Raw genomic sequence first — 95,229 nt, forward strand, 5'->3', positions numbered from 1 at the left:
GTCGGGTCGACGTAGTTGATGGGGTTGCTGGCGGCGTATTCGTAGCGGTTGGCGCGGGTGGGGTCGGCAAGTGTTTCGAGACTGTCGGGCTGGGTGAAGCGGCCGGTGGCCGGGTCGTACCAGCGCTGCCCGAAGTGGACGAGGGTGCTGTTGGGGTCGTCGATGCCGCCGGCGTAGCCGTAGGGGTTGAAGCGGGTGACCTCGGCGGCGTTTTGCCCGGGAGTGGTGACGCCCCAAGGGTCGTAGCTGTAGGTGCCGGTGGTGGCCCCGTTCTGGTTGGTCAGGTGGGTGACCGAGCCCAGGCCGTCCTGGGTGTAGTAGTGAACCTGGCCGTCGGGAGTGCGCAGGGCGATGGGGGTGCCCTGGGGGTCGTGGACGAGGAAGGCGGTGTTGTCCAGGGTGTTCAGCCCCACGGTGTGGGCCTTGACCAGCGGGATGCCGTTGGCGTCGGTGCGGCCGTAGGCGTAGACGTTGTTCAGCCCGCCGGCCCGGGTCTCGCGGATGAGCTCGGTCTGGTCGGTGCCGGCGTACTCGTAGGCGCTGGTGGTGGTGCTGGTGGCCAGGCGGGTCATCTGGCCGTCGGCCTTGTAGACCGCCGAGCCCAGTCCGACGATCCCCGTCTGATTGCCGGCGGAGTCGTAGCTGTTGCCGGTGCCGGTGAGCTGGTCGGCGGCGTTGACCGTCTGGGTCTGGACGACCGCGCCGTTCTTGGTGGTCTGGGTGCGGTTGCCGTTGGCGTCGTAGCTGTAGGTCCAGCTGTCCCCGCCGGGGGTGGTGGCCGAGGTGAGCCGGTTGGCGGTGTCGTAGCAGTAGCTGGTCACCAGGCCGGTGAGGTGGTCGGTCTGCTGGTGGCGCAGGGCGGTGTCGGTGCCGGCCGCCGGGCCGCTAGGGCAGGCGCCGGCGCCGAGGGCGGCGTAGGAGTAGGACAGGTCAGATACCCGGTTCGCGTCGTCGCTGCTCTGTCCGGTGGTGATCCGGGTGATCCGCCCGGCGCTGTCGTAGCTGGTGCGGGTGTGCGCGGCCCAGGAGGTGTGGGCAGTGTCGGTGTCGTTCCAGGTGTCCACGCGGCGGCCGTTGCTGTCGTAGCCGAAGTCGGTGGCCGACCCGTCAGGCAGCGTCATCCGCGTGACCAGGTTGCGGGTGTCGTAGCTGTAGCTGGTGGTGCCACCGGGGTCGACCTCGGTGGCCAGATTGCCCACCTTGTCGTAGCCGTAGTCGACGGTGATGTGCCGCTGGATGGAGTGCACCCGGGAGGTGAGCCGGCCCAGCGGGTCGTAGCCGTAGGTGGTGGTGCCGGAGTTGTCCTGCCGGGAGGTCTGGTGACCGCGGGTGTCGTAGCGGTAGTAGATGGTGCTGCTGCCGGCGGAGAAGTTGATCTGAGTGGTCCGGTCCCCGGCGTCGTACCGGTAGGTCTGGGTGATCCCGTTGCCGTTGGTGAAGGTGGCCAGCCGGCCGAACCCGTCGTAGGTGTAGTTCCGCTGGGCCAGGCTGCTGTCGGCCGGTGGGGTGATGGCGGTGAGCTGCTTGTCGGAGTTGTAGGTGTAGCTGGTGACCGCACCGGAGGGGCTGGTGGAGTCCTTGACCGTGCCGTCGGCGTTGTAGGTCACCGAGGCGCTGCTGCTGGCGGCGTCGGTGGCCGACAGGCCGTTGCCGGCGCCGTCGTAGGTGAACAGGCTCTGGTTGCCCTGGGCGTCGGTGGCACTGGCCGGGAGGTACTGCGCGGCCCCGGTGTTGCCGTAGGTGAACGCCGAGGCGGCGCCGGTGGCGGCCTGCACCCCGGTGAGGGACTCCCCGCCGTTGGCGTCGTAGCTGGCGGTGGTGGTGGCCCCGGCGGCGTCGGTGGCCGAGGCGACGTCCAGGAACGGCGTGTACGTGGTCGACCGCTGGTGCCCGGCCGGGTCCGTGACCGAGGCGATGAGCTTCATGCCGTCGCCGGTGAGCTCATACGTGCTGTGCGGGACCGTGGTCACCGCCTGGCCCTGGTCGGTGTTGGCGTCGGCGAGGTAGGTGTGTGCGTCGTCGTAGCCGAACCGAGTGACCGCGCCGGAGGCGCTGGTGCCGGTCGGCTGATCGACCGAGAGCACCCGGCCCAGATCGTCGTAGCCGAAGCGGGTGACCACGTTGCCCGGGGCGGTGATCGAGGCCAGCCGGCCCGCGGCGTCGTAGCCCAGCTGGCTGGCCCGGCCCAGCGCGTCGGTGACGGTCTGCAGGCGGCCGGCGGCGTCGTAGTCGTAGGCCACCGAGCGGTTGCTCAGGTTGGAGGAGGCGGCCGGGGTCTGGGTGAGCTCGGTGATCTGCTTGGAGCCGCCACCGGCGGTGCCCACCTGCAGCGTCCGGGCGGCGGCCGGCCCCTGGTCGCTCACCACCTCGGTCAGCGCCAACCCGCTGTAGGCGAAGGTGGTCTGGTTGCCGTTGCGGTCGGTCAGCGTGGTCAGCTGACCCGCGGTGTTGAAGGCGCGGACGTCGCGGGAGGCGTGGTCGGTCAGCGACCAGCCACCGGCCGCGTCGCCGGTCAGGTCCATCTTGAACCCGGCCGGAGCGGTGTAGGCGGTGCCGCCGGCGGGCTGGAACACTCCGGTCAGCCCGTTGGGCCCGTAGTAGGTGATGATGCCGCTGGTGGCTTCCCGGCTCAGGTAGACATCCGAACCGGTGGACAGCCGCCAGCCGGAGCTGAGCGAGGTCTGGAAGCCGTCCCCGCCCCGCCACTGGCTCAGGCTGTTGTAGACCGCGCCCACGGAGAGGTCACCGGCCACGCGCGGCAGGGTCAGACCGGGCAGGGAGATCATCAGGTTGCCGCTGCCGGTGTCGACCCTGGCCTGGGCGGTGTCGCTGATCGTGAACGGCACCGTAGAGGCACCCGGCCGCGGCCCGGCACCCAGGCTGCCGGCCACCTGCCCGGTCTCGACGGCCGAGGAGGTGCAGCCGGTGGTGTCGCACAGCTCAGCCCGGTACTCGAACGTCTCCTGGATGCTGAGCTCACCGGCCGGGACCTGCGCGGTACCGGTGGAGCCACTGACGGTCGTGCCGTCAAGCAGGTTCCACGTCGAGGAGCCGACGGTACGCGCATAGAACTTCAGCGACTGCCCCGACACCCCCGCCGGCGCGCTGGCCTTGAGCACCGGCTGCAGCGTCGCGGAGACGACCTGGTCCACCTCCGGGCCGCTGGACGGCGCGGCCAGCACCCCGGTGACCTGGCCCATCACCACCGCGGCCGCCACCGTGCCGACCGTAGCCATCTGGGAGGCGCGCCGGCGCCCCCGCCTTCTGAACGCTGACGTGCTCGACGACTGACTGAGCATGGACATGCAGACCTCACCGGGACGCAGGGCAGATGGACGGTGAGCGCCCCTGGCTGGCGGCGCTCAAGGTCAACCTTGCGGTGGCGCTATGCGACCGCAAGGCTCCGCTGCGTTACCGATCGGGTGAACTCCTGGTTCCCCGGTGACACTCTGTTCAGGTCTGTGGCGAGCCGCTGACCTGCTTGGACCCGCCTCGGCCGCGAGGCGTGCGGACGGCTGGGCCGTAGCTCGGGTCTGCCGGGCGCCCGTGGGCGGCGCGAGGGCGGCGGATCGGGTGATGAGCGCACGCGAGGAGCCCCGGAGGTCGGTGACCTCCGGGGCTCCCGGTGACGTGGTGGAACGGTCCCCGTCAGGGCCCCGACCCGAGCGTGCGAGGGGTGGGGGGACGGGGGTCCTTCTTCAGGCGCGGACGACCTTGCCGGCGCGGATGCACGAGGTGCACGCGTTGATCCGGCGACGGTTGCCGGGGGCGATCAGCGCCCGCACGGACTGGATGTTCGGGTTCCAACGGCGCGGCGTGCGGCGGTGCGAGTGCGACACCGACATACCGAAACCGGGGCCCTTGCCACACACATCGCACACGGCAGCCACGGTGGATCACTCCCAGAAGAATCGTTCACAGACGGCGGGGCAAGGCAGCACCCGCATCAAGACCGTCCAGCAGTCTAACCGCTCCGCGGACGTGATGTCGCAGCACCCTCCGGACCGGGGTTCGCGGCTCGCGCAGCGGGGTCCTGTCGGTGCCGGTGGGTAGCCTGCTCCCGTGCTGACGGCGCTGGACGACGCCGCGGTCGGTCAGTGGTGCCGCGCCGCGGTCGAGGCGCTGTCCGACTTCCGGGCGCGGCTGGACGACCTCAACGTCTTCCCGGTGCCGGACGGCGACACCGGCACCAACCTCCTGCACACCGCCGAGGGCGCGCTGGCGGCCCTGGACGAGGCGGCGCCCGGGGAGCCCGGCTGGGCGGTCGTCGCCCGGGGCGCGGTGCTGTCGGCCCGCGGCAACTCCGGCACGATCCTGGCCCAGCTGCTGCGGGGCCTCGCCGATCAGCTGGCCGAGCAGCCCCCGGCCGACGGGCCGGTCCTCGCCTCCGCGCTGCGCAAGGCCGCCGAGAGCGCCTACACCGCCGTCGCCGATCCCGAGGAGGGCACCTTCCTCACCGTCGCCCGGGCCGCGGGGGAGGCCGCTGTGGCCGCCGTCGACGAGGGGGAGACGGCGCTCGCCGACGTCGTCGGGGCCGCGGCCGACGGCGCGCATCGCGCCCTGGAGGGGACTCCCGACCAGCTCGCCGCGCTGCGCGAGGCCGGGGTGGTCGACGCGGGTGGCGCCGGGCTCTCCCTCGTCCTGGACGCCCTCGTCCGCACGGTCACCGGCGTGCAGCCGGTGCGCCCGGCCCTGGCCCGCCGCACGCACGGCCCGCACGACCACGTCCACACCCCGCACCAGCCGCCGCCCGGGCCGGGCAGCGAGGTGCAGTACCTGCTCGCCGACGCCGACGAGAGCTCGGTCGCCCGCCTCCACGAGCGGCTGGCCGGGCTCGGTGACAGCCTCGTCGTCGTCGGGGTGGACACGCCGACCGGCCGCGAGTGGAACGTCCACGTGCACGTCTCCGACGTCGGCGCCGCCATCGAGGCGGGCATCGAGGCGGGCCGCCCGCACCGCATCACGGTCACCCCGCTGGCCCCGGTGCCCCCGGCGGCGCCGGTGCACGGCGTCCGGGCGGTCGTCGCGGCGGTGCACAGCGACGGGCTGGCCGAGCTCTTCCGCGCCGAGGGGTCCCGCGTCGTCGTCTGTGACCCCGGCGGGATCACCGAGGACGAGGTCTACGAGCAGATCGTCGCGGCCGCCGCCCAGGAGGTGGTGGTCCTTCCGAACGACGCCGGCCTGCACGCCGAGGCCTCCCGGGCGGCCGAGCGGGCGCGGGAGGCCGGCCGCGAGGTCGCCGTGGTGCCCACCCGCTCGCCGGTGCAGGGGCTGGCCGCGGTGGCCGTCGCCGATACGCAGCGGCGCTTCGGCGACGACGTCATCGCCATGGCCGAGGCCGCCGCCGCGACCCGGTGGGCCGAGCTCTCCGTCGCCGAGCAGGAGGCGCTCACCTCCGCGGGCCGCTGCCACCCCGGCGACGTGCTCGGCTCGGCCGAGGGCGACGTCGTGGTGATCGGCGCCGGGCTCGCCGCCGTCGCCTGCGACCTGCTCGACCGGCTGCTCTCCGCGGGCGGGGAGATGGCCACCCTGGTCGTCGGCCCCGACGAAGAGCTCGGCGACGCGGTCTGCGCCCACCTGTCGTCGGCGCACCCCACCGTCGAGGTGGTGCGCTACGGCGGCGGCCCCGGCTCGCTGCCCCTGCAGATCGGGGTCGAGTGACGTGGCGGTGACGCTGGAGACCCCGCTGGCGAAGGTGCTCGGGCCCAAGACCGCCACCGGCATGGCCGAGCAGCTGGGCCTGCACACGGTGCGCCACCTGCTGCGCCACTACCCGCGCCGCTACGCCCGGCGCGGGGAGATGGCCCGCCTCGACGACCTGCAGCCCGGCGACCGGGTGACGGTGCTCGCCCAGGTGAAGACGGTCAGCACCCGGCCGATGCGGCAGCGCCGGGGCATGCTCACCGAGGTCACCGTGGGCGACGGCGCCAGCACCATGAAGCTGGTCTTCTTCAGCCACCGGCACGCCCGCCTCGCGCCCGGGGTGTGGGGCATGTTCGCCGGCACCGTCGGCACCTACCAGGGCAAGCTGCAGTTCACCCACCCCGACATGCACCTGCTCAGCGGCGACGACGATGACGACGACTGGGCCCGCGAGCTGGTGCCGATCTACCCGGCGAGCAAGGACGTCTCCAGCTGGGTGATCCAGAAGTCGGTCAAGCTGCTGCTCGGCGGGGCGGGCAACCTCGCCGACCTGGTCACCGACCCGCTGCCCGACGAGATCCGCGCCCGGCACGGCCTGCTGTCGCTGCCGGCGGCGCTGCTCGACATCCACCGCCCCACCACCAGCCAGGACGTCGAGCGCGCCGAGCACCGGCTGAAGTGGGACGAGGCGCTCACCCTCCAGCTGACCCTCGCCGCCCGGCGCCGGGCGGCCGCGCTGGAGCCGGGCACCGCCCGCCCGCGGAAGCCGGGGGGCCTGCTCGACGCCGTCGACGCCGCCCTGCCGTTCGCGCTCACCGACGGCCAGCGGGCGGTCGGGGAGGAGCTGGCCGCCGAGCTGGACCGCGACCAGCCGATGCACCGGCTGCTCCAGGGCGAGGTGGGCTCCGGCAAGACCGTCGTCGCCCTCCGCGCGATGGCACAGGTCGTGGACGCCGGCGGCCAGGCCGCCCTGCTCGCCCCCACCGAGGTGCTCGCCGCCCAGCACGCCCGCGGCATCCGCGCCCTGCTCGGCCCGCTCGGCCGCGCCGGGGAGATCGACGGCGACCCCGCCGGCACCCGCGTCACCCTGCTCACCGGCTCGCTCAAGGCCGCGCCGCGCCGCGAGGCCCGCGCCGAGGTGGCCGAGGGGCGGGCCGGCATCGTCGTCGGCACCCATGCGCTGCTGCAGGAGGGCGTGGAGTTCGCCGACCTCGGCCTCGTCGTCGTCGACGAGCAGCACCGCTTCGGCGTCGAGCAGCGCGACGCGCTGCGGGCCAAGGGCAGCCGGCCCCCGCACGTGCTCGTGATGACGGCGACGCCGATCCCGCGCACCGTCGCCATGACCGTCTACGGCGACCTGGAGATCTCCACGCTGCGGCAGCTGCCGAGCGGGCGCGGGGGCGTCGCCAGCTCGGTGGTGCCGGTCGTGGAGAAGCCCGGCTGGCTCGACCGGGCCTGGGCGCGGCTGCGCGAGGAGGTGGCCGCCGGCCGGCAGGCCTACGTGGTCTGCCCCCGGATCGGTGACGTCCCCGGCGCCGACGACCAGCCCGAGGACGCCGACGGCGCGCCGCCGGAGGAGGAGGGGCGCAGCGACCGCCGGCCCCCGCTCGCCGTCCTCGACGTCGCCGAGGCGCTGCGTGCCGGTCCGCTGGCCGGCCTGCGCCTGGAGGTCCTGCACGGGCGGATGACCCCCGAGGAGAAGGACGGCGTCATGCGCGCCTTCGCCGACGGGGCGACCGACGTGCTGGTGGCCACCACCGTGGTCGAGGTGGGGGTCGACGTGCCCAACGCCACGGTGATGGTGGTCATGGACGCCGACCGGTTCGGGGTCAGCCAGCTGCACCAGCTGCGTGGCCGCGTCGCGCGGGGGAGGCACGCCGGGCTGTGCCTGCTGGTCAGCGAGGCCCCGACGTCGTCCCCGACCGGGCAGCGGCTGGCCGCGGTCGCCGCGACCTCCGACGGCTTCGAGCTGGCGCGGCTGGACCTGGAGACCCGGCGGGAGGGCGACGTCCTCGGCGCCGCCCAGTCCGGGCGCCGCTCGACCATCAAGCTGCTCTCGCTGCTGGAGGACGAGGAGCTGATCGCCGAGGCGCGGGCGGAGGCGACCGCGCTGCTGGCGACCGAGCGCGGGCTCGCCGACCACCCCGGTCTCGCCGCCGAGGTCGCGGCCCTGGCCAACGACGAGCGCGCCGAATGGCTCGAGAAGGCGTGACCCGGATCATCGCGGGGCTCGCCGGTGGACGGCGCATCAGCGTTCCGCAGTCGGGCGTCCGGCCCACCGGGGACAAAGCCCGAGGTGCTCTGTTCAACTCCCTGGGGTCGCTGGTCGACCTCGAGGGGGCCGCGGTCCTGGACCTCTACGCCGGCTCCGGCGCGCTGGGCCTGGAGGCGCTCTCCCGCGGCGCGGCCACCGCGGTCTTCGTCGAGTCGGGCCCGAGGGTGCTGCCCGTGCTGCGGGCCAACCTCGCGGCGGTCGGGCTCCCCGGGGGACGGGTGGTGGCGGGCTCGGTGCCCGGTGTCGTCGCCGGCCCGGCGCCCCAGGCGTTCGACGTCGTCCTCGCCGACCCGCCCTACGACACGCCCGCCGCGGAGGTCTACGAGGTGCTCCGGGCGCTGGTGGAGGGGGAGTGGCTGGCCCCTGGCGGCGTGGTCGTGGTCGAGCGGCCCAGCCGGGAACGGGCGTGGGAGTGGCCGACACCCCTGGAAGGTCTGCGCGAGCGGCGCTACGGCGAGGCCGTGCTCCGGTACGGTCGGCGTCCGTGAGGCGTGCCGTCTGCCCAGGTTCCTTCGACCCGGTGACCAACGGGCACGTCGACGTCATCAACCGGGCCGCCGGGCTCTACGACGAACTGGTCGTGGCGGTGCTGGTGAACCCGGGCAAGGCGGGGCTGTTCTCCGTCGACGAGCGCATGGAGCTGCTCCGCGACGCCGCCGCCCACCTGCCCAACGTGCGCGTGGACAGCTTCCAGGGCCTGCTGGTCGACTACTGCCGCAGCCACGACATCCCGGTGATCGTCAAGGGGCTGCGGGCGGTGAGCGACTTCGAGTACGAGCTGCAGATGGCGCAGATGAACCGCGAGCTGGCCGCCATCGAGACGCTGTTCGTGCCGACCGCCCCGCAGGTCGGCCACCTCTCCTCGAGCCTGGTCAAGCAGATCGCCGGCTTCGGCGGGGACGTCTCCCGGCTGGTGCCCAAGGCCGTCGACGACCGGCTGCGCGAGCGGGCCCGCGAGGCGCGCTCGTGACCCGGCCGGGGCGCGGTCACACCACGGAGGTGGTCTACCGCCTCTACGAGACCGTGGACGAGCTGACCACGGTCATCGAGAGCGCCCGCAGCGTGCCCATGTCCAGCTCCTGCATGGTGCCCCGCGACCACGTGCTCGACCTGCTCGACGACCTGCGGGAGTCGCTGCCCGAGGACGTGCAGGCCGCCGGCGCGATCGTCGAGCAGCGGACCGAGATCCTGCAGCAGGCGCAGGCCGAGGCGGAGCGCCTCACCGGGCGGACCCGCGCGGACAGCGAGCAGATCCTCGTCCAGGCGCGGCGCCAGCGCGACGAGATCGTCGGCACGGCCCGGCGGCAGCGCGACGAGCTGCTGGCCCAGGCCCAGGCCGACGCCGAGCAGATCCTGCTGGAGGCCGAGGCCGAGGCCCAGGCACTGGTCGCCGAGGGTCAGCAGCACCGGGCCGCGCTCGTCGCCGAGGGCCAGGCCGAGCACGAGCGGCTGATCACCGAGACCGAGGTCTACCGCACCGCCGTCACCCGGGCCGACGAGCTCGGCGAGCAGTCGCACGCGGAGGCCGCGCAGATGCGGGCGGAGGTCGACGAGTACGTCGACTCCCGGCTCGCCGAGTTCGGGGCGACCCTGGAGCGCATGCTCCGCTCGGTGGACAAGGCCCGCAGCACCCTCCGGGAGCCCTGAGACCTTCCGCACGGTGGGCGCCGCCAGGTGATCGGGTAGTCTCGACCACCGGCCCGACCGTCGGCTCCCGCCCGGTCGCCCATCCCTCCTGCACCCGACCGCGAGTACTGACATGCCTGCCGCTTCCCCGAACCGCCCAGGCGCCGCGTCCTCCGAGGACCGGCGCCCCTCGGCCAACCCCTGGAAGGTCGACCTGCGCGAGCTCGGCCGGCGCCCGGGGAGCCTGCACGAGCTGGACCGCACGGCACCGGCACCCGAGGGCTGGGGGCTGGAGCTGATCCGCGTCCCGGGCGGCGCCGAGGTCCACCTGCGGCTGCGGCTGGAGTCGGTCATGGAGGGCGTGCTGGTCTCCGGTGACCTGGAGGTCCCGGTCGTCGGCTCGTGCGCGCGCTGCCTCGAGCCGCTCGAGGACACCCTCACCCTGGACGTCCAGGAGCTGTACGCCTACGCGGGCAGCACCACCGAGGCCACCAGCGAGGAGGACGAGGTGCGCCGGGTCGAGGGCGACTTCCTCGACCTCGAGCCCCTGGCGCGGGACACCATCGTGCTGAGCCTCCCGCTCTCGCCGGTCTGCACCGAGGACTGCGGCGGCCTGTGCGTCGGCTGCGGCCAGCGCGTCGACGACCTGCCCGAGGACCACACCCACGAGGTGACCGACCCCCGGTGGGCGGCCCTCGCGGAGCGATTCGCTTCCTCGCCGGGCACCCCCGGCGAATCCACCACCCCAGAGGAGAACTGACGTGGCCGTTCCGAAGCGGAAGATGTCGCGGGCCAACACCCGCATGCGCCGGTCGCAGTGGAAGGCCACCGCGCCGACCCTGTCGCCGTGCCCCAACCGCGCCTGCGGAGAGCTCAAGCCCCCGCACCAGGCGTGCCCCACCTGCGGGCAGTACGACGGCCGCCAGGTCCTGTCGGTCTGACCTGCCGCACTGCCATGGGGACGACGGCCGCCGCTCCGCATCCTGACCGGGATGCCGTGGACGGTCGCGTCCCCGCGGCGCCTCCGGGTGGTGCCGAGCACGCCGAGCGGGCCGCCACCTGGCTGTTCGACGCGCTCGGCGTCGCGCTGCCCGGGGGCCTCCTGCCGCTGGCGCTGACCCACCGGTCCTTCGCCTACGAGAACGGCGGCCTGCCGACCAACGAGCGCCTGGAGTTCCTCGGCGACTCGGTGCTCGGGCTCGTGGTCACCGACGAGCTCTACCGCAGCCAGCCGGCCCTCCCCGAGGGCCAGCTGGCCAAGCTGCGTGCCTCCGTGGTCAACATGACCTCGCTGGCCCGGGTCGCCCGGCGCCTCGGCGACGGCGGGCTCGGCCCGCACCTGCTGCTCGGCCGAGGCGAGGAGACCACCGGCGGCCGCGAGAAGGACTCGATCCTCGCCGACGCGCTCGAGGCCCTCATCGGTGCGCTGCACCTGGGCTGCGGGCTGGACACCGCCGCCGCGATCGTCCACCGGCTGTTCGACCCGCTGCTGGTCGAGGCGGCCACCCGGGGCGCCGGCCTGGACTGGAAGACCAGCCTGCAGGAACTCGGTGCGGCCCAGGGTCTCGGCGCGCCCATCTACCAGGTGGACGACGAGGGGCCCGACCACGCCAAGACCTTCCGCGCCGACGTGCTGCTCGCCGGGGTCGTCCGCGGCACCGGCACCGGCCGCACCAAGAAGGCCGCCGAGCAGGAGGCCGCCGAGGCCGCCTGGCGCTCGCTGTCGGAGGAGTAGAGCCGTGCCCGAGCTGCCCGAGGTCGAGGTGGTGCGCCGGGGGCTGGAGCAGTGGGTGGCCGGCCGCACCGTCGCCGCCGTCGAGGTGCACCACCCGCGGGCCGTGCGCCGCCACCTCGAGGGCGCCGACCACTTCGTCCAGGCGGTCACCGGCCGCACCTTCACCGCCGCCCACCGGCGCGGGAAGTACCTGTGGCTGCCGTTGGCCGAGCCCGACGGGTCGCCGTCGGGGCGGGCGCTGGTCGGGCACCTGGGCATGAGCGGTCAGCTGCTCGTCGAGAAGCCGTCGGCGCCCGACGAGACCCACCTGCGGGCCCGCTTCACCTTCACCGACCGCGGCCGCGAACTGCGTTTCGTCGACCAGCGCACCTTCGGCGGCCTGGCGGTGGAGGAGTGCGCCGGGGGTGGTGGGGTGGGCGGATCGTCGGACGACCAGGTCCCGGGACGGCTCGCGCACATCGCCATCGACCCGCTGGACGAGGGCTTCGACGTCGACGCGTTCACCGCGGCGCTGCGCCGGCGCCGTACCGAGGTCAAGCGCGCGCTGCTGGACCAGACGCTCATCGGCGGGGTGGGCAACATCTACGCCGACGAGGCGCTGTGGCGGGCGCGCCTGCACGGCGCCCGCCCCACCGACCGGCTCACCCGGGCGCAGGTGGCCGACCTGCTCGACGGCGTCCGCGACGTGCTGGGCGAGGCCCTCGCGCAGGGCGGCACCTCGTTCGACTCGCTGTACGTCGACGTGAACGGGCAGAGCGGCTACTTCTCCCGCTTCCTCGCCGTCTACGGGCAGGAGGACCGGCCCTGCCCTCGCTGCGGGACGCCGATCCGCCGGGAGTCGTTCATGAACCGCTCGAGCTACAGCTGCCCCACCTGCCAGCCCCGGCCGAGAGCACGCCGGGCGTGACCGTCCGGGTCGAGGTGCTGGTCTCCGGCCGCGTCCAGGGCGTCGGTTACCGGTACTTCGTGCGCGGCCTGGCCCGCGAGGCCGGCCTGGCCGGGGTCGCCCGCAACCTCCCCGACGGGCGGGTGGAGGTGGTCGCCGAAGGGCCGGAGCAGGCCGTGCGCGACCTCGTCGCCGCCCTCGACGGCCCGGATGCCCCGGGGCGGGTGACCGACGTCGACGTCCGGAGCGGGCCGGTGCAGGGGATGCAGGGCTTCACCACGGCGTGACGAAGACGACATCCCCCCGACACGGGAGGCCTGCCCCGCCGCCGTTGACCTGCGTGTCGGGGGCTGTCACCCTGGGAACATCCAGCCCGCGCCGACCGTCCGCCGGGGCGCCGGGCACACCCTCTAGCTCTCGAAAGGCCGTCACAGCCATGGCCAAGGCCCTGTTCGGTTCGGTCGTCACCCCCGTGGAACTCCGGGTAGCCGAGGAGAACGCCGCCCTGCGGGCCCGGGTGCAGCGGCTGGAGCACGAGCTCGCCGAGCTGCGTGCCCAGCGCGACGCCGCCATCGCCCACGAGCTGCTCTCGCTGGCGGGCGACACCGCCGAGCCCGCGCTCGCCTGAGGTCCTCCCCGCCTCGCGGCAGGGAGGCGTCGAGCAGGCCGACGGTGGGCACGTGTGTGCAGTTCCAGCGCCGGGAACTGTGCATCCGCGCCCATCGTCGGGCGCCGGGCTCCTCGCGTCACAGGCGCACCACCGGCCCCGCAGCCCACCTACAGCCCGGGATTCCGGGCTAAGGTGCTGATCCCGTGCACCTCTCCAGCCTGACGCTCAAGGGCTTCAAGTCCTTCGCGTCCGCCACCACGCTCCGGCTGGAGCCCGGCATCACCGCCGTCGTCGGCCCCAACGGCTCGGGCAAGTCCAACGTCGTCGACGCCATCTCGTGGGTCCTCGGCGAGCAGGGTGCCAAGAGCCTGCGCGGCGGCAAGATGGAGGACGTCATCTTCGCCGGCACCGCCGGCCGCCCGGCGCTGGGCCGGGCCGAGGTGACGCTGACGATCGACAACACCGACGGCGCGCTGCCGATCGCATACACCGAGGTGTCGATCACCCGCCGCATGTACCGCTCCGGTGAGAGCGAGTACGAGATCAACGGCGACAAGGTGCGGCTGCTCGACGTCCAGGAGCTGCTCAGCGACTCCGGCATCGGCCGCGAGATGCACGTCATCGTCGGCCAGGGGCAGCTCGACGCGGTGCTCTCCGGCCGGCCCGAGGACCGCCGCGCCTTCATCGAGGAGGCCGCCGGCGTCCTCAAGCACCGCAAGCGCAAGGAGAAGGCGCTGCGGAAGCTCGACGGGATGCAGGCCAACCTCGACCGGCTGGCCGACCTCACCGCCGAGTTGCGCCGCCAGCTCAAGCCGCTGGGCCGGCAGGCCGAGGTCGCCCGCCGCGCGGCCGGCGTGCAGGCCGACCTCCGCGACGCCCGCCTCCGGCTGCTCGCCGACGACCTGGTGCAGCTGCGCGACGCCCTCGACCGGGACGTCGCCGACGAGACCGCGGCCCGGCAGCGGCGCGCGGTGGTCGAGCGCGAGCTCTCCCTCGTCGCCCGGCGGGAGGGCGAGCTGGAGAGCGGGCTGGCCGCGAGCGCGCCGCGCCTGCAGGTGGCCTCGGACACCTGGTACCGGCTCTCCGCGCTGGGCGAGCGGTTCCGCAGCGTGGCGCAGCTGGCCGCCGAGCGGCACCGGCACCTCTCCGCCGCGGCCCCCTCCGCCGCCACCGGTCGCGACCCCGACCAGCTGGACGCCGAGGCCGACCGGGTCGCCGCCACCGAGGCGGAGCTCGCCGACGGGCTGGCAGCCGAGCGGGAGCGCCTCGCCACCGTCGTGGCCGGCCGGGCGGAGCTGGAGACGGCGCTGGCCGCCGCCGAGAAGGCCTGGGTCGCCGCCGCCCGCGCGCTCGCCGACCGCCGCGAGGGGCTGGCCCGGCTCTCCGGCCAGGTCGCCGCGGCGCGGTCCCGGGTGCACGCCGGCGAGGCGGAGATCGAGCGGCTCGGCGTCGCCGCCGCCGAGGCGTCCGACCGCGCCGAGACCGCTGCCGAGCGGCTGGCCGACCGGCGGGGGCAGGTCGCCGACCAGGAGGACACCGACCTCGCCCTGGTCGCCGCGCACGAGGACGCCGTCGCCGCGCACACCGCCGCCGCCCGGCGGGTGACCGAGCTGGCCGAGGCCGAGCGGGCCGCCGAGCGCGACCGCGCGTCCTGGCAGGCCCGCCGCGACGCGCTGGCCCTCGGGCTCACCCCCGCCGACGGCGCGGCCGCGGTGCTCGGCGCCGGCCTCGCGGGCGTGCTCGGGCCGGTGACCGAGCAGCTCGCCGTCGCCCCCGGTGACGAGGTCGCCGTCGCGGCTGCGCTGGGCGGCATGGCCGAGGCCGTCGTCGTCGCCGGTGTCGCCGAGGCCGCCGCCGCGCTGCAGCACCTCACCCGCACCGACGGCGGGCGCGCCGGCCTGCTGGTGACCGGGGGCCTGCCGCCGGTCCCGCGGGACGGCTGGCCGGAGCTGCCGGACGGCGCGCGGTGGGCGCTGGACGCCGTGCGGGCCCCCGATGCGCTGCACCCGGCGCTGGCCCGGGCGCTGGAGCGGGTGGCGCTGGTGCCCGACCTGGACGCTGCCGTCGCGCTGGTGCGCACCCACCCCCGGCTGCGGGCGGTCACCGCCGCCGGCGACCTCCTCGGCGCCGACTGGGCGCTGGGCGGCCAGACCGATGCGCCCTCCAATCTCGAGCTGCGGGCCCGCGTGGACGAGGCCGGGACCGAGCTCGCGGCCGCGACGGCCCGTGCGGCCGAGCTCGCCGACGAGCTGGCCGCCGCGCGGCAGGACGCCCAGGCGCGGTCGGCCGCCGTCGACGAGGCGCTGGCCACGCGCCAGGCCGCCGACCGGACCCGCTCCGCCGAGGCCGCGGCGCTGGCCGAGCTCGGTGCCGCGGCGCGCTCGGCCGCCTCGGAGGCCGAGCGCTCGCTGGCCGCCCGCGTGCGGGCGGAGCAGGCGCTGGAGCAGGCGCAGGGCTCGCTGACCCGGCTCGAGCAGCAGCTCGCCGAGGCCGAGGCCGCGCCGGTCGAGGAGGAGCCGCCGACCGAGGAGCGCGACCGGCTGCGCGCCGAGGTGGCCGCCGCCCGGCAGGCCGAGACGGAGGCGCGCCTCGCCGTCCGCACCGCCGAGGAGCGGGCGCGCGCCCTGCAGGGGCGGGCGGAGTCGCTGCGCCGGCAGGCCCGGCAGGAGCGGGCGGCGCGCGAGCGGGCCGCGGCGGCCCGGATCGCGCGCGAGCGCGGTGCCGCGGTGGCCGACCGGGTGCGGCGGGACGCCGGGGTGGCGACCGCCGCCCTCGAACGGTCGCTGGTGCGTGCGGCCGCGGAGCGGGACGCGCTGGCGTCCTCGCGCAGCGGTGCCGAGGCCGAGCTGCTGGAGGTGCGCAGCCGGGTGCGCGCGGCGACCGCGGAGCTCGACCGGCTCACCGACGAGGTGCACCGCGACGAGGTGGCGCGCACCGAGCAGCGCTACCGCATCGAGTCGCTGGAGACCCGGGCGGCCGAGGAGTTCGGCGTCGACCTGCCCACGCTGATCGGCGAGTACGGGCCCGCCGCCGCCGTGCCCCCCTCGCCGCAGCAGGTCGCCGAGGCCGAGGCGGCGGGGGAGCCGGCGCCCGACCCGGTGCCCTACGACCGCGCGGTCCAGGAGCGGCGGGTGGCCCGCGCCGAGCGCGACCTCGCCACGCTCGGCAAGGTCAACCCGCTGGCGCTGGAGGAGTTCGCGGCGCTGGAGGAGCGGCACACCTTCCTCGCCACCCAGCTGGAGGACCTCAAGACCACGCGGAAGGACCTGCTGACCGTCGTCCGCGAGGTCGACGGCCGCATCCACGACGTCTTCGCCGCGGCGTTCGCCGACGTGGCGCGGGAGTTCGAGCAGGTCTTCGCCACCCTCTTCCCGGGCGGCTCGGGACGGCTGGTGCTCACCGACCCGGAGAACATGCTGACCACCGGCGTCGAGGTGGAGGCGCGGCCACCGGGCAAGAAGGTCAAGCGGCTCTCGCTGCTCTCGGGCGGAGAGCGGTCGCTGACGGCGGTCGCGATGCTGGTGGCGATCTTCCGCGCCCGGCCCTCGCCCTTCTACGTGCTCGACGAGGTGGAGGCGGCGCTGGACGACGTCAACCTCGGCCGGCTGCTGGTGCTGGTGGAGCAGCTGCGGTCGACGTCGCAGCTGATCATCATCACGCACCAGAAGCGGACGATGGAGATCGCCGACGCCCTCTACGGGGTGAGCATGCGCGGCGACGGCATCACCGGCGTGATCAGCCAGCGCCTGCGCGAGCTCGAGACGGCCTGACCCGCACCCCTCGGGGGCATAGGAAGCTTTACCTGCGCTTTCGCGCCCGGAAGCGCAGGTAAAGCTTCCTATGCCTCAGACCCCCGAGCGGACCTCGAGGTCGACGACGACCGGCAGGTGGTCCGAGGCGCCGCCGCCGTCCAGCACGCGGGCCCCGGCGACGGCGACCCCCGGCGAGACCCACACCTGGTCGATGCGCCGGTGCGGCGACCGCGCCGGGTGGGTGTGCCCGGCGTCGGACTGCCAGAGCCGCCAGCCCGCCTGGTCGTCGCGGGCCCGGGCCAGCCGCCAGGCGTCGGTGAACCGCTGCCGCAGCGCGTCCAGCTCCGGGGCATCGGGGGCGGTGTTGAAGTCGCCGACCAGCACGCCGGTCTCCATCGACTCGGTGTGCAGCGCGGCCAGCGCCGCCACCTGCGCCCCGCGCTCCTCGGCCGAGCGCGTGGTCAGGTGCGTCGCGGTGACCCACAGCGCGCCGCCGTCCAGCTCCACCATCGTCCGCAGGGCGCTGCGCGGCTCACCGCCCCCGGGGAGCCGGTGGACGTCGCTGATCAGGATGGGGAGCCGCGAGAGCAGCGCGTTGCCGTACTGCCGGCGCCCCCCCGGCCGCTGCTCGTCGATCGCCGGGCCCCAGGCCAGCTGCATGTCCAGCGCCCGCGACAGCAGCAGCGCCTGGTCGACGTCCTCGCTGCGCGGCCCGTAGTGCCTATCCACCTCCTGCAGGCAGATGACGTCGGCGTCCACCGAGGCCAGCAGCGTGGCCAGCCGGGGCAGGTCGTGGCGCGCGTCGGCGCCCACGCCGTGGTGGGTGTTGAAGGTGACCAGGCGGACCGGGATCGGCGGCTGGTCGGGACCGGGGGCCGGCTTCGTCACCCCGCCACCCTCTCAGGCGCCGGACAGCTGGGCGTCGACGACCTGGCTCAGCGTGGTGGCCCCCCGCTCGCTCACCGACAGGACGAAGCGCGCCTCGCGTCCGTCCAGCACCAGCTCGCCGATCTGGTTGCCGAAGAACGGTCCGGCCTGCTTCTCCCACTCCAGGCCGGCGGGCTCGGCGCCCACCCACCGCGCCAGCGCCGCCATCAGCCGGCGGGCGCGCCGGCTCCAGCCGATCCGGAAGGCCACCTTGATCGGGTGCGGCGCCTGGTTGTGCAGCGGCGACACGGTGAGCTGGTGGACCCGCGAGGCGAGCCCGCCCGGCTCCACGACCTCGGCGGCGTAGGCGTGGTGCACGTCGCCGGAGAGCACCAGCGCGGTCGCCGGGGGCCGGCCGTGCTCCCCGCGGGCGACCGACAGCAGCGCCCGCCCGAGCCGGTCGAAGGAGTGCCCGAAGGCCGCCCAGTGCTCGAGGTCGGCGAGCTGGCGCACCTGTTCGGCCAGCCGTCCCCGCCAGCGGCCGTGGTGGCGCAGGTTCAGCGTGGCGTTCCACCGCTCGAGCGAGTCGACGGCGTGCGGCAGCAGCCAGGGCAGCGAGGTGCCGACGACGAGGTGCTCGACGCCGTCCCGCGCGGCCTGCCGCATCGCGGCCTCGACCCAGTCGAACTCGTCGTCGTCCAGCATGCGGCGGCCGGTCTCCTCCAGCACCCGCCCGGCGCGGCTGTCGACCATGACCAGCCGCGCGTCGCCCCAGTGCCGCACGAAGCTCCAGCGGACGCTCGCGGGATCGGCGTCGGCGCGGACGGCCATCTCGCGGAGGATCGGCTCGGCGTCGGCGGGGGTCTCGCCGGAGGCGTCCACGAGGTCCTGGACGGCGCGCCACACCTTGTTCTCGGCCAGCTCCTGGGGGCTCAGGTTGCCCAGGTGCTGGTAGACCCAGTAGCTGATCAGCCCGCCGGTGATCCGGCCGTCCCACCACTGCTGCGCGCGCATCCTCCGCCGCCAGGCGGCCGAGGTGTTCCAGTCGTCGATCATCTCGTGGTCGTCGAAGATCATCGACGACGGGATGGTGGAGAGCAGCCAGCGCACCTCCGGGTCCCGCCAGGACTCCACGTAGAGGTGGGTGTACTCCTCGAAGTCCGCGACCTGCGCCTTCGGCGCCCGGGCCCGCTGCTCGCCCTCGCGCCGGCGGGTCAGCCGGCCGTGGGTGCGCTCGGTCAGCTCGTCGGCGTAGACCTGGTCGCCGAGGAGGACGAGAGCGTCCGGCCACTCGTCCTCGGGCCGGGCCGCGAGCTGCCGGGCGTACAGGTCGAGCGCGTCGGGCGGGATGCCCTCGGAGTCCTGCACGGTGCGGGCGCTGGCGTACCGGCAGGAGCCGAACGCGAGCCGGAAGGGCCCGGGCCGTCCGGGCGTGCGGATGCGGCTGGGCGGGAAAGCGGAACCGGCCGGCGGCCAGACGAGGGCGCCGTCGAGCCGCACCTCGTACGGCGTGGTGCTGCCCGGTTCCAGCTCCTCCACGAGGACCAGGGCGAAGTGGTGGCCGCCCACGGAGAAGGTGCGGGTCCGCCGCCCCAGCACGTCGACCTCGCAGGGCCGGTCGGTCTCCACCCAGACGGTGGCCGAGACGGGGTCCACGTGCCGCAGGAGGGGGCCCAGCACGAGGTCGGGGGAGGGGGCGGCGGGCGGCGGCATGGGCACAGCCTGGCGCATCTGCCTCCGCGTGCGGGGACCCGTCGTGCCGGAGGTGCTCGGTGGACGGGTACTGGGAGACTCGCGGCATGGAATTCGTGCTGATCGCGATCGCGATCCTGGTCGTGGCACTGATCCTCGGTGTCAGCCTCCTCGTCGGCCGCGGCCGGCGGACCACGCGCCTCGACGACGACGCCACCAGCGGCACGACGCTGACCCGGCCCCGGCCACCGGCCCCGCCGGTCGAGCAGCCGCGGCCGACGGGCGCCACCGCCTCCGGCCTGGGCCTGCAGGACCAGCCCGACGCGGTCGTCCCCGAGGCCCCGCCGACGGTCGAGCTGCCCCCGGCCGAGCCCGAGCCGGGGCTGGTGTTCGACCAGCCGGCCCCCTCGGCCGGCCGGCTGGTGCGGCTGCGGTCGCGGCTGGCCCGGTCGCAGTCCTCGCTGGGCCGCGGCCTGCTCACCGTGCTGGCCCGGGAGAAGCTGACCGAGGACGACTGGGAGGAGGTCGAGGAGACCCTGCTCGCCGCCGACGTGGGCGTCTCCGCGACGACCCAGATCGTGGAGCGGCTGCGCACCCGGTCGATGGTGCTGGCCACCGCCTCGGGTGCCGAGCTGCGCGAGCTCCTCGTCGAGAACCTCACCGCGGTGCTCGGGCCCGACCTCGACCGGTCGCTCGGCACCTCCCGGCACGAGGGGCGGCCCGGCGTGGTGCTGGTCGTGGGCGTCAACGGCGCCGGCAAGACCACCACCGTCGGCAAGCTCGCGCGCGTGCTCGTCGGTGACGGCAAGAGCGTGATCCTGGGCGCGGCCGACACCTTCCGGGCGGCCGCCGCCGACCAGCTCGAGACCTGGGGCGAGCGGGTGGGCGTGCTCACCGTCCGCGGCCGCGAGGGCGGCGACCCCGCTGCCGTGGCCTTCGAGGCCGTGCGCACCGGCGTCGAGGCCGAGGTGGACACCGTCGTCGTCGACACCGCGGGCCGGCTGCACACCAAGTCCGGGCTCATGGACGAGCTGGGCAAGGTGAAGCGGGTCGTGGAGAAGCAGTCGCCGGTCACCGAGGTGCTGCTGGTGCTCGACGCCACCACCGGGCAGAACGGCGTCGTGCAGGCCCGGGTGTTCACCGAGGCGGTCGAGGTCACCGGCGTGGTGCTCACCAAGCTCGACGGCACCGCGAAGGGCGGCATCGTCGTCCGGGTGCAGCAGGAGCTGGGCATCCCGGTGAAGCTGATCGGCCTGGGGGAGGGGCCCGACGACCTCGCACCGTTCGAGCCGCGGGTGTTCGCCGAGGGGCTGGTCGGCGACGCCTGAGTCGCTCAGCCGGCGGGGGAGAAGCCGTACGGCAGCTCCAGCCGGTGGTCGGCGAGCAGGCGGGCGTCGGAGAGCACCTCCGGCGTCGGTTCGTCGGCCACCACGACGCCGCCGTCCAGGATCACCGACCGCGGGCAGAGCTGGGCGGCGTAGGGCAGGTCGTGGGTGATCATCAGCAGGGTCACCGGGAGCTCGGCCAGCACCTCGGCGAGCTCCCGGCGGCCGGCCGGGTCGAGGTTTGACGACGGTTCGTCGAGGACGACGATCTCCGGCTGCATCGCCAGCACGGTGGCGACGGCGACGCGGCGGCGCTGCCCGAAGGACAGGTGGTGCGGGGGGCGGTCGGCGGCGTCGGACATGCGCACCTGCGCCAGCGCCGCGGCCACCCGGTCGGCGACCTCGGGCTCGGGCAGGCCGAGGTTGCGCGGTCCGAAGGCGACGTCCTCGCCGACGGTGGGCATGAACAGCTGGTCGTCGGGATCCTGGAACACCACGCCCACCCGCCGGCGGATCTCCTGCAGCGAACGCTTCTCCACCGGCAGGCCGGCGACGGTGACCGAGCCGCGCCCGGCCCTCAGGATGCCGTTGAGGTGCAGCACCAGCGTGGTCTTGCCTGCGCCGTTGGGGCCCAGGAGCGCGACCCGCTCGCCCCGCTCCACGCGCAGGTCCACGCCGAACAGCGCCTGGTGCCCGTCCGGGTAGGCGAAGGCGAGGTCCTCGACCAGGAGGGACGGCGGGGGCGCGCTCACCCCGCCAGCATCCCGGCTGCCAGCACCGCCGCCGCGGCCAGGGGGAGGCTCAGTGCCACCGCCCACGACCGCGGGGCCACGGGTGCCGGCGGGCCGGTGGGCACGCTGCCGGTGTAACCGCGGCTGAGCATCGCCAGGTGCACCCGCTCGCCGCGCTCGTACGACCGCACGAACAGCGCGCCGGCGGTGGCGCCCAGCACCCGCAGTCCGCGCAGGCCGCCGCCGGTGAACCCGCGCGACTCCCGGGCCACGCGCATGCGGTGCAACTCGCCGCCCACCACGTCGGCGTAGCGGATCATGAACATCAGGATCTGCACGAGGACCTGAGGCAGCCGGAGCCGCTCGAGCCCGCGCAGCAGCGCCCGCGGCTCGGTCGTCGCCGCCAGCACCGTCGCGGCGAGGACGGACAGCGTCGCCTTCGCCAGCAGCCCGCCGCCTGCCGCCAGGCCGCTCCGGGAGAGCGACAGGCCGAGCACCTCCACCTGCGGTCCGCCGGCCACGAAGGGCAGCAGGACGGCGAAGGCGGCGAAGGGGATCTCCACGACCAGCCCGCGCAGCAGCCGGCCGGGGCCGACCCCCGCCACGGTCGCGGCGGTGAGTACCGCGAGCAGGTACCCGGCGTAGGCCACCGGCGCCCAGGGGGCGTGCACCGGTGTGGCGACCACGACCAGGGCGAACGCCAGCACGGACACGAGCTTCACGTGCGGCTCCAGCCGGTGGACGGCGGTGCCGCCCGGCATGTAGCGCGCGGTCAGCGCGCCCCCGTGTGCGGCGCCCACGTCAGGTGCGGTCGGCGGGGGTGGCGCGCCGGCGCAGCACCAGCGTCAGCCCGCCGGCCAGGGCGAGGGTGACCACGACGCCGATGACGCCGGCCGCGCCGGCCGAGAGCCGGTTCTCCGCGCCGTCGACCAGGTAGTCGGCCAGCGGTGAGCCCGCGGTGGCGCTGTCCTCGGCACTCTGGGCGAAGCCGGCCCGGTCGGCGGCGTGCTCGAGCCCGTCGGGGGAGCCGCTGGCGTACCAGCTGAGCACACCGGCGACGAGCAGCGCCGCCGCGAAGCCGACGATCCAGAGGGTGCGGCCGCGCCGGGTCACCGGGCTCCCTCCATGACCGCGGCAGGACGGCCGGCCAGCGGGGTGGCCGTGCGCAGCCGGGCGGCGCCGTGCACGAGGTCGGGGCGCACGGCGAGCACAGCGCCCACGACGGCCACGGTGATCGCCGCCTCGCCGAGGCCGATGAGCAGGTGCACGCCGGTCATCGCCGCGGCCACCGTGCCCAGCGGGACGTCGACGGTCCCGCCGATCTCGAAGAGGACGACGAACGCCAGCGCCGCGGCCGGCACGGAGAGGAAAGCGGCGGTGCCCGTGGCCGTCAGGAGCCCGGTGCGGGTGCGGGGCAGCAGGGCGGACAGGCCGCGGAACACCCCGTAGCCGATCACCACGGCCATCAGCGCCATGAGCGTGACGTTCGTGCCCAGCGCGGTGAGCCCGCCGTCGGCGAAGAGCACCGCCTGCACGAGGAGGACCACGGTCATGCACAGCACCGCCGTCCACGGGCCGACCAGGACGGCGGCGAGCACCGCGCCGATCAGGTGTCCGCTGGTGCCGGTGGCGACGGGGAAGTTGATCATCTGGCCGGCGAACACGAAGGCCGCGGTGAGCCCGGCCAGCGGCGCAGTCCGGTCGTCCAGCTCGGTGCGGGCCTTGCGGAGGGCCAAGGCGACGGTGCCGGCGGCGAGGGCGCCGGTGGCCAGCGAGGTGGGGACGTCGAGGAAGCCGTCGGGTACGTGCACGACGACGACCTTATTGCACATTCTTCGCAACTGGCGCGCCGAGCGGCCGGCGGAGGTGTTCCAGGGGGCGCGCAACGCGCCCGCAATGCGGAGGCGGGACACGCGGCGAGGAGTTCACGCCCGTGAAACGCGGCGCCGACGTCGCCGGAAACACGCGCCCGGCACGGTGAGCACCGCGTCGCCCTCCCGCACGGAGGGCCCGAGCCCACCGATCCGGCCGCCCGGCCGACGACCCGACACAGGAGGTTGCCGTGGTCAACACCGGCGACACCGCCTGGATCCTCACCAGCGCGGCGCTCGTGCTGCTGATGACGCCAGGCCTCGCGCTCTTCTACGGCGGCATGGTCCGCGCGAAGAGCGTCCTCAACATGATGATGATGAGCTTCGGGGCGCTGGCGCTGGTCAGCGTGCTCTGGGTGCTCTACGGCTACTCCATCGCCTTCGGCGACAGCGTCGGCGGCGCCGGCCTGGTGGGCGACCCGCTGGAGTACTTCGGGCTCGACGGCCTGATGGAGGACACCACCAGCGAAGCGGGCGGCCTGCCCGTCATGGCGTTCGTCGGCTTCCAGTCCGTGTTCGCCATCATCACCGTCGCGCTGATCTCCGGTGCGATCGCCGACCGCGCCAGATTCGGCGCCTGGATGGTCTTCGCGGGCATCTGGGCCACGATCGTCTACTTCCCGGTCGCCCACTGGGTCTTCGCGTTCGACGGCGACGACGTCATCGGCGGCTGGATCGCCAACGACCTGGCGGCGCTCGACTTCGCCGGCGGCACCGCCGTCCACATCAACGCCGGTGCGGCCGGTCTGGCGCTGGCCCTCGTGCTCGGCAAGCGCCGCGGGTTCGGCCGCGAGGCGATGCGGCCGCACAACCTGCCGCTGGTGATGATCGGTGCCGGCCTGCTGTGGTTCGGCTGGTTCGGCTTCAACGCCGGCTCGGCGCTGGCCGCGAACAACACCGCCTCGGTGGCCTGGGTCAACACCCTCGTCGCCACGGGTGCGGCCATCCTCGGCTGGCTGTTCGTGGAGAAGGTGCGCGACGGCCACTCCACGTCGCTGGGTGCGGCCTCCGGTGTCGTCGCCGGTCTCGTGGCCATCACCCCGGCGTGCAACGCGGTCTCACCGATCGGCGCGATCACCATCGGTCTCGTCGCCGGTGCGCTGTGCGCCCTGGCCGTGGGCCTGAAGTACACGCTGGGCTACGACGACTCGCTCGACGTCGTCGGCGTCCACCTGGTCGGCGGCCTCTGGGGCACCATCGCCATCGGCTTCCTGGGTACGGCAGCCGCCCCCTCCGGCGTCGACGGCCTCTTCTACGGTGGTGGCGTCGACCAGCTCTGGCGTCAGGTCGTCGGTGCCTTCGCCGTCCTGGCGTTCTCCTTCGTCCTCACGCTGGTGATCGGCTCCGTGATCCAGAAGACGATGGGCTTCCGCATCACGGAGGACGATGAGGTCGCCGGTATCGACACCGTCGTGCACGCGGAGTCCGGCTACGACTTCGCGTCGCTCGGCGGCAGCGGCTCCACCGCCCCACTGGCCGGCCAGTCGCGTGCCACGGCGCAGGACCCGGCGCCCGTAGACTCCGCCCGCACCACCGAGAGGACCCTGGCATGAAGCTCGTCACCGCGATCGTCAAGCCGTTCAAGCTGGACGACGTCAAGAACGCCCTCGAGCTGATCGGCATCGCCGGGCTCACCGTCAGCGAGGTCCAGGGCTTCGGCCGCCAGCGGGGCCACACCGAGGTCTACCGCGGGGCGGAGTACCAGGTGGACTTCGTGCCGAAGGTCCGCATCGAGGTGGTCGTCGGCGAACTCGACGCCGCCCGGGTCGTGGACGCCGTCGTCGAGGCGGCCTCCACCGGCCAGATCGGTGACGGGAAGGTGTGGGTCACCACGATCGACGAGGTCGTCCGGGTCCGCACCGGGGAGCGCGGCGACGACGCCCTCTGAGCGCGTGCTCCGCGCATAGCGCACCCGTCGGCCGGGGTGGTGGGACCGCCCGCCCCCCGGCCGACGACGTCCATCCGGGCCGTACCGAGGGGGAGTCGTGCTGGACACCGAGGCGCTTCCGGGGCTCTCCCGCGCGGAGCGGGTCGAGGCCCTGGACGGGTGGCTCGCCGGGTTGCTGGCGGACGCCGTGGGGGGCACCCCGCCGGCCCGGGCCCGGCGCGGCGGGCCGCCGCCCCGCACGGGCACCGACGGCCTGGCCCTGGTCGCGGTCGGCAGCCTCGGCCGGCGCGAGCTGCCGCCGCACGGGGACCTGGACCTGGTCCTGGTGCACGAGGACCGGCCGGAGGTCGCCGCCGTCGCCGACGCGCTCTGGTACCCCGTCTGGGACGCCGGCCTGCGGCTGGACCACTCGGTGCGCTCGGTCGCCGACGCCGTCGCGGTCGCCTCCACCGACGTCAAGGCCGGCCTCGGGCTCCTCGACGCCCGGCTGGTGGCCGGGGACGCCGAGCTCGCCGCCCGGCTGCGGACGGCGACGCTGGTCAACTGGCGGCAGGCGGCGTCCCGGCTGCTGCCCCAGCTGCGCGACCTGCGCCGCGACCGCGCGCGCCGGCTCGGCGAGCTGGCCTTCCTGCTGGAACCCGACCTCAAGGAGGCCTACGGCGGCCTGCGCGAGGGGCAGGTGCTGCGTGCGGCGGCCGCCGCCCAGCTCGCCGACGAGCCCGCCGCCGAGGTGGAGCAGTCCTACGCGTTCCTGCTCGACGTGCGCGACGAGCTGCGCCGGCGGTCGGGGCGGGCCGCCGACGTCCTGGTGCGCCAGGAGCAGCGGGCGATCGCGGCAGCGCTCGGCCTGGCCGACGAGGACGTGCTGCTGCGCGAGGTCAGCCTGGCCGGGCGCCGGCTGGCCTTCGTCGCCGACGAGACCTGGCGGCGGGTGGAGGCGGGTCTGGTCCGCCGCCCCCGCGGCCGCTACCGCCGGGTGCGCCGCGAGCCGCTGGCCGAGGGCGTCGTCCGGCAGGGGGACGAGGTGGTCCTCGCGCGGGACGCCCGCCCCGTCGCAGACTCCGGGCTGGTGCTGCGGGCCGCGGCGGCCGCGGCCCGGGCCGACCTGCTGCTCTCGCCGTACACGCTCAAGGTGCTCGCGGTGCACAGCCCGCCGATGCCCGTGCCCTGGCCGGCCGAGGCCCGGTGGTCCTTCCTCCGGGTCCTGGCCAGCGGCCGGTCGGCGGTACCGGTGCTGGAGCAGCTGGACCAGGAGGGGTTGCTGGCCCGGCTGCTGCCGGAGTGGGACCGGGTCCGCTCGCTGCCGCAGCGCCACCCCTGGCACCGGTTCACCGTCGACCGGCACCTCATCGAGGCCGCGGCCGCCGCGTCCGAGCTGACCCGCGACGTCGACCGGCCCGACCTGCTGCTGGTCGCCTCGCTGCTGCACGACATCGGCAAGGGCTGGCCCGGCGACCACAGCGTGGTGGGGGAGCCGATCGCGGCCGCGATCGGCGCGCGCATGGGCTTCGCCGAGGCCGATGTCGCCACGCTGGGCACCCTCGTGCGTCACCACCTCCTCCTCCCCGCGACCGCGACCCGGCGGGACATCGACGACCCCGCCACCATCGAGCGGGTGGCCGCCACCATCGGGCGCGACCCCTCGGTGCTGCAGCTGCTGCACGCGCTGGCCCAGGCCGACGGCGCGGCGACGAGCGCGTCCGCCTGGTCGCCCTGGAAGGCCCACCTGGTGGCGGCGCTGGTCGCCCGGGTGCAGGCCGAGCTCGGCGGCACGCCGCTGCTGGCGCCCGAACCGGTGCTGCACCCGGCCACGCGTGCGCAGGCGACGGTGCAGGTGCCGGGTCTCCCCGGTGCGACCCGGGGCGTGACCGTCGCCATCGAGGAGGTGGCCGACGGCCGGCAGGTGACGATCGGCGCCCCCGACCGACCCGGGCTGCTCAGCACCTGCGCGGGGGTGCTCGCGCTCAACCAGCTCGACGTGCGGGCGGCGAAGATGACCGTCGCCGACGGCTATGCGACCGGCGTCTACTCGGTGCGGCCCCGGTTCGGCCGGGCCCCGGTGCCCGAGATCCTCGCCGACGGCGTGCGGGCCGCGCTCGAGGGCACGCTGCGGCTGGCGGAACGGCTGCGCCAGCGGGAGGCCGACTACCGCGAGGAGACGCGGTCGGCGCCGCCGCGCATCTCGTGGCACAACCACGAGGTCAGCGGGCGGGCCACCGGCATCGTCGAGGTGCGGGCGGGGGACCGGGCGGGGCTGCTCTACCGGCTCACCGCGGCGATCGCGGGGGAGGGGCTGGACGTCACGTCGGCCCGGATCGAGACGCTGGGGGGTGACGCGGTCGACTGCTTCTACGTCGCGAACCCCTCGGGCTCCCCGGTGGACCCGGGGCAGCGCGCGCGGGTCGACGCGGCGCTGATCGCGGCCACGCGTGGTCCGGCGGTGGCGGTGGGGACCGACACGCCGTCCTGAGCTACGCGGTTCTGTCGGAGGTCCGTGCGACGGTCGGGGTGATCGGGACGGACCGGTCCCATCGGCCGAGAGGAGCCTGCTCGTGGACAGCCGCCACTGGCCCTGCCCGTCCTGCGGGGACGACCGGGACTTCGTGCAGCCGCCGTGCGTCGACGGCCACACCGAGGACGGCGGCGAGTGCCCCGAGTGGGCCTGCGCCGACTGCGGTACCGCGCTCGCCACCGGGGGTGCGGTCGTCGTGCGCATCGAGGCCGGCTCCGCCCGCGCGGCCTGAACGCCCCCGGCGCGCCCTCGTTAGGCTGGGAGCCGAGTGGCGCGGCGAGCCCGCGCCCGTGACTGCTGAGGACGTGCTGTGTTCGAGACCCTCTCCGACCGCCTGGACAAGGTGTTCACCGGCCTGCGCGGCAAGGGCCGGCTGTCCGACGCCGACATCGACGCGACGGCGCGCGAGATCCGCATCGCGCTGCTCGAGGCCGACGTCGCGCTGCCGGCGGTGCGGGCCTTCATCACCGCGGTCAAGGAACGCGCCCGCGGTGCGGAGGTCTCCCAGGCGCTGAATCCGGCGCAGCAGGTCATCAAGATCGTCAACGAGGAGCTCGTCCAGATCCTCGGCGGCGAGACCCGCCGCATCCGGCTGGCCAAGACCTCGCCGACGGTCATCATGCTGGCCGGTCTGCAGGGTGCCGGTAAGACCACCCTCGCCGGCAAGCTCGGCCGCTGGCTGAAGTCGCAGGGGCACACCCCGCTGCTGGTGGCCGCCGACCTGCAGCGCCCGAACGCGGTCAACCAGCTGTCGATCGTGGCCGGGCAGGCCGGCGTCGACGTCTTCGCGCCCGAGCCGGGCAACGGCGTCGGCAACCCGGTGCAGGTGGCCCGTGACTCCATGGACCACGCCCGCCGCACGATGCACGACGTCGTCGTCGTCGACACCGCCGGCCGGCTGGGCATCGACGCCGAGCTGATGCAGCAGGCCGCCGACATCCGCGACGCCGTCCGGCCGGACGAGACGTTGTTCGTCGTCGACGCGATGATCGGCCAGGACGCGGTGACGACCGCGCAGGCCTTCCAGGAGGGCGTCGGCTTCAGCGGCGTCGTCCTGACCAAGCTCGACGGTGACGCCCGGGGCGGTGCGGCGCTCTCGGTGCGGTACGTGACCGGCCAGCCGATCATGTTCGCCTCCACCGGCGAGAAGCTCACCGACTTCGACGTCTTCCACCCCGAGCGGATGGCCTCGCGCATCCTCGGGATGGGCGACGTGCTCACCCTCATCGAGCAGGCCGAGCAGGCCTTCGACGCCGACCAGGCCGAGAAGATGGCCGGCAAGCTCACCTCGCGCGAGGGCTTCACGCTCGAGGACTTCCTCGAGCAGATGATGGCGATCCGCAAGATGGGCCCCATCGCCAACCTGCTGGGCATGCTCCCGGGCGCGGGCCAGATGAAGGAGCAGCTCAAGCAGGTCGACGACCGGGACCTGGACCGCACCGCGGCGATCATCCGGTCGATGACGCCGCAGGAGCGGGTCAACTCGAAGATCATCAACGCGTCCCGCCGGGTGCGCATCGCCAACGGCTCCGGGGTCAGCGTCACCGAGGTGAACCAGCTGCTGGAGCGCTTCGCGCAGGCGCAGAAGATGATGGGCCAGATGGCCGGCAGCATGGGCCTGCAGGGCATGGGCCCCATGTCGAAGAAGGCCCGCGGCCGGCAGATGCAGGCGCAATCCAAGAAGGGCAAGGGCAAGAAGGGGAAGGGCAAGGGTGGCCCGGCCCGCCGTCCCGCCGGTGCCCCCGGACTGCCGCCGGGCGCGGGCTTCCCGGGCGGGGCCAACCCCTTCGGCGGCGCCGGCATGCCGGGCCTCCCGCCCGGTCAGGGCCTGCCCGACCTCACCAAGCTGAACTTCGACCAGTTCAAGGACGGCAACGGGCGGTGACCGCCCACGCCCTCCACCTGTCCGGTGTGGTGCTGCCCGAGGGGGAGCACCGCGACGTCTGGGTGCGCGACGGGCGGTTCACCTTCGACCCGGTGCCCGGCGCGGAGACGGTCAGCCGTGGCGGCTGGCTGCTGCCCGGCCTGGTCGACGCGCACTGCCACGTCGGCATCGCCCGCGGCGGCGGGCACGTCGAGGACCTCGCCCACGCACGGCAGCAGGCCCTGACCGAGCGGGACGCCGGGGTGCTCGCGCTGCGCGACTGCGGCTCGCCGGTCGACACCCGCGAGCTCGACGGCGACCCGGAGCTGCCGACGATCATCCGCGCCGGGCGGCACATCGCCCGCACCCGCCGCTACATCCCCGGGCTCGGAGTCGAGATCGAGCCCGAGGACCTGGTCGAGCAGACCCGCGTCCAGGCCCGACGCGGCGACGGGTGGGTGAAGCTGGTGGGCGACTGGATCGACCGCTCGGTCGGCGACCTCGCACCCGAGTGGCCGGCCGACGTCGTCGCCGCGGCGATCGCCGCCGCGCACGAGGAGGGCGCCCGGGTCACCGCGCACACCTTCGGCACCGACGCGCTGCCCGCGCTGATCGAGGCCGGTATCGACTGCATCGAGCACGGCACCGGGCTGACCGAGGAGCTCATCGGCGAGATGGCCCGCCGCGGCACCGCCGTCGTCCCCACGCTGGTCAACGTGGAGAACTTCCCGGGCTTCGCCGCAGCGGGGGAGAAGAAGTTCCCCACCTACGCGAGCACGATGCGGCGGTTGTACGCGAACTCCGGCGCCGTGGTGCGGGCCGCGTTCGAGGCGGGGGTGCCCGTGTTCGCCGGCACCGACGCCGGCGGCGGGATCGACCACGGCGTCATCGCCGACGAGATCCGCGCGCTCTGCCGGGCCGGCATCCCGGCCGAGGCGGCGCTGGCCGCGGGTTCGTGGAAGGCCCGGGAGTGGTTGGGCCTGCGCGGCATCGAAGAGGGGGCGACGGCCGACGTCGTCGTCTACGAGACCGACCCCCGCGCCGACCTCGACGCGCTGCAGCGACCGCAGCGGACCGTCCTGCGCGGCCGCATCGTCGCCTGAACCGGGCCGTGACCGTGGGCAGCCGTCCCTCCGTCGTCCCGTCAGGCGGGCGCTGAGGTGCAGGCGCTATCGTTCCTGGCCCTGACGGCGCTGATCCTGGCCCTCGCGGCGGTCAACTGGGTGCTCAAGGCGCCTCGGGGGCGCATCTCCCCGCTGCTGCGCGGAGGCGTGCTGGCGTCGGGCGCGCTGGTGGCGGCGCTGTCCACCTGGTTCCTCGTCGTGAACGCCGCCTCGGGCTTTTTCTGACGGCGGCCCGCTCTTCTGACGGCCGCCCGCCTCTTCTGACGGCCGCCCGGCCGGGTCGGGTCAGTTGATGCAGCCGGTGTCGGCGGCGGTGCGGGCGCCCTCGCCCTCGCCCTCGGCCGGTGCCGCCGGCGGCGGTGCATCCACGGCCTGCCCGACGCCGTTGAAGTCCGAGCCCAGGACGAGCTGGACGGTGCCCGGCGTCGCGTCGTCGACGACCGTGGTGACGGCGCCGGGGACGGCGGCGGCGAGCGCGGCGGCCAGTGCCTCGTCACCCGCGGCGTGGCGGATCTCGGTCTGCGCGTACCCGGAGCTGTCGGCGTTGCCGGTGGAGAGCACGGGAAAGCCGGCGGCCTCGAGCTCGTCCTGGGCCGAGGCGGCCAGCCCGCTCGTCCCCGAGCCGTTGAAGACGGCCACGGAGACGTCAGCGGGGTCGGCGGCCTCCGGTGGGGCGGCGTCCTCCGGCGCGGGCTCGGGCTCGGTGGAGAGCTGCGAGAAGAACTGGCGCAGGGTGGCCTCGTCCTCGAGCCGGACGATCGACGCGTCGCCCTCCCGGTCGATCCCGAGGTTGGGCACGGTCTGGAACTCGATGCTGCCAGTGGTCACCGACTGCATCTGCTCGGCCAGCTGCAGCAGGTTCAGGTCCTCGTCCACCGTGAGGGACTCCGCGGCGGCCTGCACCAGCTCGCGCTGCTTGCCGAGGTCGAGCAGCACGTCCTCGGAGAGCATCTTGCGCAGCACGCCGGCGATGAAGACCTGCTGGCGGACGATGCGGTCGAAGTCGCCCCCGGGCAGTCCGTGCCGCTGGCGGACGAACTTCAGCGCGTCCGCGCCGCTGATCGTCTGCGGGCCGGCGGGGAAGAAGGCGCCGGACCACTCCCGGTCGTCGACGGCTTCGCAGAGGTTGACCTCGACACCGCCGACGACGCTGGACAGCTCGAAGAAGCCGAGCAGGTCGACCTCGGCGTAGTGGTCGATCTGCAGCCCGGTGAGCCGGCTGATCGTCCGCACCAGCAGCTGCGCGCCGGCCGCCTCGCGTGCGGCTTCGCTTTCGGCGTCCGCGTTCGTGTAGCCGTAGGCGTAAGCGGCGTTGAGCTTGTCCTCGCCGTAGCCCGGGATCTCGACCCAGGAGTCGCGCGGGAAGGAGACGAACGAGGCGCGCGACCCGTCGGCGGGCACGTGCACCAGGATGATCGTGTCGGTGTTGATGCCGGAGTCGGTGCCGGCGTTGAGCTCGGCGAGCTGCTCCTCGGTCAGGTTGCTGCGGCTGTCGTTGCCGACCAGCAGGAGGTTCATCGCCTCGCCGTCGCCGTCGTTGCCCTCGGCGGGGATGGCGTCGGTGCGGTTCACCGTCGCGTCGGCGACCTGGCCGAGGTACCAGCCCCAGCCGGAGCCCGCGAGGAGCAGCACCGAGAGCAGCCCGGCGACGACCCGGCTGCCGACCACGAGCCGCCGGCGGCCGTCCCGCTCGCGCAGGCCGGCGGCGCTCGACCCGGTTCGGGCACGCGGGCGCCCGCCGGCCCGCGGGTCGAGGCGCGGAGGGAGCGGCCGGGGGCCCTGCTGGTCGCGGTCTCGGCCCACTGGTTCCTCGCTCACGCCGGTCGGCCCCGCGGCGGGGGTGCGGATGCGCCTCTGACCGGCCCGATCGTAGCGAGGTCGAGCGAGCCGGGGAGCGGCTGCGAGGTGCCGTCCGGGCGCCGGCGCTGTTGACTCGTCGCATGGTCACCCCACTCCCGGAGCCCGACGGCCCGCTCGACCCCGGCGAGCCCGTGCCCGACGACCCGGGCGAGCTGCTGCCCGACACCCCCGACACGCTGCCGCCCGCGCCGGTCGAGCCCTCGCCCGACGACCCCGGTGGCGACCCCGGCGGGGTGCCCGAGCCTGCCTGACCGCTTCGACCCGGGAAGGCGGCGTCCGGCCGACACCTCGATCGGTAGCCGGGGAGCCGCCGCCGTGCCCGACCGGATGGCCACCTGCCTGACCTGCGCCTACGAGGCACAGCGTGCTGATTGCCGGGATCACCAACCTACTGCGTAACGATCTCGTCACGTCGTGTCACATGCCGACCGATCGGCCGAGTTCGAGCCGTTGACCTGCGAGTTTGTGCGAGCTCATCGCTCGCAATGCCTCGGAGGTTTTCGTGAGGGTCCGTCGTGCAGCTGCGCCCGTCGTTCCTCGGCGCAGTCGAGGGGTGATCGGTCTGCTCACGGCGGCGGTGCTCGGCTTCACGGTGGTGGACGGGGTGCCGGCGTACGCGGCGCCGCAGGTCGACACAGCGCTGCCGAGCAGTGCCTTCGAGGGCATCTCGGATGATCCCGTCCCGGTGCCGTCCGTGGCCGAGGCGCCTGCGCCTGCCCCGGCTGCCGGGGCGGTCGAGGAGCTTCCGCCCGCGCTTCCCGACCTGCCAGACGTGCCGGCCCTGCCGGAAGGGCGCTGGCACACGCGGGACCTGGACGAGCTCACGGCCGCACTGCGGCAGGCGGAGCGCACCGGAGAACCTGTGGAGCTGGTGTCGGAGACGACGGAGACCTCGATCAGCTTCGCTCAGCCGGACGGAACCGTGACCGTGCAGAGCGCCGCCGCGCCGGTCCGGACCAAGGTCGATGGCGTGTGGGTGGACGTCGACACGACCCTGGGGTTCACCGAGGACGGGGTACGACCGACCGCGGTGACGGGGGAGCTCACGTTCTCTGCCGGCGGTACGCAACCCATGGTCCGGCTCAGCGACGGCGAGTCCGCCACCCTCCGTCTCGACTGGGACGGTCGGCTGCCCGAGCCGGTCCTCCGTGGCAGCAGTGCCATCTACCGCGAGGTGCTGCCGCATGTCGACCTGGTCCTGACGGCGACCCGTCAGGGGTTCGAGCAGCACGTGGTGGTGCGGCAGCGGCCCGATGCAGAGACGTTCTCGGCGCTGCGCGAGCTGAAGTTCCCGATGGCTGCGAATGGCGCCGACGTGGTCGAGGGCGAAGGCGGTGAGCTCGTCCTCGAGGACGGCGGCAAGGTGCTCGGTACGGCGGCCGCTCCCGTCATGTGGGATGCGCGGACGAATGCCCAGAGTGACGAGCCGGCCGCGGTTCGCCCAGTCGGGCTCGAGCTCGCGGAAACCACCGAACGGGGGGTGGACGCCACGCTCGTCCTGGCTCCTGACGAAGCGTTTCTCCTGGCGCCCGACACGGTCTACCCCGTGACCATCGACCCGACGCAGGCGCTCGGCTTGCTCGGGGACACGTTCGTCCAGAGCAACATCGCGAACACGCCTCAGGGTGGGGCGACCGAACTGCTGGTCGGCACCTACAACGGCGGCGGTCAGGTCAACCGATCACTGCTCGTGTTCGATGCCTCGCCGGCGTTCGAGCGGGTCGTCCAGTCGGCGACCTTGTCCCTGTGGGAGCACCACTCGTTCTCGTGCACACCACGCTGGGTCGACATCCGCAACGCGGGATGGTTCGACCCCGCCACCGTGACCTGGAACAGCCAGCCGTGGATCGACTGGCGGCCGGAGGGAATCCTCGCCAACGCGAACGTTGCCAGCGGATACAGCTCAGCGTGCCCGGACGCCTGGGTCAACTTCGACATGACCGGGTGGGTGCAGCACTACGCCGACGCCCGCAACGAGACCGACTGGACGATGCCGCTGGCTGTGACGGCCGGCAGCGAGACCGACAGTGTCGGGTGGAAGAAGTTCCACTCCGGCAACGCCGGCGGCAACGTGCCCACGCTGACCTTCGCCTATGACGGAAACTGCGATCAGTACAACGGAGTCCTGGTGTGCGGTGCCATCCGGGACAAGTACTACTCATCCGGTGGCCCAGAAGGCCCCCTGGGGATGCCCGCGACCAGTCAGAACTGCGGTGCCCGCGATGGGGGGTGCTTCAACCACTTCCAGGGCGGATCCGTCTACTGGTCAGCTGCCACGGGTGCGCACATGGTGGCCGGCGGCATCCGGGAGAAGTACGCGGCCATCGGCTGGGAGTACTCGGCTCTCGGTTATCCCACGACCGATCAGATCTGCGGCGGCCGTGACGGGGGGTGCTACAACCACTTCCAGGGCGGGTCCATCCTCTGGTCAGCAGCGACCGGTGCCCGCGCAGTAACCGGTGGGATCTGGCAGAAGTACGCAGAGATAAAATTCGAGAACTCTGTGCTCGGCTACCCCACGACCGACCAGAACTGTGGCGCTCGGGATGGGGGGTGCTTCAACCACTTCCAGGGCGGGTCGATCTACTGGACGCCGGCTCACGGGGCGCATCCGGTCACCGGACCGATCCGAGCGACGTGGGCCGACATGGGTTACGAGTACGGCTGGCTGGGATTTCCGACCACCGACCCTGCGCAGGTGGCGGGCGGCACGCGGCAGCAGTTCGAGGGCGGCAACATCGTCCGGGACGAGCGGTCGAACACCACGACCGTCGGCGCCGGTGCACTCACGCGCCCCACGCAGTTCCAGCGGGTCACCCAGGCGCGCACCGAGTTGCAGGCCACCGCGAAGATCCGACCCGGCGGAAGCTCCTATGACGGTGTGCGGTTCCAGTGGCGCTCGTACAGCCTCAACCCCTCGGATGGCTGGATCAACGTGGATCCTGTGGCGTTGCGACTGCCCGAGGGCGGCGCCGTCGTCGGCACCTGGTTGCCGGTCACGGATCAGGACGGCGGCAAGGTGTCGGCCCGCTACCAGTGGCATGCCACCTCGAGCATTTCGGTCGATGGGCTGATGCAGGTGCGCGCCTGCTTCCGGCTGACCGGCACCACCGACGAGCGCTGTACAGGCGTCACCCAGATCACCGTCGACCGGGCCGGCCTCACCGGCGCGAACGCCACCTCCGACGTGGGCCCGGGAACCGTCGGCCTGCTGACCGGCGCCTACGCGGTCGTGGGCCGCGATGTCGAGGTCAGCGCCCCGCACGGGGGGCTGGCTGCCACCCGCAGTTTCGCCAGCAACGACCCGAACCGGGCCGGGCCCCTGGGCCCGGGTTGGCGGATGTCGCTCGCCGTCGATGAGGCAGGTGCCGACTACCTGAGCCTCGTCGACCGCACCGAGACGGTGCTCATCACCCGCGGCGACGGCACCCAGCTGCCCTTCGTCCGGAAGTCGTCGAGCGCTGCTGACGTGAACACCTACGTCGCCGAGGGGGAGGCCAGCACCGAGGGTGCGACCCTCACCTTCGTCCCCGGGGCGACGGGGACGGCGAGCAGCTACGTGCTCACCGACCTGGACGGGGACAAGGTCACCTTCACCCGTGCGGACGGCGGGCACGGGCATCGCGACGGCGGCCTGTTCCGGGTGACCAAGGTGGAGGCCATCCGCGGCAAGGCGGGCAGTACCGACCTCGCTCCCGCCCTGACCACCGTCGCCTACACGGCCGCGGGCAACCCGCGGCTGCTGCTGGCGCCGACCGACGCCGGGGCAGCCTGCCCGGACCCCACCATCACCGCACAGCCGGCCGGCTGCCGAGCGCTCGAGTTCGTCTACACCGGCACGGGAGGCGCCGAGCGGCTGCAGGAGGTGCGGCTGTGGGCGCACGGCGCGGCGGCCGCAGCTGGTGAGCTGGTCACCGGGAGCACCCCCGTCGCGGCGCGGATGATCACCATGGCGCGCTACGGCTACGACAGCGACGGGTGGCTCGCGTCGGTCACCGACCCCCGCAGCGGCCAGCAGGTGACCTACACCTACCGGACCGACGGGCGGCTGGAGACGATCACGCCGGTCGGTGGCACGGCGACCTGGACGCTGGGGTACGACGACCGGCAGCTGCCCCGCCTGGTGTCGGCCACGCTGGATGAGGGACCCGACGGCCTGGCTTCCCAGCGCACCAGCGTGCGCTACGGCCTGCCGCTGGACGGCAGCAACAGCGCCCTGCCGACGCTCACCGCAGCGGAGGTGAAGCGCTGGGGCCAGGCGGCTGCGCCCACCGACATGACCGCCATCTTCGGGCCGGACGTGGTGCCCGACAGTGCACCGACCGCGGCGCAGTGGCGTGGCGCCCAGCTGTTGGCGCTGGACGTCAACGGCCGGGTCACCAACACGGCCAACTTCGGCGGGACCATCGATCAGGACACCGGGGCGGACGAGGCGCCGGCCTGGCGGATCGCCACCACGGAATACGACGCCGAGGGCCGGGGGAACGTCGTCCGGGAGCTGTCTGCGGGCAACCGTGACCGCGCCCTCGCCGCCGGTGCCGACGCAGCCGCTGAGGCGACCCAGGCCAAGCTGCTGGACACCGTCAACAGCTACTCCGCCGACGGACTGGACCTGCTGCGCAGCTACCAGCCCGCCCGCCCGGTCACCGTCGCCGCCGGTGACCGTCAGGTCAGCGCCCGCACGCGGACCACCACCGTCTACGACACGGGTCAGGAGGCCGGGCACCCCACCCCCGGGGCGACCCGCCACCTGCCTGTCCGCACCACCGTGGAGGCGGTGGAGATCCACGTCGGGTTGCCGGCGGGCTCCACCGGCACCGACCCGGCGCTGCCGGCGCTGGACGGCCGCAGCCGTGTGACGGTGCTGGAGTACGGCACGCCGAACGCGTGGAAGTTCGGCACGCCGACGGCTACCCGGGTCGACCCCGGTGGCGGCGCGGCTGAGGTGGTGACCCGGCAGGTGCTCGACGAGCAGGGGCGCACCATCTCCAGCACGCTGCCTGCCGGTGGCACCGGCACCACCACCGCGGCGACGACGGTCAAGGTCTACTACTCGGCCAACAGCACCGAGCCGGGTTGCGCCAGGGCGGAATGGGCCGGCTGGCTGTGCAAGAGCCGCTCCGGCGGCGCACCGGACGCCGGGTTCGCGCTGCCCACCACGCACGTGACCGGTTACGACGTGTACGGCAACGTCACGCGGGTGGTGGAGACCGGTGCTGGCGTCACCGGGACCGCGGATACCGCGTACGACGCGGTGGGTCGTGCCCGGCGCAGTGGCATGACCGGTACCGGGACGGAGGTGGGCCAGCTTCGGCCGCAGGTGGAGACCACCTACACCGATGCCGGTCTGGTCGACGAGACCCGCCTGGTCGGTGCGGACGGGGCGGTGGTCGGGAGTGCGGCGGAGGGCACCGGTGCGATCGGGCGGGCGTATGACGGCTATGGCCGGTTGGTGTCCTACACCGATGGCAGTGGGCTGGTCACGACGCAGTCCTATGACTCGGTGGGCCGGTTGGTGCAGGTGGCCAACGAGCACGGCACCCGCACCATCGGCTACGACGGCGGCGGTGAGCGGGGGAGCCTGCCGACCAGCCTGACCATCTCTGGTGTCGGTGAGTTCACCGCCCGGTACGGAACCGACGGGAGCCTGGTGCGGGAGGAGCTCCCGGGCGGGTTGAGTGCGACGACGGTGCGCGATGCCGCCGGGGACGCGGTGCGCCTGACGTACGTGAAGACCGCCGCCGATGGCAGCACGAGTGAGTGGTTGAAGTCGGCGGCGTCGATCAACGGCTTCGACCAGGTCGACATGTATCAGACGTCGGCGGTGACGGGGCTGCCCCGGACCAACCGGTACGGCTACGACGACTTGGGCCGGCTGGTCTCGGCGACGGACTGGGCGGCGCTGCAGGCCGGCGGTCTGCCGACGGGGCCCTCGTGCACGCGCTCGTACACGTTCGACGTCAACAGCAACCGCACCGGACTGGTCCAGGCGGCGACGGCGGGGGCGCCGGGCGGCACCTGCCCGGCCACCGTGGCGGCGTCGGCCTCCTACGGCTACGACAGCGCGGATCGGCTGAAGGTCGACGGCACGCGGAGCTCGTTGCGGTATGACGCGCTGGGCCGCACCCGGGTGCTGCCGTCGGTGGACACCGTCGACGGCGGCGGGGACGTGGCGATCGACTACTACGTCGATGACCTGGTGGCGGGCATGGCCCAGGGCGGGCGGACGACGGCGTTCGATCTGGACGCCGCGGCGCGACGGGTGGTGCGCACCGACACCGACACCGCCGCCCCGGGCGCGCGCCGCACGACCAGCCTCTACAGCGGCGACGACGACAACCCCGACGTGGTGCGGGAGCCGGACAACAGCTACACCCGCAACATCGCTTCCTTCGGTGGGCTGGCCGCGGTGGTGACCAAGAACGGCACCGCCGGGGCGGAGGTCGTCTTCCAGCTGGCCAACCTGCACGGCGACATCGCCGCCACCGTGCCCGCCGGCGCGGAGACGCCGGTGGATCTGCGGGTGACCGAGACCACCGAGTACGGCCTGCCGTGGGCCAAGCCCGCCGCCGGCACCACCCAGAACCGCTACGGCTGGCTGGGTACCCACCAACGCGACGCCAGCGCCATCGGCGGGCTCACCTTGATGGGCGTCCGGCTCTACGCACCCGCCCTCGGCCGCTTCCTCACCGTCGATCCCATTGAGGGCGGCAGCGCGAACGCATACGAGTACTCCGTTGGCGATCCGATCAACAAGGTTGACCTCGACGGTCGAGCTGTTTGGTTCCTCGTCGCGGCCATAGTGATCCGTGTGGGCGGCCATCTCGCAGCGCGACAGGCCGCCCGTACAGCGACTCAACGAGCAGCCGCACAGTTCGCTACCCGTTCAGAAACAATGCGGCGTGCGGCAACTACGCCGCGACAACGCAGCATCAACAGCTTGGACAGCAGAGTATACGAGCACACACTGAAGCTTCGAGACTATAGGGCAAACCCCGGACGTTACGATAATCGTGGGCACCTGTCTCGTGCGGGTAACAACGAGGCCAGGCGCCAGGCGATCGTCTCCACTCGCGCCAACCACATCCGGGGCGAGATGCGGGAATGGCGTAGGCAAATCTATCAGCGGCGCGGAGGCTACAACTAAAATGACCACTATCTCGATGCGCGTACTTGAAGAGGCTCTCGCTCTTGTGGCTGAGCATGTTCGCCAAACCGTGGGGGACAGTGTCTACATCGAGCATGACTACTTTTGGTCCGTCCCGGCGGACGAGCTTTACAACATTGACCAACCGCCCGGCGACCTGACTTTGGGGCAACTGAGCGAGTGTCTTCAGCAAATCGAATCCCTGGTCAACGAGCCCGACGACGTAATCGCGTATCACATGGTGTGGCTTGGTGAACTGCTGAAGGCCGTAGGCCACAAAGTTGTCGGCTAGACCCGAATGACTCCACGAGCGATGCCGGATGGGGAGTCAGCTGCGAAGTAGTAGCCCAGTTGATCTTGACACAACTAGCTAGGACATGCGGACTGCGTGACGGAATCGCCGTTGGTGCGCGGCCGACCGTCGGCGGAGGGCTCTGGAGAAAGTGTTCGCCCTGCCTGGGAGACTGCTCCCGTGCTGTTGCGGATGTCGACCCTGTTCCTGCGGACCCTTCGGGACGACCCGGCCGACGCCGAGGTCGCCAGCCACCGCCTGCTCGCGCGGGCCGGCTACATCCGGCGGGCCGCCCCCGGCGGGTTCACCTGGCTGCCGCTGGGCTTCCGCGTGTTCCGCAACGTCGAGCGCATCGTCCGCGAGGAGATGGACGCGATGGGCGCACAGGAGGTGCACTTCCCCTCGCTGCTGCCCAGGGAGCCCTACGAGGCCACCGGCCGCTGGACCGAGTACGGCGACAACCTCTTCCGGCTCAAGGACCGCCGCGGCGTGGACCACCTGCTCGGCCCCACGCACGAGGAGATGTTCACGCTCCTGGTGAAGGACCTGTACTCGTCGTACAAGGACCTGCCGCTCTCGCTCTACCAGATCCAGACGAAGTTCCGGGACGAGGCGCGGCCCCGGGCCGGATTGCTGCGCGGCCGCGAGTTCACGATGAAGGACAGCTACTCCTTCGACGTCGACGACGCCGGGCTGGACCAGTCCTACGCCGCGCACCGCGACGCCTACATCAAGATCTTCGACCGGCTCGGCCTGGAGTACGCCATCGTCTCGGCGATGTCAGGTGCCATGGGCGGCTCCAGGAGCGAGGAGTTCCTGCACCCGACCGAGATCGGCGAGGACACCTTCGTCCGCTCGGCCGGCGGCTACGCGGCCAACGTCGAGGCGGTCACCACCGTCGTCCCCGACGAGATCCCGCTCGAGGGCCTGCCCGAGGCACACGTCGAGGACACCCCCGACACCCCGACCATCGAGACGCTCGTCGCCGTCGCCCAGCAGATGTTCCCCGACGCCGGCTACACCGCGGCCTCGACGCTCAAGAATGTCGTCGTCACGCTGGTGCACCCCGACGGCACCCGCGAGCCGCTGGTCATCGGCATCCCCGGCAACCGGGACGTCGACGCCAAGCGGCTGGAGGCGCAGGTCGCCCCGGCCGAGGTCGAGCCGTTCACCGAGTTCGACGCGCACCCGGCGCTGGTCAAGGGCTACATCGGCCCGCAGGTGCTCGGTAGCGAGAGCGAGTCGAAGATCCGCTACCTGGTCGACCCGCGGGTCGTCCGCGGCACCCGCTGGATCACCGGCGCCAACGCGCCCGGCGAGCACGTGTTCGACCTGGTGGCCGGGCGTGACTTCACCTGGGACGGCGTCATCGAGGCCGCCGAGGTACTGGCCGGCGACCCCGCGCCCGACGGCTCCGGCCCGCTGGAGCTCGCCCGGGGCGTGGAGATGGGCCACATCTTCCAGCTGGGCCGCAAGTACGCCGAGGCGCTGGACCTCAAGGTGCTCGACGAGAACGGCAAGCTCGTCACCGTCACCATGGGCTCCTACGGCATCGGCGTCTCCCGCGCGGTGGCCGCGATCGCCGAGTCCACCCACGACGAGCTCGGGCTGGTCTGGCCGCGCGAGGTCGCCCCGGCCGACGTGCACGTCGTCGCCACCGGGAAGGACGCAGCCATCTTCGAGACCGCCGAGTCCCTCGCCGCCGAGCTGGTCGCCGCCGGCCTCACCGTGCTCTACGACGACCGGCCGAAGGTGAGCCCCGGCGTGAAGTTCAAGGACGCCGAGCTGCTCGGGATGCCGACGATCGTCACCGTGGGGCGCGGCCTGGCCGAGGGCGTCCTGGAGCTGCGCGACCGCGCTACGGGCGAGCGCGAGGAGATCCCCGTGGCCGACGCCGCATCCCGCGTGCTGGCCGCCGTCCGCGTCTGACCGCCCCCTGAGCCCGAGGAACCTGATCATGGAGCGTCCTCCCTCACGGTGCACGGTGAGGGAGGACGCGCCGCGGTGGGGGAGGACGGCGACCGGCGGCTGCGGTCGGGGTGGTCGCCGGGGCCGACCCGGCTGCGTGCCCGCCCCGTCCGGCCGTCTGGCATCATGGTCGGTCGAACACGGCGTCGGCGGCCCTCTCACCGGTGACGTGCGTGTCCCTGGCTCCGCCCCGGCGTACCCCCACACGTCGCCCGGCGAGCACCCGAAACGCGTTCGAGGAGAACACCACACACCGTGGCCACCAAGATCAAGCTCATGCGCCTGGGCAAGATGCGCGCCCCGTACTACCGCATCGTCGTCGCCGACGCCCGCACCAAGCGGGACGGCCGCTCGATCGAGACGATCGGCAAGTACCACCCGAAGGAGGACCCCTCCTTCATCGAGGTCGACAGCGAGCGGGCGCAGTACTGGCTGGGTGTCGGCGCGCAGCCGACCGAGGCCGTCGCCGCCATCTTCCGCGTGACCGGTGACTGGCAGAAGTTCAAGGGCGAGGCCGCGCCGCCGCCCATGAGGGTCGCCGCCCCGAAGCCGGACAAGAAGGCCCTCTACGAGGAGGCCGTCCGCGCGGGCATGGGCGAGGAGCCGGCTGCCGGCGCCACCACCCCGAAGAAGAAGGCCGCCCCCAAGGCCGAGGCTCCCAAGGCGGACGCCGCCGAGGCTTCCGCGGCCGAGGCTGCTCCGGCCGAGACGCCGGCCGGGTAAGACGTGCTCGAAGAAGCGCTCGAGCACCTGGTCAGGGGCATCGTCGACAACCCCGACGACGTCACCGTCGACCTGCTCACCAACCGCCGCGGCAAGACCCTCGAGGTCCGCGTCCACCCGGACGACCTCGGCAAGGTCATCGGCCGCGGTGGGCGCACCGCCAAGGCGCTGCGCCAGGTGATGACCGGGGTCGGCGGACGAGGCCTGCGGGTCGACGTCGTCGACACCGACGGGCGCTGAGCACCCGCTCCTTTGAGCACCCAGAACGAACCCACCGACACCGTGGTGGTCGGCCGCATCGGCCGGCCCCACGGTGTCCGTGGTCTGGCCACCGTCGAGGTGCGCACCGACGACCCCGAGGGGCGCTTCGCCCCCGGGGCGGTGCTGCTGACCGATCCCGCCGAACGCGGCCCGCTGACCGTCGTCGACCGGCGGTGGCACAGCGGAACCCTGCTGCTCCAGCTCGCCGCGCCGGACGGTGCCGTCTACGACGTCCGCGAGGCCGTCGACGAGCTGCGCAACACCCTGCTGCTGGTCCGGGTCGCCGACCTCCCCGAACTCGACGACCCCGAGTCCTACTACGACCACCAGCTCGTCGGCCTGGCCGCCCGACTCCCCGACGGCACGGCGCTCGGCGAGGTCACCGCCGTCCGCCACGAGGCACAGGAGCTGCTGGTCGTCCGCCGCGCGGAGGGCGGGGACGCGCTGATCCCGTTCGTGACGGCGATCGTGCCGACCGTCGACGTCGCCGGTGGCTTCGTCGTCGTCGACCCGCCCGAGGGGTTGCTCGACCTGTGAGCGAACAGGGGCGTGAGCATCGCAGCGAGGAACGAGCGAGGAGCGGAGCGGCCCGCGGTAGCGAACCGGAGGCGCAGAGCTTCCGGATCGACGTCGTCACGATCTTCCCGGAGTACCTTGCGCCGCTGCGCCAGTCGCTGCTGGGCAAGGCCATCGAGCGGGGCCTGGTCGCCGTCGGCGTGCACGACCTGCGCCAGTGGACGGACGACGTGCACCGCACCGTCGACGACGCCCCCTACGGCGGCGGCCCCGGCATGGTCATGAAGCCCGAGCCGTGGGGGCGTGCGCTCGACGCCGTCCGCCCACCCGGCACCCGGCTGGTGGTCCCGACCCCCGCGGGCCGGCCGTTCACCCACGCGATGGCGGTGGAGTGGGCGTCCGAGCCCGGGCTGGTGTTCGCCTGCGGCCGCTACGAGGGCATCGACCAACGGGTCGCCGACTGGGCGGCCGGCGCCGGACCGGTCTCGGAGGTCTCCATCGGCGACTACGTGCTCGCCGGCGGGGAGTCCGCCGTGCTGGTGATGACCGAGGCCGTCACCCGGCTCATCCCCGGCGTGCTGGGCAACCGCGAGTCCGCCGAGCTCGACTCGCACGCCGACGGGCTGCTCGAGGGCCCCTCGTACACGCGGCCGGCCAACTGGCGGGGCCACGAGGTGCCGCCGGTGCTGCTGTCGGGCGACCACGCGGCGATCGACCGCTGGCGGCGCGCCGAATCGCTGCGCCGCACCGCCGCCCGCCGTCCCGACCTGCTGGCCGCCCTCCCTGAGGGCTCGCTCACCGACGCGGAGCGGGCGGCGCCGGCCGGTGGGTGAGCGGCCGGTCCAGCGGACGACGGCTCGCGTCGCCGTCCTCGACCCGGACGGCCGGGTGCTGCTGCTCGGCGCCCGCCTGCCCGATCCCTCCGTGCCGCCCGGCGAGGTGCTGTTCTGGTACACGCCCGGCGGGGGAGTGGAGGACGGCGAGACGCTGCGCGCGGCCGCCGTCCGGGAGCTGGCCGAGGAGATCGGGCTGCACGTAGAGGTCGCCGCGCTCGAGGGTCCCGTGTGGCTGCGCAGGCACGTCGGGCCGTTCGGCGAGCAGGTGTTCGACACCCGCGAGACGTTCTTCGTGCTGCGCGACGTCGTCCACGACGTGGTCCCCGGCGCGCTGACCGAGCTGGAGCTGCTCGCCGACGAGCCGCACCGGTGGTGGTCGACGGGCGAGCTGGCGGCGGGCCGGGCTTTCGTCCCGGCCGATCTCCCGGCGCTGGTGGCGGAGCTGCGGGCGGGACCGTGGACGGGGCCGCCGCGCATCGTCGCCTGACGATGTGGCACAGTAGAGAGTCGCTGCTGACCGACGGCCGGGCTGTCGGGAGCTCCGCACCGGAGCCGCAGCTCCCCGGAACGGACAGCCGGGGCGTTCCGCTGTCCGAACCGAGAACGAGCCACCTGAGACTGAGGACTGCCGAGATGAACACCCTGGACGCACTCGACGCCGACTCGTTGCGCGACGACATCCCCTCGTTCCGCCCGGGTGACACCGTCAAGGTGCACGTCCGCGTCATCGAGGGCAACCGCTCGCGCATCCAGGTCTTCCAGGGCGTCGTCATCCGCCGTCAGGGCGGGGGCATCCGCGAGACCTTCACCGTGCGCAAGGTCAGCTTCGGTGTCGGGGTCGAGCGCACCTTCCCGGTGCACACCCCGGTCGTCGAGAAGATCGAGGTGCTGACCCGCGGTGACGTGCGCCGCGCCAAGCTGTACTACCTCCGCGAGCTGCGCGGCAAGGCCGCCAAGATCAAGGAGAAGCGCGAGACCGTCGCGCGCTGACCTCTCCGCGAGGACACGCCTGAAGCCGGCCCGACCGGCTGGAACTCGGCGGGTCTCCCGCGCCGTACGCTGGCTCCTGATGAGCAGCGACCGGCCCGGGGGGCCCGCCGACGTCGTCCCGGGCGAACCCGACGAACCCGACGACACCACGGGAGCCGCGCCGGCGGCCGACGCCGGCCGGCGGCGCCGGAAGGACGACGCGAAGAAGGGCTCGCTGCTGCGCGAGCTGCCCGTCCTGCTGCTGATCGCCTTCGTGCTCGCCCTCGTCGTCAAGACGTTCTTCGTGCAGGCGTTCTTCATCCCGTCCGGCTCGATGGAGCAGACCCTGCACGGCTGCACCGGGTGCACCGGTGACCGGGTGCTGGTCAACAAGGTGCCTTACTGGTTCGGCGAGCCCGAGCCCGGCGACATCGTCGTCTTCCGCGGCCCCGACACCTGGACGCCGGAGATCACGGTCGAGGAGCCGGGCAACTGGTTCACCGGCGCGCTGCTGTGGTTGGGCCGCACGATCGGCGTCGCACCGCCGAGCGAGGACGACTTCGTCAAGCGCGTCATCGCCACCGAGGGCCAGACCGTGCAGTGCTGCGACGTCGAGGGCCGGATCACCGTCGACGGCGAACCGCTCGAGGAGCCCTACATCTTCGAGGACACGCCCATCGAGACCCGGCCGTTCGGCCCGGTGACGGTGCCCGAGGGGCGGCTGTGGGTGATGGGTGACCACCGGTCGGCGTCGGCGGACTCCCGCTCGCACGTGGGCGACCAGTACGCGGGCACCATCGGCGTCGACGACGTCATCGGCAAGGCCGCGGTCATCGTCTGGCCGCTGGACCGGTTCGGGCTGCTGAGTTCACCGGACATCCAGGGCGTCGAGGCGAGCGGGGCCGTGCCGCTGGTCGCTCCCGCGGGTGCGGTGAGCCCGGTCGGTGCGGTGGCGGTGCTGCCCTACGCGGTCGGGTTGGCCGGCGCGGTGCCGATCACCGCCTGGCGCCGACGCCGGCGGTCGCGGGAGGTCCTGCCCTCGCGGTGATGGTCGAGCCGTTACCGGAGTGATCCGGACGTGCGCCACCAATGGTGCGGAAAAGTGCGGAAAGAATTGCTGGAAAAGCATTCAAGCAACCGATTCACCCTTCCGATGGAGTGATTGCACGTTCCCGGAAGTGAAACGGAGTCAGTTGTGTCTGCACCCATGGCGAGCACCGCGCGCGGCATCACCCGCGTGCTCCTCCTCGCCGACGCGCCCGTCCTGCGCCGGGGGCTGGTGAGCATGATCAACGAGACCGCCGGTATGCAGGCGGTCGGCACCCCCGGCGAGCTGCGGCGTGCCCTCACGCTGGTCGAGACCGCCCGCCCCGACGCCGTCGTGGTGGAGCTGGGCTCCGGCCGGGCGGCCACGCTGAACGCCTGCCGCGACCTGCGGCGCCGCTTCCCCCGGGTCGCGATCGTCGCGCTGGCCACCTCGGAGGACCCGGCCGTAGTCAACGAGGCCCTGGCCGCCGGCATCCGCGGCTACCTCATGATCAACACGTCCCCGACGCTGCTCGGCTGGGCGATCCTGGCGGCCCGCGCCGGGCGCACCGTCGTCGACCCGCAGATCCGCCGGGTCGAGCCCTCCGCGGTGCCCGCGGCCAAGCCGTTCACCCCCGAGGTGCCGCTGACCCGCCGCGAGCAGGACGTCCTCGACGAGCTGCTCCAGGGCCAGTCGAACCGGCAGATCGGCCACAACCTCTTCATCAGCGAGGACACCGTCAAGTCCCACGTCAAGGCCATCCTGCGCAAGCTGGGTGCCCGCGACCGGGCGCACGCGGTCTCCCTGGTCCTGTCCAACCGCACCCCCGGCTGCAGCTGCGGCGTGCACCCGGCGCCGGCCGGGTCGCCCGAGGCGACCGCCGACCTCTGACCCGATCCTCCTTCGGCTCCGCAGGCCGGCTCCCGTCCCGGGAGCCGGCCTGCGGGGCGTCCGGGGGGCGGTCGTGCTGTCACCGCGCCGTCGTACTGTCGTGCGGCGATGGCCGCTCGTCCCACCTCCACCCGTTCCACGCCGGCGCTCCGCGTCCGGCGCACCCTCGCCGACGACCGGCCCGACGCGCTCTGGGACATGGAGCGCGCGCTGCGCCGGCGGGGGTTCGAGGCGATCGCCGGAGCCGACGAAGCCGGGCGCGGTGCCTGCGCCGGCCCGCTGGTCGCCGCGGCTTGCATCCTCCCCGCCGGACGCCGCGGCCGGGTGCCGGGGCTGGCCGACTCCAAGCTGCTGACCGCGGCCGCCCGGGAGCGCGCGTACGACGAGATCGTCGACCGGGCGGTGGCGTGGTCGGTCGTCGTCCTGCCCGTGGAGGACCTCGACGTCCGGGGCATGCACGTCACGAACATCGAGGCGCTGCGCCGCGCGGTCTGCACGCTCGACCCCGGCCCGGACTACGTGCTGACCGACGGCTTCCCCGTGCCCGGGCTCGCCCGCCCGGGCCTGGCCGTGTGGAAGGGTGACCGGGTGGCCGCCTGCGTCGCCGCCGCCTCGGTGCTGGCCAAGGTGACGCGCGACCGCATCATGCGCGAGCTGCACGAACGCTGGCCGGAGTACGACTTCGCGGGGCACAAGGGCTACATCACCGACGTGCACACCGCCGCACTGGAGCGCCACGGCCCCTGCCCCGCGCACCGGATGCGCTTCGTGAACGTCCGGAGCGCCCGCGATGCGCACGCCGCGCGGACCACCCACCTGACCTGTTCCGGCCGCATGGTCGATGATGGGCCCATGCGCCCTGCGTCCCGAGCCCTGACGAGCACCGAGGACCGATGAGCACCGAGGACCTCGAGAAGTACGAGACCGAGATGGAGCTGCAGCTCTATCGCGAGTACCGGGACATCGTCCGGCAGTTCACCTACGTGGTGGAGACCGAGCGCCGGTTCTACCTGGCCAACTCCGTGGACCTGCAGGTGCGCGAGGCCGGGGGAGAGGTCTTTTTCGAGCTGAAGCTCTCCGACGCCTGGGTGTGGGACATGTACCGGCCCGCCCGCTTCGTGCGCAACGTGCGGGTGCTGACGTTCAAGGACGTCAACGTCGAGGAGCTCGACAAGCCCGACCTCGAGCTGCCGGACGGGCCCCGGCTGCCGTAGCCGTCCACACCCCCCGGCGCCGTCCACAGATCGCCACCGGGGCTGGGCCGGCCGGATCTGCGGCGGCACGGTCGGGGGGTGCCTCCCACCACCGAACTCGGCGCCCGCGGTGAACGCATCGCCGTCGCCTATTTGACCGACGCCGGCCTGCGCGTCCTCGACCGCAACTGGCGCTGCCGCGAGGGCGAGCTCGACCTCGTCGCGCGGGACGGCGACGCCCTCGTCTTCTGCGAGGTGAAGACGCGGCGGGGAACCGGCTACGGCCATCCCGTGGAGGCGGTCACGCCCGCCAAGCGGCGGCGGATCCGGGTGCTGGCGCAGCGCTGGCTGGCCGCGCACGACGACCACGCACCGGTGGTGCGCTTCGACGTGGTGGGCGTGCTCGTGCGCCCGGAGCGCCCGGCGGTCGTCACGCACCTGCGGGGGGCATTCTCGTGACGCTCGCCCGTACGTGGTCGGTGGGTCTCGCCGGGGTCCGCGGCGCCATGGTGGAGGTGGAGGTGGACATCGCCGCCGGGCTGCCCGGCGTGGCGCTCGTCGGGTTGCCCGACGCCGTGGTCCGCCAGTCGGTCGACCGGGTGCGCGCCGCGATCGCCAACGCCGGCGGCGAGTTCCCCGTCCGCCGCGTGACCATCGGGCTCTCGCCGGCGTCGATGCCCAAGCAGGGGAGCGGCTTCGACCTCGCCCTGGCCGCCGCCGTGCTGGCCGCCGCGGGAGCGGTGCCCGAGGCGGCCGTCGACCGGCTGGTGCTCCTGGGGGAGCTCGGGCTGGACGGCTCGGTGCGGGCGATCCGCGGCGTCCTGCCCGCGGTGCTCGCCGCGGCGCGGGCCGGGCACGACCAGGTCGTCGTCCCGGCGGCCAACGCGGCCGAGGCCGCCCTGGTCGACCGGGTCGAGGTGCTCGCCGTCGCGACCCTCACCCAGCTCGTCGCCCACCTGCGAGGTGTGGAACAGCTGACCGCGCACCTCCGAGGGGCGGAGCCGGCCCTCCCGCCGGTCCCCGAGCTCGGGGACGTCGTCGGGCAGGCCGCAGGCCGCCGGGCGGTGGAGATCGCCGCCGCTGGTGGGCACCACCTCTACCTCGCCGGACCGCCCGGGGCAGGGAAGACGATGCTCGCCGAGCGGCTCCCCGGACTGCTGCCGCCGCTGGACGAGGAGGCGGCGCTCGAGGTCACCGCCATCCACTCCGTCGCGGGCATCCTGCCGGCCGAGGCGCCGCTGGTCACCCGGCCGACCTTCGAGGCGCCGCACCACTCGGCGACCATGGCCGCGCTGATCGGCGGCGGGTCGGGTCAGATCCGGCCCGGCGCGCTCTGCCGGGCCCACCGCGGCGTGCTCTTCCTCGACGAGGCGCCGGAGTTCCCCCGGGCCGTGCTCGACACCCTCCGCCAGCCGCTGGAGCGGGGCCAGGTCACCATCCAGCGGGCCGCGGGTGCCGCAACGTTCCCGTGCCGGGCGCAGCTCGTGCTGGCCGCGAACCCCTGCCCGTGCGCGACCGCCGCGGGCGACACCGCCTGCACCTGCAGCCCGCTGGAGCGGCGGCGCTACCAGGCGCGGCTGTCCGGGCCGCTGTTGGACCGGGTGGACCTGCGGGTCGAGCTACCGCCGGTCACCCGGGCGGCCTGGCTCGACGGGCTCCCGGCCCCGGAGTCCACCGCCGTGGTCGCCGCCCGGGTGGCGCGGGCACGGGCGGTGGCGCGGGCTCGGCTGGCCGGCACCGGTCTCTCCCTCAACAGCGAGGTGCCGGGTCGCCTGCTGCGCGACCGGTTCGCCGTCCCGCGCGCGTCGCTCCGGCTGGCGGAGCGGGCGCTGGAACGCGGGTCGATCTCGGTGCGCGGGTTCGACCGGGTGGTGCGCGTGGCGTGGACCGTCGCCGACCTGGCCGGCCGGACCGTGCCGTGTGCCGACGACGTCGCCGAGGCCCTCGGCATGCGGCTGCAGCGGGCCGCGGCATGACCACTCTCGAGGAGGACCTGGAGGACGCCGCAGCGGCGCCGCGGGGGACCGGCGCTGTGCACCCGGGGGTGCGCCGGGCGCGGGCGTGGCTGAGCCGCGCGGTGGAACCGGGCACCGTCGATCTCTGGCGCTACGTCGAGGAGATCGGCCCCGTCGAGGCCGTGCTTCGGCTGCGGGCGGGGAGCGCGCCGGCCGGCATCCGGTCGCTGGTCGGTGCGCGGGTGGCGGAGGACGCCACCCTCCCCGACCTCCGCCGCGCCGAGGGCTGCGGCGCGCGGCTGGTGGTGCCCGAGGACGACGAGTGGCCCGCGTACCAGCTGCACGCGCTGACGGTCGCGGTCGCCGACGAGCCGCTCGTGCGGCGCGACCAGAGCAAGCGCACGCAGGCGCTGGTCCCGCCGATGGCGCTGTGGGTGCGGGGGCCGGCCCGTCTCGACGAGCTGACGGAGCGCTCGGTCGCCGTGGTGGGTGCCCGCGCGTCCAGCGCCTACGGCGAGCACGTGGCCGGGGAGCTGGGGCACCAGCTCGGCGAGCGGGGCTGGACCGTCGTCTCCGGGGGCGCCTTCGGCATCGACGGGGCCGCCCACCGCGGGGCGCTGGCAGCGGAGGCGCCGACCATCGCGGTGCTCGCCTGCGGCGTGGACCGCTCCTACCCGGCCGGCAACGGTGCCCTGTTCCACCGGATCGCGGAGGACGGCCTGCTGGTGAGCGAGTGGCCGCCCGGCTGCGCCCCGCTGCGGCACCGCTTCCTCGTCCGCAACCGCCTCATCGCGGCCCTGACGCGGGGGACGGTGGTCGTGGAGGCAGCTGCCCGGTCGGGCGCGCAGGCCACGGCCCACCGCGCGCAGAAGCTCGGCCGCCCGGTCATGGTGGTGCCGGGACCGGTGACCAGCGCGCTGTCCGTGGGCTGCCATGAGCTGCTGCGCGACGAGCACGTCGGCGCCGTCCTGGTGACGACCGCGGCCCAGGTCGTCGAGGCGGTCGGCCGCATCGGGGACGACCTCGCCCCGCCGGTCGAGCGCCCGGGCTCGCCCCGCGACGGGCTCTCCGACGTCGCCGCCCGCGTGCTCGACGCCTCCCCGGTGCGCATCGGCGTCAGCCCCGAGCGGCTCGCCAGGAGCGCGGGGTGCGACGTCCTGGACGTGCTGCGGGTGCTGCCCGCGCTGGAGCTGGCCGAGCTGGTCGAGTGGACCGGCACCGGCTGGCGGTTGGCCCCGCCGCCCAAGCCACCCGGCGCGGCGGCTTGACCGGCGGCCGGAGCCGACGGACGGTGCCCCCGTGGCCACCCCCAGCACCGACGAGGTCCGCGCCGGGCTGCCGCCCGCGCTGGCCGAGGCGCTGGCCGGCTACGAGGAGCACCTGACCGGGCAGCGGGACCTGTCGGCCAACACCGTTCGCAGCTACGTCGGCGACGTCGCGCGGCTGCTGGACCACCTGGCCCGGCGCAGCGGCACCCAGCCGCACGACCTCGACCTCGCCACCCTGCGCAGCTGGCTCGCCCAGGGCCGGACCCGCGGGCACAGCCGGTCGACGACCGCCCGGCACGCCTCGGCCGCGCGGTCGTTCACCGCCTGGCTGCGCCGGGCCGCACTCACGCCCGAGGACGTCGGTCAGCGCCTGGTGAGCCCCAAGACGCACCGCACCCTGCCCGACGTGCTGGCGCCCGAGCAGGCGCGGGCGCTGGTGGAGACGGCGGCGGGAGCCGAGGAGCCGGTGCGCCTCCGGGACGCGGTGGTGCTGGAGCTGCTCTACGCCAGCGGCATCCGGGTGAGCGAGCTCGTCGGCCTGGACGTCGACGACGTCGACAGGGGGCGACGGCTGCTGCGCGTCCTCGGCAAGGGGCGCAAGGAGCGCAGCGTGCCCTACGGCGTGCCCGCCGAACGGGCGCTGGAGGCGTGGCTGACCCGCGGGCGGCCGGCCCTGGCCCGCCCGGACTCGGGGCCCGCGCTGCTGCTGGGCCTGCGAGGTGGCCGGCTGGACGCCCGCGAGGCCCGCCGCACGGTGCACGCGGCGACGACCGGCGTCCCGGGTGCCCCGGACATCGGCCCGCACGGGTTGCGCCACTCCGCCGCCACGCACGTCCTCGAGGGCGGCGCGGACCTGCGTTCCGTACAGGAGCTGCTCGGCCACGCTAGCCTCGCGACGACACAGATCTACACGCACGTGACGGTCGAGCGGCTCCGTGCGGTCCACGCCCAGGCGCACCCCCGTGCCTGAGGCGCGCGACCGGGTGGCGGGACCTGCGGCGGCAGTCAGGACCACGCGGGACCACGGACGGTGCCCGCGCAGCACGACCGAGGAGCGCCACCGTGTCTGAGGCAACCATCCACCGCATCGGCGGGTCCGGTGAGGACGCCGATGCCCTGCTGGCCGACCTGTGGGCGCGGTACGTCGAGGGCCGCGACGCCGGCCTGCGCGACCGGTTGATCCTCCACTACGCGCCGCTGGTTAAGTACGTCGCCGGCCGGGTGGGCAGCGGTCTGCCCGCGCACGTCGAGCAGGCCGACCTCATCTCCTACGGCACCTTCGGGCTCATCGACGCCATCACCCGGTACGAGCCCACCCGTGAGGTGAAGTTCGAGAGCTACGCGATGGCACGGATCCGCGGCGCGATCATCGACGAGCTGCGCAACACCGACTGGATCCCGCGGTCGGTCCGCGTCAAGGCGCGCGCTTTCGAGCGCACCGTCGCGGAGCTGGAGAGCAAGCTGCACCGGACGCCGACCGACGAAGAGGTCGCCGACGCCATGGAGATGGACGTCGAGGACATCCGGAAGTTCCTGGGTCAGCTGTCGCTGGTCAACGTCGTCGCCCTCGACGAGCTGCTCACCGACGACGAGGGCGGTTCCCCGCGCCTCGGCGACACCCTGCAGGACCCCAGCGCGCTGGACCCGCAGGCCATGGCCGAGCACGGCGAGGCGCGGCAGCTGCTGGCCCGGGCCGTGGAGCAGCTGCCCGAGCGGGAGAAGGTCGTCGTCTCGCTCTACTACTTCGAGGGCCTCACGCTCGCCGACATCGGCCGCGTGCTCGGGGTGACCGAGAGCCGGATCTGCCAGCTGCACACCAAGGCGGTCCTGCACCTGCGCACCAAGCTCGCCGACATCGCCTGACGTCGCGCACCAGGCCTCGTCGGGGGTGGCCGGTCAGCCGCCGGTCGGCTGGTCGCCCGGGAGGGGGCCCAGCAGCGGCTGCGTGCCCGGGGGGTTGCGGTGCCCCTCCTGCCAGGGCAGCCGGCCGGCGGAGTCCGGCCAGATGAGCTGCAGGGCGTCCACGGTGCCGTGGAGCTCTTCGACCACGGCGAGACGTGCGGTGTCCTCGACGCGGAGGAAGACCACGGGGGAGTCCTCGTCGGTCAGCGCCGTCGTGGCGGTACCCGGCCCGAAGCGGGCACCGGCACGGACGGCCTCGCCGACCAGGTTCAGGTACTTCTCGGCGGCGGGGAAGGGGAGCCCCACCACGACGACCTCGGGGTGCTGCCACGCGGACAACCCCACCGTGTAGGAGTAGCGCGGCTCGCCCGGGGTGCCGCCACCGTGCAGCACCGCCCAGCCGAACTCGTCGATCACCCGGCGCAGGCCGCCCAGCACCTGGTCGGCGTCCTGCTCGCCCTCGACCGGCTCGGCCTCGACCGGCTCGGCCTCGACCGGCTCGGCCTCGACCGGCTCGGCCTCGACCGGCTCGGCCTCGACCGGCTCGGCCTCGACCGGCGCGGCCTCGGCCGGCCCGCCCTCGACCGGCTCCACGCCGGTCGTCCCGGCACCGGCCTGCTCGACACCGGTGGGCTCGCCGGAGCCCGGCTTCGCGGCTCGCTTGCGTCGGAATCGCACACCTGGACGGTAGCGCTGGGGTGCCGGGTCGCCCGGGATCCCCGCACGAACGGTGCGTACGGCCTGTTACCGGATGCCGACCCGGTGTGGTGCATCGTCGGCATCTCCGGCAAGGGGGAGCAGCCGCACCCGTGGGGGCCGGAGCAGCGTCATCGGGTCGAGGTAGACCTCGCCGCGGCGCGCTCCCCAGTGCAGGCAGGCGGCGACCGGGCACCCGCCGTGGCCGGGATCCAGCGCGCCCAGCGGATCGCCCCGGACCACGGTTCGGCCGGCGCCCACCGACGGCGTCACCGGTTCGTACGTCGTCCGCAACCCGCCGGGGTGGTCGACGCTGACCACCGGCCGCCCGGCGACCATCCCGGCGAAGACGACGACACCGTCGTCGGCCGCCAGCACCGGGGAGCCGGCGGCCGCCGCCAGGTCGACCCCGCGGTGCCCGGGCCCGTACCGGTGCGGAGGTGGCTCGAAGGGGCGGGTCACCACCGGCTCCCCGGGCAGCGGATCGCTCCAGGGCGGATCCGGCCGGGATGCCACGGCGGTGGTCGGCGCCGCCGTCGCAGGGACGACGCCGGCCAGCACCACCAGACCGAGGAGCAGGGCGGCGAGCGGACGGGCGCGGAGCGGCATCCCCTGATGCTCGTGGCGGGCCGCGTCCCGCGAGAGGGCCGGCCGGGAGGTGTGGACGCCCGCGCGGGCTGTGGACGGCCGGTGGCCTACCCGAGCGCGAGGACCGGGGCCACCACGCAGAGCGCCACGGCGTAGGCGACGCCGGCGCGGACCAGGATCGCGCGTGCGCCGGCGGGCGGCTCGGGCGGCGGCAGCAGATCCGGCCGGCCCGCGCGGAGAACCCGTTCCTCGCGGTGGCTCCGGTGCAGCAGGGTGGCGAACCAGCCGGCCGCCAGCGCCGCGAGCCCCACCCACGTGCAGGCGACGAACACCGGCACGGCATCGCGCACCACCGAGCCCGGGTCGTTGCGCCCTGGGGGCGCGGCGAGCAGCAGCATGGCCAGCGCCGGGCCGAGGGTCAGCCCTTTCAGCCACGCCGGATAGGAGCGGCCCCTGGCCAGCCGCCGCGCACCGGCCACGGCGACGAGCGCCGCGACCAGCGGGAGGGCCGCGGCACCCAGGACCTGATCGGCTCCGGTCGGCATCAGGCGCTCCAGGGCCCGTGCCAGCACGTCGAGATCGCTCAGCTCCCACGCCGTCACGCAGGCGGGCAGCAGGAAGGCGGCGACCAGCAACGAGAGCCGCTGGAGTTGCAGGGGGACCGCTGCCGCTGTGCCGGGTCCACCAGCGCATCCGTCACGGACGACTCCTCTTCTCGTCGGCCCGAGCGGCCGGTCCGGGAGGGGCAGCCTGCCACGCGGGCGGCCCGCCGACCGGCGGGACGGCGGCTGCCTGTGGACGCGTATGCTGTCCGGTGCGGCCCGTGCGAGCGGGTCGACTTCGCGCGTCCTCTTTCCCGCCGATCGGCGGGGCAGTCGCCACCTCGGTCCCGGCCCAGCCGGGTGAGTGGCGCCGCAGGACGCCAGGGCGGTGCACCACCCGGTGCCCGCGACAACCGGAATCCGCGCGGCCCCGGTCGCGCGCGGAAGCAGAGAGGCTGCGATATGGCAGTCGTCAGCATGAAGCAGCTGCTCGACAGCGGCGTCCACTTCGGGCACCAGACCCGTCGCTGGAACCCGAAGATGAAGCGCTTCATCTTCACCGAGCGCAACGGCATCTACATCATCGACCTGCAGCAGACGCTCGGGTACATCGACTCGGCCTACGAGTTCGTCAAGCAGACCGTGGCCCACGGCGGCTCGATCCTGTTCGTCGGCACGAAGCGCCAGGCGCAGGAGGTCGTCGCCGAGCAGGCGACCCGCGTCGGTATGCCCTACGTGAACCAGCGCTGGCTGGGCGGCATGCTCACCAACTTCCAGACCGTCCACAAGCGGCTCCAGCGCCTCAAGGAGCTCGAGGACATGGAGCAGACCGGCGTGCTGGTCAGCCTCTCCAAGAAGGAGCAGCTGGTCCTCAGCCGGGAGAAGGCCAAGCTCGAGCGCAGCCTCGGCGGTATCCGCGACATGCAGAAGGTGCCCAGCGCCATCTGGATCGTGGACACCAAGAAGGAGCACATCGCCGTCGGCGAGGCCCGCAAGCTCAACATCCCGGTCGTCGCGATCCTCGACACCAACTGCGACCCCGACGAGGTCGACTACAAGATCCCCGGCAACGACGACGCGATCCGCAGCATCACGGTGCTGACCCGCGTCATCGCCGACGCCGTCGCCGAGGGCCTCATGGCCCGGTCGGCCGCGCAGGCCAACGCCGGCCGCGAGGCCGGCGAGGAGGCCGTCGGCGCCGGCGAGCCGCTGGCCGACTGGGAGCGCGAGCTGCTGACCGGCGGCACCGCCGACGAGCAGGCCGCCGCCACGCCGCTGCCCGAGACCCCGGCCCAGCCGGCCGACGCCACCGCCGGCGAGGTCGCCCCGGTCGAGGGCGTGCCCGCCACCACCGGTGGCAAGGAGACCCCCGAGGTCTGATCGACAGCCCGCCGTCCCTGCCGCACGCGCGGCGGGGACGGCGCTGCCGCGGTTCCCGCATCTTCGACACACCCAGAGGAAGTGACATGGCTGAGTTCACCGCAGCCGACGTCAAGCGTCTCCGCGACGCCACCGGCGCCGGCATGATGGACTGCAAGAAGGCCCTGACCGAGGCCGACGGCGACTACGACAAGGCCGTCGAGCTGCTGCGCGTCAAGGGCGCCAAGGACGTCGGCAAGCGCCTGGAGCGCTCGACGACCAACGGCGTCGTCGTCAGCAAGGACGGCGCCCTGCTCGAGCTCGACTGCGAGACGGACTTCGTCGCCAAGAACGCCGACTTCGTCGCGCTGGCCGAGCGGCTGCTCGAGATCGGCCTGCAGAGCAAGCCGGCCGACGCCGAGGCGCTGCTGGCCACCGAGGACAACGGCCGGACCGTCGCCGCGCTGATCGAGGCCGAGTCGGCCCGCATCGGCGAGAAGCTGGTCCTCAGCCGGTTCGCCGCGTTCGAGGGCACCACCGCCACCTACCTGCACAAGCGCGCCACCGACCTGCCCCCGGCCATCGGTGTCGCGGTGCAGTACTCCGGTGGCAGCGAGGACGCCGCCCGCAGCCTGGCGATGCACATCGCCGCCGCCCGGCCGCGCTACCTCACCCGCGAGGAGGTCCCGGCCGAGGCGGTCGAGACCGAGCGCCGCGTCGCCGAGCAGACGGCCAAGGAGGAGGGCAAGCCCGAGCAGGCGATCTCCAAGATCGTCGAGGGTCGGGTCAACGCCTACTACAAGGACTTCGTCCTGCTCGAGCAGCCGTCGATCACCGAGCCCAAGCGCACGGTCAAGCAGATCGTCGACGAGGCCGGCCTGACCGTGGAGCGCTTCGCGCGCTTCGAGGTCGGCCAGGCCTGACGAAGGACCTCCCTGCCCCCCATCGCTCGCAGGCTCGCGACGGGGCCCTGCAGGGAGGCCGTTCCAGCACGTCGCCAGACGACCGGCCCCGTTCCCCTCGTGGGACGGGGCCGGTCGTCTGTCCGGCCGGCGTCCTCGCCCGGCAGGAGCGAGATCCGCCCATGCGGCAGGATCACCCCACCGGCAGCCCCATCGACACCACCCCAGGGATGAACCGTTGACCGACACCACCGCGCCGCTGTCCGCCCCCACCGCCTTCCAGCCCGCCGACGGGAGCGGTTACCAGCGCGTGCTGCTCAAGCTCTCCGGTGAGTCCTTCGGCGGCGGCAAGGTCGGTGTCGACGCCGACATCGTCAAGGGCATCGCGGAGCAGCTCGCGGAGGTCGTCGCGCGGGGCACGCAGGTCGCCGTCGTCATGGGTGGGGGCAACTTCTTCCGCGGGGCGGAGCTCTCCCAGGCCGGCATGGACCGCACGAAGGCCGACTACATGGGCATGCTCGGCACGGTCATGAACTGCCTGGCACTGCAGGACTTCTGCGAGAAGGCCGGCCTCGAGACGCGCGTGCAGTCCGCGATCACGATGGGCCAGGTCGCCGAGCCCTACATCCCGCGCAAGGCGATCCGGCACCTGGAGAAGGGCCGTCTGGTCATCTTCGGCGCCGGCGCCGGGATGCCGTACTTCTCCACCGACACCGTCGCCGCCCAGCGGGCCCTGGAGATCGAGTGCCAGGTGCTCCTCATGGGCAAGAACGGTGTCGACGGCGTCTACGACGACGACCCGCGCACCAACCCCGACGCCGTCATGTACGACGACCTGGACTACGCGACGGTGCTGGCCAAGCAGCTCAAGGTCGCGGATGCGACCGCGATCAGCCTCTGCATGGACAACCGGATGCCGATCGTGGTGTTCGACCTGCTGAGCGGCGGCAACATCGCCCGCGCCACCGCAGGTGAGAGGATCGGCACGCTGATCAGCCAGCCGGCCTGACGCCGGCCGCACGGATCGGGCACAGACGAGGACGCCGGCGGGACGAGAACCGCCGCAGGAGGGACAACCCGTGATCGACGACACCCTGCTCGACGCCGAGGAGCGGATGGACAAGGCTCTCTCGGTCGCGCGGGAGGACCTGGGCTCGGTCCGCACCGGCCGGGCCACGCCCTCGATGTTCAGCAAGATCATGGTCGACTACTACGGGGCCTACACCCCGGTGCCGCAGATGGCCTCGATCACCGTGCCCGAGGCGCGCATGGCGGTCATCAAGCCTTACGACATGAGCCAGCTGACGGCCATCGAGCGGGCCATCCGCGACAGCGACCTGGGCGTCAACCCCACCAACGACGGCCAGATCCTGCGGGTGATCTTCCCGCAGCTCACCGAGGAGCGCCGTCGCGACCTGGTGAAGCAGGCTCGCGCCAAGGGCGAGGACGCCAAGGTCGCGATCCGCAACATCCGCCGCCGAGCCAAGGAGGAGCTCGACCGCATCGCCAAGGACGGCGAGGCCGGCGAGGACGACGTGCGTCGCGCCGAGAAGGAGCTGGACGACCTCACCGCGCAGCACGTGACGCACGTCGACGAGGCGATGAAGAACAAGGAGACCGAGCTGCTCGAGGTCTGACCTCAGCTCGGCCGCCGCTCCCATGACACCTCCTCCCGCCGACCGCCCGGGCTCCCTCCGCCCGGGTGGTCAGCCGTTTCCGCGGGTGGGCGAGCCGGGACCGGGCGGGCGACGGCGGGGCGACGACACCGGGCCGGTCCCGGTCGCGGCCTCCCGCCCGCTGCCACCGCTCCCGTCGCGCCCGCCGGTCCCGGTCCCCGACGACCCCGAAGCCGCCGATGACGACGCCCCCACGGCGACGGCCATGCCGGTGCCCGAGGCGGTCGCGCAGCTGCCCACCACGGAGCAGCCGGTGAGCCGGGCCGGGCGCAACCTGCGCGCGGCCATCGGCGTCGGGGTCGGGCTGGTCGCGGTCATCCTGTTGTCGCTGTTCGTCTGGCGTCCGGCGTTCCTGGGCGTGCTGGTCGCGGCGATCCTCGTCGCCGTCGTCGAGCTCACGCGGGCGCTGGGCAAGGGCGGGTTCTCCGCACCGCTGGTCCCGCTGCTCGTCGGTGCCCTCGCCATGGAGGCGCTCGCGTGGACGCGCGGCCCCACCGGGCTGCTGACCGGCTTCTTCCTCACCGCGCTCGCCGTGCTGCTGTGGCGGCTGGCCGCCGGCCCGGTCGGCTACCGCGGGGACGCCGCCGCCGGTGTGCTCACCGCCCTCTACGTGCCGTTCCTGGCCGGCTTCGCCGTCCTGCTGCTGGTGCCCGACGACGGCGCCCTGAGGGTGCTCGCCTTCATCGCCACGGTCATCGCCAGCGACGTCGGCGGCTACGCGGCCGGCGTGCTCTTCGGCAAGCACGCGATGGCGCCCTCGATCAGCCCCAAGAAGTCCTGGGAGGGCATGGCCGGATCCGTGCTCGCCTGCATGCTGGTGGCCACGCCGGTCCTGGTCCTCGGCCTGGACGCGCCGTGGTGGGGCGGGCTGGTGTTCGGCGCCTCGCTCGCCGTCTCCGCGACCATCGGTGACCTCGCCGAGTCGCTCATCAAGCGCGACCTCGGCATCAAGGACATGGGCGACCTGCTCCCCGGTCACGGCGGGATCATGGACCGGCTGGACTCGCTGCTGCCGTCCGCGGCCGCGGCCTACCTGCTGCTGACGGTGCTCGCGCCGGTCTAGGCAGGCCGGTCGACCGACCAGGTCGACCCGAGCACGGTGAACCCCCGCCGGGCGTACCAGTGCCGCGGCCAGTCCTCGCCCGCGGCCTCCAGCACGACCAGGTCGCAGCCGGCGGCCGCGGCCAGCTCCAGCACGCGGGCGAGCACCGCGTCGCCGTACCCGCGCCCGCGGACGTCCGGATCGGTCATGACCGACTCCACCGCCGCGGTCGCGCCGTCCACCCGCAGCTGCGCCGCGGCCACCACGCGGCCGTGCTCGCGCACCACCACGTCGGTCACCGCGACCACCCGGTCGTTGAGCTGCTCGCGGCCGACCAGCTGCCGCACCACCGGCTCCAGCCGGTCGCCGAGGGAGGCGAGGTCGCGGCGCCAGCCCCGGCCCCACAGGTCCTGAACCTCCCGCTGGTCGACCACCTCGGCGCGGACGGTGGTCCCCGGCACGGGGAGCGCCGTGGGCCGGCCCATGAGGACGAGCTCCTCGGCGGTCCAGCCGCGGGTGGCGAGCCCGGCGGCCACGGTCCCGGCCCCCGGCCAGGTGAGGAGCGCGGCCAGGTGCGGCCAGCCGGCGTTGCCCCCGACCTCCTCGGCGGCGGTCTCGACGGCCGCGGCGGTCACCGGCCGGGTGAGGACCAGCCGGTTGTTGTCCCGCGAGTGCGGGAAGTCGGGGTCCAGCACGGCCACCCCGCCGGGGACGTCGCCCACCCCGACCGCACGCCGGACCGGTACGGACGTGTACAGGGCCACGGCGCGGGCGAGCGCGTCGCCGGGTGCGGGGAGCTCGATCGGCGTCGGTGGCCGGTAGGGGAGGACCGCCACGACCGACGACGTCGGCAGCGGGTCGTAGAGGTGAGGGAAGCGCGATCCCGCCGGGTCGTCGGGGTGCCCGGGTTCCCACCGCACCGGGTCGGGGAGCCGCGCGGGGTCGACGACGAGCAGCGCCAGGTCGCGGCGGCCGGGGAACAGCCGCTGCGCGGGGAGGTGCACCTGCCCGGGGGCGGAGAGGTGCACGAACCCCTCCGGCGCAGGGGTGATCGAGCCCGCGCTCAGCGCGGCCCGCCACGCGGCCGGCTCGACCAGGTGCAGGAGGACGTCGTCGGTCACCCTGCGATCCTCCCTGGGTGCTCGAGGACGAACTGCCCGGCCCCACCGACTGGGGTGCCACGATCGGCGTCGGCCCGTGGGAGGGGCCGTGGCCGGACGATCCCCGGTACGACCCGCAGCTGCTCGCCGAGGGCGACCGGCGCAACGTCGTCGACCGCTACCGCTACTGGGCGGTCGAGGCGATCGTCGCCGACCTCGACCGGCGCCGGCACCCCTTCCACGTCGCCATCGAGAACTTCGGACACGACCTCAACATCGGGACGGTGGTGCGCACCGCCAACGCGTTCCTCGCTGCCGAGGTGCACGTGGTGGGCCGGCGGCGGTGGAACCGGCGCGGCGCGATGGTCACCGACCGGTACCAGCACCTGCGCCACCACGCCGACGTCGGCGGGCTGCTCGCATTCGCGGGAGAGCAGGGGCTCGCCGTCGTCGCCGTCGACAACGGGCCCGGCGCCGCCCCCCTGGAGACCGCCGAGCTGCCCGAGCGCTGCGTGCTGCTGTTCGGCCAGGAGGGTCCGGGGCTCACCGAGGAAGCGCGGGCCGGGGCGGCCCTGACCGTCTCGATCGCCCAGTTCGGCTCGACCCGCTCGATCAACGCCGGCGTCGCGGCCGGGATCGCCATGCACGCGTGGGTGCGCCGGCACGCCGACCTCGGGGCCGCGCGCTAGCCACCGGTCAGCGGCGGGTCGGGGTCGATGCCCCGGGCGTGCAGCGCCGCCTCGACCGCCTCGCAGACCGTGCGGACGACGGCGACCCGGGCCCACCGCTTGTCGTCGGCCGGGATCACGTGCCAGGGGGCCACGGGGGTGTCGGTGCGCTCGAGCATCTCCTCGACAGCTGCCTCGTACTCGTCGCGCCTCTCCCGGTTGCGCCAGTCCTCGTCGGTGAGCTTCCAGGCCTTGTACGGGTCCGCCCGACGCGACTCGAACCGGTCCAGCTGCTCCTCGGGTGAGACGTGCATCCAGAACTTCACCAGCACCGTGCCCTCGGCGGCCAGCGTCGTCTCGAGGTCGACGATCTCCTGGTAGGCCCGCTGCCACGCCTCCTCGGGGGCGAACCCCTCCACCCGCTCGACCAGGACCCGGCCGTACCAGGAGCGGTCGAGCACGGCCATGCCGCCCCAGCCCGGCAGCACCGGCCAGAACCGCCACAGGAAGTGGTGCCGCTTCTCGTCGTGGGTGGGTGCGGCGAACTGGGCCACCCGGACGTGCCGGGGGTCGAGCTCGCCGACCAGCCGCTGGATCGCCCCGCCCTTGCCCGAGGCGTCCCAGCCCTCGAAGAGCACCAGCAGCGGCGGGCCGAGCTCACCGGGCCCGATCTGGCCGCCGAGCAGCAGCCGCAGGTGGACCAGCCGGTCCTGGGCGGCGGACAGCTGCTTCTTGCCCTCCTTCTTGTCCAGGGAGAGGCTCAGGTCGACGTCGTCCAGCCGGCTCATGCGCACCGAGACTGCCAGGGATCCGGCCCGTCCGCGTGAGTTGGGTCTCCGGCCCGGGACCGCGGGCCGGGGGAGTGGGAGCATGGAGGGCGCCATGACTGCCCTGCCCCTGGTCTTCGACGCCCCCCGCCGCGGCAAGCCGCCGCGCCACCTCGCCGACCTCACCCGCGAGGAGGCCCGCGCGGCGGTCGCGGAGCTCGGCCAGCCGGCGTTCCGCGCCGACCAGCTGGCCCGGCACTACTACCGCGGGACCACCGACCCCGCGCAGATGACCGACATCCCGGCCGCCGCCCGCGAGACCCTGCGCGAGGCGCTGCTGCCCGAGCTGCTCACGGTGGTGCGGCACCAGACGGCCGACAACGGCCGCACCCGCAAGACGCTGTGGCGGCTGCACGACGGCGCGCTCGTGGAGAGCGTGCTCATGCGCTACCCCGACCGCGCCACCGTCTGCATCTCCAGCCAGGCCGGCTGCGGCATGGCCTGCCCCTTCTGCGCCACCGGCCAGGCCGGGCTGACCCGGAACCTCTCCGCCGCCGAGATCATCGGCCAGGCGGTGGCCGCCGCCGCGGCGATGGCGGACGGCGAGGTCGCCGGCGGGCCGGGACGGCTGTCCAACGTGGTCTTCATGGGCATGGGGGAGCCGCTGGCCAACTACGCCAGGGTGCGCGCCACCCTCGACGCGCTGCTCGGCACCGCCCCCTACGGGCTCGGCCTCTCCCAGCGGTCGGTGACGGTCTCCACCGTGGGCCTCGTGCCGGCCATCCGCCGGCTCACCGAGGAGGGGCGCAACGTCACCCTCGCCGTCAGCCTGCACGCGCCCGACGACGAGCTGCGCGACACCCTGGTGCCGATCAACACCCGGTGGAAGGTCGGCGAGGTGATCGACGCCGCGGACGCCTACGCGCAGCGCACCGGGCGCCGCTACTCGGTGGAGTACGCCCTCATCCGCGACGTGAACGACCAGCCGTTCCGCGCCGACCTGCTCGGCAAGCTGCTGGCCGGCAAGCTCGCGCACGTCAACCTGATCCCGCTCAACCCGACGCCGGGTAGCCCCTGGGACGCCAGCCCGCTGCCGGCCCAGCGGGAGTTCGTCGCCCGCCTGCGGGCCGCCGGGGTGGCGACGACGGTGCGCGACACCCGCGGTCAGGACATCGACGGCGCCTGCGGGCAGCTCGCCGCCGCCGACCGGGTCGAGGGCGTGCCGGCCGTGGCGCTGCCCACGCCGGCCGTCGAGGCGCCCGTCCCCCTCGGCGCGGAGGCCGACCAGGGGTGAGCGGTGCGCCGCCGGACGCCGAGGCCCACGAGCACACCCACGCCGACGTCTCCGGCGGCTGGCTGCGGGCCGCCGTCTTCGGGGCGATGGACGGCCTGGTCACCAACACCGCCCTGGTCGCCGGGGTCGGCGGCGGTGGCGCCGCCCCACGGGCCATCGTGCTCGCCGGGGTCGCGAGCCTCGTCGCCGGCGCGATCTCGATGGCGCTCGGCGAGTACACCTCGGTCAAGACGCAGAACGAGCAGCTGGACCTCGAGGTCGAGAAGGAGCGCCGGGAGCTCGAGCGGAACCCGGAAGGGGAGCTCGCGGAGCTGATCGAGATGCTGCGGGTCCGTGGCGTCGACGACCGCCTCGCCCGCACGGTGGCCGTGCAGCTGTCGCGCGACCCCGAGACGGCGCTGCGGCTGCACGTGGTCGCGGAGCTCGGCCTGAGCCCGGAGGACAAGCCCTCGCCGCGGGTGGCGGCGGTCTCGTCGTTCCTCACCTTCGGAGCCGGCGCCGTGCTGCCGCTGCTGCCGTACTTCCTCGGCGTGCCGGTCCTGTGGGTCGCCCTGCTCTGCGGGGGGCTGGGGCTCCTGCTGGCCGGGGCGCTGTCGTCTCGCTTCACGCCGCGGCCGTGGTGGTACGCCGCACTGCGCCAGCTCCTGTTCGGTGCGGCGGCGGCCGGTGCGACCTACCTGATCGGCGCGGCGATCGGCGTCAGCCTCAGCTGATCCGCGTCCGCCGTTGCAGAGCCCGCCGTCAGCGGCGCCAGGCGGTCTTCTTGCGACGCAGGTCCCAGATGAGGACGAGCGCCATCACGCCGGCCAGGGCGAGCAGCCAGATGTCCTCGACCCGGCCCTCGTGGTTGCCGACCAGGTACAGCAGGATCACCGCGGTCGAGAACCAGCCGCCGATCTGGCCCCACTTGCCGGTCTCGCCGTGCCAGCCCCAGTCCTCGGGCTGCTCGTGCTCGACGGGGTGCTCGCCGGCGCGGACGACGGCCTCTTCACGGCCGGGCTGGTTGACCCGCTGGGTCGACGGGGAGTGCAGTGCCTCGGTCACCCGGCCATTCTGGCAGGAGCCGGCGCCGCGCACGCTCCGAGGTGGTGGACCGGCGGGTCGTCAGCGGTCGCAGGAGACCCCGGCCTGGGCGCCGAGGTCCGCCGGGAGTGGGGCCGTCGTCCGGGTTCTTGGCAGGATGCCCGCATGAGCGAGCCGCGCGAGGTCACCGTCCTGGGCTCCACCGGCTCCATCGGCCGGCAGGCGCTCGCGGTTGCCGCGCAGAACCCCGGGCGGCTGCGCGTCACCGGCCTGGCGGCCGGGGGCGGCGACGTCGCCCTGCTGGCGGAGCAGGCGCTGGCGCTGGGCGTGCGCACCGTCGCCGTCGCGCGAGCCACCGCCGCGCAGGACCTGCAGCTGGCCTTCTACGCCGCGGCGCAGCAGCGCGGCTGGGCGAAGGGCGAGTTCGCGCTGCCCGAGATCCTGGCCGGCCCGCGCGCCGCCGAGGAGCTGGCCGCCCGCCCGGCCGACGTCGTCCTCAACGGGATCACCGGTTCCATCGGGCTGGGGCCGACGCTGTCGGCGCTGCGGGCCGGGCGCACCGTCGCCCTGGCCAACAAGGAGTCGCTGGTCGCCGGCGGCGACCTGGTGCTCGCCGCGGCGGGACCGGGCCAGCTCGTGCCGGTGGACTCCGAGCACTCGGCCCTCGCCCAGTGCCTGCGCGGCGGGTCCCGCGACGAGGTCGCCCGGCTGGTGCTGACGGCCAGCGGCGGGCCGTTCCGCGGGCGCACCGCCGCCGAGCTGGCGGGGGTCACCGTCGAGCAGGCGCTGGCCCACCCGACCTGGGCCATGGGGCCCGTCGTCACGATCAACTCGGCGACGCTGGTCAACAAGGGGCTCGAGCTGATCGAGGCCCACCTGCTCTTCGGCATCCCCTACGCCGACATCGACGTCGTCGTGCACCCCCAGTCGATCGTGCACTCCATGGTCACCTTCGCCGACGGCGCGACGATCGCCCAGGCCAGCCCGCCGGACATGCGGCTGCCGATCGCCCTGGGTCTGGCCTGGCCCGACCGCCTGCCGGACGTGCAGCCGGCGCTGGACTGGTCGGCGGCGAGCACCTGGGAGTTCCTGCCGCTCGACGAGGAGGCGTTCCCCGCGGTGCGGCTGGCCCGCGCGGCCGGCGAGGCGGGCGGCGTGGTGCCCGCCATGTACAACGCCGCGAACGAGGAGGCGGTCGGCGCGTTCACGGCGGGTCGGCTCTCGTTCCCAGGGATCGTCCAGCTCGTCGCGCGTACCCTCGACGCCGCGCCGGACCTCGGTGCCCCCACCTGCGTCGAGGACGTCCTGGCGGCGGAGAAGTGGGCCCGGGAGCACGCCCGGGGTGTCATCGGCGGAGGCTGAGCTGAGCGGATTCCTGCTGACGGTGCTGGGGATCGTCCTCTTCGCCCTCGGCCTGATGTTCTCCATCGCCTTCCACGAGGCCGGGCACTTCTACTGGGCGCGGAAGTTCGGCATGCGCGTGCCGCAGTTCATGGTCGGCTTCGGGCCGACCGTGTTCTCCCGACGGCACGGCGAGACCGAGTACGGCGTCAAGGCCGTCCCGCTGGGCGGCTACATCCGCATCGTCGGCATGATCCCGCCGGCCGAGGAGAACGAGAGCAAGCGCGCCACCCGCATGCGCAGCTTCATCGCCGAGGTGCGGGGCCAGGCGCTCAACGACGTCCTGCCCAGCGACGGTGACCGCGTCTTCTACAAGAAGCCCTGGTGGCAGCGCGTCATCGTGATGTTCGCGGGGCCGTTCCACAACCTGGTGCTCGCCGTCGTCTTCTTCGCCGTCGTGCTGATGGGCTTCGGCATCCCGGAGATCACCACGACGATCCGCCAGGTGCCCGAGTGCGTGCTGCCCGCCGGCGCCGCGAGCGCCGGCGCGGAGGACCCCTGCGCGGTCCCCATCACGCCCGAGGGGGAGCTGTGCGAGGCCGGGGCCGCGGGCTGCGCACTGCCGGCGCGCAGCCCCGCCGCCCGGGCCGGGCTGCAGCCCGGCGACACCGTGCTGGCGCTCGACGGCGAGCCGGTCTCCCAGGAGACCGACGTGGGCTGGGAGCAGGTGCAGGACGCGATCCGCGCCAGCGCCGACGACCCGGTCGTGTTCACCGTCGAGCGCGACGGGGAGCGGCGCGACCTCACCGTCACCCCGATCGAGAACGTGGTCTACGCCGATGAGGACGGCGAGGCGACGCAGGTCGTCGGCTTCGTCGGCATCAGCCCGCTCCAGCGCGAGGTGCGCCAGTCGGTCACCGAGGTGCCCGGGCACTTCGGGGACATCCTGGTGCGCTCGGTGGACCGGCTGGTGGAGATCCCGGAACGGATCCCCCAGCTGTTCCGCGCCACCTTCCTCGGCGAGGAGCGCGACCCGCTCGGGCCGATCGGCGTGGTCGGCGTCAGCCGCATCTCCGGGGAGGTCTTCGCCCTCGAGCAGCTCTCCCCGGTGCAGAAGATCGGCTACTTCATCCAGCTGCTGGCCGGGCTGAACCTGGTGCTGTTCCTGTTCAACCTGCTGCCGATCTACCCGCTCGACGGCGGGCACGTCGCCGGTGCGCTGTACGAGAAGGTGCGCTCGACGGTCGCCCGCCTGCGCGGGCGGCCCGACCCCGGGCCGTTCGACATCGCCCGCCTGATGCCGGTCGCCTACGCCGTCGCCGGGCTCTTCCTCGGGTTGTCGCTGCTGCTGCTCATCGCCGACGTCGTCAACCCGGTCACGCTGGCTGGGTGAGCGCCGCCGCCGGCGTCGCGCGGCTGCGGGCCGGGCGCGAGGCGACGAGGACGCCGGCCACCACGAGCACGCCGGCGACCAGCTCCACGGGGTCGAGCACCTCACCGAAGGCCAGCCACGACGCGAGGACGCCGACCACCGGCACGAGCATCGAGAACGGCGCCACCACGTTCGACGGGTGGCGGGACAGCAGCGTGTTCCAGATCCCGTAGCCGACCAGCGTGGCCACGACGACGACGTAGAGCAGCCCGAGCACCGACGGCAGCGCCGCGGCCGTGGCCGCGGTCGCCAGCGAGCGCAGGATGCGGTCGGGCCCCTCGACGACCAGCGCCAGCACGAGCATCGGCACGGGCGGGATCGCCGCGGTCCAGAGCGTCAGGTGGAACGCGTTCGGCGCCTGGGCGCGGCGGCTGCAGACGTTGCCGACGGCCCAGCCGAGCGCGCCGCAGAGGGTGAGGACGACGGGTAGCCAGGCGGCCGTCTGCGCGCGGTGGACGGCGATCGCGGCGAGGCCCAGGACGGCGAGGAGCACCCCGCCGAGCTGTCGCGCGGACAGCCGCTCGTGCAGCCAGAAGCCGGCGATCAGGACGGTGAACGGCGCCGACGCCTGCAGGACCAGGGACGCCAGCCCGCTCGGCATGCCGGCCGCCATCCCGGCGTAGAGGAACGCGAACTGCAGGATGCCGATGCCCACCCCGACGCCGACCAGCCAGCGCAGCGGGACCGGCGGCCGCGGGACGAGCAGGAGCGCGGGCAGGCCCACGAGCGCGAAGCGCAGGGCGACCATGAACAGCGGCGGGAACTGCTCGAGGGCGAGGGCGGTGGCGGGGAAGTTGAGCCCCCAGCACACCGCGACGAAGCAGGCGAGGAGGCGGTCGCGGGGCGGCACTCCGCCAGCCTCCGGGCGCCGTCCGTGAAGGACAAGCGCGATGTCGTGAAACGTCGCTGTAGGTTGCCTTCATGGTTGCCGGTGGGGCTGGGCTCTGGAACCGCATGGAGCCCGCCCAGCTCCTCCTGCTGCGGGAGCTGGCCGAGCACGGGTCGGTGACCGCCGTCGCCCGGGCCACGGCGAGGACGCCGTCCGCGGTGTCCCAGCAGCTGAAGGTGCTGCAGCGGCGGGCCGGGGTGCCGCTGGTCGAACGGGTGGGCCGGGGCGTTCGGCTGACCGATGCCGGCCGGGCGCTCGCCGGCATCGCCACCGGCGTCGCGACCGCGCTCGCCGCCGCCGAGGCCGACTGGGCGGACTACCGCGGCGGCGCCGGCGGGACGGTGCGGCTCGCGGTGTTCCACTCGGCCGGCGAACTGCTCGTGCCAGGGCTGCTCGACCGGCTGGCCGCGGCGCCGCAGATCACCCTGGAGACCCACGACGAGGACGTGTCCCAGGACGACTTCGCCGCGCTCACCGCCGACTACGACGTGGTGGTCGCGCACCGGTCCGACGACGTGGTGCCCCCGGCCCGCCCGCAGGTCGAGGTGCGGTTGCTCCTGCGGGAGCCGCTGGACGTCGCCCTGCCCCTCGACCACCCGCTGGCCCGGCGCGACCGGGTGAGCCCGCTGGACGTGATCGGCGAGCAGTGGATCGCCCCGCCGGCGGAGTTCCCGATCGACCGGGTGCTCACCGCCATCGCGGCCCGGGCCGGCGCCCCGGTGCGCGTCGTCCGCCGCACCACGCACCTGCCGCTCATGGAGAAGCTGGTCAGCCACGGGCACGGCGTCGCGCTGCTGCCCCGGCACACCACCCGGGAACGCAGCGCGGGCCGGCTGGCGCTCGTGCCCCTGGCCGACCTGCGTGCCGGGCGGATCGTCGAGGCGCTCGTGCGCCCGGACAAGGCGGCCCGGCGGGCGGTGCGGACGGTGGTCGACGCTCTCGTCGCCGAGGCTGCGGCCTACCCGGGCTGAGGGTCTCCGCGGACCCGTCGCGTCCCCCGGACGCGCACGTCACAGCGGCTCCACCGGCGCTGACGCCCCGGCGGGGGATACTGGACCCATGGCGATCCCCGTCGGCCTCGGCATGCCCGCTGCTCCTCCGCCCGTGCTGGCCCCGCGCCGGAAGACCCGGCAGCTGGACGTCGGCGGGGTCGGTGTCGGCAGCGACTTCCCGGTCAGCGTCCAGTCGATGTGCACGACGAAGACCGCCGACATCAACGCCACGCTCCAGCAGATCGCCGAGCTCACCGCCTCGGGCTGCCAGATCGTGCGGGTGGCGGTGCCCGACACCGACGACGTCGAGGCGCTGCCGATCATCGCCAGGAAGTCGCAGATCCCGGTGATCGCCGACATCCACTTCCAGCCGCGGTACGTGTTCGCCGCGATCGACGCCGGCTGCGCCGCCGTCCGCGTGAACCCGGGCAACATCAAGAAGTTCGACGACAAGGTCGGCGAGATCGCCAAGGCGGCCAAGGGTGCCGGCATCCCGATCCGCATCGGCGTCAACGCCGGCTCGCTGGACAGGCGGCTGCTCGCCAAGTACGGCAAGGCGACGCCGGAGGCGCTGGTCGAGTCGGCGCTCTGGGAGTGCTCGCTGTTCGAGGAGCACGACTTCCGCGACATCAAGATCTCGGTCAAGCACAACGACCCGGTGATCATGGTGCGCGCCTACGAGCTGCTCGCCGCGCAGTGCGACTACCCGCTGCACCTCGGCGTCACCGAGGCGGGCCCCGCCTTCCAGGGCACCATCAAGTCCGCCGTCGCGTTCGGCGCCCTGCTCTCCCAGGGCATCGGCGACACCATCCGCGTCTCCCTCTCGGCCCCGCCGGCCGAGGAGGTCAAGGTCGGCAACCAGATCCTCGAGTCGCTGAACCTCAAGCAGCGCGGCCTGGAGATCGTCAGCTGCCCCTCGTGCGGGCGCGCCCAGGTCGACGTCTACAAGCTCGCCGACGAGGTCACCGCCGGGCTCGAGGGCATGGAGGTTCCCCTCCGGGTCGCCGTCATGGGCTGCGTCGTCAACGGCCCCGGTGAGGCCCGCGAGGCCGATCTCGGCGTGGCCTCCGGCAACGGCAAGGGCCAGATCTTCGTCAAGGGGGAGGTCATCAAGACCGTCCCCGAGTCGCAGATCGTCGAGACGCTGATCGAGGAGGCGCTGAAGATCGCCGGTGAGCAGGCGGCCGCCGGTGAGCCCTCCGGGCCGCCGGTCGTCTCCGTCGGCTGAGCCGTGCTCCGTACGCCTGCCGCCCGCGTCCTCGACGAGGCGGACGAGGCCGCCGTGCACCGGCTGCTCGCGACAGACCCGGTCGCGGCGTGCGTGGTCGCCGGCCGGGTGGAGGCGGCGGGCACGGCGGCGCTCTCCCTGGGTGCGCCGCTCTGGGGCATCGGCACGGGCCGCGAGCTCGACGCCATCTGCCTGGCCGGCGCGAACCTGATCCCGTTCGCCCTGCCCGGCGCTGAGCGCGCCGCCGCCGTCGCCTTCGCCGAACGGGCCCGCCGGGCCGGGCGCCGCTGCTCGACCATCGTCGGCCCCTCCGCCGCCGTGGCGCCGCTGTGGGACCTGCTGGCCCCCGCGTGGGGGCCGGCCCGCGACCACCGCCCCCGGCAGCCGCTGCTGGCCATCGACGGGCCGCCCGCCGTCGCCCCCGAGCCGCGGGTGCGCCCGGTGCGCACCGAGGAGCTCGACGTCCTGCTGCCGGCCGCTGTGGCGATGTTCACGGAGGAGGTGGGGGTCAGCCCGCTCCGGGTCGACGGCGGCGCCGGCTACCGGGCGCGGGTCGACGAGCTGGTGCGGGCCGGGCAGTCGTTGGCCTGGATCGAGGAAGGGCGCGTCCTGTTCAAGGCGGAGATCGGCGCGGTCTGCCGGGCGGCCTGCCAGGTGCAGGGCGTCTGGGTGGCGCCGTCGCTGCGTGGGCGGGGGATCGGCACCGCCTGCACCGCCGCGGTCGTCGAGTACGCCCGCGCGGTCATCGCCCCGGTCGTGAGCCTCTACGTCAACGACTACAACACCCGGGCGCGCGCCTCCTACCGCCGGGTGGGCTTCCGCGAGGTCGGCGAGTACGCCAGCGTCCTGTTCTGACCGGCCCGCGGCGAGGCCCGCGGGGGAGAGGGCCGGCCCTCTGGCAACCTGTGCCGGTGCGCACCCGTCCCACCCCGGTCGTGCTGGCCTCGCTCCTGCTCGCCGTGCCCGTGCTGGCCGGCTGTTCGGGCAGCGAGGACGAGGTGCGCGCGGCCGCGGAGTCCTTCCTCGACGACTGGTCGGCCGGTGACCTCACCGCCGCGGCCGGTGCGACCACCGACCCCGCGTCGGCCACCGCCCTGCTCGAGCAGACGGCCGGCGACCTGCCCGGCGCCGGGCTGACCGCCGAGCTCGGTGAGGTGGCCGTCGAGGACGACGTCGCCACCGTCGGCTGGACCGCGACCTGGGACCTCGAGGCGGCGCCCGAGTGGACCTACGAGGGCACCCTGCGGCTGCGCGAGGGTGACGACACCTGGGAGGTGGTCGCCGAGCCGGCCCTCGTCCACCCCGAGCTGGAGGAGGGCCAGCGCCTGGAGCTCGACCGGCAGCTGCCGGAGCGGGCGCCGATCACCGACGCCTCCGGCGCCCCGCTCTTCACCCCCACCGAGGTGGTCCGGGTCGGCGTCGACCCCGCCCAGGTCACCGACCTGCCGGCGCTGGCGGCGGCGCTCTCGGCCGCGACGGGGATCGCCGCCGAGCAGATCGTCGCCGACGTCCAGGCCGCACCGGCGGGGCAGTTCGTGCCGGTCATCGACCTCCGCCGGCCGCAGTTCGAGCAGATCCGCGCCCAGGTGTTCGACCTGCCCGGGGCCGTCTTCCCGACCGACACCCGGCTGCTCGCCCCGTCGCCCCGGTTCGCCGTCGCGCTGCTGGGCCGGGTCGGCCCGGCGACGGCGGAGCTCCTGGAGGAGACCGCGGTCGACGGGGAGCCGCGCTACGCAGCCGGTGACCAACTCGGGCTCTCCGGGCTGCAGCGCGCGTACCAGGAGCAGCTGAGCGGTACCGCCGGCTTCACCGTCGCGGTGGTCAGCACGGACGAGGCGACCGGCGACACCGGCCGCGAGATCGCCGCGGTGCCCCCGGTCGCCGGCGAGCCGGTGCAAACCCCGCTGGTGCCCGCGATCCAGACGGCCGCCGAGGCCGCCGTCGCCACGCAGCCACTGCCCGCCCACCTCGTCGTCGTGCGCCCCGGGACGGGGGAGATCCTGGCCGTCGCCTCCAACGAGGCGGCCAATCCGGGAAACGCGCTCACCGGGCAGTTCCCGCCGGGTTCCAGCATGAAGGCGGTGACCGCGACCGCGCTGCTGGGCGACGGCGGCCTCACCCCGCAGACGCCGGTGCCCTGCCCGGCGACGACGGTCGTCGAGGGGCGCGAGTTCGAGAACCAGGACCAGTTCGACCTGGGCACCGTCCCGTTCACCGAGGCCTTCGCGCAGTCCTGCAACACCACCTTCATCCAGCAGGCGCTGGAGCTGCCGGACGCCGCCCTCGCCGACGCGGCGGCCGCCTACGGCGTCGGCACCGACTGGGAGCTGCCGGTCGACGTCTTCGGGGGCAGCGTCCCGCGCGACAGCACCGGGACGACCAAGGCGGCGAACGCGATCGGGCAGGGGGAGGTGCTGATGAGCCCCGCCCAGCTGGCCCTGGTCGCCGCGGGGATCGCCGGGGGCACCCCCGTCGCGCCGGTGGAGGTCGTGGGGGCCGCGGCAGCGGGGCCGGCGCCGGCCGGACCGGCGGCCGGGGTGCCCGACGCTCTGCGGCCGATGATGCGGCAGGTCGTGCTGTCGGGCACCGCGCAGGCGCTGGCCGACCGGGGTGAGGTCTACGGCAAGACCGGCACGGCCGAGTTCGGCACCGCCAGCCCGCCGGAGTCGCACGGCTGGTTCGCGGGCTACCAGCTGGGCGGCCCGCAGGGCGACATCGCCTTCGCGACCCTCGTGGAGGCGGGTCAGTCCAGCAGCGCCGCCGTCGCCGTCACCGACGCCTTCCTCGGCGCCCTGGGCTGACCCGCCGCGGCTACGTCGCGGGGAGTCCCGGCAGGGCGCTGGTGACCGGCGTCCGCCCCGCGGCCTCGCGCCAGCCGACGGCCCGCACCTCGGCGGGGCCGAGCACCTCCACCGCCAGCGCCCGCGTGGTCCGCTCCGCCGCCTGGCCCAGGACCCGCACCCAGGCGGCCGTGACGCCCTCCTCCAGGACGACGGCGAGGGCGGCGGCGTCCACCGGCGACAGCACCGGGAAGGGCAGCTCGTAACCGGCCTCGGGGAGCACCGGCTCGGCGCCGCGCCCGTCGAGCAGGGTGATCAGCCGGTCCCGCACCTCGCGGTGGCCGGCCTCGGCGGCCGCGGCGGCGGCGCGCCCGTCGGCGCCGAGGGCCGCACCGACCGCGCCGTACCCCCACACGGCGGCGTGCTCGGCGGCCAGCGCGGTGTTCAGGGCGGCGTCCTCGGCGGAGGTGCCGGTGGTCTCGTCGTCAGCCATCGCGGTCCTCCGTCATGCCAGTCGCGCCTCGTGGCCGCGCAGGCCCGCGGCGATGGAGCCCAGCAGCGCCGCCCGGGCGCCGGACTGCCCCAGGGCGGCGGCGGCGTGGGAGGAGGCGGCGGCGGCGACCTGCGCACGCAGCCAGGCCTGGCCCTCACCGGGTGGCGGAGCATCGGCCGGCGGGGCGGCCGAGGGGCTGCTCCCGGGGGCGGCCGCCCGCAGGCGGTCCAGCTGCTCCCCGGCCTGGGTCGCGAGGACGCCGGCCGCCGCGGCGAGAGCGGGGTCGGCGTCGAAGGCGGTCTCGTACGCCCGGACCAGGGTCTCCTGGACGCCGACCTGCGCGGCCAGCTCGTCGGCCTGGGCGCTGGTCACGGTGTCGCGCTCGTCCACCGGCGGGGAGGAGGTGCACCCGGCGGCCGCGGCGGCGAGACCGGCGGCGGACACCGCCAGCAGCGTCCGCCGGGTGAGCGTCCGCGGGCCGGGACGGGTGGTGGGAGACATCACCCCCATCCTCGCAGCCGGTGGCGCCGGCAGGCGGTCCTCCGGGCGGCCGGGCGCGCCGCGTCGCCGTGACGTCCGCCGCACGCCCGCGCCCCCGGCCCTCGTCCCCCGGGTTCGGCCGCCCCGCGCCGGGCCGGGGGGACGGGGTGGGCGGTAGCCTGAGCACTTCCCCTCGACACCGGGCCCGGCCAGCGACGCAGGTCCGCGGCGCCGGGCCGCAGAACTGCGCGCACGGCACCGTGCCGCCGACGAGCCTGAGGAGGCCAGCGTGTCCGCCTCTCGCGGAACCCAGCGGAGCGATTCCGCCACCGATCGGCTGACCGGCTGGATCCGGCCGGTCGTCACCGAGGCGGGGTACGACCTCGAGGAGCTCGTCGTCACCCCGGCCGGCCGGCGCAGCGTCGTCCGCGTCGTCGTCGACCGCGACGCGGGGATCACCCTCGACGACATCGCCGAGGTCAGCCGGGCGGTGTCCGACGTGCTGGACCGCAACGACGACGGCATGGGCCGCACCCCCTACGTGCTCGAGGTGACCAGCCCCGGGGTGGACCGGCCGCTCACCGAGCCGCGCCACTGGCACCGGAACACCGGGCGGCTCGTGGCGGTGGGCGTCGGCCCGGCCGGGGCCACCGAGCAGCTCACCGGTCGGATCACCGCGGTGGACGAGGACGGCGTCACGCTGGCCGTCGAGGCGAAGGGCAAGCCGGGCACGAAGAAGCGCCCCCCGCAGCCGCGCCGGGTGCCCTGGGCCGAGCTCGGCGCCGGGCGGGTGCAGGTGGAGTTCGGCCGGGCCGACGCCCTCGACGACAGCACGGACGACATCGCGGAGCACGACGCCGCCGAGCACGACGACCTGGACCAGGCCGGGCTCGCGGACGACGACGGAGGAGAGAAGTGAACATCGACGTCACCGCGCTGAAGGCGGTGGAGCGGGAGAAGGGCATCCCGGTCGACACGGTCATCGAGGCGCTCGAGACCGCCCTGGTGACCGCCTACCGGCACGCCGACGGTGCGGCCAAGCACGTGCGCGTGCAGGTCGACCGCAAGAGCGGCGAGGTCGCCGTCCTGGCGCAGGAGATCGGCCCCGACGGCGAGGTCGTCCGCGAGTGGGACGACACCCCCTCGGACTTCGGCCGGATCGCCGCCAGCACCGCCAAGCAGGTCATCGTCCAGCGGCTGCGCGACGCCGAGCACGAGCAGACCTTCGGCGAGTACGCCGGCAAGGAAGGCGACATCGTCAGCGGCATCGTCCAGGCCGACCAGCGGCGCAACGCCAGCGGCATCGTGATGATCGACATCGGCAAGGTCGAGGCCGTGCTGCCCTCCGCCGAGCAGGTGCCGGGCGAGTCCTACGCCCACGGCAGCCGGATCAAGGCCTACGTCGTCGCCGTGTCCCGCACCTACCGCGGGCCCCAGGTCACGGTGTCGCGCACCCATCCCAACCTGGTGCGCAAGCTGTTCGCGCTCGAGGTGCCCGAGATCGCCGACGGCAGCGTCGAGATCGTCGCGGTCGCCCGCGAGGCGGGGCACCGGTCGAAGATCGCGGTGCGCACCTCCGTGCCGGGGCTGAACGCCAAGGGTGCCTGCATCGGCCCGATGGGCCAGCGGGTGCGCAACGTCATGAGCGAGCTGCACGGCGAGAAGATCGACATCGTCGACTGGTCGGACGACCCGGCGTCGTTCGTCGCCTCCGCACTCAGCCCGGCCCGGGTGGCCGGCGCCCAGCTGGTCGACCCGCAGGCCAAGGCGGTGCGGGTGGTGGTCCCCGATTACCAGCTGTCGCTGGCGATCGGCAAGGAGGGCCAGAACGCCCGCCTGGCCGCGCGGCTGACCGGCTGCCGGATCGACATCCGCAGCGACGCCCAGGACGACGAATCCGGCGCGACCCCCTCGCCGGGGGTGGGCCGCCCGCCGCTGCGCTCCGGCCTGCCCCCTCACCCGGGCGGGGGGCGCGGCGGTGCCCCGGGGGGCCGATCGCAGGCTTCCGCGGGCGGTTCGCGCTCGGCTCCCCGCCGCGCGGAACAACGCGGACCGGCCACGCGCTAGAGTTGCGGATGGCCGAAACGTCGAATCCGGTCCGCACCTGCGTGGGGTGCCGGAAGCGCGCGTCGGCCGACGACCTGCTGCGCGTCGTCGTCGTGGCCGGGAACGTGGTTCCCGATCCGCGGCGGCGCCTCCCCGGTCGTGGTGCCTCGCTGCACCCGACCACGGAGTGCCTGCGCGCAGCGGAGCGACGCCGGGCCTTCCCGCGGGCGCTGCGCAGCAGCGCCCCGGTGGAGGTCGGTCCGCTCCGGGCCCACGTCCTGGGCGCCTCTCCGGGGGCCACCGGGACCGGGCTGGGAGAGGGCGGGAGCAGTACCCAGTCGGGCCGGCACCAGGCCGGTCCGCACGTCGACAGGACACCGTCGGATGACTCAGCCGTGAAGTTCTCACGATGACCATGCGCCACTAACGACGAGGTCGAGCGGGCAAGCCGCCGGCCTCACCAAGAGGAGACCCGTGCCAGGCAAAGCCCGCGTACACGAACTCGCCAAGGAGTTCGGTGTCGACAGCAAGACCGTGCTCGCCAAGCTCAAGGAGCAGGGCGAGTTCGTGAAGTCCGCGTCCTCCACCGTCGAGGCCCCCGTGGCCCGGCGGCTGCGCGAGGCGCTCGGCGCCGCCACCGGCGGCGGCAACGACGGGGCCGCCGCCGCGCGCCCGAACGCACCCGCGCCCCGACCGGCCGCCCCGGCGCCGCAGGCGGCCCCCCAGGCCCCGGTTGCTCCGCAGGCCCCGGCCGCGTCGGCTCCGGCCCGCCTGGCCGGCCCCGGACCCCGTCCGGGTCCGCGCCCGGCTGCGCCCGCCCCGCAGGCGCCGGCCGCCCAGGCCCCGGCTCCGCAGGCCCCGGCCGCCCAGGCCCCGGCTCCGCAGGCTCCGGCCGCCCAGGCTCCCGCGGCGCCCCCGCAGCAGCCGTCCGCGCCGCGTCCCGCTGCGTCCCGCCCGGCCCCGGCCGGTGGCGGTGCGCCCGGCGGTCCGCGTCCCGGTCCGCGGCCGGCTCCGCGTCCGGGCAACAACCCGTTCAGCAGCACGCCGCGCCCCGGCCCCGCGGCCGGTGGCTCCCGTCCGGGCCCGTCCGGTGGGCCCCGGCCCGCGCCCGGCGCGGGCGGTCCCCGTCCGGCGCCCGGTGCGGGCGGTCCGCGCCCCGGTCCGGGCGGTCCCCGTCCCGGCGCCGGTCCCGGCGGTCCCCGTCCGGCGGCCGGTCCCGGTGGCCCGCGCCCGAACCCGGGCATGATGCCGCAGCGTCCTTCGCCCGGCATGATGCCGCCCCGTCCCGCCGGTGGCGGCCGACCGGGCGGTGGGCCCGGCGGTGCCGGCCGCGGCCGCCCGGGTGGTCCCGGTGCCGGCGGCGGTGGCTTCCGTCCCGGTGGCGGCGGCGGTGCCGGCGCCCCCGCCGGCGGTGGTTTCCGCGGTGGCGGCGGTGGCCGTGGCCGTGGTCGCGGCGGCTCCGGTGCCGGTACGGCCGGTGCCTTCGGGCGTCCCGGTGGCCGGGGTCCGGTCCGCGGGCGCAAGAGCAAGAAGCAGCGGCGTCAGGAGTTCGACTCCATGGCGGCGCCCAGCATGGGCGGCGTCAGCCTGCCGCGCGGCAACGGGCAGACCGTCCGGCTGCCCCGCGGCGCCTCGCTGACCGACCTGGCCGAGCGCATCAACGCCCAGCCGGCCGCGCTGGTGACCGCCCTGTTCCACCTGGGCGAGATGGTCACCGCGACGCAGTCGGTGAACGACGAGACGCTGCAGCTGCTCGGTGCCGAGATCGGCTGGGTCATCCAGGTCGTCAGCCCCGAGGACGAGGACCGCGAGCTCCTCGAGACCTTCGACCTCACCTTCGGGGACGAGGAGGGCGACGAGGAGGACTGGTCGGCCCGCCCGCCGGTGGTGACCGTCATGGGTCACGTCGACCACGGGAAGACCAAGCTGCTCGACGCCCTGCGCGACGCCAACGTGGTGGCCCGCGAGGCCGGCGGCATCACCCAGCACATCGGCGCCTACCAGATCGTCACCGAACTCGACGGCAACGAGCGTCCGGTCACCTTCATCGACACCCCGGGTCACGAGTCGTTCACCGCGATGCGTGCCCGCGGCGCGAAGGTCACCGACATCGTCGTCCTCGTGGTCGCCGCCGACGACGGCGTCATGCCGCAGACGGTCGAGGCGCTCAACCACGCCCAGGCCGCCGAGGTGCCGATCGTGGTCGCGGTGAACAAGGTGGACAAGGAGGGGGCCAACCCCGCCAAGATCCGCCAGCAGCTCACCGAGTACGGCCTGGTCGCCGAGGAGTACGGCGGCGAGACGATGTTCGTCGACGTCTCGGCGATCACCCGGCAGGGTCTCGACAACCTGCTCGCGGCGATCCTGCTGACCGCCGACGCCTCGCTGGACCTGCGCGCGAACACCGAGCAGGACCCGCAGGGTGTGGTCATCGAGGGCAAGCTGGACAAGGGCCGCGGCCCCGTCGCCACGGTGCTCGTCCAGCGCGGCACGCTGCGCCAGGGCGACTCGATCGTGGCCGGCGACGCCTACGGTCGCGTCCGGTCACTGCTCGACGAGCACGGCAACAAGCTGAAGGAGGCTCTGCCGGCCCGCCCCGTGCAGGTCGTGGGCCTCACCTCGGTGCCCCGTGCCGGTGACACCTTCCTCGTCGTCGACGAGGACCGCGTCGCCCGGCAGATCGCCGACCGCCGCCAGGCTCGCATCCGCAACGCGCAGAACGCCTCGATGCGCAAGCGGATCAGCCTGGAGGACCTCGACGCGGCGCTCAAGGAGAACCGTCAGCTCAACCTGATCATCAAGGGCGACAACTCGGGCACCGTCGAGGCGCTCGAAGAGGCGCTGATGAAGATCGAGGTCGACGACGAGATCTCGCTGCGGGTCATCCACCGCGGCGTCGGCGGGATCACCAAGAGCGACATCGACCTGGCGCTGGCCGACGACGTCATCGTCCTGGGCTTCAACGTCCGGGCCGAGGGCCAGGCCACCGAGCTCGCCAACCGCGAAGGGGTGGACGTCCGGTACTACACGGTCATCTACCAGGCGATCGACGAGATCGAGGCCGCGCTCAAGGGCATGCTCAAGCCGATCTACGAGGAGGTCCAGCTCGGCACGGCAGAGGTCCGCGAGGTCTTCCGGGTGCCGAAGGTGGGCAACGTCGCCGGCTCGCTGGTCCGCAGCGGCACGATCGTGCGCAACTCGAAGGCGCGCCTGATCCGTGACGGTGCCGTGGTCGCCGACAACCTGTCGGTGGACTCCCTCCGCCGGTTCAAGGACGACGCGACCGAGGTCCGCGAGGGCTACGAGTGCGGTATCGGCCTGGGGTCGTACAACGACATCAAGGTCGATGACGTGATCGAGACCTTCGAGCTGCGCGAGAAGCCGCGCGACTGATCTGCCCAGCGGTCCCCTGATGATCAGGTCACCTGATCATCAGGGGACCTGGCTCACCGTCGGCGGTGAGCCAGGACCCCACCAGCTGAGCCAGGAGGCCCGTCTCAGCCGCGGAGGGCGTTCGGCAGCTCCCGGAGGAAGAGGACGATCGCCGTGTTCACCGGGACGCTGATCGCGGACCTGCTGCTGGGCGACGTCCACTCGCTCAAGGGCAAGCGCGCCGTGGTGCGGCCGATCGTGGCCGAGCTCCGGCGCCGGTTCGCCGTCGCCGCGGCGGAGGTCGGCGACCAGGACCTGCACCGCCGGGTGCAGATCGGGATCGCCACCGTCGCGGGGGAGGCCGGCCAGGTCACCGACGTCCTCGACGCCTGCGAGCGGTTGCTGGCGGAGCGGCCGGAGGTGACGCTGCTGTCGACCCACCGGCAGCTGTTCAGCGACAGCGATTGAAGGACGCCCTCTCCCCACGGCTCGCCGCGGGACCCTGCGAGACGGCCGTTCCACCCACGAACCTTGGAGGTCCCGATGGCCGATCCGGCCCGTGCACGCAAGCTGGCGGTGCGCATCCGGCAGATCGTCTCCGCGGCGATCGAGTCGCAGATCAAGGACCCCCGCCTGGGCATGGTCACCGTCACCGACGCCCGGGTGACGAGCGACCTGCGGGAGGCAACGGTCTTCTACACCGTCTACGGCGACGAGACGCAGATCGCCGACTCGGCGAAGGCGCTCACCAGCGCCACCGGGGTGCTGCGGTCCACCGTGGGTCGGCAGACCGGCATCAAGTTCGTCCCGTCGCTGACGTTCGTGGCCGACATCGTGCCCGACACGGCCCGCGAGCTCGAGGAGGCGCTCGAGCGGGCCCGGCACGCCGACGCAGAGCTCGCCCGCGCCCGGGAGGGCGCCAGCTACGCCGGCGAGGCCGACCCCTACCGGCGGCCCGCGGAGGACGAGGACGACGACGAGCACGACGTGGACGCCCCGGCCGACCGCGGACCTGCCGATGACGGTGGCGAGGACCTGACGCCCCGGACGAGGAGCACCCTGTGAGCGAGACCGACCCCGACCCGAACCTGCCCGACGAGGGCCAGGGCCGCTCCGAGCTGGGTGGCCGGCCGGCGCCCGATGCGGGCGACCCGACCCAGGGCGGCAAGCGCGGCCAGATCGGTGACGTGCCGAGCATCGCCCGGGACGAGCCGGACGACGGCGGCCCGGGCTACCCGGTGGGCGGCGGCGACATCACCGAGCGGCAGGGCGGCCGGGTCGCCGACCCCGACCCCACCGAGTGACCCCCCGGCTCCCGGTCGGTGGCGCGGCCGAGGACCTCGCCACCGCCACGCGGTCGGCCGCTGCGGTGCTCGCCGAGGCGGCCCGGGAACGGGCGACCGTGGTGCTCTCCGGGCACGTCCAGCCCGACGCCGACGCCCTCGGCAGCACCCTGGCGCTCGCCGAGGGGCTGCGGCGGTGCGGTGCCCGGGTGCTCGCCACCTTCCCCGGCCCCTTCACCCTGCCCGCCTCGCTCGGGTGGATCCCCGGCGCCGAGGGGCTGGTGCCCGCCGACGCCGTCCCGTCGTCCCCGGACGTCTTCGTCAGCCTGGACGCGGCCTCGCCCGGACGACTCGGCGAGCTGGCCTCGCTGCTCGACCGCGCCGGCACCTCCGTGGTCGTCGACCACCACGCCAGCAACCCCGGCTTCGGCCGGGTGCGGCTGGTGGACCCCGCCGCGCCCGCCACGGTCACGCTCGTCGCCGACCTGCTCGACGGCCTGGGCGTGGCGCTGGACGCCCGGCTGGCCACCTGCCTCTACGCCGGGCTCGCCGCCGACACCGGGTCCTTCCGGTTCGGCAGCACCCGGCCGGAGACCCACGAGCTCGCCGCCCGCCTGCTCGCCACGGGCATCGACCACGCCGCGATCAGCCGCCGGTTGTTCGACACCGCCCCCTTCGGCTGGCTCGGGCTGCTCTCAGTCGTCGCCGGCCGCGCGGCGCTCGAGCGGGAGGTGGGCGCCGGGCTGGTCTGGACCTGGTCCAGCACCGCCGAGGCGGCCGAGCACGGTCTCCCCGGGGAGCAGCTCGAGGCGCTCGTCGACGTGGTCCGCTCCACCGCGGAGGCCGACGTCGCCTGCGTGCTCAAGGGGCAGGCCGACGGGTCGTGGTCGGTGTCGCTGCGCTCGCGGGGCGCCACCGACGTGTCCCGGGTGGCCACGGCGCTCGGCGGGGGCGGGCACCGCGCGGCAGCCGGCTACACCTCCCACCTCGACCGGGAGAAGACGGTGGAGGCGCTCCGCACGGAGCTCTGCACACTGTCGGCCTCCGGCCTCCCACCGCGTCCAAGTGCCTTCCCAGACGGGCGCTGAGCCGGACCCGGCCGCCGCGTCGGGAAGCCTCCGGCCCCCGCGCCGCGACGACCGCGACCAGGTGCCTTCCCAGACGGGCGCTGAGCCGGATCCGGGCACCGCGCCGGGAGGGCTCCGCCCTCCGCGCCCCGGCGCCCGCGGTCCCGCGGGCCTCGCGTCGCGGCCGGCGTCCGTCCTCTCCCTCGCGCTGCCGGCGCTGGTGGTGCTCGCGGCCGAGCCGCTGTACCTGCTGGTGGACACCGCGGTCGTCGGCAACCTGGGCACGGTCGCGCTCGGCGGGCTCGCCGTCGGGGGCGGGTTGCTGGCGTGGGCCGCCGCGCTGCTGAACTTCCTGGCCTACGGCACCACCGCGCGCGCGGCCCGCCGCGCCGGCGCCGGCGACCGGGCCGGTGCCGTCGAGGAGGGCGTGCAGGCGACCTGGCTCGCGCTCGGCCTCGGGGTGCTCGTGCTGGCCCTCTTCCAGCTGCTGGCCGGGCCGCTGACCCGGGCGCTCGCCGGGGGCGCGGGACCGGTCGCCACGGCGGGGGAGGAGTGGCTGCGGGTCGCCGCCCTCGGTGCTCCGCTGCTGCTGGTCTCGCTGGCCGGGAACGGGTGGCTCCGCGGGGTGCAGGAGCTGCGCCGCCCGGTGCGCTACGTCGTCGCGGGGAGCCTGCTGAGCCTCGTCCTGTGCCCCCTGCTCGTGCACCCGGCGGGGCTGGGCCTCGTCGGGTCCGCCGTGGCGAACGTGGCCGGGCAGGCGCTCACCGCCGCCCTGTTCGTGCGTAGGCTGCTCCGCGAGGGCGCCACCTGGACCGCCCGTCCCCGGGCGATCGTGCGGCAGCTGGTCATCGGCCGGGACCTGCTGCTGCGCGCCGCGGTGCTCCAGCTGTCGTTCCTCGTCGCCGCCGGTGTCGCCGCGAGGGCCGGGACCGCCGCCCTGGGGGCGCACCAGATCGCGCTGCAGCTGTTCTTCTTCCTCGCCCTGGTCCTGGACGCCTACGCGATCGCCGCGCAGACGCTGGTCGGTCACGCGCTGGGCGGCGGGCGGCCCGAGGAGGCCCGTGCCACAGCGCGCCGGGTGGTCCTGTGGGGCCTGGGCACCGGCTGCCTCGTGGCGGTCGTGCTGCTCGCGCTCCGCGACGTGGTCCCGCCGCTGTTCACCGACGACCCTGCGGTCCTCGCGCAGGCCGCCGTCGTCTGGTGGTTCCTCGCGTGCTTCCAGCCGCTGGCGGGCGTGGTGTTCGCGCTGGACGGCGTCCTCATGGGTGCCGGTGACGTGGGGTACCTGCGGACGGTCACCATCGCGGCCGCGCTGGTCGGCTTCCTGCCGCTGTCGCTGCTCGCCGGGCCGCTCGGGCTGGGCCTCGCCGGCATCTGGACCGGCCTGACGCTGTTCATCGCGCTGCGGCTGCTCGCCGTCCTGGTGCGGGTGGCGGGTGACCGCTGGCTGGGGGCACCTGAGACGGTGAGGAGGTGAGCCCCCGACGCCTTGACGCCGACGTCCCGCCCGGTCTGCTGCTCGTGGACAAACCCGGCGGCATGACCTCCCACGACGTCGTCGCCCGCGCCCGCCGGGCGCTGTCGGTGCGCAAGATCGGGCACGCCGGCACGCTCGACCCCATGGCCACCGGGCTGCTGGTCCTGGGCGTCGGCACCGCGACCCGGCTGCTCGGGTACGTCGGCGGCCACGACAAGACCTACGAGGCCACGATCCGGCTCGGGCAGGCGACGGTCACCGACGACCGCGAGGGCGAGGTGCTGAGCTCCACCTCCGCGGCGCACCTCGGGGACGACGACATCCGGGCGGCCCTGGCCGCGCAGAACGGGCCGCTGCAGCAGGTGCCGTCGGCGGTGAGCGCGGTCAAGGTCGACGGCCGCCGGTCCTACGACCGCGTGCGGGCGGGGGAGGCCGTGGAGCTCGCCCCGCGCTCGGTCACCGTGCACCGGCTCGAGGTCCACCGCACCGCCCGTCCCGAGGCCGACGTGTTCGACGTCGACGTCACGGTCGACTGCACCGCCGGCACCTACATCCGCGCCATCGCCCGCGACGCCGGTGCGGCGCTGGGCGTCGGCGGCCACCTGACCGCGCTGCGCCGCACCGCGTCGGGCCCGTTCGCGATCGCGCAGGCGGGCACCGTCGAGGACGCCGCCGCCTCGCTGGTCGCCGGCGGCGGTCCCGGGTTCCTGGGTCTCACCGAGGCCGCCCGGCTGGTCTTCCCCGAGCGCCCGCTCACCGCCGAGGAGGCGCGGGCGCTGGGCTACGGCCAGCGCATCCCCGCCAGCGGTGCGGCCGGCCTGCACGCCGCCGTGGACCCCGACGGCCGGCTGTCGGCCCTGGTCGAGGACGCCGGTCGCACGGCGCGTGTCGTCGTCGGCTTCCCGCCGGCCTGAGCCGGTGGCAGCCTGGCGACCGTGACTCTCGACGCCCGGCTGGCCGACCTCGACGCGCTGCTGCGCCCGCTGCCCGGGGTGCTGGTCGCGTTCTCCGGAGGCGTGGACTCCGGCGTGCTGCTCGCCGCCGCGGTGCGCGCGCTCGGGACCGGCCGGGTGGTCGCGGCCACCGCCGTCTCGCCCAGCCTGCCGGCCGGCGAGCTCGCGGGTGCGGGAGAGTTCGCGGCGTCGCTCGGCGTCCGGCACGAGCGGCCCCGCACCGACGAGCTGTCCCGTCCCGGGTACCGCGCCAACGCCGGGGACCGGTGCGCCTTCTGCAAGGCCGAGCTGGTCGAGGTGCTCCGCCCGCTGGCCGACCGGCTGGGCATCGACGACGTCGTCACCGGGACCAACGCAGACGACGTCGTGGCCGGCTTCCGGCCGGGCATCCGCGCGGCGGCCGAGCGGGGCGCCTGGACGCCGCTGGCGCGGGCCGGCCTCACCAAGGACGACGTCCGCGCCGCCGCCCGCCGGTGGGGGCTGCCGCTGGCCGACAAGCCCGCCGCGGCCTGCCTGGCCAGCCGGATCGCGTACGGGGTGCCGGTGTCGGCCGCGGGGCTGGCGCGGGTGGAGCACGCCGAGGCGGCGCTGCGGGCCGCGCTCGCGGGCGCCGGGCTGCCGGTGCGCGACCTACGGGTGCGGGATCTGGGGGAGGATCGCGCTCGCGTGGAGGTCGATGCCGCGCTGGTGGCCGACGTGGCGGCGCGGCCGGAGCTCCTGTCGGCGGTCGCCGGGTTCGCCGCCGTGGAGGTGGACCCGCGCGGTTTCCGGTCGGGGGCGATGAACGAGCTGCTGCCCGACCCCGTCCGCTACCGCTGAGCCGAGCGGGCGATCCGGGCGGCGGCGACCCCGGCCCCGAACCCGTTGTCGATGTTGACGACGAGCACGCCGGGCGCGCAGGCCGTGAGCATGGTGAGCAGCGCGGCCAGACCCTCGAACGCGGCGCCGTAGCCCACCGACGTGGGGACGGCGACGACGAGGCGGTCGGTCAGCCCGGCGACGACGCTCGGCAGCGCACCGTCCATCCCGGCGACCACGACCACGGCGTCGGCCGCGCCCAGGTCCGGGGCGACGGCGAGGACCCGGTGGATCCCCGCCACCCCGACGTCGTCGACCCGCCGGCAGCCCACGCCGCACGCGCGCAGCGTGGCGGCGACCTCCGCGGCCACCGGGCCGTCGGAGGTGCCCGCGGTGAGCACGAGCACCTCGCCGACCGGGTCCGGCACCGCTCCCACGAAGGCGCACCCCGCCTCCTCGTCGACGACGGCGTCCGGCCACCGCTCGCGGATCGCGGCCGCGGTGGCGCCGTCGACCCGGCTCGCCCAGGCGAACGGCGGCGGGGCCCCCTCGAGCAGCGCGGCCAGGCAGGCGACGGTCTGGGCGGGTGTCTTGCCGGCCGCGAAGACCACCTCCGGCGTGCCGGTGCGGGCCTCGCGATCCAGGTCCAGGCGGGCGAAGCCCAGGTCTGCGGTGCGGGGTGCGCTCACCCGCGCCAGCGTGCCGCACGCGCGGCCGGTCGGGCGGTTGGCACCGACGCCGTCCGGGAAGGGGACCGACCATGAGCGTCGTCAAGATCAACGCGATCACCGTGCCGAAGGACAAGCAGGAGCGCTTCGAGGAGCGGTTCCGCGGGCGCGCCGGAGCCGTGGAGAGCACGCCGGGCTTCGAGTGGTTCGAGCTGCTCCGCCCGGTCGAGGGCACCGACCAGTACCTGGTCTACACGCGGTGGAGCAGCGTGGAGGCCTACGAGGCGTGGCAGTCCAGCCAGGACTTCGACCGCGCCCACGACGGCGGCGGCGACACCCTCGCCTCCGCCGCCCCGCACTCGGCGCACGTCTGGACCTACGAGGTGCTCGAGACCGCCGGGCCGAAGGGCGAGCACCAGGGGCAGGCCTGAGCCGGGTTAGTGTGACGGCACCGGCCCCGCACGCCCGCGGGCCGGTGCCGATCCCTCGCACGCCCGGGTAGGAGCCATGACCGACACGCTCGCCGACAGCCGCACCTCGTCCCGGACGTTCGTCGACGGCGTGCCGGTGGTCGTGGAGGACGTGCAGCGCCGTTCCACCACCGAGCGCGAGGAACTGCTCGCCGACCCCGGCTTCGGCCGCTACTTCACCGACCACATGTTCGTGGCCCGGTACCAGGTCGGCCGCGGCTGGTACGACGCCCGGCTCACCCAGTACGGCCCGCTGCCGATGGACCCCGGCACCGCCGCCCTGCACTACGCGCAGTCGATCTTCGAGGGGCTCAAGGCCTACGCCCAGCCCGACGGCAGCGTGGCCACCTTCCGGCCCGAGGCCAACGCCGCGCGCTTCGTCCGCAGCGCCGAGCGGCTGGCCATGCCGCCGGTCCCCGAGCACGCCTTCCTCGCCGCCGTCGACGCGCTCGTCGACGCCGACCGCGACTGGGTGCCCACCGGGCCGGACCAGACGCTGTACCTGCGCCCGTACCAGCTGGCCAGCGAGTCCTTCCTCGGCGTCCGGCCGGCGCACGAGTACCTCTTCCTCGTCATCGCCAGCCCGGCCGGTGCCTACTTCCCGCGCGGCGTGCACCCGGTCTCGGTCTTCGTCTCCGAGGACTACGTGCGGGCCGCGCCCGGCGGGACCGGCGACGTCAAGTGCGCCGGCAACTACGCCGCCAGCCTGCGGCCCCAGCAGCAGGCCAGCGAGCTCGGCTGCGACCAGGTCGTCTACCTCGACGCCGTGGAGCGGCGCTCCATCGAGGAGCTGGGCGGGATGAACCTGTTCTTCGTCCTGGGCTCCGGTGAGGACGCCGAGCTGGTCACCCCCGAGCTCTCCGGCACGCTGCTGCCGGGCATCACCCGTGACTCGCTGATCACCGTCGCCCGTGAGCTCGGGCACCGCGTGACCGAGCGGAAGGTGACCCTCGACGAGTGGCGCAGCGGCGCGCTCGACGGCTCGATCACCGAGACCTTCGCCTGCGGGACGGCCGCCGTCATCACGCCGGTCGGACAGATCCGTGCCCGCACCGGTGACTTCACCGTGGGCGACGGGGAGCCCGGACCGGTCACCATGCGGCTGCGCGAGACGCTGCTCGACATCCAGCACGGGCGGGTGGCCGACACCCACGGCTGGCTGCACCAGGTCTCCTGACCGCGGCGGGGGACGGTCGCGTGCTGCGCTGGCGGGGGCTGGAGTCCACCCCCGGTGACCTCGGGCGGACCGTGGTCACCGTCGGGATGTACGACGGTGTGCACCGCGGGCACCAGAAGCTCATCGGGGCGGCCGTCGCGCGGGCCCGGGCGATGCGGCGTCCCTGCCTCCTGCTGACCTTCGACCCGCACCCGGCCGAGGTCGTGCGCCCGGGATCGCACCCGGCGATCCTGACCTCCCTGGACCGCAAGGCCGAGCTCGTCGCGGAGCTGGGGGTGGACGCCATGTGCGTGCTGCCCTTCACCGCGGAGTTCATGAAGCTCCCGCCGGAGACGTTCACCCACACCGTGCTCGTCGAACGGCTGCACGCCGCACAGGTGGTGGTGGGGGAGAACTTCACCTACGGGCACCGCGCCGCCGGCACCGTCACCACGCTGACCGCGGAGGGGCGCCGCTTCGGCTTCGCCGTCGAGGGGGTGTCCCTGGCGCAGGACGCCTCGGAGGACGGCGAGGTGACCATCTCCTCGACCTACGTCCGGGCCTGCGTCGCCGCCGGGGACCTGGTGCCCGCCGCCCGTGCGCTCGGCCGGCCGCACCGGGTCGACGGCGTGGTGGTGCGGGGGGACCGCCGCGGCCGCGACCTCGGCTACCCGACGGCGAACGTCGAGACGCCGCCGTACACCGCGATCCCCGCCGACGGTGTCTACGCCGGGCACCTGGTCACCCGCGACCCGCGCAGCGGGGCCAGCCGCGAGCGGTTCCCGGCGGCGATCTCGGTGGGCACCAACCCCACCTTCCAAGGCAGCCGCCGCACGGTGGAGGCCTACGTGCTGGACTACGACGGCGACCTCTACGGCGAGCACGTCGGCGTCAAGTTCGCCCTCCGGCTCCGGCCCATGGCCGCCTTCACCGACGTGGAGGGCCTGCTGGCCGCCATGGCCAAGGACGTCGAGGACACCCGCCACGTCCTGGGGTTGACGAACTGACGGGAGCAGGTCGCACCGAGTGGGACCCGGAGGGTTCCGCGCAGGGACGACGCAGCGGCTCAGCACCGTGGGGACGGCACCCGGTGGCGGTCGGAGTCCGGAGGACGACGTCGGACATGGCCTCCGGCCCCCACTCGGTCCGACCGGCCGATCACCGCTGGTAGTCTCGTCGCCAGCCGTGCATGCACGGCTGTGTGAGAGCTGCCCTCGTGAGTCAGACCGGGGGCCACACGTGACCCGCCCAGGAGGCGAACCATGGCGCTCGACAGCGCGACGAAGCAGCAGATCATGACCGAGTACGCGACGGTCGACAAGGACACCGGTTCGCCCGAGGTGCAGGTCGCGATGCTGTCCCGCCGGATCAGCGACCTCACCGAGCACCTCCGGCACCACAAGCACGACCACCACAGCCGGCGGGGCCTGCTCCTGCTGGTCGGCCGGCGCCGCCGGCTGCTGAACTACCTGGCGAAGACCGACATCAACCGCTACCGGTCGCTGATCGAGCGGCTCGGCCTGCGCCGATAGCACGTCGAGGGGACCGCTCCGGGTAGCCGGGACGGTCCCCTCTCTCGTGCGGCACCCGCCGCACGGGCCACGGCGAGCAGCCCGACGCGTCCGTCGCAGAGGGCCGGTCCTCGGTAGTGGCCCCCGGGACACCCCGAGCACGGGGAGTGGTCCTCCGCCCGACGGGGAACCAGCACCGCCCGAGGGCTTCGATCGAAGACCGGTCGCCCCGGACGCCGACGGCGTGCACCGCCGTACGAGGAAGTCGCACCCGGCAAGGGGCCGGCTGCGACCAGACGAGAGAAGGACAGCGTGTCCGCACCCACCACCAGCGGCCCGATCGCCGCCGAGTTCGACCCCGAGGACGGGGTCACCACCGCCACCGCGGTCATCGACAACGGCAGCTTCGGCAGCCGCAGCATCACCTTCGAGACCGGCCGGCTGGCCAAGCAGGCCGCCGGCTCCGTCGTCGTGACGATGGGCGACAGCATGCTGCTGTCGGCCACCACGGCCGGCCGTCAGCCCAAGGAGCACTTCGACTTCTTCCCGCTGACCGTCGACGTCGAGGAGCGGATGTACGCCGCGGGTCGCATCCCCGGCTCGTTCTTCCGCCGCGAGGGCCGGCCCTCGGAGGACGCGATCCTCACCTGCCGGCTGATCGACCGCCCGCTGCGGCCGACCTTCGCCAAGGGCCTGCGCAACGAGGTCCAGGTCGTCATCACCGTCATGGCCCTGGACCCCGAGCACCTCTACGACGTCATGGCCATCAACGGCGCGTCGGCCTCCACCCAGCTGTCGGGCCTGCCGTTCTCCGGCCCGATCGGCGGCACCCGCGTCGCGCTCATCCGCGGCCAGTGGGTCGCCTTCCCGACGCACTCGGAGCTCGAGGACGCCGTCTTCGACATGGTCGTCGCCGGTCGCCTCCTCCCGGACGGCGACGTCGCGATCATGATGGTCGAGGCCGAGGCCACCGAGAAGACGATCGAGCTCGTCGCCGGTGGCGCCAGCGCCCCGACCGAGGAGGTCGTGGCCCAGGGCCTCGAGGCCGCCAAGCCCTTCATCAAGGCGCTGTGCGAGGCGCAGAGCGCGATGGCCGCCAAGGCCGCCAAGCCCGTCGCGGAGTTCCCGCGCTTCCTGGACTACCAGGACGACGTCTACGCCGCCGTCGAGTCCGCCGCCCTGACCCGCCTCGGCGAGGTGCAGGCCATCGCGGGCAAGCAGGAGCGCGAGGACGCCACCGAGGCGCTCAAGGACGAGGTCAAGGCCGCGCTCGCCGACCAGTTCGAGGGTCGTGAGAAGGAGGTCTCCGCCGCCTTCCGCGCCGTCACCAAGAAGGTCGTCCGGCAGCGGATCCTGCGCGACAAGGTCCGCATCGACGGCCGTGGCGTCACCGACATCCGGCCGCTGTCGGCCGAGGTCGAGGTCGTGCCCCGCGTGCACGGCTCGGCGCTGTTCGAGCGCGGCGAGACCCAGATCCTGGGCATCACCACGCTGAACATGCTCCGCATGGAGCAGCAGCTGGACACGCTGTCGCCGGACAACCGCAAGCGCTACATGCACAACTACAACTTCCCGCCGTACTCCACCGGCGAGACCGGCCGCGTGGGCTCGCCCAAGCGGCGCGAGATCGGCCACGGTGCGCTCGCCGAGCGCGCCCTGCTGCCGGTGCTGCCCGACCGCGAGGAGTTCCCCTACGCGATCCGGCAGGTCTCGGAGGCGCTGGGCTCCAACGGCTCCACCTCGATGGGCTCGGTCTGCGCCTCGACGCTGGCCCTGCTCAACGCCGGTGTGCCGCTGAGGGCGCCGGTCGCGGGCATCGCGATGGGCCTGGTCTCCGACCAGGTCGACGGCAAGACGGAGTACGTGGCGCTGACCGACATCCTCGGTGCCGAGGACGCGTTCGGTGACATGGACTTCAAGGTCGCCGGCACGCGGGACTTCGTCACCGCGCTGCAGCTGGACACCAAGCTCGACGGCATCCCGTCCGACGTGCTCGCCCAGGCGCTGACCCAGGCCCGCGCCGCCCGGCTGCACATCCTCGACGTGATGAACGAGGCGATCGACGCCCCGGACGAGATGAGCCCGTACGCCCCGCGCGTGACCACGGTGCGCATCCCGGTCGACAAGATCGGCGCGGTCATCGGCCCCAAGGGCCAGATGATCAACGCGATCCAGGACGAGACCGGCGCCGACATCACCATCGAGGACGACGGCACGATCTACGTCGGCGCCTCCGACGGCCCCTCGGCCCAGGCCGCGGTGGACCGGATCAACGCCATCGCCAACCCGCAGATGCCCAAGGTCGGCGAGCGCTTCCTCGGCACGGTCGTCAAGACCACGCCGTTCGGCGCCTTCGTCTCCCTGCTCCCGGGCAAGGACGGCCTGGTCCACATCAGCAAGCTCGGTGGCGGCAAGCGCATCGGCAAGGTCGAGGACGTCGCGAACGTCGGCGACAAGATGCAGGTCGAGATCACCGACATCGACGCCCGCGGCAAGATCAGCCTCGCGCCGGTCGCCGCCGAGGGTGCCGAGGGTGCCGACGGTGCCGAGGCCCCCGCCGAGGCCCCGGCCGAGTCCGCCCCTGCGGGGGAGTGACCACGACCGATCTGATCCGGGCCGGGGTGGGCGCCGCTTCTCCGGGAGCGGCCCCCACCCCGGTTCCCGTCGGGACGACCGCGCTGCTCGACCTCGACGAGGTCGGCGGCCGGGTGGAACGCACGGAGCTCCCCGGGGGGCTCCGCGTGCTCACCGAGACGATGCCGGGCGTGCTGTCGGCGACCCTCGGCATCTGGGTGGCCGTGGGCTCGCGCGACGAGACACCGGACGTCGCCGGGGCGTCGCACTTCCTCGAGCACCTGCTGTTCAAGGGGACGACGTCGCGCGGGGCGCTGGAGATCGCGACCGCCATGGACGCCGTCGGCGGCGAGATGAACGCGTTCACCGCCAAGGAGCACACCTGCTACTACGCCAACGTGCTCGCCAGCGACCTCCCGCTCGCGGTGACGCTGCTGGCCGACCTGGTCACCGAGGCGACCAACACGGCGGCGGACCTGGAGTCCGAGCGGACGGTGGTGCTCGAGGAGATCGCCATGCGCGACGACGAGCCCTCGGACGCCGTGCACGACCTGTTCGCCGAGACGCTCTACGGCGACACCTCGCTGGGTCGCTCCGTGCTGGGGACCGTCGAGTCGATCGAGGGGCTCACCCGCGACGACGTCGACGGCTGGTACCGCTCCCGCTACGCCGCGCCGTCGATCGTCGTGACGGCGGCCGGGCGGGTGGACCACCGGCAGGTGCTCGACCTGGTGACGGCGGCGTTCGGCGACCGGCTCTCCGGCACCGCTCGCCCCGCACCGCTGCGCACCGGTGACGTGGACCTCGCCCGGCCGGCACGCAGCACGGGGCTGATCTCGCGCCGTACCGAGCAGACCCACCTGCTGCTCGGCACGCCCGCGATGGGCCGGCTCGACGAGCGCCGCTACGTCGCCGCCGTCCTGGACGCCGCCGTCGGTGGTGGCATGAGCTCCCGGCTGTTCCAGGAGATCCGGGAGAAGCGCGGCCTGGTGTACAGCGTCGGGTCGGCGCTGACCCACTACGCCGGCGCGGGCGCCTTCTCGGTGTACGCCGGCTGCTCGAAGAAGCGCGTGCCCGAGGTGCTCCGCCTGGTCCGCGAGGAACTGGGGCGGGTCGCCGCCGACGGGCTGACGTCCGAGGAGGTGGCCCGGGCGCGCGGCCAGCTGAAGGGCGGGCTGGTGCTCGGCCTGGAGGACACCGGCTCGCGCATGAGCCGGCTCGGCAAGAGCGAGCTGTCCTACGGCGAGTACGTGCCGGTGCGCGACGTGCTGGCGCACATCGAGTCCGTCGACGAGACCCAGGTGCGGTCGGTGGCGGGGGAGCTGTTCGGCCAGGAGACCTGCCTGGCCGTGGTCGGCCCCTACCGCGAGTCCGACCTCGACCGGCTCTGACCCGACGGATGCGGACGACGCGGACCGGGCTGCCGCAGGCGGCCTTCGCGGTCGCGCTGCTGGTCTCCGTCGTCGTCCTGTTCCTGCCGGCCTCGGGGGTGCCGACCGCACCCCCGGGCACCGACAAGGCGGTCCACCTGCTCGTCTTCGCCGCCCTGGCGGGAACCGGGCGGTGGGCCGGCCTGCCCCGCCTGCCGCTCGGGGTCGGTCTCGCGGGCTACGCCCTGGGCAGCGAGCTGGTGCAGGGGCTGACCCCGCTGGGCCGGTCGATGTCCCTCGCCGACGTGGTGGCCGACATCGCGGGCATCCTGCTGGGACTGGTCGCGTGGGCAGCCGTCAGCCGGCGGGCGCGCTGACCCGGCGCCTGTCTTGCGTCCGGGCGCCGGGCCGGGAAACCTGACCGCGTGACGACGACCGCGACCGACCAGCAGCCCGCCCCCGCCGATCGGGAGTCCCCCCTCATCCCGGTGGGGGTGCTCGGCGCCCGCGGCCGGATGGGGACCGAGGTGGTCAAGGCGGTGAACGACACCGACGACCTCGAGCTCGTGGCCATGGTCGACGACGGCGACTGGCTGTTCAACGTGGCCGACGCCGGCGCGCAGGTCGTCGTCGACTTCACCCGTCCCGACGTGGTGATGGACAACATCCGGTTCTGCATCGACAACAACATCCACTGCGTCGTCGGGACGACCGGCTTCGACGAGGCCCGCCTGGCCACCGTCGCCGAGTGGCTCGAGCCCAAGCCCGAGCTGGGCGTCGTGATCGCCCCCAACTTCGGTATCGGGGCGATCCTGCTCATGCGCTTCGCCCAGGAGGCGGCGCGCTTCTTCCCGTCGGTCGAGGTCGTCGAGCTCCACCACCCGAACAAGGTGGACGCGCCCTCGGGAACGGCGGTGCGCACCGCGCGCCTCGTGGCGTCGGCCCGGCGGGCGGCCGGCCTGCCGCCGGTGCCGGACGCCACCACCGACGAGCTGCCCGGCGCCCGCGGCACCGACGTCGAGGGCGTGCGCGTGCACGCGGTCCGGCTGGCCGGGCTCGTCGCGCACCAGGAGGTGCTGCTCGGAGCCGCGGGGGAGTCGCTGACCCTGCGGCACGACTCGTTCGACCGCGCGTCCTTCATGCCCGGGGTGATGCTGGCAGTCCGGGAGATCGGGCGGCGGCCCGGTCTCACCGTCGGCATCGAAGGGTTCCTGGGGCTCTAGGAGGACCTGCTCACCCCCGCCGCGCGCGAGCCCCGACGGACCCCTGCAGCAGGGCCGTTGCCGCACGTCCTGCGCTCGGCGTGAGGCCTGGCAGGGGCGGCCACCTGGAGCTGGCGCGGGCTCCGGCGCGGGTCCCCGTAGGCAGCCACCAGCGCTGGCGCGGGATCCGACGCGGGTCTTCGCCCAGCGTGGGACCGGCTTCGGGCGGCTGGCTTCGCGGGACGATCCGACGGTGTGACGCGGACCGCTCTCCGGGGACTTGCGCACGGGGCCGCGAGGTCGTGTATGGTTCTCCATGCGCCGCGCGGCCCGGGAGGGCCGCCGGACCAGCCCCCGCTAGACGGGCTGCTGGAAACCGGCGTAGAGTTGGACATCCAGCCAGGGACGAAGCCCGGAAGGGTCGAGTTTCTGCGCGTCCGCTCCTTGAGAACTCAACAGCGTGCCGAAAGTCAGTGCCAAGTAATACCCCGTGCCGGTCTTCGGATCGGCTGGGATTCCTTTGGTTGATTGATATCGAGAGTGTCAGCTCTCGGTTCTCAGCCGGTATCAAATCATCTACGGAGAGTTTGATCCTGGCTCAGGACGAACGCTGGCGGCGTGCTTAACACATGCAAGTCGAACGGTGAACCACTTCGGTGGGGATCAGTGGCGAACGGGTGAGTAACACGTGGGCAACCTGCCCCTGGCTCTGGGATAACTCCAAGAAATTGGGGCTAATACCGGATATGACCGCTGACCGCATGGTCTGGTGGTGGAAAGA

Annotated in this window: 91 protein-coding genes, 1 rRNA gene and 1 pseudogene; 74 read left to right on the forward strand and 19 right to left on the reverse strand. The window is 74.2% G+C overall.

Going from position 1 to position 95,229, the window contains the following annotated elements:
- Together BMW62_RS17605 and rpmB are read right to left on the reverse strand one after the other, a co-directional pair.
- Nucleotides 1-3,218: RHS repeat-associated core domain-containing protein (locus BMW62_RS17605; protein ID WP_091933612.1), on the reverse strand; the 3,218-nt coding region annotated here is incomplete at its 3' end.
- A 480-nt stretch (nucleotides 3,219-3,698) separates the two neighbouring features.
- Entirely contained in the window at nucleotides 3,699-3,890 is a 192-nt protein-coding gene (gene rpmB / locus BMW62_RS17610) for a 50S ribosomal protein L28 (RefSeq protein ID WP_029339036.1), read from the reverse strand.
- A gap of 172 nt (nucleotides 3,891-4,062) precedes the next feature.
- Between rpmB and BMW62_RS17615 the strand changes: the two genes are divergently transcribed.
- From BMW62_RS17615 to smc, 12 genes are all read left to right on the forward strand, one after another.
- Nucleotides 4,063-5,661: a DAK2 domain-containing protein gene (locus BMW62_RS17615; protein ID WP_091933615.1), complete on the forward strand. Its 1,599-nt coding sequence runs from the start codon at nucleotides 4,063-4,065 to the stop codon at nucleotides 5,659-5,661.
- A 1-nt stretch (nucleotide 5,662) separates the two neighbouring features.
- The gene (gene recG / locus BMW62_RS17620) at nucleotides 5,663-7,855 is read left to right on the forward strand and encodes an ATP-dependent DNA helicase RecG (RefSeq protein ID WP_091933618.1); all 2,193 of its coding nucleotides are present in this window, start codon (nucleotides 5,663-5,665) and stop codon (nucleotides 7,853-7,855) included.
- A complete protein-coding gene (gene rsmD / locus BMW62_RS17625) occupies nucleotides 7,852-8,406 on the forward strand; it encodes a 16S rRNA (guanine(966)-N(2))-methyltransferase RsmD (protein ID WP_091933621.1) in 555 nt (184 codons plus the stop codon). Before recG ends, rsmD begins: the two co-directional genes overlap by 4 nt.
- Nucleotides 8,403-8,888, forward strand: a complete 486-nt coding sequence (gene coaD / locus BMW62_RS17630; RefSeq protein ID WP_091933624.1) for a pantetheine-phosphate adenylyltransferase — start codon at nucleotides 8,403-8,405, stop codon at nucleotides 8,886-8,888. The genes rsmD and coaD overlap by 4 nt, the downstream gene beginning before the upstream one ends.
- A complete protein-coding gene (locus BMW62_RS17635; RefSeq protein ID WP_091933627.1) occupies nucleotides 8,885-9,565 on the forward strand; it encodes a hypothetical protein in 681 nt (226 codons plus the stop codon). Before coaD ends, BMW62_RS17635 begins: the two co-directional genes overlap by 4 nt.
- A 112-nt stretch (nucleotides 9,566-9,677) precedes the next feature.
- The gene (locus tag BMW62_RS17640) at nucleotides 9,678-10,304 is read left to right on the forward strand and encodes a YceD family protein (RefSeq protein WP_211435184.1); all 627 of its coding nucleotides are present in this window, start codon (nucleotides 9,678-9,680) and stop codon (nucleotides 10,302-10,304) included.
- A gap of 1 nt (nucleotide 10,305) precedes the next feature.
- Entirely contained in the window at nucleotides 10,306-10,485 is a 180-nt protein-coding gene (rpmF, locus tag BMW62_RS17645; RefSeq protein WP_014377519.1) for a 50S ribosomal protein L32, read from the forward strand.
- A 56-nt stretch (nucleotides 10,486-10,541) separates the two neighbouring features.
- Nucleotides 10,542-11,279: a ribonuclease III gene (gene rnc / locus BMW62_RS17650; protein ID WP_244524129.1), complete on the forward strand. Its 738-nt coding sequence runs from the start codon at nucleotides 10,542-10,544 to the stop codon at nucleotides 11,277-11,279.
- A gap of 4 nt (nucleotides 11,280-11,283) precedes the next feature.
- Nucleotides 11,284-12,186, forward strand: coding sequence for a bifunctional DNA-formamidopyrimidine glycosylase/DNA-(apurinic or apyrimidinic site) lyase (mutM, locus tag BMW62_RS17655; protein ID WP_091933632.1), 903 nt, complete (start codon nucleotides 11,284-11,286; stop codon nucleotides 12,184-12,186).
- Nucleotides 12,183-12,452 (forward strand): acylphosphatase, encoded by a 270-nt coding sequence (locus BMW62_RS17660; RefSeq protein ID WP_091933635.1) that lies wholly within the window; start codon nucleotides 12,183-12,185, stop codon nucleotides 12,450-12,452. Before mutM ends, BMW62_RS17660 begins: the two co-directional genes overlap by 4 nt.
- 149 nt (nucleotides 12,453-12,601) lie before the next feature.
- On the forward strand, nucleotides 12,602-12,793 hold the full coding sequence (locus BMW62_RS17665) for an MreC domain-containing protein (protein WP_091933638.1): 192 nt from the start codon (nucleotides 12,602-12,604) through the stop codon (nucleotides 12,791-12,793).
- Nucleotides 12,794-12,978: 185 nt separating this feature from the next.
- Nucleotides 12,979-16,545, forward strand: coding sequence for a chromosome segregation protein SMC (smc, locus tag BMW62_RS17670; RefSeq protein WP_091933640.1), 3,567 nt, complete (start codon nucleotides 12,979-12,981; stop codon nucleotides 16,543-16,545).
- A 75-nt stretch (nucleotides 16,546-16,620) separates the two neighbouring features.
- Here the strand turns inward: smc and BMW62_RS17675 are convergent, their stop codons facing one another.
- A complete protein-coding gene (locus BMW62_RS17675; RefSeq protein WP_091933643.1) occupies nucleotides 16,621-17,415 on the reverse strand; it encodes an endonuclease/exonuclease/phosphatase family protein in 795 nt (264 codons plus the stop codon).
- A gap of 12 nt (nucleotides 17,416-17,427) precedes the next feature.
- Entirely contained in the window at nucleotides 17,428-19,107 is a 1,680-nt protein-coding gene (locus tag BMW62_RS17680; RefSeq protein WP_091933646.1) for an alkaline phosphatase D family protein, read from the reverse strand.
- 86 nt (nucleotides 19,108-19,193) lie between these two features.
- Here BMW62_RS17680 and ftsY point away from each other — a divergent pair, with 86 nt between their 5' ends.
- Nucleotides 19,194-20,414: a signal recognition particle-docking protein FtsY gene (gene ftsY / locus BMW62_RS17685; RefSeq protein WP_091933648.1), complete on the forward strand. Its 1,221-nt coding sequence runs from the start codon at nucleotides 19,194-19,196 to the stop codon at nucleotides 20,412-20,414.
- 5 nt (nucleotides 20,415-20,419) lie between these two features.
- On the opposite strand, the gene BMW62_RS17690 is transcribed toward ftsY, so the two are convergent.
- Genes BMW62_RS17690 through BMW62_RS17700 form a run of 4 tightly spaced genes read right to left on the reverse strand, consistent with a single transcriptional unit; the run spans nucleotide 20,420 to nucleotide 22,953 of the window.
- Nucleotides 20,420-21,163: an energy-coupling factor ABC transporter ATP-binding protein gene (locus tag BMW62_RS17690; protein ID WP_091933651.1), complete on the reverse strand. Its 744-nt coding sequence runs from the start codon at nucleotides 21,161-21,163 to the stop codon at nucleotides 20,420-20,422.
- The gene (gene cbiQ, locus BMW62_RS17695) at nucleotides 21,160-21,942 is read right to left on the reverse strand and encodes a cobalt ECF transporter T component CbiQ (protein ID WP_211435185.1); all 783 of its coding nucleotides are present in this window, start codon (nucleotides 21,940-21,942) and stop codon (nucleotides 21,160-21,162) included. Before cbiQ ends, BMW62_RS17690 begins: the two co-directional genes overlap by 4 nt.
- A 1-nt stretch (nucleotide 21,943) precedes the next feature.
- On the reverse strand, nucleotides 21,944-22,255 hold the full coding sequence (locus tag BMW62_RS23005; RefSeq protein WP_211435186.1) for a PDGLE domain-containing protein: 312 nt from the start codon (nucleotides 22,253-22,255) through the stop codon (nucleotides 21,944-21,946).
- The gene (locus tag BMW62_RS17700) at nucleotides 22,252-22,953 is read right to left on the reverse strand and encodes an energy-coupling factor ABC transporter permease (protein ID WP_211435187.1); all 702 of its coding nucleotides are present in this window, start codon (nucleotides 22,951-22,953) and stop codon (nucleotides 22,252-22,254) included. The genes BMW62_RS23005 and BMW62_RS17700 overlap by 4 nt, the downstream gene beginning before the upstream one ends.
- A gap of 251 nt (nucleotides 22,954-23,204) precedes the next feature.
- Between BMW62_RS17700 and BMW62_RS17705 the strand changes: the two genes are divergently transcribed.
- The 7 genes from BMW62_RS17705 to BMW62_RS17735 all read left to right on the forward strand — a co-directional run bounded on the left by BMW62_RS17705 (nucleotide 23,205) and on the right by BMW62_RS17735 (nucleotide 30,626).
- Nucleotides 23,205-24,566: an ammonium transporter gene (locus tag BMW62_RS17705; protein WP_091933652.1), complete on the forward strand. Its 1,362-nt coding sequence runs from the start codon at nucleotides 23,205-23,207 to the stop codon at nucleotides 24,564-24,566.
- A complete protein-coding gene (locus BMW62_RS17710; RefSeq protein ID WP_091933655.1) occupies nucleotides 24,563-24,901 on the forward strand; it encodes a P-II family nitrogen regulator in 339 nt (112 codons plus the stop codon). Before BMW62_RS17705 ends, BMW62_RS17710 begins: the two co-directional genes overlap by 4 nt.
- 97 nt (nucleotides 24,902-24,998) lie before the next feature.
- Nucleotides 24,999-27,371, forward strand: a complete 2,373-nt coding sequence (locus BMW62_RS17715; protein WP_091933658.1) for a [protein-PII] uridylyltransferase — start codon at nucleotides 24,999-25,001, stop codon at nucleotides 27,369-27,371.
- Between the two features lie 82 nt (nucleotides 27,372-27,453).
- Nucleotides 27,454-27,645 (forward strand): hypothetical protein, encoded by a 192-nt coding sequence (locus BMW62_RS17720; protein WP_091933660.1) that lies wholly within the window; start codon nucleotides 27,454-27,456, stop codon nucleotides 27,643-27,645.
- Between the two features lie 78 nt (nucleotides 27,646-27,723).
- On the forward strand, nucleotides 27,724-29,298 hold the full coding sequence (gene ffh / locus BMW62_RS17725; RefSeq protein WP_091933663.1) for a signal recognition particle protein: 1,575 nt from the start codon (nucleotides 27,724-27,726) through the stop codon (nucleotides 29,296-29,298).
- On the forward strand, nucleotides 29,295-30,380 hold the full coding sequence (locus BMW62_RS17730) for an amidohydrolase family protein (RefSeq protein ID WP_091933666.1): 1,086 nt from the start codon (nucleotides 29,295-29,297) through the stop codon (nucleotides 30,378-30,380). Before ffh ends, BMW62_RS17730 begins: the two co-directional genes overlap by 4 nt.
- A gap of 57 nt (nucleotides 30,381-30,437) precedes the next feature.
- Nucleotides 30,438-30,626: a hypothetical protein gene (locus BMW62_RS17735; RefSeq protein ID WP_091933669.1), complete on the forward strand. Its 189-nt coding sequence runs from the start codon at nucleotides 30,438-30,440 to the stop codon at nucleotides 30,624-30,626.
- Nucleotides 30,627-30,686: 60 nt separating this feature from the next.
- On the opposite strand, the gene BMW62_RS17740 is transcribed toward BMW62_RS17735, so the two are convergent.
- Nucleotides 30,687-32,219: an LCP family protein gene (locus BMW62_RS17740; RefSeq protein ID WP_244524130.1), complete on the reverse strand. Its 1,533-nt coding sequence runs from the start codon at nucleotides 32,217-32,219 to the stop codon at nucleotides 30,687-30,689.
- Nucleotides 32,220-32,341: 122 nt separating this feature from the next.
- Here BMW62_RS17740 and BMW62_RS22775 point away from each other — a divergent pair, with 122 nt between their 5' ends.
- The 19 genes from BMW62_RS22775 (at nucleotide 32,342) to whiG (ending at nucleotide 53,170) form a co-directional block, all read left to right on the forward strand.
- On the forward strand, nucleotides 32,342-32,512 hold the full coding sequence (locus tag BMW62_RS22775; RefSeq protein ID WP_170852452.1) for a hypothetical protein: 171 nt from the start codon (nucleotides 32,342-32,344) through the stop codon (nucleotides 32,510-32,512).
- Between the two features lie 302 nt (nucleotides 32,513-32,814).
- Nucleotides 32,815-39,408 carry a DNRLRE domain-containing protein gene (locus tag BMW62_RS17745; RefSeq protein ID WP_091933674.1) on the forward strand — a complete coding sequence of 2,198 codons (6,594 nt, stop codon included), beginning with the start codon at nucleotides 32,815-32,817 and terminating at the stop codon, nucleotides 39,406-39,408.
- 1 nt (nucleotide 39,409) lies between these two features.
- Nucleotides 39,410-39,700, forward strand: coding sequence for a hypothetical protein (locus tag BMW62_RS17750; protein WP_091933677.1), 291 nt, complete (start codon nucleotides 39,410-39,412; stop codon nucleotides 39,698-39,700).
- Between the two features lie 180 nt (nucleotides 39,701-39,880).
- The gene (locus BMW62_RS17755; protein WP_091933679.1) at nucleotides 39,881-41,629 is read left to right on the forward strand and encodes a proline--tRNA ligase; all 1,749 of its coding nucleotides are present in this window, start codon (nucleotides 39,881-39,883) and stop codon (nucleotides 41,627-41,629) included.
- 294 nt (nucleotides 41,630-41,923) lie between these two features.
- Nucleotides 41,924-42,391 (forward strand): 30S ribosomal protein S16, encoded by a 468-nt coding sequence (rpsP, locus tag BMW62_RS17760; protein WP_091933682.1) that lies wholly within the window; start codon nucleotides 41,924-41,926, stop codon nucleotides 42,389-42,391.
- Nucleotides 42,392-42,394: 3 nt separating this feature from the next.
- Nucleotides 42,395-42,631 (forward strand): RNA-binding protein, encoded by a 237-nt coding sequence (locus BMW62_RS17765; RefSeq protein WP_091933685.1) that lies wholly within the window; start codon nucleotides 42,395-42,397, stop codon nucleotides 42,629-42,631.
- Nucleotides 42,632-42,643: 12 nt separating this feature from the next.
- On the forward strand, nucleotides 42,644-43,189 hold the full coding sequence (gene rimM / locus BMW62_RS17770; protein ID WP_091933687.1) for a ribosome maturation factor RimM: 546 nt from the start codon (nucleotides 42,644-42,646) through the stop codon (nucleotides 43,187-43,189).
- The gene (trmD, locus tag BMW62_RS17775; protein ID WP_244524131.1) at nucleotides 43,186-44,001 is read left to right on the forward strand and encodes a tRNA (guanosine(37)-N1)-methyltransferase TrmD; all 816 of its coding nucleotides are present in this window, start codon (nucleotides 43,186-43,188) and stop codon (nucleotides 43,999-44,001) included. The genes rimM and trmD overlap by 4 nt, the downstream gene beginning before the upstream one ends.
- Complete coding sequence (locus BMW62_RS17780) at nucleotides 43,994-44,491, forward strand: NUDIX hydrolase (RefSeq protein ID WP_091933690.1); 498 nt, start codon at nucleotides 43,994-43,996, stop codon at nucleotides 44,489-44,491. Before trmD ends, BMW62_RS17780 begins: the two co-directional genes overlap by 8 nt.
- Before the next feature lie 146 nt (nucleotides 44,492-44,637).
- The gene (gene rplS, locus BMW62_RS17785; protein ID WP_091933693.1) at nucleotides 44,638-44,994 is read left to right on the forward strand and encodes a 50S ribosomal protein L19; all 357 of its coding nucleotides are present in this window, start codon (nucleotides 44,638-44,640) and stop codon (nucleotides 44,992-44,994) included.
- Between the two features lie 79 nt (nucleotides 44,995-45,073).
- Nucleotides 45,074-46,021: a signal peptidase I gene (gene lepB / locus BMW62_RS17790; protein WP_091933696.1), complete on the forward strand. Its 948-nt coding sequence runs from the start codon at nucleotides 45,074-45,076 to the stop codon at nucleotides 46,019-46,021.
- Between the two features lie 147 nt (nucleotides 46,022-46,168).
- Entirely contained in the window at nucleotides 46,169-46,891 is a 723-nt protein-coding gene (locus BMW62_RS17795) for a LuxR C-terminal-related transcriptional regulator (RefSeq protein ID WP_170852453.1), read from the forward strand.
- Between the two features lie 108 nt (nucleotides 46,892-46,999).
- Nucleotides 47,000-47,788 carry a ribonuclease HII gene (locus tag BMW62_RS17800; RefSeq protein WP_091933701.1) on the forward strand — a complete coding sequence of 263 codons (789 nt, stop codon included), beginning with the start codon at nucleotides 47,000-47,002 and terminating at the stop codon, nucleotides 47,786-47,788.
- Nucleotides 47,785-48,105 carry a DUF2469 domain-containing protein gene (locus BMW62_RS17805; RefSeq protein ID WP_029432918.1) on the forward strand — a complete coding sequence of 107 codons (321 nt, stop codon included), beginning with the start codon at nucleotides 47,785-47,787 and terminating at the stop codon, nucleotides 48,103-48,105. Before BMW62_RS17800 ends, BMW62_RS17805 begins: the two co-directional genes overlap by 4 nt.
- Nucleotides 48,106-48,183: 78 nt before the next feature.
- Entirely contained in the window at nucleotides 48,184-48,543 is a 360-nt protein-coding gene (locus BMW62_RS17810) for a YraN family protein (RefSeq protein ID WP_091933703.1), read from the forward strand.
- Nucleotides 48,540-50,060, forward strand: a complete 1,521-nt coding sequence (locus BMW62_RS17815) for a YifB family Mg chelatase-like AAA ATPase (RefSeq protein ID WP_091933705.1) — start codon at nucleotides 48,540-48,542, stop codon at nucleotides 50,058-50,060. Before BMW62_RS17810 ends, BMW62_RS17815 begins: the two co-directional genes overlap by 4 nt.
- Entirely contained in the window at nucleotides 50,057-51,307 is a 1,251-nt protein-coding gene (gene dprA, locus BMW62_RS17820) for a DNA-processing protein DprA (protein WP_091933707.1), read from the forward strand. Before BMW62_RS17815 ends, dprA begins: the two co-directional genes overlap by 4 nt.
- 31 nt (nucleotides 51,308-51,338) lie before the next feature.
- Nucleotides 51,339-52,277: a tyrosine recombinase XerC gene (locus tag BMW62_RS17825; RefSeq protein ID WP_170852454.1), complete on the forward strand. Its 939-nt coding sequence runs from the start codon at nucleotides 51,339-51,341 to the stop codon at nucleotides 52,275-52,277.
- Between the two features lie 92 nt (nucleotides 52,278-52,369).
- Nucleotides 52,370-53,170 carry an RNA polymerase sigma factor WhiG gene (gene whiG, locus BMW62_RS17830; protein ID WP_091933709.1) on the forward strand — a complete coding sequence of 267 codons (801 nt, stop codon included), beginning with the start codon at nucleotides 52,370-52,372 and terminating at the stop codon, nucleotides 53,168-53,170.
- Nucleotides 53,171-53,203: 33 nt separating this feature from the next.
- Here the strand turns inward: whiG and BMW62_RS17835 are convergent, their stop codons facing one another.
- From BMW62_RS17835 to BMW62_RS17845, 3 genes are all read right to left on the reverse strand, one after another.
- Nucleotides 53,204-53,887 carry a DUF4262 domain-containing protein gene (locus BMW62_RS17835; RefSeq protein ID WP_170852455.1) on the reverse strand — a complete coding sequence of 228 codons (684 nt, stop codon included), beginning with the start codon at nucleotides 53,885-53,887 and terminating at the stop codon, nucleotides 53,204-53,206.
- 66 nt (nucleotides 53,888-53,953) lie between these two features.
- On the reverse strand, nucleotides 53,954-54,514 hold the full coding sequence (locus BMW62_RS17840; protein ID WP_091933713.1) for a M23 family metallopeptidase: 561 nt from the start codon (nucleotides 54,512-54,514) through the stop codon (nucleotides 53,954-53,956).
- A gap of 86 nt (nucleotides 54,515-54,600) precedes the next feature.
- The gene (locus tag BMW62_RS17845; RefSeq protein WP_091933715.1) at nucleotides 54,601-55,128 is read right to left on the reverse strand and encodes a hypothetical protein; all 528 of its coding nucleotides are present in this window, start codon (nucleotides 55,126-55,128) and stop codon (nucleotides 54,601-54,603) included.
- Between the two features lie 369 nt (nucleotides 55,129-55,497).
- Here BMW62_RS17845 and rpsB point away from each other — a divergent pair, with 369 nt between their 5' ends.
- The 5 genes from rpsB (at nucleotide 55,498) to BMW62_RS17870 (ending at nucleotide 60,035) form a co-directional block, all read left to right on the forward strand.
- Complete coding sequence (rpsB, locus tag BMW62_RS17850) at nucleotides 55,498-56,415, forward strand: 30S ribosomal protein S2 (protein WP_091933717.1); 918 nt, start codon at nucleotides 55,498-55,500, stop codon at nucleotides 56,413-56,415.
- A gap of 86 nt (nucleotides 56,416-56,501) precedes the next feature.
- On the forward strand, nucleotides 56,502-57,317 hold the full coding sequence (gene tsf / locus BMW62_RS17855) for a translation elongation factor Ts (protein ID WP_091933720.1): 816 nt from the start codon (nucleotides 56,502-56,504) through the stop codon (nucleotides 57,315-57,317).
- 238 nt (nucleotides 57,318-57,555) lie between these two features.
- A complete protein-coding gene (gene pyrH, locus BMW62_RS17860) occupies nucleotides 57,556-58,305 on the forward strand; it encodes a UMP kinase (protein WP_091933809.1) in 750 nt (249 codons plus the stop codon).
- A gap of 70 nt (nucleotides 58,306-58,375) precedes the next feature.
- Nucleotides 58,376-58,933, forward strand: coding sequence for a ribosome recycling factor (gene frr / locus BMW62_RS17865; RefSeq protein WP_091933723.1), 558 nt, complete (start codon nucleotides 58,376-58,378; stop codon nucleotides 58,931-58,933).
- Between the two features lie 244 nt (nucleotides 58,934-59,177).
- A complete protein-coding gene (locus BMW62_RS17870) occupies nucleotides 59,178-60,035 on the forward strand; it encodes a phosphatidate cytidylyltransferase (RefSeq protein ID WP_244524132.1) in 858 nt (285 codons plus the stop codon).
- Here the strand turns inward: BMW62_RS17870 and BMW62_RS17875 are convergent.
- Nucleotides 60,032-61,135, reverse strand: a complete 1,104-nt coding sequence (locus BMW62_RS17875) for a GNAT family N-acetyltransferase (RefSeq protein ID WP_091933727.1) — start codon at nucleotides 61,133-61,135, stop codon at nucleotides 60,032-60,034. The genes BMW62_RS17870 and BMW62_RS17875 overlap by 4 nt on opposite strands.
- Before the next feature lie 17 nt (nucleotides 61,136-61,152).
- Between BMW62_RS17875 and BMW62_RS17880 the strand changes: the two genes are divergently transcribed.
- Nucleotides 61,153-61,803, forward strand: coding sequence for a TrmH family RNA methyltransferase (locus tag BMW62_RS17880; RefSeq protein WP_091933729.1), 651 nt, complete (start codon nucleotides 61,153-61,155; stop codon nucleotides 61,801-61,803).
- On the opposite strand, the gene BMW62_RS17885 is transcribed toward BMW62_RS17880, so the two are convergent.
- Nucleotides 61,800-62,570, reverse strand: coding sequence for a polyphosphate kinase 2 family protein (locus BMW62_RS17885; RefSeq protein WP_091933731.1), 771 nt, complete (start codon nucleotides 62,568-62,570; stop codon nucleotides 61,800-61,802). The genes BMW62_RS17880 and BMW62_RS17885 overlap by 4 nt on opposite strands.
- 94 nt (nucleotides 62,571-62,664) lie before the next feature.
- On the opposite strand from BMW62_RS17885, the gene rlmN reads away from it, so the two are divergent.
- Both rlmN and BMW62_RS17895 read left to right on the forward strand, forming a co-directional pair.
- Nucleotides 62,665-63,843 (forward strand): dual-specificity RNA methyltransferase RlmN, encoded by a 1,179-nt coding sequence (gene rlmN, locus BMW62_RS17890; protein WP_091933811.1) that lies wholly within the window; start codon nucleotides 62,665-62,667, stop codon nucleotides 63,841-63,843.
- Entirely contained in the window at nucleotides 63,840-64,556 is a 717-nt protein-coding gene (locus tag BMW62_RS17895; protein WP_091933733.1) for a VIT1/CCC1 transporter family protein, read from the forward strand. The genes rlmN and BMW62_RS17895 overlap by 4 nt, the downstream gene beginning before the upstream one ends.
- Nucleotides 64,557-64,584: 28 nt before the next feature.
- On the opposite strand, the gene BMW62_RS17900 is transcribed toward BMW62_RS17895, so the two are convergent.
- Nucleotides 64,585-64,887 (reverse strand): DUF2631 domain-containing protein, encoded by a 303-nt coding sequence (locus BMW62_RS17900; protein ID WP_091933814.1) that lies wholly within the window; start codon nucleotides 64,885-64,887, stop codon nucleotides 64,585-64,587.
- Nucleotides 64,888-65,031: 144 nt separating this feature from the next.
- Between BMW62_RS17900 and dxr the strand changes: the two genes are divergently transcribed.
- Together dxr and BMW62_RS17910 are read left to right on the forward strand one after the other, a co-directional pair.
- Nucleotides 65,032-66,228 (forward strand): 1-deoxy-D-xylulose-5-phosphate reductoisomerase, encoded by a 1,197-nt coding sequence (gene dxr, locus BMW62_RS17905; RefSeq protein WP_091933735.1) that lies wholly within the window; start codon nucleotides 65,032-65,034, stop codon nucleotides 66,226-66,228.
- Complete coding sequence (locus tag BMW62_RS17910) at nucleotides 66,209-67,600, forward strand: M50 family metallopeptidase (RefSeq protein ID WP_244524133.1); 1,392 nt, start codon at nucleotides 66,209-66,211, stop codon at nucleotides 67,598-67,600. Before dxr ends, BMW62_RS17910 begins: the two co-directional genes overlap by 20 nt.
- On the opposite strand, the gene BMW62_RS17915 is transcribed toward BMW62_RS17910, so the two are convergent.
- Entirely contained in the window at nucleotides 67,584-68,489 is a 906-nt protein-coding gene (locus BMW62_RS17915) for an EamA family transporter (protein WP_091933737.1), read from the reverse strand. The two genes, BMW62_RS17910 and BMW62_RS17915, sit on opposite strands and share 17 nt — an antisense overlap.
- 104 nt (nucleotides 68,490-68,593) lie before the next feature.
- On the opposite strand from BMW62_RS17915, the gene BMW62_RS17920 reads away from it, so the two are divergent.
- The 4 genes from BMW62_RS17920 to BMW62_RS17935 all read left to right on the forward strand — a co-directional run bounded on the left by BMW62_RS17920 (nucleotide 68,594) and on the right by BMW62_RS17935 (nucleotide 73,549).
- Nucleotides 68,594-69,499, forward strand: coding sequence for a LysR family transcriptional regulator (locus BMW62_RS17920; protein ID WP_091933740.1), 906 nt, complete (start codon nucleotides 68,594-68,596; stop codon nucleotides 69,497-69,499).
- 88 nt (nucleotides 69,500-69,587) lie between these two features.
- On the forward strand, nucleotides 69,588-70,748 hold the full coding sequence (gene ispG / locus BMW62_RS17925; protein WP_211435189.1) for a flavodoxin-dependent (E)-4-hydroxy-3-methylbut-2-enyl-diphosphate synthase: 1,161 nt from the start codon (nucleotides 69,588-69,590) through the stop codon (nucleotides 70,746-70,748).
- Between the two features lie 3 nt (nucleotides 70,749-70,751).
- Entirely contained in the window at nucleotides 70,752-71,603 is an 852-nt protein-coding gene (locus tag BMW62_RS17930) for a GNAT family N-acetyltransferase (protein WP_091933743.1), read from the forward strand.
- A gap of 56 nt (nucleotides 71,604-71,659) precedes the next feature.
- Complete coding sequence (locus BMW62_RS17935) at nucleotides 71,660-73,549, forward strand: penicillin-binding transpeptidase domain-containing protein (protein ID WP_091933822.1); 1,890 nt, start codon at nucleotides 71,660-71,662, stop codon at nucleotides 73,547-73,549.
- Nucleotides 73,550-73,559: 10 nt separating this feature from the next.
- Here the strand turns inward: BMW62_RS17935 and BMW62_RS17940 are convergent, their stop codons facing one another.
- Entirely contained in the window at nucleotides 73,560-74,021 is a 462-nt protein-coding gene (locus tag BMW62_RS17940) for a ferritin-like domain-containing protein (RefSeq protein ID WP_091933746.1), read from the reverse strand.
- A gap of 12 nt (nucleotides 74,022-74,033) precedes the next feature.
- Nucleotides 74,034-74,522, reverse strand: a complete 489-nt coding sequence (locus tag BMW62_RS17945) for a hypothetical protein (protein WP_244524134.1) — start codon at nucleotides 74,520-74,522, stop codon at nucleotides 74,034-74,036.
- A 268-nt stretch (nucleotides 74,523-74,790) separates the two neighbouring features.
- Here BMW62_RS17945 and rimP point away from each other — a divergent pair, with 268 nt between their 5' ends.
- From rimP to larE, 12 genes and pseudogenes are all read left to right on the forward strand, one after another.
- A complete protein-coding gene (rimP, locus tag BMW62_RS17950; RefSeq protein WP_091933748.1) occupies nucleotides 74,791-75,420 on the forward strand; it encodes a ribosome maturation factor RimP in 630 nt (209 codons plus the stop codon).
- The gene (gene nusA, locus BMW62_RS17955; protein WP_091933751.1) at nucleotides 75,417-76,568 is read left to right on the forward strand and encodes a transcription termination factor NusA; all 1,152 of its coding nucleotides are present in this window, start codon (nucleotides 75,417-75,419) and stop codon (nucleotides 76,566-76,568) included. Before rimP ends, nusA begins: the two co-directional genes overlap by 4 nt.
- A gap of 8 nt (nucleotides 76,569-76,576) precedes the next feature.
- Nucleotides 76,577-76,960: a YlxR family protein gene (locus tag BMW62_RS17960; protein ID WP_091933753.1), complete on the forward strand. Its 384-nt coding sequence runs from the start codon at nucleotides 76,577-76,579 to the stop codon at nucleotides 76,958-76,960.
- 61 nt (nucleotides 76,961-77,021) lie between these two features.
- Nucleotides 77,022-77,165 (forward strand): annotated as a pseudogene (locus BMW62_RS23530) (translation initiation factor IF-2 N-terminal domain-containing protein); the annotation flags it as partial.
- 939 nt (nucleotides 77,166-78,104) lie between these two features.
- Nucleotides 78,105-79,940, forward strand: coding sequence for a translation initiation factor IF-2 (gene infB, locus BMW62_RS23265; protein WP_244524136.1), 1,836 nt, complete (start codon nucleotides 78,105-78,107; stop codon nucleotides 79,938-79,940).
- A 153-nt stretch (nucleotides 79,941-80,093) separates the two neighbouring features.
- Nucleotides 80,094-80,387, forward strand: coding sequence for a DUF503 domain-containing protein (locus tag BMW62_RS17970; protein WP_091933759.1), 294 nt, complete (start codon nucleotides 80,094-80,096; stop codon nucleotides 80,385-80,387).
- A 75-nt stretch (nucleotides 80,388-80,462) separates the two neighbouring features.
- Nucleotides 80,463-80,984, forward strand: a complete 522-nt coding sequence (gene rbfA, locus BMW62_RS17975; protein ID WP_091933762.1) for a 30S ribosome-binding factor RbfA — start codon at nucleotides 80,463-80,465, stop codon at nucleotides 80,982-80,984.
- The gene (locus BMW62_RS17980) at nucleotides 80,981-81,223 is read left to right on the forward strand and encodes a hypothetical protein (protein ID WP_091933765.1); all 243 of its coding nucleotides are present in this window, start codon (nucleotides 80,981-80,983) and stop codon (nucleotides 81,221-81,223) included. The genes rbfA and BMW62_RS17980 overlap by 4 nt, the downstream gene beginning before the upstream one ends.
- Complete coding sequence (locus BMW62_RS17985; RefSeq protein WP_091933768.1) at nucleotides 81,220-82,290, forward strand: DHH family phosphoesterase; 1,071 nt, start codon at nucleotides 81,220-81,222, stop codon at nucleotides 82,288-82,290. The genes BMW62_RS17980 and BMW62_RS17985 overlap by 4 nt, the downstream gene beginning before the upstream one ends.
- Before the next feature lie 61 nt (nucleotides 82,291-82,351).
- On the forward strand, nucleotides 82,352-83,746 hold the full coding sequence (locus tag BMW62_RS17990) for an MATE family efflux transporter (RefSeq protein ID WP_091933771.1): 1,395 nt from the start codon (nucleotides 82,352-82,354) through the stop codon (nucleotides 83,744-83,746).
- On the forward strand, nucleotides 83,743-84,660 hold the full coding sequence (truB, locus tag BMW62_RS17995) for a tRNA pseudouridine(55) synthase TruB (RefSeq protein WP_091933774.1): 918 nt from the start codon (nucleotides 83,743-83,745) through the stop codon (nucleotides 84,658-84,660). The genes BMW62_RS17990 and truB overlap by 4 nt, the downstream gene beginning before the upstream one ends.
- 21 nt (nucleotides 84,661-84,681) lie before the next feature.
- Nucleotides 84,682-85,518 (forward strand): ATP-dependent sacrificial sulfur transferase LarE, encoded by an 837-nt coding sequence (gene larE, locus BMW62_RS18000; protein ID WP_091933776.1) that lies wholly within the window; start codon nucleotides 84,682-84,684, stop codon nucleotides 85,516-85,518.
- Here larE and larB read toward each other — a convergent pair.
- Nucleotides 85,509-86,186, reverse strand: coding sequence for a nickel pincer cofactor biosynthesis protein LarB (gene larB / locus BMW62_RS18005; RefSeq protein WP_091933778.1), 678 nt, complete (start codon nucleotides 86,184-86,186; stop codon nucleotides 85,509-85,511). The two genes, larE and larB, sit on opposite strands and share 10 nt — an antisense overlap.
- A gap of 71 nt (nucleotides 86,187-86,257) precedes the next feature.
- Between larB and BMW62_RS18010 the strand changes: the two genes are divergently transcribed.
- The 9 genes from BMW62_RS18010 to BMW62_RS18050 all read left to right on the forward strand — a co-directional run.
- The gene (locus BMW62_RS18010) at nucleotides 86,258-86,596 is read left to right on the forward strand and encodes an antibiotic biosynthesis monooxygenase family protein (protein WP_091933781.1); all 339 of its coding nucleotides are present in this window, start codon (nucleotides 86,258-86,260) and stop codon (nucleotides 86,594-86,596) included.
- Nucleotides 86,597-86,672: 76 nt separating this feature from the next.
- Nucleotides 86,673-87,812, forward strand: a complete 1,140-nt coding sequence (locus BMW62_RS18015; protein WP_170852456.1) for a branched-chain amino acid aminotransferase — start codon at nucleotides 86,673-86,675, stop codon at nucleotides 87,810-87,812.
- 20 nt (nucleotides 87,813-87,832) lie between these two features.
- Entirely contained in the window at nucleotides 87,833-88,798 is a 966-nt protein-coding gene (locus BMW62_RS18020; protein ID WP_091933784.1) for a bifunctional riboflavin kinase/FAD synthetase, read from the forward strand.
- Between the two features lie 255 nt (nucleotides 88,799-89,053).
- Nucleotides 89,054-89,323, forward strand: coding sequence for a 30S ribosomal protein S15 (gene rpsO, locus BMW62_RS18025; protein ID WP_091933787.1), 270 nt, complete (start codon nucleotides 89,054-89,056; stop codon nucleotides 89,321-89,323).
- Nucleotides 89,324-89,614: 291 nt separating this feature from the next.
- Nucleotides 89,615-91,897, forward strand: coding sequence for a polyribonucleotide nucleotidyltransferase (locus BMW62_RS18030; RefSeq protein ID WP_211435190.1), 2,283 nt, complete (start codon nucleotides 89,615-89,617; stop codon nucleotides 91,895-91,897).
- Nucleotides 91,894-93,267 (forward strand): M16 family metallopeptidase, encoded by a 1,374-nt coding sequence (locus BMW62_RS18035; RefSeq protein WP_244524135.1) that lies wholly within the window; start codon nucleotides 91,894-91,896, stop codon nucleotides 93,265-93,267. Before BMW62_RS18030 ends, BMW62_RS18035 begins: the two co-directional genes overlap by 4 nt.
- 8 nt (nucleotides 93,268-93,275) lie before the next feature.
- Complete coding sequence (locus BMW62_RS18040) at nucleotides 93,276-93,623, forward strand: VanZ family protein (protein ID WP_091933789.1); 348 nt, start codon at nucleotides 93,276-93,278, stop codon at nucleotides 93,621-93,623.
- A gap of 48 nt (nucleotides 93,624-93,671) precedes the next feature.
- Entirely contained in the window at nucleotides 93,672-94,469 is a 798-nt protein-coding gene (gene dapB, locus BMW62_RS18045) for a 4-hydroxy-tetrahydrodipicolinate reductase (RefSeq protein WP_091933792.1), read from the forward strand.
- Nucleotides 94,470-95,023: 554 nt separating this feature from the next.
- A 16S ribosomal RNA gene (locus BMW62_RS18050) occupies nucleotides 95,024-95,229 on the forward strand; the annotation flags it as partial.

Source organism: Blastococcus sp. DSM 46786 (assembly GCF_900109665.1).
GTDB lineage: Bacteria > Actinomycetota > Actinomycetes > Mycobacteriales > Geodermatophilaceae > Blastococcus > Blastococcus carthaginiensis.

What these genes read in the sequence shown, in the direction of transcription:
- BMW62_RS17940 (WP_091933746.1), bottom strand. Translation starts at nt 74,021, where the DNA reads ATGGCTGACGACGAGACCACCGGCACCTCCGCCGAGGACGCCGCCCTG.
- tsf (WP_091933720.1), top strand. Translation starts at nt 56,502, where the DNA reads ATGGCTGAGTTCACCGCAGCCGACGTCAAGCGTCTCCGCGACGCCACC.
- BMW62_RS17920 (WP_091933740.1), top strand. Translation starts at nt 68,594, where the DNA reads ATGGAGCCCGCCCAGCTCCTCCTGCTGCGGGAGCTGGCCGAGCACGGG.
- BMW62_RS18015 (WP_170852456.1), top strand. Translation starts at nt 86,673, where the DNA reads ATGACCGACACGCTCGCCGACAGCCGCACCTCGTCCCGGACGTTCGTC.
- BMW62_RS17870 (WP_244524132.1), top strand. Translation starts at nt 59,178, where the DNA reads ATGCCGGTGCCCGAGGCGGTCGCGCAGCTGCCCACCACGGAGCAGCCG.
- rlmN (WP_091933811.1), top strand. Translation starts at nt 62,665, where the DNA reads ATGACTGCCCTGCCCCTGGTCTTCGACGCCCCCCGCCGCGGCAAGCCG.
- BMW62_RS17665 (WP_091933638.1), top strand. Translation starts at nt 12,602, where the DNA reads ATGGCCAAGGCCCTGTTCGGTTCGGTCGTCACCCCCGTGGAACTCCGG.
- BMW62_RS18010 (WP_091933781.1), top strand. Translation starts at nt 86,258, where the DNA reads ATGAGCGTCGTCAAGATCAACGCGATCACCGTGCCGAAGGACAAGCAG.
- BMW62_RS17945 (WP_244524134.1), bottom strand. Translation starts at nt 74,522, where the DNA reads ATGTCTCCCACCACCCGTCCCGGCCCGCGGACGCTCACCCGGCGGACG.
- BMW62_RS17640 (WP_211435184.1), top strand. Translation starts at nt 9,678, where the DNA reads ATGCCTGCCGCTTCCCCGAACCGCCCAGGCGCCGCGTCCTCCGAGGAC.
- infB (WP_244524136.1), top strand. Translation starts at nt 78,105, where the DNA reads ATGGCGGCGCCCAGCATGGGCGGCGTCAGCCTGCCGCGCGGCAACGGG.
- dprA (WP_091933707.1), top strand. Translation starts at nt 50,057, where the DNA reads ATGACCACTCTCGAGGAGGACCTGGAGGACGCCGCAGCGGCGCCGCGG.
- BMW62_RS17800 (WP_091933701.1), top strand. Translation starts at nt 47,000, where the DNA reads ATGGCCGCTCGTCCCACCTCCACCCGTTCCACGCCGGCGCTCCGCGTC.
- BMW62_RS17710 (WP_091933655.1), top strand. Translation starts at nt 24,563, where the DNA reads ATGAAGCTCGTCACCGCGATCGTCAAGCCGTTCAAGCTGGACGACGTC.
- rpsB (WP_091933717.1), top strand. Translation starts at nt 55,498, where the DNA reads ATGGCAGTCGTCAGCATGAAGCAGCTGCTCGACAGCGGCGTCCACTTC.
- BMW62_RS17885 (WP_091933731.1), bottom strand. Translation starts at nt 62,570, where the DNA reads ATGAGCCGGCTGGACGACGTCGACCTGAGCCTCTCCCTGGACAAGAAG.
- BMW62_RS17805 (WP_029432918.1), top strand. Translation starts at nt 47,785, where the DNA reads ATGAGCACCGAGGACCTCGAGAAGTACGAGACCGAGATGGAGCTGCAG.
- BMW62_RS22775 (WP_170852452.1), top strand. Translation starts at nt 32,342, where the DNA reads ATGGTCACCCCACTCCCGGAGCCCGACGGCCCGCTCGACCCCGGCGAG.
- BMW62_RS18040 (WP_091933789.1), top strand. Translation starts at nt 93,276, where the DNA reads ATGCGGACGACGCGGACCGGGCTGCCGCAGGCGGCCTTCGCGGTCGCG.
- BMW62_RS17750 (WP_091933677.1), top strand. Translation starts at nt 39,410, where the DNA reads ATGACCACTATCTCGATGCGCGTACTTGAAGAGGCTCTCGCTCTTGTG.
- BMW62_RS17960 (WP_091933753.1), top strand. Translation starts at nt 76,577, where the DNA reads ATGGCCGAAACGTCGAATCCGGTCCGCACCTGCGTGGGGTGCCGGAAG.
- rpsO (WP_091933787.1), top strand. Translation starts at nt 89,054, where the DNA reads ATGGCGCTCGACAGCGCGACGAAGCAGCAGATCATGACCGAGTACGCG.
- dxr (WP_091933735.1), top strand. Translation starts at nt 65,032, where the DNA reads ATGAGCGAGCCGCGCGAGGTCACCGTCCTGGGCTCCACCGGCTCCATC.
- BMW62_RS17840 (WP_091933713.1), bottom strand. Translation starts at nt 54,514, where the DNA reads ATGCCGCTCCGCGCCCGTCCGCTCGCCGCCCTGCTCCTCGGTCTGGTG.
- rbfA (WP_091933762.1), top strand. Translation starts at nt 80,463, where the DNA reads ATGGCCGATCCGGCCCGTGCACGCAAGCTGGCGGTGCGCATCCGGCAG.
- ftsY (WP_091933648.1), top strand. Translation starts at nt 19,194, where the DNA reads ATGGAATTCGTGCTGATCGCGATCGCGATCCTGGTCGTGGCACTGATC.
- ispG (WP_211435189.1), top strand. Translation starts at nt 69,588, where the DNA reads ATGGCGATCCCCGTCGGCCTCGGCATGCCCGCTGCTCCTCCGCCCGTG.
- lepB (WP_091933696.1), top strand. Translation starts at nt 45,074, where the DNA reads ATGAGCAGCGACCGGCCCGGGGGGCCCGCCGACGTCGTCCCGGGCGAA.
- BMW62_RS17680 (WP_091933646.1), bottom strand. Translation starts at nt 19,107, where the DNA reads ATGCCGCCGCCCGCCGCCCCCTCCCCCGACCTCGTGCTGGGCCCCCTC.
- rplS (WP_091933693.1), top strand. Translation starts at nt 44,638, where the DNA reads ATGAACACCCTGGACGCACTCGACGCCGACTCGTTGCGCGACGACATC.